The following is a 112,898-nucleotide window of genomic DNA, read 5'->3' on the forward strand; positions in this document are numbered from 1 at the left end:
CGCACATCAAGACTTGGCGGATTCTTCATACGGGGTTTAGGCGGCCGTTAGGGTTGTATGGGCGGGTGTTTTCGGTGGTGCGGGGGTTGGTGTTTTTGGCTGCGGGTGGGACTTTTGAATAAGCCTCTAGTTCCTGCCAAAACCCTTGGGCTTTGGTAAGAGAGTTCTCATTGATGCTGTCCGCTGAGTAAATACCTTGAGCATAAAAGGGGGCCGCTTCAAATATTTGCATAGTCTCTTCTGGATTAGCGAAGAAGACATTCCCTGTGGTCATCAGAGGCATAAGAGCCCCATTCACTTGCAAGTATTGAACAGGATTATGAACTAGCACTACTAAAGCATCAGAGCTTTCGACGGTCTTTCCCCCATAGTGAAAGTTTGTTCCCAGCCCCAGAACCATGTGATCTTCGGTAGGAGTATAGAAGGAGAAAGCCTGGTTGAAGGTTGAGGGGTCCTTCAACAGAATCTCTAGTTGGGGTTTCCAGAAGTCGATGAAGCTCCCCTGAAGGGTATCTTGATCCAGCTCTCTTATTTCTAGCCCTGGAGTAGTTCCGGTTGCTTCCAAATACTCAGTATTAACTAGGAAGATGTCATCAAATGCGTCCCCGCTCGTAGTTTCCATTCCTTCAAAAGCAGTGCTGAAAGCGAGGGATAGGTAGAGGTTACCCTGCGCATCGAGGGTATTGAGCGTTAGCTCCAATTGGTCGGAATTTTCTGGGTTGTCGAAATAACTTGAGTTGATATTAAGAGCATAGGCATCACCAAGGAGTTCGAGCTCTTTAGCTTGTGTCAGACTTCTGTAAGCAGCTTTACTAAGCGCCAAAGTATTCGCAGTTGTGAATGTAGTCAGCGTAAGAGCAAAAGTCGCTAGAAGTACTAACAAAAGTGTTACTTTTCGATAATTTTCCCGGCGTTCCCTCACTGCTTGAAGCGTCGGTTTGCAAACCCATGAGATTCCTCCGGTAAGGAAAAAAAGAATTACAAGGTAGAAGAGCACTGCTCCTGCTATAAATGGTAACAATGCATGCAGGGTTGCAACGTTTGTCATCGCGTAAAGCCCCGCAGCTGAGAAAACCACCCCAAGTAGAGCACCTATTCCCAGCGGGGGCACTGTCGCCCCTATATCTTGGCGATGGATTTGACGGTATGTCATTCCGCCTAGATACCGGATAGAACGGCCTCGCATTTTACGGGCAAAGTAGCCTGTCATAAGTAGAGCTGTGGCTAAGGTTGTTGCTATGAGAGCTGCACCAGCACCACTTTGAGCGACCAAGCTTGCGCTTCTTACAAGGGGATTCAGTTCGTTACCTATTGCAACGTCTACTCCGGCCTGAGCAAGTGTTTCTTGTATATCCCTAATTAGTTCAGGATTATTTTTGAGTACATAATCACCACTAAGAGGGATTTCTCCTAGCCTGTCATAGGTGACGAGGGTTCCTGAAACCTCTGGCGCAGCCCACTGAATTTTCCCCTCTACAATATGCAGGTCTGAAATTTTTTGAGGATTTCCAAAGACTACGAGGTTGCGTTGCGTTTCAGTGGTTTCAGATTGCCCACTGGTTATTTTATAAATATTGGTATCGTGTTTAAGAGCTAAATCGTTGAGAGTTTTTGTGAGAGTCTGTTTATTTTCAAGCTGACCTGCTGTGTTGAGCGAAAAACTGATATTACTGCCAGCGGGGTAAGAATACTGTAAACTCTGCATGGCCTGCCAAAGCGAAAAGGCAATCAAAATTGCAGCTAGAAAACTGAGAAAAGCCATACAACGCCGTATCACTTTCACCCATCCTTTCACACTTTAACTATGGTGAGAGACTAACCCAAAATTAGCCTCTCACCACTAGCTAGGCTATCGTCAACTAACAAATCCAGTAGTAGTAGCTAGGATTAAGGTTGGGAGAATTGATCGCCCAGATTTCTGCAATCGATTTATGACCTGAGGCAGTATTAACGCTACGTGATTCACGACCTGCCCCATCCCGCACAGTTGAGCCATGGCACTTGTTCACAGTGTAGTAAGAACGAACTTTTGCATTTTGAAAGCCATACTCCCAGGTACCACCTTCATCCGGGTGCTGAGATTTCATACCCAGTGCTGTCCACAGAGGGGCTATCTCCCTACCGAAATCTTCACCTACAGCCGCTGCAACTGGGACAGGTGCTACAGAATCATTGTTTTCAGCTGACAAAGCTGACGCAGGCGCCATAGCTACAAATGTCAGTACCGCAACCACTAGTGAAGATGCAAGTCTTACAGTTCGCATGATATATTCTCCTTAGTGATAATTCACTGTGATGCATGGATTGTAGGCCCAACCACCTTCCATGCATCTTTTTCTTTACTCCTCCTGAGAGGTGTATAGCTATACTACCCCCCTCTTGGTGACATACAATACATTTTTAGGTTTTTAACCAAATTCTACTGGCCTGAAACCGCTCAGGAATTACAAAAACGAAGAACCTTATCTTTAGGTGATACCACCAGGTAGTACAGCAAATACGATCAAAGCTATCAGCTTCTTAGAAGCTTATTCATTAGAGTAGGTGGAGCAGGCTCACAGCGAAGCTGCTGGCTCGGATGAAGTGAGCGGGTGCGACAGCACGCAAGAGCGAACGGAATCCGCCGCTAGGCGGGGCGTGAGGGTCAGGCTTGCGCCTATTCCGCCCGCAGATTTATTTCCTCGCGCGCTCGGAATCTGCTGGGCTCCATCCAGCGTGAACCTGCGAAACCCCTTATGAATAAGCCTCTTAAATACGCAAAGCCCCGGACAGGGGCAACCTGGCCGGGGCACGGGCGTCCTTACTCTCTTACCTTAGAGAGTGGGCAGACTACTTTGCGAAGCGGGGGAAAGCACCCTTGCCTGCGTAAACAGCCTGATCGCCGAGCTCTTCCTCGATGCGCAGTAGCTGGTTGTACTTAGCAACGCGCTCGGAGCGGGCGGGAGCACCGGTCTTGATCTGGCCAGCGTTGGTAGCAACAGCCAGGTCAGCGATGGTGACGTCCTCGGTCTCACCTGAACGGTGTGAAACCATGCAACGGTACTCGTTGCGCTGAGCCATGCTCATAGCGTCGAAGGTCTCGGTCAGTGAACCGATCTGGTTTACCTTCACGAGCAGGGCGTTAGCAGCGCCACCCTCGATGCCCTGAGCCAGACGCTCGGGGTTGGTCACGAAGAGGTCGTCGCCAACGATCTGAACCTTGTCGCCGATTTCGGCGGTGAGGGTCTTGTAGCCGTCCCAGTCGTTCTCGTCCAGGGGGTCCTCGATGGAAACGAGGGGGTACTTAGCAACCAGGTCAGCGTAGTAAGCAGACATTTCAGCTGCGGACTTCTTCTGGCCTTCGAACTCGTAAGCACCGTCGTTGTAGAACTCGGAAGAAGCGACGTCGAGAGCCAGGGCGATTTCTTCACCGGGCTTGTAGCCGGCCTTCTCGATGGCCTCGATGATCAGGTCAAGAGCTGCAGCGTTGGAGTCGAGGTTGGGAGCGAAGCCACCCTCGTCGCCCAGACCGGTGGACAGGCCACGGTCGTGCAGAACGCTCTTGAGAGCGTGGTACACCTCAACGCCAGCCTGCAGGGCAGCGGAGAAGGTGTCAAAGCCGATGGGGGCGATCATGAATTCCTGGATGTCAACGTTGGAGTCAGCGTGTGAACCACCGTTGAGGATGTTCATCATGGGAACGGGCAGAACGTGAGCGTTGGGGCCGCCCAGGTACTTGTAGAGGGGCAGGTCTGAAGACTCAGCTGCTGCCTTAGCTACGGCCATGGAAACGCCGAGGATAGCGTTTGCACCGAGCTTGCCCTTGTTGTTGGTGCCGTCCAGGGCGATCATGGCTGCGTCAACAGCGCGCTGGTCGGTGGCGTCGATGCCGATAACCTCTTCAGCGATTTCTTCAATCACTGCAGAGACAGCGCCGAGGACGCCCTTGCCCAGGTAAACAGCCTTGTCGCCGTCGCGGCGCTCTACGGCCTCCCACTCACCGGTGGATGCGCCTGAGGGAACTGCTGCACGGCCAAAAGCGCCGTCTTCGAGCAGTACCTCTACCTCAACGGTGGGGTTGCCGCGTGAGTCAAGAATCTGACGAGCGTGAACTGCGGTAATCAAAGCCATGAAAATGCTCCTTGAAGGATGAGAAATGAAAATGGCTATATAGCGCTTCAGCCGGTTGCTGATCGGGCACTTTAGCCCGTGCGCGTTTATGCCCCCAGTCTACCAAAAAACCCACATAAGCACACAGGAATTCAACATTTCCAACGGTTTTCTTCAGCACTTCTGAGGTTTTGTGGGATTCTGACCAACGGGTCACAACTACCTTATGGCGGTGCTGGTGGGGTGGCGATGCTCTTCTGCCCGCCGACCCTCTCATTCCTCGCCTGGCGGCTCGTCATGATTCACGCCCCGCCTAACGGCGGATTCCACTCGCTCTTATGTGCTGACGCACCCGCTCGCTACATCCAGCCAGCGGGCTGCCAGAGCACCGCCACCCCACCGTGTCAGTCGCTCATCAACCCTTGCACATACGTCCGCAGGGCCCGTTCCGCGTCAAGCCCGGCAACGCGGGCAGAAGCTACCAGCTCATAGAGGTAGGCGCCCAGACCCTGCTCGTTGGCGAAGGCAGGGAGCTGCCCACCGGCGTCCGCACCTGTAAGGTCAGCCCCGGCGGTCTCGGCTCTCTCCGCGACCTTGGCGGCGAGGGCGAGCGCGGGCAGGGCCGGCGGGAGCCCGTCGAAGGGGCCGGTGCGTTCGGGTTTTTCAGCTTTTTTGAGCCTGTCCCAGGCCTCGTAGATGTCGGCGGCGCTGAGCTTTTCGCTGCCCTGGCCGGTGGCCGCGAAGACGTGGGGGTTGCGGCGCACCAGTTTGGCGGCGAGCTCGTTGATGACGTCCTGCATGGTGAAGCCGCCCTGCGCGGCGGGGGTTTCGGCGGCCATGGTGGCGTGGAAGATGACGTTGAGCAGCACATCCCCGAGTTCTTCGCGCAGCAGGGGCAGGTTGACTCCGCCGGGGGCTTCAACGGCTTCGGCGACCTCGTAGGTTTCTTCGATGAGGTAGTGCATGATGGACGCGTGGGTTTGGGCGGACGTCCAGGCGCAGCCATCGGGGCTGCGGAGGGTCTGCATGAGCCCCATCAGGTGCTCGAAGCTGCCCCCGAGGTCACCGGGTTCTGGTACGGGTGCGGGGTGCTCTTGTCTGGGCCGGGTCATGCGCCGCTCTGCTCTTCCTGGTCAGCGCCTGCCTGGCCCTGCTCTTGGAGGGCTAGCTGCCCGTAGGCGCTCTGGACGCTGGTCAGCAGAGCCTGTTTTTCGTCGAAGGAGCAGAAGGCCCCGTTGATAGCGTTGTAGGTAACCTCGAAGAATTCGGGCAGGTCAAAGCCCTGGTGCTTGGCAAGCTCGGCAAATTCGCGGGTCATGCTGGTGGCGCTCATCAGGCGGTTATCGGGGTTGATGGTCACGGCGAACCCTGCCTGCAGGAGCAGGGCTGCCGGGTGCTCGTCGTGGCTAAGTGCCGGTTCAAAGTCTTTCTTTCGCCCCACATTGCTGGCCTTTTCAGCAGCATCGGTTTGCAGGTTGGAGCAGGGGCAGGTTTCCAGCACGATACGGCGGTTTTTGACTGCTTCGGCTACCTCCCCCAGTTGCAGGATGGTCTGGGCCGGGTCAGCCCCGGGCATGAGGGAGCCGTCGGGGTCGATCTCTGCCAAGGTGCGGGCGGTAATGTCTTCGGTGATACGGACGCCGTGGCCCAGTCGCAGGGCCCGGCCGGTGACCAGGGCTTCGCGGATAGAGGCCAGACCGAAGGCTTCACCGGCGTGGAGGGTGACGGGCAGGAAGTGCTCGGCGGCAAGGTTCAGGGCTTCTGCGTGAGATGAGGTGGGGTGGCCGTCCTCGGGCCCGGCCAGGTCGAAGCCCACCACGCCCAGGGCCCGGTAGGCTAGGGCGGTTTTGACGACCTCTAGGGAGTTGTTCTGGTGGCGCATGGCGCACAGAATCTGGTTGACCAGTATGCGTCCGCCTGCCTGAGCTACCTGTTCCATGCCGTCCATGAGCCCGTCGGCTACCGCTTCAACAGCCTGGGCCATGGTGAGCCCGCCGCGCTGGTGCAGCTCGGGAGCCCATCGCACCTCACCGTAGATGACGCCGTCGGCAGCCAGGGTCAGCACATGCTCGCGGGCGACTCGTCGCAGGTTTTCTTCGGTCTGCATGACGGCCACCGTGTGCTCAAAGGTTTCGAGGTAGCGGGCCAGGGAACGGGAGTCCGCTGCCTGTTTGAACCACTCCCCCAGTTCCTGCGGGTCGGTTGTGGGCAGGGTGTGCCCTACCCGGTCGGCTAGCTCGATGAGGGTCTCGGGAAGCAGTCCACCGTCGAGGTGGTCGTGCAGGCAGACTTTGGGCAGCTTTTGGAGCCAGGTCAGGGTGGGCGCGGGAGCGGTCATACGGGAAAAGCTCTTTCGGTAGTGGCCCGCCCCGAAAAGGCCGGGGCTCTTTCGGGGCGGGGAGATAGAGAATGTGGGTGCTGGCCTAGAAGGTCCAGGAGGCCAGAGCCTCATTCATGTGGGCCGGGATGTTCTCACCGGTGCGGGGGAACATGCGCAGCTCTTCTACGTACTGCTGGGCAGGCAGGTGCTCAGGGTAGCGCACAAAAGCCTCCTCATCGGCGTAGTCGAAGGTGGCTTCAACGGGGGTGCCGGGGGTGAAGCGGATGTTGATGGCCAGGGGCGAGCCGTGGCCTTCCTTGTAGGAATCGGCCTTGAGCTGCAGAATCGCTAGGGTTTCTTCGGGAATCAGGTCGAAGGTGCGTACCTGTTCCCAGAAGCCGTTGCGGCGCACGTGGGTCAGGGCGTCGTAGTAGGAGCCCAGGGTTCGAACACGAATCAGCACGGTGGAGACATCGCGGGCGGTGCCAGCGGCACCGAAGAGGGCTTCGTAGGCCGGGGCAAAGCGGGAGACAACCTCGGCCTCGGTGAGCACCAGATTGCCGCTGGCTTTCTTGGTGGCAGAAGGCTTGGGCTGGCTGTGCTCGGCGTAGGAGGGGGCGATGTCCACGCTAGTGCTGGTCATGGGGGCGTCCAGGGTCGGTGCGGACGCGGGCAGGCTGCGGGCCTGGGCCGGGGCAGCGGACGCCTGGGGCTGGTCGTCGGCTTCGAATTCGCTGTCGTCCAGGTGGGTGGGCAGCTGGTGGGCGTCGTTCTCGTCGGATGCGGCAGTTTCTTCTGCCGGGGCGGTGTCTTCGGCGGGCGCTGCTTCTTCTGCCGGAGTTGCAGAGCGGACGCTCGCAGTCGCCGGGTAGTTCTCAGCGGCAGCGGCGGTCACGGCCCCCTGCTGGTAAGCGGCATCTACTTCGGGAGCCTCCTCAGCGGCAGCTTCTTCCGCAGCAGCTTCTTCATCGTTACCTGCTTCTGCCGCGGGAGCCTCTTCCTGCGCAGGCTCTACAGCCGCTTCTTCAGCCCTGTCTGAGGCTTCCTCAGCGGAGCTTTCAGCCGTCTCCGCTTCGCTCTGGTCAGTATTCTCCTGTGCTGCTTTCTCTTGCGCTGCCTTCTCCTGGGCCAGACGGGCCGAGATACGGCTCATGCGGTCCTCAGCCTGGGCTGCGGTTTCCCCCTGCCCTGTGGCAACCGGGGCGGGGGCGGCGTCCTTACCCTGCTGAGCCTCAGCAACCTGCTGGGCCTTACCGGCCTGCTCAGCCTCGCCAGCCTGCTGAGCCTGGGCAGCGCCCATGTCCAGGGCGTAGTTGAGGTTGTGGGTCTTGCTGGTGGCGGTGTTCATGAAAGAAGCGTGTACAGCCGCATCGCTGCCAATAGCGGGGTTAACCACAATCAGGGCGCGGTTCCAGGCACCGCGTTCGCTCTTTTCTTCCTCAACGTAGAGGTCAGCCACAGCCTGGAACCACTCGCTACCGGGGGTGACTAGACCAGACTCAACTTCCTGGCCGCGCTGGTAGAGGGTGTACTTCATGTCGTTGGCGTTCTGGGTCAGGTTCAGGGTCACCTGGCCCTCTGCCTTAGCACGCATGAGCTTCACGACGGCCTTAAGGCCCTCGCCTGCGCCCAGGCGGGTGGGGGCAGGGGCAGTCTCAGCGCTCTTGGGGGTATGCGCCTGCTCGGCGTCGATGCCGGTTGCCAGAACATCCCGCTGGGCGGTGTCGCTAGAGGCGGGCTGGGCGGTGTTCTGTGCGGGGGCAGGTGCCTGAGTTTTTTTGCGGCTAAATAGGCCCACGGTTCTTCTCTTTTCTTGCAGGGGCGAAGGTAGGTTTACGCGTTGATTCTATCCAGGATCAGGTCGGTGGGGGTGTAATCGCCTCCGATAGTCCAGGCGTCCTTGAGGGATTCCAGGGCTCGTTCAAAGCGTTCGGGGGTGTCGGTCATCAGAGTCATCAGGGGCTGACCTGCGGTGACGGTGTCGCCGGGCTTGGCGTGCAGGTTGATACCCGCTGCCAGCTGCACGGCGTCTTCCTTGCGAGCCCGGCCTGCGCCCAGGCGCCAGGACGCCACACCCACGGCCAAAGCGTCCAGGCGGGTTAGGGTGCCGCTTGCGTCAGCGTAGACGGTGTGGGTCTCGCGGGCCTCGGGCAGGGCTGCATCGGGGTCACCGCCCTGGGCGGAAATCATCTCGCGCCACTTATCCATAGCGCGACCGTCCGCAAGGGCTTCGGCCGGGTCGGCGTCGATACCGGAGTTTTTGAGCATGACGCGGGCCAACTCGACGGTCAGTTCGACAATATCGGCGGGCCCGCCACCGGCGAGAACCTCAACAGATTCAGCTACTTCATTGGCATTGCCAACGGCCAGCCCCAGCGGGGTATCCATGTTGGTCAGCAGGGCACTGGTTTTTACACCGGCTCCCTGACCCAGCTCAACCATGACCTCTGCCAGTTCGCGGGCGCGGGCAGCGTCCTTCATAAAGGCACCGGAACCGACCTTGACATCCAGCACCAGAGAATCTGTGCCCTCGGCAATTTTCTTGCTCATGATGGAAGAGGCAATGAGCGGAATAGCCTCGACAGTGGAGGTGGTGTCGCGCAGAGCATAAAGCTTCTTATCGGCGGGGGCGAGGCCGGTGCCCGCCGCCGAGATAACAGCGCCCACGGTTCCAAGAATATCGAGGGTCTTTTCGTTGGAGATGTTGGCCTGCCAGCCGGGGATTGCTTCGAGCTTATCGAGGGTACCGCCGGTATGCCCCAGACCGCGGCCGGAAAGCTGGGGTACAGCCACGTTGTAGACGGCAACCAGCGGGGCCAGGGGCAGGGTGATTTTATCGCCCACGCCACCGGTGGAGTGTTTGTCTGCGGTAGCGAGTTTTTTGCCGGGGCCAATGATGGAAGAGAAGTCCATGCGTTCGCCGGAGCGGATCATGGCGTCAGTCCAGCGGGCAATTTCGTCGCGATTCATGCCGTTGAGGAAGATAGCCATAGCCAGGGCGCTCATCTGTTCATCGGCTACAACCCCGCGGGTGTAGGCGTCGATGACCCAGTCGACCTGCTCGTTGGTGAGGGTTCCCTGGTCACGTTTGGTGCGGATAATGTCTACGGCGTCGAAAGCTTCGGTGCTCAAGCGCTCACCTTCCCGGCAGGGTGCAGCTTCGCTCCCCTGCCCTGTGTTCTTGTGTTCTTCGGTCTTATCTTCCAGTATGCCAGTTCGCGCCGGGGCGTGGCCGCTGCAAAGCGGTCAGTGAACGGGAAAGATAGGGACGTTAGGGGGCAGCTAGGCGGTCAGGGCCGAAGGCGTCGGGCAGCATCTGCTCGATGGTGAGCACTCCGCTGGTGGAGCGCAGGAGCATGCCGGGGGCGCTGTGTTCGTAGAGTAGCTGGCGGCAGCGGCCGCAGGGCATCAGGGCGTTGCCGTCCTTATCGACACAGGCGAAAGCTGCGAGCTTGCCGCCGCCGGTGCGGAAGAGCTCGGAAATCAGGGAGCATTCGGCGCAGAGGGTAATCCCGTAGGAGGCGTTTTCGATGTTAGCGCCGGTAATCAGGCGCCCGTCGGTGGTCAGGGCTGCGGCCCCCACCGCGAAGTTGGAATAAGGCGAGTAGGAGTTCGCCAGGGCTGCGGTGGCGGCAGCGGTGAGCTGGTCCCAGTCAATGTCTTGTGCAGTCATTGTTATCTTCCTTTGTAAGTTTTCTATAGGTATGGGGGGTGGAGGCGGACGCCCCTTTGCCGACTAACCTTCTCGCAGGCTCGCAGAGCTCGCACGCGATTCATGCCAGCCCCAGCCAGTCGGCTGCCGGGGCGTCCGCCTCCACCCTAGCCCAGCCTCAAGAACATTAAGACAGCAGTGGCCGCTACCCTACATGAAGGTAGCGGCCACCTGGCTTAGGGGAGAAGGAGCTCAAGCGCCGGTAGGGTATGCCGCCTGCCGGCGCGTGGATCGGGCCTGGCGATGAATTTCGACGAGCGCCCCGCGCGAGGAGAAAGAATGGTTGCGCGGCGGCGGCATACCCGGATGGCGCTACTTATCTCCCTGCGTCCGTCCGGACCTATTCCTTGACGTAGGGGGTACCGACGGCAGCCGGGCCGCGGGAGCGCCCCACCAGACCGGCTACCGCGAAGATGGTGACCAGGTAGGGCAGCATGGCGAGCAGTTCGGTGGGCACGCTGGTGCCCAGGATGGAGAGAACGAACTGCAGGTTGAGGGAGAAGCCGAAGAGGAGGGCGGCGGAGAGGGCTCCGATGGGGGTCCAGCGGCCGAAGATGAGGGCGGCGAGGGCGATGTAGCCTTGGCCTGCGGTCATGTCGGAGTTGAAGGAGGATACGGAGACCAGGGTGAAGAAGGCGCCGCCCATACCGGCTACGGCACCGGCCAGCAGCACGTTGGTGGCGCGCAGGCGGTTGACGTTGACGCCCAGGGTGTCGGCGGCCTTGGGGTGTTCGCCGACGGCGCGGGTGCGTAGGCCCCAGCGGGTCTTGTTGAGGGCGAACCAGATGACGGCTACCACGATGTACATGAGGTAGACCAGCACGTTCTGGTTGAAGAGGACGGGGCCCAGAACAGGGATCTCGGAGAGGCCGGGGATGGCGAAGGCCGGCAGCTTGGGAGCTGAGTTGAGGGTGGAGGCGTTGGGTTCAAGGACGCGGCTGAAGAGGAAGCCGGTGAGACCTGAGACGAGCACGTTGACCACGACACCCACGATGACCTGGTCGACCAGGTACTTGATGGAGAAGAGAGCCAGCAGGGCTGAGACCAGCATGCCGCCGATCATGGCTGCGAGAAGGCCTGCCCAGGCGTTCTTCGTAATCGAACCTACCAGGACCGCTGAGAAAGCGCCCAGCAGGAGCTGGCCTTCAATAGCGATGTTGACGATGCCGGAGCGCTCGCAGAGCAGGCCACCCATGGAGCCGAAGATCATGGGGATGGAGAGCAGCACGGCGCCGTTGAGCAGGGAGACCAGGGAGAGTTCTGGCTTAGCGGTAGAGCCGATGGCCCAGATGAGTAGGCCGGAGGCAAAGGCGAACCAGAAGAGGGGGGCTACCCAGCGGCCCAGGGTCTTGCCGGCGTTGGTGGTCACCAGGGCGTAGCCTGCGAGGGCCAGCATGACGATGGAGGCTACCCAGCCGTAGACCTGGGGGTTGATATTCAGGGGCTCGGCGGAGAACCAGCTGACGCCGTCGCTGATGCTCATGCTGATGGTGCTCTTGGGGGCGCGCAGGGCGATGAGCAGGGTGCCGATGACGGCGAGTACCCCGTAGATGATGGGGTTCTTCCAGTTTTTGACGACCAGCTTTTCTTCTGAAGTGCTGGCGGTGGTTTCGGGAGTTGCGGTGACGCTCATGGTTATGCCTCCACGGCCTTCTTCTTAGCTGACTTCTTTTTCTTGGGCTTGCCGGTGGGGTCGGGCAGGCGGAACATGGCGCGGACCAGCGGAGGTGCGGCGATGAAGAGGACGATGAGGGCCTGGAGCACGAGAACAATGTCAATGGAGGTGCCGGTGGCGACCTGCATGGAGACGCCGCCTGCGCGGAAGGCGCCGAAGAGGAGGGCGGCGAAGAAGGTACCCCAGGGGGTGGAGCGTCCGAGCAGTGCTACGGTGATGGCGTCGAAGCCTAGGGTACCTGCGATGCCGGTGGTGAGCACCTTTTCGGTACCTGCGACCTGGGCGGTGCCGCCGAGGCCTGCGAGGGCGCCGGAGATCGCCATGACGATGATGTAGCCGGAGGCAACCGAGATACCTGCGGTGCGGGCGGCGTTGGGGTTAGCGCCAACTGCACGCAGGCGGAAGCCGATGGTGGACCGGTTCAGGAGCCAGCTGATGAAGAGGACGGCCAGGATGGCGAGGATGAAGCCCAGGTGGAGGCGGAAGGAGGGGCCCAGAATCTGGGGGAAGACTGCGTTTTCGGGCAGCTTTTCGGAGATGGGGTTGGAGCTGCCTTCGCGCTGGAGCAGGGGGGTCTTGAGCAGGTAGACCAGCAGGTTGGCCGCGATGTAGTTCATCATGATGGACAGGATGACTTCGTGGGCACCGGTCTTAGCCTTGAGGACACCGATGATACCGCCCCAGATTGCACCGCCTAGGATGCCGCCGAGGACTACCAGGGGGAGGGCGATAATGGCGGGAAGACCAGCGTTGAGGCCCACCCAGCCGGAGACGATAGCACCGAGGATAATCTGGCCCTGGGCACCGATGTTGAAGAGACCTGCTCGGAAGGAGAGGGCTACGGCCAGGCCCGCAAAGATGAGCGGGGTGGCTACGGTCAGGGTTTCGGTGATGGGGCGAATCTGCTGGACAAAGCTCTTACCGTTGGGGTTGTAGATAGCGCCTTGCAGCAGGGCCAGGTAGGACTCGTAGGCAGCAGTCCAGCCCGCGCTGATGGTGTCCATGGGGCGGGCGAAGAAGTAGGAGGCCGCTTTCTGGGTGGCGGGGTCGGTTGCTGCAATCAGCAGGCCACCGACGATGAAGGCTGCCAGGGCTGCGCCGATGGAGAGGCCGACGTTGCCGCCTGCGATGCGGGCGAAGGTCGAGGGCTTCTCGGTTGCCACCAGTTGGGAGGGAACGTCCTGGGGCGGGGTTTTAACTGCCGTATCGGCAGCGAGGGCAGGGTCTACCTGCGGGGTTGCGGGCTTATGCTCGCTCATTCTCTTCTCCTTCTGCCCAGGGGGTCTCGGGGGTGGTGGCCATGTGCTTGGCGTGGGAAGCGCTGGGGGCTTCTTCTTCGTGTTCTGCGGAGGCTGCGAGGGCTTCTTCGTAGGTGGCTCCTGCCATCATCTGGCCGAGCACAGATCGGGGCGTGCTGGGCGGGACGATGCCCATGAGCTCACCGTGGAAGAAGACGGCGATGCGGTCGGCCAGCCCGTAAACCTCGTCAAGTTCGGTGGAGACGATGATGACGGGCACGCCCTTATCGCGTTCTTCGACGATGCGCTTGTGAATGAACTCGATGGAGCCAACGTCAACGCCGCGGGTGGGCTGGGAGGCGACGAAGAGTTCTAGCGGGCGGGAAAGTTCGCGGGCTACGACAATCTTCTGCTGGTTACCGCCGGAAAGGGTCGAGGCGGTGTGCTCCTTGGAGCCCATACGGATGTCGAACTCGGTGCCAGCCCGGTCGGCGTTTTCAGAAATCTTGGCACGGTTGAGGGTGCCTGCCGATGAGAAGTCTTTGGTATCGAAGAGGTCGAGGATCAGGTTCTCTGAGATAGAGAAGGAGCCGACGAGGCCGTCCTTGCTGCGGTCTTCGGGCACGAAGCCGACACCGGTACGCAGGACCTGCTTGGTGGTCATACCCAGCAGCTCGGTGCCGTTGAGCTTCATGGAGCCGGTGGCCTTGGGGTGCAGGCCGATGATAGATTCTGCCAGTTCGGTCTGGCCGTTACCCTGCACACCGGCAACGGCGAGAATTTCGCCGCCGTGCACGGTGAAGGTGACGTCCTTGAGCAGGGGCACGCCGTTCTCTGCAACCAGGGTGAGGTTTTCAACGGCGAAGGTCTGCTCGTTGGTCTGAGCCTCAGACTTGTCGACGGTCAGCTGCACGGCCTTACCCACCATGAGAGAGGCCAGTTCAGTGGTCGACATGGAGGGATCAGCGTGGCCAACTACCTTGCCGCGACGGATGACGGTGATGTCATCTGAAATCTCACGGACTTCGCGAAGCTTGTGGGAGATAAAGAGCAGGGACTTCCCGTCTTTGCGGAGCTGGTCCATGATGCCCAGTAGCTGATCGGTTTCAGCGGGGGTGAGCACAGCGGTTGGCTCGTCCAGAATGAGCACTTCTGCGTCGCGCACCAGGGCTTTGATAATTTCAACGCGCTGCTGCACACCAACGGGTAGGTTTTCGACGATGGCGTCGGGGTCAACTGCAAAGCCGTAGCGGTCTGAGATTTCGCGAATCTTACGGCGGGTGGTCTCAAGGTCGAGGGTGCCCCCCTTGAGAGATTCGGAGCCCAGGGCCACGTTTTCGGCAACGGTGAAGACGGGCACCAGCATAAAGTGCTGGTGCACCATGCCGATACCCGCTGCCATGGCGTCTGAGGGGCCTGAGAACTCAACCGGCTGGTCGTCGATGAAAATCTGACCTTCGGTGGGCTGGTAGAGACCGAAGATGACGTTCATGAGAGTGGACTTACCCGCGCCGTTTTCACCCAGCAGGCAGTGTACTGTGCCGGGGCGGACCACAAGGTCAATGCTATCGTTCGCGGTAAAGTCACCGAAGCGTTTAGTGACCTTGCGCAGTTCGAGTTTCATGGGGTGGCTTTCTGTGTGAGAACCGGACGCACACTGCGGGCCCGGGGGCTGCAGAGTGAAGGAGTGTTTGTGCCTAGTTTAGCGGTTTAGGCCCCTACCCTAAAGGCTGTCTACAAGAGCAGGAGCGCTGTCCAGACAAACGGCTCACACCTCTCTTGTTGAGGGTGTGAGCCGTTGTGAGTAGCCCGAGGCTAACCTGCCTGCTTAGGCGGTGGGGGTACCTGCGGTCTCGACCTTGATGGTACCTGAGATGATGTCTTCCTTGATCTTGTCGAGCTCAGCCTTGGTCTCGTCTGAGACTGCTGATTCGAAGCTGTGGAAGGGGGCCAGGCCAACACCGTCGTTCTCCAGGGTGCCGATGTAGGCGTCGGAGGTGAAGTTACCGTCCATGTCTGACTTGATGGTTTCGGTGATAGCGGCATCCATCTTCTTCATGATGGAGGTCAGGATGATGTCCTGGAAGTCGGGGTTGGTTTCAACACCATCAGCATCAACCCAGATGACAGAGGCGGGGTTCTCGGGGCTGGTAGCGTTGTATTCCTTCACAGCTTCGAGAGTTCCGGAACCTACGGGGCCTGCAACGGGCAGGATGATGTCAGCACCCTGGTCCAGGAAGTTCTGGGTGTTAGTCTTGCCCTTGGTGGCGTCCTCGAAGTCACCGGTGAAGGTACCTGACTGGCTCTCGGTGTTCCAACCGAGCACCTCAACGTTGGCGTCCTTCTGTTCGTTGTAGTAGGCAACGCCCTGGGCAAAGCCGTCCATGAAGATGGTAACGGTGGGGAATTCCATACCGCCGTAGGTTGCTACCTTACCGGTCTTGGTCTGGGAAGCAGCCAGGTAGCCTGCCTGGAATGCAGCCTGGGCGGTGTCAAAGACGATGGGGCGCACGTTGTCGAGCTCGATGGAGTTATCGTCAACGATGGTGAAGTGCATATCGGGGTTAGCTTCTGCTACTTCCTTGGTAGCATCTGCCAGGCCGAAGCCGACGGTAACGGTCAGGTTACAGCCTGACTGAACCATCTGGTCGAGGTTGGGGCCGTAGTCGGTTTCAGTGGTGGACTCAGCTTCCTTGTGCTCGATACCGTATTCAGCGACGGCATCCTGCAGACCCTTGTAGGAGTTCTGGTTGAAGGACTTGTCCTGGAAACCACCGAAGTCAGAAACAATGCAGCCCAGGTAGTCGGTTGCTTCACCAGAGGCTGAGGATGATTCTTCGGGGGCAGCGCCACATGCTGACAGCAGCAGGGCTGAGATACCCAGGATGGAACCGGTGGATGCAACGTGCTTACGTGAGAAAGCCATGAAGGTCCTTTTCGTACGGCCCTGAAAGCGGGCGGCGCATAGTCTACGCCAACTGTGTGTGAGTGGTGCTTTCAGAGAAAATTTGCGTAACACAACACATCTTAGTGTGATTCAGCTTCCCATTCACCCCCTATTTACTTCAAAAAGCGTGAACCGCGCAACAGGCTCCTGCTGTTTAATCACACAGAATATGTATTTGAGCTAATCACAGAGGGCAGGAGGCCACCCCCGGGAGCGGGAGCGGGCGTCCTGCCCTCTCAAAAAATTTTCTGAAAAAAGTTACCAGCCGGTAACTTCCCGGAGGTTAGCTGCGAGACAGCTCCGAGCGGATAGCCCGCAGCGCGGTCGCGGCCATAACCTGCACCCCGTACTCAATCGCGCGTTCGTCCGGAACGTAATCCCCCCGGTGCAGGTCGTAGGTCACCCCACCGGGCACGCGGGTGCCCAGACGAATCAGGGCACCGGGAACCTCCTGGAGCATCCAGGCAAAGTCTTCCCCGCCCATGGACTGCTCCACCAGCACCACGGAGTCCTCCCCCAGCTCCGCACGGGAGGCCGCCTCAATCATGGCAACCTCATCTTCGGTATTGACGGACGGCGGCACCCCACGGTAGTGCTCAAGCTCAACCTCTACGTTGTAGGGGGCAGCAATCTGATCGACCACCTCATCGAGCATGGCACCGGCCTGCTTCCAGACGTCCGCATCCAGACAGCGCATGGTACCCGCCAAAAAAGCGGTGGACGGAATAGCGTTGGGAGCTACCCCCGCCTCAATCTGCCCCCAGGCAACCAGCACGCCGGAGCGGACGTCCGTCTTGCGCGAGAGCACAGCAGGCACGTTGATCGCGATTTGGGAGAGGGCGTAAATGACGTCCTCGGTCAGGTGCGGGCGGGAGGTGTGGCCGCCGCGGCCCTTGAGAGTAATTTTGATGGTGTCAGAGGCACTAGTGATTGCACCGATGCGGGTACCGATTTTACCCACGTCAACCTTGGGTTCACAGTGCAGGGCGAAGGCGCGGGGCACACCCTCGAGGATGCCCTGGGCAATGACGTCCACGGCCCCACCGGGTAGCTGCTCCTCAGCGGGCTGGAAAATAATGCGCACGGTGCCGCCCAGGGGAAGCTCCTGGTGAAGGCGGTGCAGGGCAATAGCCGCCCCCAGCATGACGGTCTGGTGAATATCGTGCCCGCAGGCGTGCATGACGCCATCGACCTGCGAAGCGTAGGGCAGGTCGGTTTCCTCCTGAATAGGCAGGGCGTCGATATCGGCACGCAGGGCAGCGGCCATCGGGCCAGAGCCCACATCCACGTAGCAGCCGGTACCCTTCAAATGCTTGGGTGCCAGCCCAGCCTCGGTAAGGGTACGGAAAATACGCTCGGTCGTCTTGTTCTCAAGGTACGACAGCTCAGGGTTCTGATGCACCTCGCGGCGAAAAGCAATCAGTTCCGGCACCAGGGTACGCAGACGCTGGGCAAACAAGGGTGAGCTCAGATCCAAGGAGCTTGCAGCAAAAGAATAGGACGACATGTATATAGAGTAGCCCCTCGCACAAAAAAGTCGCGCTCCACAGGGGATGTGGAGCGCGACTTTCTACCGGCCTTTAGAGGGAGCGGGCCAGGATAGCCTGCTTGACCTCGGCAATCGCCTTGGTAATTTCAATACCGCGGGGGCAAGCCTCGGTGCAGTTGAAGGTGGTGCGGCAGCGCCAGACGCCTTCCTTATCGTTGAGAATCTCAAGACGCATGTCACCGGCGTCATCGCGAGAGTCGAAGATGAAGCGGTGGGCGTTGACGATAGCTGCGGGTCCGAAGTACTGGCCGTCGGTCCAGAAGACGGGGCAGGACGAGGTACACGCGGCGCAGAGGATGCACTTGGTGGTGTCGTCAAAGCGGGCGCGGTCCTCCTGGGACTGGTAGCGCTCGCGCTCCGGCTCGTGGGTGTCGTTGACCAGGAAGGGCATAATCTCGCGGTAGGCCTGGAAGAAGGGTTCCATGTCTACGATGAGGTCCTTCTCGCAGGGCAGACCCTTGATGGGCTCAACGGTGATGGGCTTGGACAGGTCAAGATCCTTGAGCAGGGTCTTGCAGGCCAGGCGGTTGCGGCCGTTGATGCGCATGGCGTCGGAGCCACAGATACCGTGGGCACAGGAGCGGCGGAAGGACAGCGAGCCATCAATCTCCCATTTGATCTTGTGCAGGGCATCGAGCACACGGTCGGTGCCGTACATAGTCAGCTTGAATTCGTCCCAGTGGGCTTCTGCTGACTCTTCGGGGTTGTAACGGCGAACCTGCACAGTCACGTCGAAGGTGGGAATAGCGCCCGCTTCGCCTGACTCAGACTTCAGCTCAACCTTGGATTCGGGTTCACGTGCTTCAAAATCAGCCATTTTAGTACTTACGCTCCATCGGTTCGTAGCGGGTGAAGGTCACGGGCTTGGTGTCGAAGCGCAGGCCCTTGATGCCTTCCATCTCGGCGTTCTCATCGAGGTAGACCATTGAGTGCTTCATGAAGTTGGCGTCGTCGCGGTCGGGGTAGTCTTCGCGGAAGTGACCGCCGCGGGATTCCTTGCGGTGCAGGGCAGCCACAGACATGACCTTGGCCAGTTCCAGCAGGAAGCCCAGTTCGACCGCTTCAAGCAGGTCGAGGTTGAAGCGCTTACCCTTGTCCTGAATCTGGATGTTCTTGTAACGCTCTTCGAGTTCAACAATCTTGTTGACGGCGTTGTGGATGGTCGCCTCGGTGCGGAAGACCTGCATGTCGGCGTCCATGACGTCCTGCAGTTCCTTGCGCAGCTGGCCTACCTTTTCGGTGCCTTCGCCGTTGCGGATCTGATTGAGCAGTTCCAGGGTGGCGTCTGCTGCGTCGTCGGGGACGGGTAGGAAATCAGCTGAGGCTGCGTATTCTGCCGCGTAGATACCGGCGCGCTTACCGAAGACGTTGATGTCGAGCAGGGAGTTGGTACCCAGACGGTTGGAGCCGTGGACCGATACACAGGCAACCTCACCGGCAGCGTAGAGGCCGGGGATGATGTCCTCGGAGTTGGAGTGTACCTCTGCCTTGATGTTGGTGGGGATGCCACCCATGGCGTAGTGGGCGGTGGGGAAAACCGGGACGGGCTCGGTGTAGGGTTCAACGCCCAGGTAGGTGCGAGCGAACTCGGTGATGTCGGGAAGCTTCTCGTCGATGTGGGAGGGCTCGAGGTGGGTGAGGTCCAGAAGGACGTAGTCCTTGTTGGGGCCACAGCCTCGGCCTTCACGAACTTCGTTCGCCATGGAACGGGCCACGATATCGCGGGGGGCCAGGTCCTTAATGGTGGGGGCGTAACGTTCCATGAAACGTTCGCCGTCGGAGTTACGCAGAATACCGCCTTCACCGCGGGCAGCCTCAGAAACCAGGATGCCCAGGCCTGCAAGACCGGTGGGGTGGAACTGCACGAACTCCATGTCTTCCAGCGGAATACCGTTGCGCAGGGCAATTGCCATGCCGTCACCGGTCAGAGTGTGGGCGTTAGAGGTGGTCTTGAAGATCTTGCCACAGCCGCCGGAGGCGAAGATAACGCTCTTGGCCTGGAAGACGTGGACGTCGCCGGTAGCCAGGTCGTAGGAGACAACACCTGCGGGGCGGCGGACGCCGTCCTCGTCCTCAACCATAACCAGGTCGAGCACGTAGTATTCGTTGTAGAACTCTACGTTGTGCTTGACGCAGTTCTGGTAGAGGGTCTGCAGAATCATGTGGCCGGTGCGGTCTGCTGCGTAGCAGGCGCGGCGCACAGGGGCCTTACCGTGGTCGCGGGTATGGCCGCCGAAGCGACGCTGGTCGATACGCCCCTCGGGGGTACGGTTGAAGGGAAGACCCATCTTTTCCAGGTCAAGAACCGCGTCGATGGCTTCCTTAGCCATGACCTCAGCTGAATCCTGGTCTACCAGGTAGTCGCCACCCTTGATGGTGTCGAAGGTATGCCACTCCCAGTTGTCCTCTTCAACGTTAGCTAGTGCGGCGCACATGCCACCCTGAGCTGCGCCGGTGTGGGAGCGGGTGGGGTAAAGCTTGGTGAGCACAGCTGTGCGGACGCGCTGGCCAGCTTCAATAGCGGCTCGCATGCCTGCGCCGCCTGCGCCGATGATAACGACGTCGTACTTATGTACCTGCATTGTGTGAATGCTTCTTTCTACAATCTAGAGCGCCAATGGCTTACGGAGCGGGGCAGAAGGAGGGCAGAAGGTCTGCGGATGCACCGGCGGGGCAGGGATCAAAAGTGAAGATGACCAGGGTGCCCAGCAGAATCACGAAAGCGGTGGCTAGGAAGAGGGCGACCTTCAGGGCAAAGCGCACGCCATCCTTTTCTGCGTAATCATCGATGATGACGCGGATACCGTTAGCACCGTGGAGCATAGCCAGCCACAGGAGCAGAAGGTCCCAGACCTGCCAGAAGGGGTTAGCCAGCTTGCCGCCGACGAAGCCGAAGTCGATACGGTGGACGCCCTCGCCCATCATGAGGTTGACGAAGAGGTGACCGAAAATCAGGATGACCAGCAGAACACCGGATACTCGCATGTAGAGCCAGGCGAACATCTCGAAGTTATTGCGCTTAGATGAGGCTCGGTTGTACTTGACGCCCGAAACAGTGTTGTCGCGGCTGCGGGGAACCGAAATCTTGGTTTTCAGAGGAGTTGCCATGTCTTAGTGACCCCCAAAGACGAGCATGAAGTGACGGACGAGGAAGGGAACCATGACGACGGCCCAGAGCACCAGGACGCCCCAGAGCATAGCCTTCTGATTCTTGGCGCCGTTCTTCCAGAAGTCCACCAGGATAATGCGGATACCGTTAAAGGCGTGGTAAACAATAGCTGCTACCAGAACAGCTTCGCCCAGACCCATGATGGGGTTCTTGTAGATGTGCATGACGGCGTTGTAGGCCTCGGGAGAGACGCGGACGACAGCGGTATCAAGCACGTGAACCAGCAAGAAGAAGAAAATGGCGATACCGGTAATGCGGTGGGCAACCCACGACCACATACCTTCACGGCCGCGGTACAGCGTGCCCTTGGATGTATTCGGCACTGAATAACCTCCTGTGTGATGCGAGACGACACACCGATAGGTTGAGCCCATCTGTGCGCCCACGCAACATACGTATTGTGTGTTCTACTCAACAGCAAGATTAGCAGGTTTTAGGGCCGCTTACTTACACCGTGTCACCATCTCTTACCCCCGTATTTCCGGGAAATAGGCAAGGTTTTAATGCCCTTAAGCCAGCTATCGGCGTTATTATGCGGAAGCCGCCGTGAGGTTTTCCGTCAAAAGTGACCGGCGCCGTACAGTTTAAGGAAAAGATTTCATCATTATGACTTCAATTCTGGGTACACTGTAGAAACAATGAGAACACCACTTGAACGGTTCTACCCCCTCATTCCGGCCGGCGGCGTAGGGTCCCGCCTATGGCCCCTCTCTCGCGCCGTAGAACCTAAATTTTTGCTTGACCTGACCGGGACAGGTTCGTCCCTCCTCCGTGCTACCTACGATCGCTTGGTTGATCTTGCAGCTGACGGCGTCCTTGTCGTCACCGGGCAAGCCCACGCCAACGCCGTCACCCAGCAGCTCTCAGAGCTGCGCGGGTCTGACCTGGTACTCGAACCCTCACCTCGCGACTCTGCAGCAGCCATTGGTCTTGCCTGCGCTATTTTGCACGAGCGTGACCCCGAGGCCATCATTGGCTCCTTCGCCGCTGACCACATCATCAGCCCGGTCGAAGAATTCCAGGCTGTAGTACGCGAGGCCGTACACGCCGCGGCCTCCGGCAAGATTGTCACCATCGGCATCGAACCCACCGAGCCTTCCACCGCTTTCGGTTATATCAAGGCCACCCAGAATCTGGGGCTGGAAGACGCCCCCAGCGTCCTTGCCGTTGAGCAGTTCGTCGAAAAGCCCAACGAGGCCACCGCAACCGAGTACGTAGCCAGCGGCGACTACACCTGGAACGCCGGCATGTTCGTGGCCCCTGCTGCCCTCATGCTGCAGCATCTCGAAGCTAATGAGCCCGAGCTCTACGCCGGCATCATGGAAATCGCCCGCGCCTGGGATACCCCCGCACGTGAAGCCTGCATGAACCGTCTCTGGGAGACCCTACCCAAGACCGCCATCGACTATGCAGTAGCTGAGCCTGCCGCAGCAGCCGGTGACGTAGCCATGGTTCCCGGTCGTTTCAGCTGGGACGACGTAGGCGACTTTGACGCCGTAGCCCGCCTCAACATCGAAAAGAGCGGTGACGACCTCTTCGTACTGGGCGACAAGTCCAGCGTCATCAGCGAAGAATCCACCGGTATCGTCGTCAACAACACCGGCCGTAAGATTTCGGTCATCGGTATCGAAGATGTTGTTATCGTTGACACCGCAGATGCCCTGCTTGTCACCGTGCGCGACGACGCCCAGAGCGTGAAAAACACCGTGAACACCCTGAAAGAACTGGGCCAGGACAACCTGCTCTAGCCCATCAGAGTTACACAAAGGCCCGCACCGTTTTCCCGGTGCGGGCCTTTTTGACACTCACGTTATGCAAATGATTCTCATTTAGTTTAGACTGGTGGGCATGCACAACACCTCTCGTCCTCTTTTCACCCTCATCAGCGCCACCCTCGCCCTTGCCCTTGCAGGCTGCGGGGCAGCGTCCGCCCCCTCCGCCACCTCAAGCAGCGACCAGGCCAGCGCCACCGCAACCGCAGAACGCGCAGCCATCACCGAAGCCTCCACCCCCTCAGCCCGCATCGCCCTGACCTACGACGGCGGAATCATGATTGTGGACGGCAAGACCTTTGAAGTCATCGAGACCATTGAAAAAGAAGGCTTCCTGCGCCTGCAGCCCGCAGGCGACAACCGCCACCTGGTCGTAGCCGACGGCGCCTCCTACACCATGCTCGACATGGGCGCCTGGACCCAGGCCCACGGCGACCACGACCACTACTACACCACCACCCCCACCCTCACCTCCCTGTCCTTCGCAGCGGATGGCACCGGACACGTCATCACCGACTACGGCCGCTCAGCCATGTTCGCCGACAACACCGGCACCATCGAGGTCTACTCCCCCGCCGACCTGACAGGTGCTGACCAGTACACCGCCACCAGCGTCAGCACCGAAACCATTACCCTGCCCGACGCCCACCACGGCCTGGCTATCCCCCTCGAGAACAACCAGTACCTGGTATCGGTAGGCACCGAGGACGCCCGCACCGGCGCAGCCGTCATCAACGCAGACGGCTCGGTTGTCACCGAAAACCTCGACTGCCCCGGCATTCACGGCGAAGCCATCGCCGCTAACGACACCTTCACCGTCGGCTGCCAGGACGGCGCCCTCATCTACGCAAACGGCACTTTCACCAAGGTCACCAACCCCGAAGATCCCTACTCCCGCTCCGGCAACCAGGCCGGCTCAGCTGATTCAGCTATCGTGCTTGCCGACTACAAAACCGACCAGGACGCCGAGCTCGAACGCCCCGAACAGTTCGCCCTCATCAACACCATCACCAAGGAACGCACTAAAATCGCCCTACCCGAAGGCGTCTCCTACACCTTCCGTTCACTGGCCCGCGGCCCCGAAGGCTCCCACCTGCTGCTGACAACCGACGGTAAGCTGCGCTTCTGGGCTGAGGACGGCACCGAGCTGGGCTCCGTTGACATCATGGATTCCTGGACTGAGTCCGAAGTTTGGCAGGACCCCCGTCCCGCTATCTGGGTGGACGGTGAAACTGCCTACGTCACCGACCCCGCCACCAAGAAGCTGCACGTTGTATCCCTAGCGAAGATTGCGGACGGCACCGCCGAGGTATTTGCCAGCATCGACCTACCCGAGGTACCCAACGAAATCAACGGTATCTCCCGCACCGCTGAACTGGTCACCACCACCGAAGTGGACTCTGACCACTAAAAACAGCTCACTCAAAAGGCCCTGCCTCTTCGCTCATGGTGCGAAGAAGCAGGGCCTTTTGCTATAGATTTACTGTTCCTAGCTGCTGCCAGCTGCCTGCGCTGAAGCGGTAGACCGTCAGCCGGTTCACGGTGAAATGGGCAAGCGCGGGTGGTAGGGTCGCAAAATCGCGTAAGGACGCCCCAAGGGAGTAAACAAACCGAAGACACTCGCAGAGGAAGAGAAGCTACGCCGTAGGATTGAGCAACTAGAAGCAGAAAACACCTGCCTAAAAAATTGCGGGACTTGAGGAACCAACAGCGAGGCTAAAGGCCAAAATCATCGCCGTCCTCAAGTCAGAACACCACCTGAGTAATTTACTTCAAGCAGCAGGTTTGGCCTGATCAACATACTTCTACCACCAGTTACGGCTAAATCATCCTGATGTGCATACTCAGCTGAAGAAAGCCATTATAGCTATCTTTAAGAAAACGAAACGGCGGTATAGTTACCGCCGTGTCCTTGCCGAACTATGCCACCTAGGATGGAAAGTCAATCACAAGCTCGTCTACAATCTCATGGACCAGATAGGGCTGAAGTACAAGGTCAGGGCAGGTAAAAAGTACAGCTCTTATCAGGGGCAGGTTAGTTGTATCGCTGAAAATCTCTCGAACCGTAACTTCACTCCCAAGGAGCCTAATGCTGTGTGGGTCAGTGATGCCGCTGTCACGCAAGGGTAATTGCTATGACAATGGTGTGATGGAGAACTTTTTTGGGCATTTGAATGCTGAGACGTATCACGGGGGCGTTTTGCGGGTGTTGAGGAGTTCTTCACGGCTGTTAATGAGTATGTTTTTGGGGTATAACAATAATCGTTTTCAGGAGCGACTGAAGGGCCTGGGCTCCGGTGGGGTATCGGAGTAAGCCTTTGGGGTCCTGGTTGTCTAGAATTTAACTCAGCCCAATTTTCGGAGGCTAGTTCAGAAGACAAAATCTCTAGACCTTGAACTTAAGTACAACAATAGGTAATCCACTTCTGAGCTTTTGTGTATACCCTTACGTGAGCCTAATATTCCACAATAGATAGCAGGACAACAGTCTAACTTTACTCACAGCACTAAGGACTCCGAGCCATGAAGAACATCAGTAAAGCACTGGCAATTATCTCAATCGCCGTTGCTCTTACCCTCAGTTTTTCACCTGCGCGGGCTGCTTCTTTGCCGCGGAATATTGATACTCATATCTCATCTACTTCAGCAGCTAGCGCACCCCCTACCTTCTTTGGCTGGCTTTGCAGAACAGGGATATATGACTAACACTCATGTGCTCCGGGGCATCACAAAGGGTTTGGTAGCATAAATCTATGACGACAAGCCCCCATAGTGCTTCCAGCAAGAAGTGGTTTCCCCTTGGCCCCTACCTGAGGGGGCTGCTTATCTGCCTGGTATTTATTTTTATTGCGGCCGATTTATCTTCGGGGGTCTACGAAAATACACATACCCAGAATCGTGTATGGGCTATTGCGATTGCCTATCTACCCGTTTTTATGATGGGCTTTGGGCTCATGCCCGGAATTTATGGCTGGTATTTTTCTCTTGCCAACATCACGGTGCTTTATAACGATTCCAGTTTCGTCTGGGCTGGGTTCTCATCGGCGTCAATTCTGGTGCCTGTGTATTGCGCTTACCTGGCTACAAAACGTCAGGTCGTGGCATTCGGTATTGTCCTGTGTGTTTTTGTTGTGTATCCGGGTTGGGGTTCAAATACATTGGATACTCAGTTCATAACAACGTCATTAGCAGTTTTTTCATACATCACAGGGCTAGTACTCAGAAGGTTCCGGCTTCAGCGGGAAAAAGACCAGCAAAAGATTATCTCTATTCAGGAAGCCCAGCTCCATGCACGGAATGAGGAACGCACCCGCCTTGCCTACGAGTTACACGATATTGTTGCGCATGAAGTCACTATTATCGCCATGCAGGCTCGGCGTGCACAGTTCGCAAAGGACCCAGAAAGCACAGCCGCTATTCTGACTGGAATTGGGGATTCTGCAAGTCAAGCGCTCGAGGATCTTCGCAAGCTAGTGACTGTCCTTAGAGCTGAGAAAAATGACTCGCCTGAAGGCGAGCTGCCCAGTGCTCCTCAGACAGAAGAGAATTTGCTGCTGGGCGACACCTCTCTTTCAGGGGAAACCACATCGGCTCTAGCCCTGACTCACGATTTACATAAAATATCTGATGCCCTAGAAAATGCAGGCTTTACTGTTACGCTGACCGTTGATGGGGATGTAAGCCTTATTCCTTTGGCATCTCGCCAGGCGCTAAGACGTACAGCTCGCGAGATAGGGACCAACGTTCTCAAGCATGGCTCCCCTGAGGGACCTGTAAAAATAGACCTCACAGTGGATCAGCGTAACGTCACGCTATCCTCAGAGAACGTTATCTCTCATAACAAACCCGTTTCTTCATCTTTGACCGGGTTAGAATCAATGAAGGCTAGGTTTCATGATTTGGGTGGAACATCGTCTTATCAAAATGACCACGGTGTGTGGAAGATTCAGGTGAGCCTTCCCCTGCCTAAAACAGTGACCAAAGCTTTTTAAGCTGCCTCTCTAGCTTGTACAGACAGTGAAGGAACCATTCATGGTTAAAGTCCTCCTCGTAGATGATGAATCCCTTATTCGTAATATTTTGAAGGATTATCTTTCCTCCGATGAAAGCCTGGAAGTGGTGGGGGAAGCTTCAAATGGCAAGCTGGCAATTTCACAGGCAAGGGCCCTACAGCCAGATGTAATTTTGATGGATATGCAGATGCCTCTGATGGACGGTGTCGAGGCAACCCAGTATATTCATCATTCTTTCCCCGACATAAGAATATTGGGGCTGAGCACCTTTGCGACTGATCGCTATGTTGTTGAACTCTTGCGGGCAGGTGCCTCGGGGTACTTGGTAAAGGACTCCCGCCCCGAAGAGGTCACCAGCGCAATCCACACCGTCCATGACGGAGGATCAGTACTGTCCCCCGAGGTTACCCGCTATGTGGTGCAGGGGCTTGAGCAGTCAGTTCCTGCTGAAATTTCTCCCGACGAAGAACTCATGTCAGTTCTTACCGCGAAAGAAATAGAAGTCATTGAGCTTCTCGCGCGCGGTCTAAATAATAAAGAGATGGCCGCAGAACTTTTCGTTACTGAATCCACAATTAAAGCGCGTTTCGTGAAAATTATGGAAAAAATGCAGGTTCGCGACAGAGTTCAGATTCTGGTTAAGGCTATTGAGCACAACCTCATTAACCTAAGAACCTGGTAAATCCATAAACTTACTATTTTTAACAAGGTCAATCCCTAGAACAGCTCCAATCGGGTAGGCCAACTCAGCGAAAGCTGGAGCAAGATTTTCCAGGCTAAGGCTGTCGATGCGGTGTGTATCTAGTAAAGCATCAAAGCCCCAACCCATCACGCTGTACTGCGTCAAAAACCTTGCTAAATTATCGGGTGCCAGACGCGGTCGGCTGAGATTACTGAGAGCAAACTGTTTAACCTGCTCAACTTCGGTCCTACTATAAGTTTCAGGGATACTAATAACTGCCCTTGCTACGTTCTCTAGAACTTCTAATATCTCTCCGCTTTCGCTATTTTCTCCACTACAAGTAAAGTTCTATCGACTTAGAAAAAGAGGGTTACTACCGCATAGCCTACGCCGCCGCCAACCAAGGCCAGCGCCATGCTGCGAGTCCAACGGCCAACCGCTGAGGTACCCTTTGAGGTAGTGGGGTAGGTAGTCTCGTTCTTGTAAGCAGTCATGTTATTTTTCCTTTCAATGATGGTGGGCTAGTAGCCCTTGACGATGAATCAGGCAGAAAGCCCGATGTTAAGCCCCGTTGTCTGAGGCAAATGATTGTTGCAACGAAACCTTAGAGCCGGTTCGTAAAGCGTTGTTGCTGTATACACGGGTTGCCACCCAGAACAGCAGCGGAATAGTTACCCCAGCGATACTGGCAGCGGTCACCATTTCCCAGGTCTGTACGCCGTCCAGACCAAAGCGAATAGGCATCAGGTAGGAAGAGAAAAGCGGGACGAAGGACAATCCCTTAAGCCAAGTCTCTTCAAGATAGTTGGGTGTAAGATACAGGGCGACGACCAGCAGAACCATCTGCAAAACCGACAGCGGCATCACTGCGGCACTCAGGTCCTCCTGCCGGGAGACCGTTGACGCCAGAATCGTGTTCATGGTTGCAAAGATCATGTAGCCCAGCAAGAACCATACAAGGAACCATAGAAGAACTGCACCTACTTCAAGCTCCAGCAGTGACCACCCGTCCACGAGGGTGAAACCCAGCAGGCCAGTGCCGCCGATGAGAAGTAGCTGGACCAGCGTTATCGCTCCGATACCGATCATCTTTCCGGCCAACAAAGGCACAACACCGATTTTGGTGAGGAGGATTTCGACGACCCTTGATGACTTCTCTTCAACAACACCAGAGGTCAGGCTCTGGGATGAGTACACAAGAGAGCTGAGCAAAGCACTCACCATCGCTGTAGCAAAGAGCAGGCGGGTATCCAGCTGGAAGCTAGCATCCCCCATTTTCTCCCGCAAGAACCAACCGCCAACACTTGCTCCAATACCCACAGTCAGGGCAAGCAGCCCAGTGGCTAGCAGGATGGTCTTATTCTTGGTGCGGGTAAGAACCTCACGTCGAATGACGATTAACATTTCACGGTAAGCAGTGCTCACTGATTTTTCACCTACTTCATGCTGGGTAGTCTGCTGGGTCATGCCTTTAGCTTTCATCGTGTCTGACCTGCCGATTCAAGCTCTGACTCACGGGCAGGGGTGATACCGCGGCCCGACGAAATATAATCCTGCGATAGGAGTGCGCCCAAGGACTGTTGCACAGGCTCAATACTGCGTAGCCCTCCAAATCGTATGGCAGTTTCTAGTACGCCCTGGGGAACGGTTGCACCCCGTCCATCAACTGTGATGAAAACTGATGATTGGTTGCTCATCTTGAATTCGATATGGAAGGAAGCGACCAACGCTAGTTCGGCAACGAATTCTCCGGCCGGGCGATCAAACTTTAGTTCCCACCGGGTCTGATCAGTATCTTGCAACTCAGAGACAGCACCATCTGCCATCACTCTGCCTCGATCAAGTACGCAAACACGGTCGCATAGGCGCTCAACAAGCTCCAACTGATGCGATGAGAACAGGATGCCCACGCCCTGGGCTGCCTGTTGTTGGATAAGACCAGCCATTGTATCTACAGCTAGGGGGTCAAGCCCCGAGAAGGGTTCATCAAGTACCAGTAGTTCTGGGTTACCAACCAGAGAAACAGCTAGCTGAACTCGCTGCTGGTTACCTAGCGACAAATCTTGGACGAGGGTTTTCTCTCGACCCGATAGGCCCAGTGTAGCGATAAGTTCGTCAGCTTTTTCCTTCGCCTGCCCCAGGGTTTTCCCTTCAAGTAGAGCAAAGTGAACAACCTGATCTTTGACACTCATCTGAGGGTACAGACCCCGCTCTTCCGGCATGTAACCGATTGACCTGCGGTTCTCGGTTGAGATGGGTTTCCCGTCCCAGGTGATATGCCCGCCGGTAGGGTTAAGCATTCCTAGAATGAGTCGCATGGTGGTGGTTTTACCTGCGCCGTTGCCACCGATGAAACCAACAATTTCACCGCGACGGACGCCAAAATCTACATCCTGCAGCACCTTGTGGTCACCGAAGCTGCGGCTAATCCCGTGGAGTTTGAGACCGTTCATTGCACACCTCGCTTTTCTTTCTCTTGCGCCTTCACTAAAAACTCTAGTGAGGCGTTAGAGCTTGCCACATATACTTTCGTACAGTTCTGGGGTAGACGATAGTTCATGCATTTGTATGTTCGCTGCCATACCTGCAACAATTGTTGAACAATCTGAGGTGGTCTCGTCCGGGTTCGTTTTCTTTTACTGTCGCTACCATAAGGGAGGTGTATGCACTTGGTACCCCTTCCCTCCCCATGGGCAAATGCTTCGACGCAGTGGTGGGATCGGAGGCTAGTTCAACAACACGAAGAAGCAGGGCCTTTTGCTATAGATTTACTGTTCCCAGCTGCTGCCAGCTGCCTGCGCTGAATCGGTAGACCGTCAGCCGGTTCACGGTGAAATGGGCAAGCGCGGGTGGTAGGGTCGCAAAATCGCGCAAGGACGCCGCCAGGGCGGGGGCCGGGGCATGGTTGGCTAGGGTGAGGTGCGGCTCGTAGGGAAAAGGTGATACGGACTCCCCTACCGCCTTCTGGCAGGCTGCATGAATCAGGGTGAGCCTATCTGCCCCGGCGACAACGGGGAGGTAGGTTACGGGGGTAACCGGCTCAAAGGTAGCAGCCGACCCCAGATCCACCTGCACGGGGCCGATGCCGGTCACCGCCTGCTCAATGGAGCGCAGAGGGGCGCCGCCGGCGTCCTCACTAATCAAAATCGTAATGTGGCAGCTTTCTGCGACGGGGCCTACGAGGCCCTGGCTCGCCCGCCAGCTGACCAGGCGCGCAGACACCACCGCAGGTACCTCGGCAACAATGCTGAGGTACCTGCGGTCGGGGTCTATGGTCGGTGAAGAAGCCACCAGGTGAGGGCGTCTAACTCTTAGAGGGCGGGCAGGAAGCCTACCGCGTCATAGACATTCTTCACGGTCACAGAGGCAATCTCACGGGCCTTACCGGCACCGATGGCCAGCAGGCGGTCTAGCTCCGCAGGGTCGTCCATGAGTTCCAGGGCGCGCTCACGAATGGGCGATAGCTCCTCAACCACAATCTCGGCCAGGTCAACCTTGAGGTGGCCGTACATCTTGCCCTCGTATTCAGCAACGATGTCGTCAATGGCCTTGCCCGTCACTGCCGAGTAGATGGACAGCAGGTTAGAAACACCGGGCTTGTTCTCGCGGTCGTAAGAGATATCAGTGCCCGCGTCAGTCACCGCCGACTTAATCTTCTTGGCGGTCTTCTTGGGGTCATCCAACAGCCAGATAATGCCCTTATCGGTGGTAGCTGACTTGCTCATCTTGGAGTCGGGAGTCTGCAGGTCGTAAATCTTGGCAGTCTCTTTGAGAATAACCGGCTCAGGCACCACAAAGGTATCACCGAAACGGGAGTTGAAGCGCTGGGCCAGGTTGCGGGTCAGCTCCAGGTGCTGGCGCTGGTCTTCACCTACCGGCACCACATCGGCCTGGTAGAGCAGAATGTCTGCTGCCATAAGGACGGGGTAGGTGAAGAGACCCACCGAGGCGTTATCGGCGCCCTGCTTAGCTGCCTTGTCCTTGAACTGGGTCATGCGGGCAGCTTCACCGTAGCCGGTAATGCAGTTAAGTACCCAGGCCAGCTGGGCGTGCTCGGGCACATGCGACTGCACGAAAAGCGGGGTTTTCTCGGGGTCGATACCGGCTGCGATGTACTGGGCTGCGGTCTTGCGGGTGCGCTCCAGCAGAACCGCAGGGTCCTGGGGCACGGTAATCGAGTGCATATCGGGAATGAAGTAGAGGCACTCGTGGTCTTTCTGCAGGTCAACCCAGTTATTGACCGCACCGATGTAGTTACCCAGGTGCATGGAATCCGCGGACGGCTGGGCGCCCGAGAAAGCGCGCGGCGCACCGGTTGCCGCGTTGGGAATCTTAGCCTTGATGTTTTCTTCGGGGGTGGTCTGCTGTGACTTGCTCACGGGGCGTCCTTCGCTGTGTTTAGGCCCCTTCACGGGCCAGTTCCATACCGTTCTTAGCGGTGAAGTTAATGGTGTCGATAGCGCGATCAATCATGTCGCGGGAGTTTTCGTCGTTGACCTCAAGCTGCTCGGCAATCACCTTTGACTGCACCAGGCAAATCTGGAAAGAGTGGGCGAGCTTCTCGGTGTGCACATCAGACTCGTACTCGGCGCGCTTCACGGCGTGCTCCTCGTAGGCCTTGCGCTGGGCGACCAGGGTACGGTTGACGTTCACCAGGAGATAGGCTGCGATACCCAGCCAGGCTGCGATAATACCGGCCAGAATCCAACCCAGCACCGACTCTTCGCGGGCTGACTGGACGATAGCCCAGGCCAGCAGGGCAACGAGAATTGCCATGCCGATGCCCGCCCCAATGAGGACGACCTTAGTGTTCTGCTCTTGTGCTGTTTTTTCTGAACCGTTCGACTGCATGACCTCTATTATGTCAAAGGAAGCCAGGCCGCGCTGAATCGCAGGCCCAACTTAAGCGTAAAGTGGGGTACATGATGCCCTCATCACGTGAAACGAAGTACCAGCAGGTCGCCAGGCTCATCGAAGAGCGCTATATCTGCCCGGCCGATGAGAACATGCCCCTGCCCACAGAACGGCAGCTGCAGGATATCTTCTCCGTCTCACGCGACACCGTCCGCCGGGCCCTACGGGAACTAGCTGACGCCGGTCTTATCTACCATGTGCAGGGGTCAGGCACCTACGTTGCCCCGCGCAAGCACCCGATGCGGACGCCGTCCTTGCGCTCTTTCACAGACGACATGGCCGCGCGCGGCCACCGCCCCCACTCCCTCACCCTCACCTGCCACCTCATCGAGGCGCCGCTGGCGGTTCAGCGCGATTTGAATCTGGACGCCGGTGCCAAGGTGATTCAGATTCAGCGGCTGCGGCAGGCGGACGGCTCCCCTATCGCTCTTGAAACCGCCCACTTCCTACCCAAGGCCTTCTCCCATGTGGAGCCTGAGCTGTCTGCCTCGCTCGATGCCCAGATGCGGGCGTCCGGCTTCCAGGTGGAAACCGCAACCGTGCGGGTGGTAGCAACCAACCTGACCCAGGCAGAAGCAGCCCGGCTGGGGGTTCCCCTCGGGGCGGCCGCCTTACGCGTTGAAAAAGTGGGCTACACCGTGCGCGGCCTGCCCGTTGAAAGCACCCAGACCCTCTACCGGGGCGACCGCTACGACTTTGAGATAGAGGTCAAGAGGTAGTTCTTTTTCCGTGAGTGCATACGAGAATCGCCGAGTGCATACGCTGTGGGTATGCACTGGGCGATTCTCGTGGACACTTAGACTTAGGCGGCCTGGCGTTCTGCGGTTTCTACCACGTTGACCAGCAGCATAGCGCGGGTCATGGGGCCCACGCCGCCGGGGTTAGGTGAGTACCAGCTGGCCTTAGCTGCGGCCTCGGGTGAGATGTCGCCGGTCAGCTTCTTCTTGCCGGTCTCGGGGTCCTCGATACGGGAGACACCAACATCGAGCAGGATAGCGCCGTCCTTGACCTGGTCAGCCTTCACGGCGTGGGCAACACCCACGGCGGCCACGATGATATCGGCATCGCGCAGGGCTGCGCTGACGTCCTCGGTGCCGGTGTGCACCAGGGTGGCGGTGGAGTTAACGTCCTTGCGGGTCAGCAGCAGACCCAGGGGTCGGCCTACGGTAATACCGCGGCCCAGCACAGCAACCTTCTTACCCTTCCAGGAGATACCGTGGCGTTCCACCAGCTCAATCACACCGTTAGGGGTGCAGGGCAGGGGCGAGTTCAGGGGTTCACCCACGTTGAGGACGAGGCGACCCAGGTTCATGGGGTGCAGGCCGTCGGCGTCCTTCTCGGGGGCAATCTTCTCAAGAACGCGATTGGTATCGATGTGCTTGGGCAGGGGCAGCTGAACGATGTAGCCGGTGCAGGCCGGGTCGTTGTTCAGCTTTTCGAGCTCAGCTTCAAGCTCTTCCTGGCTGATGGTCTCGGGCAGCTCCACCTTGATGGAGGCAATACCAACCTCAGCGCAGTCGCGGTGCTTACCGCCCACGTAGGAGCGGGAGGCGGGGTCATCGCCCACCAGCACGGTCGCCAGACCGGGGGTAACGCCCTTTTCTTTCAGGGTAGCTACGCGCTCGGCGAGTTCGCTCTTAATCTGGGCGGCGGTAGCGGTGCCGTCAAGAATCTGCGGCATGTTTACCACTCCTCGATACCGGAGTAGAGGGGGAACTTCTCGCACAGGGCGGTGACGCGCTCGCGCTGGGCTGCGACGTCGACGCCGGGCTTGAGGGTTTCGGCGATGATATCGGCGACCTCGGTGAAGGCCTCAGCATCGAAGCCGCGGGTTGCCAGGGCGGGGGTGCCGATGCGCAGGCCGGAGGTAACCATGGGCGGACGGGGGTCGTTGGGCACTGCGTTACGGTTGACGGTGATACCGGCTTCGTGCAGCAGGTCTTCTGCCTCGCGGCCGTTGATTTCGGCGTCGCGCAGGTCAACCAGAACCAGGTGAACGTCGGTGCCACCGGAGATGACCTTAACGCCGGCCTCTGCCATGTCGGCCTGGTTCAGGCGGTCAGCCAGAATCTTGGCGCCTTCGAGGGTGCGGGCCTGGCGGTCCTTGAACATGTCGGAAGCAGCAATCTTGAAGGCGGTGGCCTTACCGGCGATAGCGTGCATGAGGGGGCCGCCCTGCTGGCCGGGGAAGACAGCCGAGTCGATCTTCTTCTTCAGGTCTTCAACACACATGATGAAGCCGGAGCGGGGGCCTGCCAGGGTCTTGTGGACGGTGGAGGACACCACGTGGGCGTGGGGGACGGGGTTGGGGTGCAGGCCAGCAGCGACCAGGCCGGCGAAGTGGGCCATATCGACCCAGAGGTAGGCACCGATTTCGTCGGCGATAGCGCGGAAGGCAGCGAAGTCCAGCTGACGGGTGTAGGCCGACCAGCCGGCGATAATGACCTTGGGCTTCTCGGCCAGGGCCAGTTCGCGGACCTCGTCCATGTTCACGCGGCCGGTTTCTTCGTCCACGCCGTAGGCAACAACCTCGTAGAGCTTGCCCGAGACGTTGAGCTTCATACCGTGGGTCAGGTGACCACCGTGGGCCAGGGACAGGCCCATAATCTTGTCGCCGGGGGTCAGCAGGGCGTGCATGACGGCGTTGTTCGCCTGGGCGCCAGAGTGGGGCTGCACGTTGGCGTGGTCGGCACCGAAGAGGGCCTTGGCGCGGTCGATAGCAAGCTGCTCCACCACGTCAACAAATTCGCAGCCGCCGTAGTAGCGGCGGCCGGGGTAACCTTCGGCGTACTTGTTAGTCAGAACAGAACCCTGAGCTTCAAGCACAGCGCGGGGAGCGAAGTTCTCTGAAGCAATCATTTCGAGGGTGTTCTGCTGGCGTTCCTGCTCGTGCTGGATAGCTTCAGCGACCTCGGGGTCTACCTCGGCCAGGGGCAGGTTGGTGACGTTGGGTGAAAGGTTGGTCATGCCACTTCCTTGAGTATGGTGGATCAGTTTCTTCTGCTTATCTGTACGAGGGGATACAGAAGATCACGTGATGCTTTAACCGAGCGGCGCGTGTGAGCGCACTCTACTTTTAAGTGTATGTGACCTAGCTAGCGAGAGCCCGCTGCCCCGGCAGATTTGAGATAATTTTCAGGTTTTTGCCCTCTCCGCTTTTAAGCTGCGCGGACGCCGGTGAGCTGCTCACCGGCGTCCGCGCAGGAAAAAGGGAGGCTAGGCCTGCCGCAAAATGGTGCGGGCAAATTCAAAGTAGCTTTGGGCGTCAAAGTCGCGCACGGTGCTGGCCTGCACCACAAAGCCGGTGAGCACAGACAGGACTGCCGAGCCCAGCATCTGCAACCAGGTTTCTAGCTCCGAGGGGGAAAAATCGAGTTCGGTCTCAGCCCAGACCCGGTAGCTCGCCACTACGCGGGAGCGCAAGAAGCCCAACTGTTCGTCCACGACCTCAGCGACCTCAGGTACCGTCACGGCCTCTCCCCAGGTAATCGCTAAAAAACGCGTGAGCTGCTCGTCGTCCCGCAGGGTCACCAGACAGCGCTCCACAAATTCCCAGGGCAGCTCATCGCTGCGCGCCTCAAACTGAGAGAGATCTACCCGGGCAGCCGCAGCCATAATCTCGGTTTTCCCCGAAAAGTGGTTATAAATCGCCCCTGCAGATAAGCCCGAGGCTGCAATCACCTCGCTCATCGAGGCCTGCTGATACCCTTTCTGCATAAACACAGCACGGGCAGCCTCAACAAGCTCGGCACGACGGGAACGCATATACTCTTCACTGACTTTCGGCACCCTCCCATTTTAAAGCACAGCGGCCCACCACCACCGTCCTATAAACCCCGTCACCAACGCCCCTTTCTTGCTACACTAAAGGGCGAACCAGCGGCGCTACCCAGCAGTAGTTAGCCGCGCATGCGAGTACCTCATCAGTCGCACCTGCTGAGGGACCCCCGCTCGCACACCCCACCGCACAGCATTAGGGAAGAGGCACCCACCCCATGGTGAACACCGCCAAATCGCGCCGTCAAGAGCGTATTGAGAAGCAGAAGAAGAATAGCCGCAAGTGGATTGCAACCGGCGCTGCAGCCATCATTTTGCTCTGCGGCGGCGCTATCGCCTACACCAACATCACCTCTGATAGGGAACAGTCAACGACCAGCGGCCAAACCGTTCCGGCTGCCTGCTCAACCACCCAGGCCGTCACCGTGGCTACCACCGAACCTATGGCAGCAGCGCTGAAGGCTATGCCCGTGGACGAGGACACCTGCATCACCCTCGACATCACCACCAATAAGACCGCCAGCGATGTACTCACCGAGTCAACCAGCGGCACAGCAACCACCAACCTCTGGATTCCTGACTCCACCACCCGCGCTGAGCTGGCCATGAGCGAAGCCAACACCGGCCTAACTCCCCTTGCTGAGTCTCTTGCCCAGACCCCCGGCGTCATCGTGTCAGAAGATAACACCAGCTACGGCACCTGGCTCGAAGCTCTCAAGGCTGAAGATACCGTCAGCATGGGTGACCCCAAGGAGGACCCCGGCGCTTTCGCGGCCCTGCTCGGGGGTATCTCTGAGGCGTCAGCGGGTACCGTTAGCGTTGAGGACCTCACCGGTGGCACTACGCTGCGTGCCCAGAGCATCGGTGTTACTGAAGCCGCTCAGAGCGCTACCGAGCTGCTGACCGATGTGGATAATGGCACCAAGGACGCCGCAATCGTCACCGAGGCTGACTACGCAGCCTATGCCTCAGCCCACGCAGATTCCGGGCTGACCGCGACTGTGCCCGGCGACGGCTCTTTTGCTCTCAACTACCCCCTCTACCAGGCGTCCTCCAGCAATAACACCACTATCGATGAGGCGGCCCAGCAGATTATCGACTTCATGGGTAGCGAGGACGGCAAGCAGGCCCTGGCAGCTGCTGGCTTGCGCGCAGCGGACGGCCAGGAGCTAGAAGGCGAATACAGCGTCGGTAGCTTTGCGGCGCTGACTCCCAGCAACCAGGATGTGCTCACCCAGGTCTGGACCTCTTACTCCCTGCAGTCTGCGCCGCTGAACGCTCTGGTGGTGCTCGATGCGTCAGGTTCTATGCTGCTGCCGGTAGCTGGTACCGACAAGTCCCGTATGGATATCACCGTTGAGTCTGTGCTGGCAGGTTCCCAGCTTTTCCCGGCCCGCGATTCTATGGGCCTGTGGAAGTTCTCCCGTGACCTTACTCTGCCCGACGGTTCTGTTTCTGATTACCAGGAGCTGGTACCCGTGCGCGGCTTTGAAGAAACTGTAGACGGTAAGACCCAGCGGGTGCTCCTACAGGAGGCTGGCTCGGGTATTGCCGCGACCATTGACCCCAACGGGCACACGGCTCTCTACGATACGACTTTGGCAGCCTTCCGCTCCGCTAAGGAGAACTACGCCTACGGTTCGGTAAACGCAGTGATCATGCTGACCGATGGAGAGAACATCGATGATGGTTCAATTAGCCAGGAAGAACTGATTTCTACCATTCAGGCGGAGCAGGACCCGGCTAACCCGGTCTTCATCATCATGATTGGTGTCTCTGAGGACGCGGATATGAACGCCCTGACCACTATCGCCCAGAGCGTCGGCGGCGAGGCCCATATGGCGTCCTCCCCCACCGATGTGCAGCGCATCTTCGCTGAAGCCCTCACCGGCATCTCGGACGCAGCTGCGCAGCAGTAGGGTTCTTACATCACCATAATAAAAGTCCGCCCCTCCGTACGTGGAGGGGCGGACTTTTTATAAGCGTTTTGATTCCCGAAGAGATAGGGCGGGCTCATAGCGAAGCTGCTGGCTCCGGGGCTGGCGTGAATCGCGCGTGAGCGTCAGCGAACCTGCGAGAGGGTCGGCAGCGAGCATGAGCCTGCCCTATCTTCGTCACGAATAAGCTAACCTAATTCGTTTGGAAGGCCTAGTGGAAGAAGTGACGAGCTCCGGTGAAGTACATAGTCACTCCCGCTTCCTTGGCTGCAGCGATGACCTCTTCATCGCGGATGGAGCCGCCGGGCTGTACGACTGCGCGGACGCCGGCGTCCAGGAGTACCTGGAGGCCGTCGGCGAAGGGGAAGAAGGCGTCTGAGGCTGCGACGGAGCCGCGGGCGCGTTCGGCGCCTTCTGCGAGGGTGTTGGCGCGTTCGACGGAGAGGCGGCAGGAATCAACGCGGTTGACCTGGCCCATGCCGATGCCGACGGCAGCTCCGTCGTTGGCGAGCAGGATGGCGTTGGATTTGGCGGCGCGTAGGGCCTTCCAGGCGAATTCGAGGTCGGCGAGGGTGGCTTCGTCGGCGGCGTCACCGGCGACGAGCTGCCAGTTTTCGACCTTGTCACCGTCGGCGTGTAGGCGGTCGGCGTCCTGGAAGAGGGCGCCGCCGGAGACCTGGCGGTATTCGATGGTGTCGCGGGCGAAGCCTTCGGGGAGCTGGAGGATGCGCAGGTTCTTTTTGGTCTGCAGGATTTCCAGGGCTTCGGGGGCGTAGGAGGGGGCGATGATGACCTCGGTGAAGATGCCCTTGACGGTTTCTGCCATGGCTGCGGTAACTTCGCGGTTGGCTGCGATGACGCCGCCGTAGGCTGAGAGGGGGTCGCAGGCGTGGGCCTTGGCGTGGGCGTCGGCGATGGGGTCGGCTGCGTCTGCTGCGCCGATGGCGATGCCGCAGGGGTTGTTGTGCTTGATGATGGCGACGGCAGGTTCGTCGAAATCGTAGGCGGCGCGTAGGGCGGCGTCACCGTCGACGTAGTTGTTGTAGCTCATGGCCTTGCCGCCGAGCAGTTCTGCCTGGGCGATGCCGGGGGTTGCAGCGGGGTCGACGTAGAGGGCGCCTGCCTGGTGGGGGTTTTCGCCGTAGCGCAGGGATTCGGAGCGTTCGAAGGCGAGTCCGGCGAAGGGGGGCCAGTAGTTGGCGTCTTCGTCCTGTTCGAACTGGGCTGCGGTCCAGGTGGCGACTGCGGTGTCGTAGGCGGCGGTGTGGGCGAAAGCGGCGGACGCCAGGCGGCGGCGTTCTGCAAGGTTGAAGCCACCTGCCTTGGCGGCTTCAACGACCTGGCCGTACTTGGCGGGGTCTACGACGATAGCGACGGCGTCGTGGTTCTTGGCTGCTGCGCGCACCATGGAGGGGCCGCCGATGTCGATTTTTTCGATGATGGCGTCCTGGTCGGCACCGGAGGCTACAGTTTCAACGAAGGGGTAGAGGTTGACGACGACCAGGTCGAAGGCCTCGATGTCCATGTCTTTGAGGGTGTCGATGTGGTCCTGCTTGCGGCGGTCTGCCAGGATGCCAGCGTGGACGCGGGGGTGCAGGGTTTTGACGCGGCCTTCGAGGCATTCGGGGAAGCCGGTGATGTCGGAGACTTCGGTGACGGGCACGCCGGCTGCGGCGATGGTGGAGGCGGTTGAACCGGTGGAGACAATAGCGACGCCGGCTTCGTGCAGGCCCTTTGCTAGGTCTTCAAGGCCGGTCTTGTCGTAGACAGAGATGAGGGCACGCTTGAGCGGTACGCGGTCGAGCTCAATGAGACTCACAGATTAACTCCGTTTCTTTTGCTGCCGGGTTGGGCCGGGTCAGCAGGTGGTTACGTGGGTGTGAGTCGTTTTGGTAAGGAGCCCCGACCCTAGGCCCAGCCCCGTGGTGCGGGGCTAAACTTGTGGGTTAGGCTGGTTCGCCGTTGAGGTCTTGAGCTAGGCGGGCGATGGTTTCTACCAGGAGCACTCGCTCTTTGACCTTGATACGCTCGTGCAGGGTTTCTTCGGTGTCGTCATCGAGGACGTCGACGGCGGCTTGGGCCAGGATGGGGCCGGTGTCGACGCCGGAGTCGACCAGGTGCACGGTGAGCCCGGTGACTTTGACCCCGTGGGCAAGGGCGTCGCGCACGCCGTGGGCTCCTGGGAAGGACGGCAGCAGGGCGGGGTGGGTGTTGATGATGCGGTTTTTGAAGCGGTCAACGAGCTGGGCGTCGACGATGCGCATGAAGCCGGCGAAGATGATGTAGTCGCCGCCGTAGCTGGCAATTTTTTCTTCCAGGGCGCGGTTCCAGGCTTCGCGGGTGTCGTAGCTGGAAGGTTCTACGAGGAAGGTCTCGATTCCGGCTGCTTCTGCTCGTTCGATTCCCAGGCAGGGCTTGTCGGCACCCACGGCCAGGACCGTGGCGTTCAGGTCGCCGACTGCTACGGAGTCAAGGATGGACTGTAAATTTGTGCCCGATCCGGACACCATCACCACAATGCGCATACAGAAAAGTTTATCGCATGCGAGCGCCAACACACTGCCGCGTTTTCATGCTGAGACGCCAGCAGTTTGTGCTGTGTGAGGCGGGTGGCAGAGCGCGGTAAGGTGGTAGGTATGTCTGACACCGTGCGTCCTTCTGCCCAGCTGCCCTCTGACCGTGTGCTTGAGAATATCAAGGTGTGGTCCCGCCTGTCGTTTTTGGCGATGGTTGCTACGGTGGCTAGCACCTCGTACCCGGGCTGGTTTGCCGCGGTAACAGCGACCCTGGCGGTGCTGACCTTCACTCTTGCCACGGTGACCCTGGTGAAAATGGTGGGGGCTAAGTTTCCCGCTTTTTCGGTGGTGCTCATGGTCATGGTGATGCTCTGGTCGCTCTTTTTGGGCTTCGCCGCGCTGGTTCAGCTGATTTTTGTGGACGCCACCATCGCCTACGCGGAATGCCTGCAGCAGGCTGTGACCCTGAGCCGCCAGCAGCAGTGCACCTCGCAAATGAGCGACGGCCTGCTGCAGCAGCTCATGGGGCAGTAAGTTTTGAGTAGTTACCTTATACGCAAAGGTGGCCCAGACTCACGCTCGCTGCCGACCCTCTCGCCCGGTTCGCTAGCGCTCACAAGGGCGATTCACGCCCCGCCTTGCGGCGGATTCCGTTCGCTCTTGTGTGCTGACGCACCCGCTCACTCCATCGAGCCAGCAGCTTCGCTGCGAGTCTGGGCCACCTCTTACTAAGCTTCAGTTTCCTTGCCCGTGCCTTCTGCCAGCTCTTCGAGGCGTTTTTGGCGGCGGGCACGCAGGGACTTAGGACGCTTCACCACGGGCCGGAAGGGCACAGCGGGTTCTTCAGTTTCAGTCTCGGGTGTAGCCTCTGCTTCTGCTTCACCAGATGCGGTATCTTCAGCTTCGTTTTCAGGCGCTACTTCCTCAGTCTCAGGAGCAGCTTCATCGCTCTCGGCCGGCTCGTCGCTCTCGGCCGGCTGGGTCTGCTCACGGTCAGCCATGATGCGGGCCAGCGCCAGCGCAGCGGCGCCCTTCTCGCTGGAGGCCGCAACCGACCCGCCCTCAGCGGGGGTCTTATCACCGGCGTCCTGATTCTCTAGCTCACCCGGTTCTACGTCTACCTGCTCGGTGGCATCCGGCTGGGCAGTGTCCGGCTGGTCAGCCCCAGCCTTTTTTGCCTTACGCTCGGCGCGGGCCGCTGCCTTCTGTGCCTTGGCCTCGGCGCGGGCTGCGCGCTTCTGCTCGCGGGTGGGCTTGGCCTGGGCAAATCGCTCCAGTTCACCGGAGGTGTCGCGCACCAGCAGGTGGGCAAGGCCCAGCCCCAGCATGGTACCGGCCGCCAGCAGCACGGCAGAGAAGGCCCCAAAGGTGAGGGGGTGCGGGCCGATCGCCGTGAAGCGTCCCAGCCCCAGCGACCCGTTAGCGGCCCAGCCCAGCAGGGTGGTCAGAAGGAAGGTCGGCAGCAGGGTCAGGACGGCAAGCCCCAGGGTAGAGAGGGGCCAAGACAGCCAGCGGAACCGAATCTTGAGGGAAAGCCACTCGTCAAAGTGGTTTTCGCCTTCGCGGAAGAACCACCAGCCGCCCAGGGCACCGGCGGCTAGGGGCACGGCAAGGGCCAGGTAGCCCCAGGGTTCGGACGCGTGCGGCAGCGCCCCCAGCACCGGCAGGGAGGGCATGACCCCCACGTTGGTGCCGGTCAGGTCAACGGAGGTGCCGGTGCCCAGGGCAAAGCCTGCGCCGGAGCTCCACGCCATGGAGTAGACCACCAGGTTCACGAGCAAACCCAGCTGCAGCAGGGTTAGGGCTAGGCCGCCGACGGCACCAGCGTGCAGGGTCTGATAAAGGGAGACGACGTCGTCCCAGTGCCAGAAGAGGGTGACCACCAGCAGCAGGGCGCCACCGGCCACAAAGGCCAGTACGCTCACCAGGGCCGCCCTCAGCAGGGCCCAGACGTAGGAGCCTGCCCAGCGGGAATACTGGCTGAATTTCTTCACCCAGTCGGCCGCGTTCACACCGATCATGGCGGCTAGCGAGCGCGATTCGGCGTACCCGCCCAAGATAATGCCCAGGGCAGCTACCCAGAGGGGTATCAGGGCAGCAAGGACGGGTGAGGTGGAGAAGAAGTCGTTAGTGGACAGCAGGCTCACCCCTGCGCCCACCACGGCGTAGGCGAGAAGACCACCGGCCAGGGGCTGCCAGAACTGGCCCTCGTAGCTGGCGCGGGCCAGGCGGCGGCCGGAGCGGTAGCAGAGGGCTAGGGGGATCAGGGTGAGGCCCAGGGGGACTAGGCTCATGGTGCCGGTCACCGCCGAGAAGACCCCCTGCTCGGGGATATCCATGTTCAGGGGCACACCGTGAACCAGCAGCCACAGGTGCCCGGCCACAGAGACAGCACCGGCTAGGGTACCGCTGCTGTTGAAGCCGTTGGTGTACCAGACCGCCACCAGGAGCAGGACGACGGTGAGGTAAGAGGCCAGCGCCACGAGGGCAAGCTCAACTGAGCCCTGCAGCCACAGGGGCATAGGGAGGGAATGTTTGGGGTGAGCGGTGGTATTCATCGTCTTTCATCATGTCATGTTTCTCTGTTGTGTGCCTGATGGCTCCGGTAAACAGGGTAAGAGTGCGGTGAAGATAACCGGCCCAGCTCGCCCCGGCGGTAGAGTGGGAGCCATGAGCAGTGAAACTTCATATGTGATGATTACCGGCGCTTCGGCAGGTATCGGTGCCGAGTTTGCCCGCCAGTATGCAGCAGCCGGGTACAACCTGGTACTCACCGCCCGGCGGGCCGATGCTCTAGAAGACCTAGCGGGCCAGCTGCGCGACAGGTTCGCGGTGGACGTTGAGGTAACCCCTGCCGATTTGCTGGTGGCGCAGGACGTCGCCCGCCTGGTTGAGCGCCTACAGCAGGTTGAGTGCCCCGTTGAGATACTGGTCAATAATGCGGGTTTCGGGCTTGGCAAGAGCTTTGATGCCGCACCGGTAGAGCGCCACCTAGACCAGGTCGACGTACTGGCTAGGGTCCCGCTCCAGCTCATGCACACCGCAATTGTTGCCATGCTGCCTCGCGGACGGGGTCGCATTATTAACGTCGCCTCGGTGGCAGCCTTTACCCCCGGTGGTACCTACTCGGCAGTTAAACGTTTTCTGGTGGTGGCCTCAGAATCGGCCCACCTGCAGTATTCACATCGGGGTATCCATGTAACGGCCCTATGTCCGGGTCTAACCCGCTCAGAGTTCCACGATGCCATGGGCCAGGGCGAGCCCCGTCTACCGGACTTTTTATGGCTGAGCCCCCAACGGGTTGTTGCCGAAGGTATCGCTGCGGTCACGGTAGGTAAGCCGATCTGTGTGCCGTCCTTACCCTACAAACTAACGGTCGCAGCCGCACGGGTGCTACCCCGCCGGCTGGTGGCAGCTGCGATAGCGAGAACGCGAGACTATTAGATAAGGTTCCGCAGGCTCACAGCGAAGCTGCTGGCTCGGCGGCTGGCGTGAATCGCTTGTGAGCGAAGCGAACCAGCGAGAGGGTCGGCAGCGAGCGTGAGCCTGTGGAACCCGTGAGCCTGTGGAACCTATGTTGCGGAATCTAGTCTTCCCAGGGATCCACCGCCGGGACGCCCCAGGACTTATAAATCTCGGCCTTGCTCGAAATAATCTCAAGCTGGTGGACGGTGGCGGTGGCTGCCATCAGGCCCTCAAGGGCTGCTGTGGCGAGAGGGGCGGGGCGCTGCCCGCCAACCAGGTGGAGGTGCTTCTCGGCGTGGCGTCCGGCCCACTCTAGCGCTACCTTCGCGTCAACCTCTAGGACGTGGGAGTCGAAGCGGTCCATGAGCTCAGCGAGCCAGCGTTCGGTTTCTGGGTAGGGGTAGAGGCCCTTGAGCTCACCGAGGCTGAGCACCGAGATGTACATGGTGCGGTAGGAGCGGCGGCGCAGGCAGTTCACTACCTGCGGGTGCGGGGTGGCCTTGCGGATCTCAGCAAGGACATCGGAATCGAGAAGCAGACCTACCTGGCTCATGCAGCTTTCAGAACACCGTACTCAGTTGCAGGGATACCGCTGGGGTTGGGGGCCAGCAGGAAGTTGAGGAATTCGCTGCGCTCGTTGGAGATGCGGGTGTAGTCCTGGATGCTCATTGCGGTGTAGCCGCCGCGGGCGGGTACAGAGGCAGCAGAGATGTTCTTCTGAACGGTGATGTGAGGACGGTGGGCGTGAGGTCGAGCGTTTGACATGCCGTCGTTGCGCGTAAAGTGCGCATTCCTTTCGAAACTTGCTCTTGCCTGCACCAAACAGCGCCGAAATGCGCGATGCAGACCGCTTCGTCATCCGAGCCACCCGTGAACATGGGGTTGGCGTTCAACCAAAGTCGGAGCTTGACAGTTGAATCTCTTGAAGCTGGTAAAAGCATAACCCGCTGTTGGCGCTTCTGTAAACACCGGTCTCAGAAATTTTTCTTACTGTGACGAACCTGCCCGTGGGCGCTGTGGGTAAGGCGGTGCGATACGCTAGAAGACTAGGTATTTGCTCTGTTGTGAAGGTGTGCCTGTGTCTACTTCTTTCCCTGAAATCCCGGTGACAGCCCCCGCCATTATTCGGCAGGTGGGCTCTGGTGCCTACACGCGGGGGCAGCGGTATATGCGGGAGGGTAACGTCATTCGTTACACCTATGACGAGCAGTCGCGGGTGCTGGAGGGGCAGGTGGCTGGCTCTGGTTCTGCCCCCTACACCGCGCGGGTGGCTTTCCCTGCGGAGGTCACCGCGGGCTCCTATGCTTTTTCGGCGACCTGTTCCTGCCCGGTGGCCCATAACTGCAAGCATGCGGTGGCGCTGATGCTGACCGCAATCGACCGTACGGCCAAGGCTAAGCGGGCTATGACGGCGTCCTCAAGTACCTGGAAGACCACAGCGAGCGCCGACGAGAAGGTGCAGGAGATCCTGGAGATGGCCGATACGGTGGGCCTGCAGCGGGCTGCAGATCTGCTGAGGGAACACCGGGGCGAGCAGGCGAGTGCCGGTACCGAGGAGCAGGCGGACGCCGGTGCTCGGGCTGGGCAGTCCCTGCCGGCTTGGCGGCGGTCCCTGGCCCATTCTCTTGCTGCCCGCCCCAGCTACGATAGCCGCAACCACCGGGTGACCGGTGCCCTTGATTTGCGCCTGGTGGTGCCCGGTAAGTACGGGTGGACCAAGAACATCGGGGCGCCCCGCGTATCGCTTGAAGCTCGGCCCCTGATGATGGGGGCCCGCGGCAAGTGGATTAAGGGCGGTTTGAGCTGGGAGAAGTTTTCGGGCTCTGCCGCCGGGTCGGCGGGAACCGGTCTGCTCCCCGAGCACGCGGCCTGGTTCAATGAGTTTTACGCGGTGATTCGGGGCTCCCAGTCCATCTACTCCTCCCACCGCGACTGGGCTTCTATCTCGAATGTGGATTCTTCCCTGCTCTGGCAGATGCTGGAATCTGCTAGCGAGGTGGGCCTGTCTATCCTCTTAGACGGCAAAGAAACCGGTCTGACTATCGCGAGCGCTCCCCAGGTTGAACTGGTCCTTGAACCGGTACCCGAGCGGGGGTCGTCCGCCGATGCCCTGCGCCTGACTCCCCTGCTCCGCTGGGGGGCCTACACCCTGCCCGCTAGTTTTACCCACAAGCTGGGCAATAACAGGCAGGGCTTTATCGCCCTGGGCGGGGCGGCCCAGGAGACCTATGTGAAGGCTGCGGCCGCTGCCCGCTGGGAGTCCACCCTGCCCTCGGCTCTGGCCCAGGCTGAGGACGTAGCGCCCACGGACCGCCCCTCCTGGCTCACCGCCGACTCCGAGCTGGTGCTCATTCCCCTAGCTGAGCCGCTGGATGCGGTTGCCGAATCCCTGATATCCGGTGAGCCGGTCACCGTGCCGGCTACCGACGTCCCCGCCTTCTTTGCCGACTACTACCCTGCCCTCACCCGGGCACTGCCCATCTCAACGAGCAGCGAAGATCTTGAGCTGCCTGCCGTCCGTATGCCCACCCTGGTGCTGAGCATTGCCTTTGACGAGCCGGGCCCGCCCTTCACCGCCCACACCGCCTGGCACTGGGAGTACCCGGTCAACCCCACCGGCGACGACAGCGACTTTCTCAGGCTCGATGCCCTGGGCTACCCCGGCGAAGACCGGGCCGATGTGCGCGATACCGCCCACGAGTACCGGGTGCTCAAAGAGGTTAAGAAGATTCGCCCCGGCGTGCCCTTCACCCGCCACTACACCGAGAACTGGGGCACCCGCACCCTGCTCGAAACCTATGTGCCCGACTACGAGCAGATTGAGGGTGTGCGGGTCGATATCAAGGGCCCAAAACCTGAGTTCCGTGAGCTTGACGAAGCCCCCGAAATCATCGTCACTGTGGACGACACCCGCCGCCGCGACTGGTTCGGGCTGGGCGTCGCTATCAAGGTCGGGGACTGGCATGTGGCCTTCTCAGAGGTCGTTGCTGCCCTGGCCAAGGGCCAAACCCACCTGCTCCTGGGCAATGGCCAGTACTTTGCCCTTGACCGGCCCGAATTCATGAAATTACAAGAGCTGTTGCGCGAAGCCGCTCAGCTCACCGATAAAACCGGGCCGCTTGAAATCAACCGCCACCAGGTAGGCCTGTGGGAAGAACTCGAAGAGCTGGCCGCCGAAACCCAGACCGTGGCTGCCTGGGATGAGCAGGTCTCTGCCCTGCTCAACCTCGATGACCACTCCCCCGCCGACGTGCCCACCACCCTACAGGCCACCCTGCGCCCCTACCAGGTAGAGGGCTACCAGTGGCTGGCCTTCCTCTGGGAACACGGCTTAGGCGGGGTGCTGGCCGATGACATGGGCCTGGGTAAAACCCTGCAAACCATCGCCCTCTTCCTGCACGCCCAGCAGAAAAAGCAGGACGCTGCCAGCTCGCTGGGTGCCGCCCACCAGCCCGGCACACCAGAAGGTGGGGCGGACGCGTCCTCCCCCTTCCTGGTGGTCGCCCCCACCTCGGTGGTGCCCAACTGGGTGCGGGAAATCAAGCGTTTTGCCCCCTCCCTCACGGTAGTGGGGGTGGAAGAGTCGGTACGAAAGTCGAAACGGCGACTGGCCGATACCGTTGCCGGAGCCGATGTTGTGGTGACCAGCTACGCCCTCTTCCGGCTCGATGAAGAACACTACTTTGAGATGGGTAGTCAGCAGCCCTTTGAGGGGCTGGTGCTTGATGAGGCCCAGTTCGTCAAAAACGCCAAAACCAAGGCTCACCAGGCCGCCCGTGATCTGCCAGCCCGCGTCAAGATTGCGGTCACCGGCACCCCCATGGAAAACAACCTCATGGAATTATGGTCCATGTTCTCTATCGCTGCCCCGGGGCTCTTCCCCTCGGCCCGCGCCTTTAAGGACGTCTACGCCACCCCCATCGAATCAGGGGAAGAGACCAAGGCCCTGGGCAGGCTGCGCCGCCGGATCCGTCCGCTCATGAAGCGCCGCACCAAAGAACTGGTGGCCGCCGACCTGCCCGAGAAGACCGATATGCGGATCGATGTACCCCTGGCACCAGCCCACCGCAAGGCCTACGACACCCACCTGCAGCGCGAGCGCCAGAAGATTCTGGGCCTGTTGGAGGATATCGATAAGAACCGTTTCACCATCTTCCAGTCCCTCACTACCCTGCGCCGCCTGGCCCTCGATGCCACCCTGATTGACGCCGAACGCTACTCCGGGGTGGAGTCTTCTAAACTGGACTACCTGGAAGAAAACCTGCCCGAAATTATCCACGACGGCCACCGGGCCCTGATCTTCAGCCAGTTCACCGGCTATCTGAAGAAAATCGCGGCAAGGCTCTCGGACCTGGGCATCCCCTATCTTTACCTGGATGGCTCCACCCGAAACCGCGGGGAGCTCCTTGAAGGGTTTGAGGCGGGCACCGCCCCTGTCTTCCTGATCTCCCTGAAGGCAGGTGGCTTTGGCCTGAATCTAACCAGCGCCGACTACTGCTTCATCATGGACCCCTGGTGGAACCCGGCTGCCGAGCAGCAGGCCGTTGACCGCGTGCACCGTATCGGGCAGACCAAGAACGTGATGGTCTACCGCCTGGTATCGGCGGGCACCATCGAAGAGAAGGTCATGGAACTCAAGGAGTCCAAGGCCGCCCTCTTTGATGCTGTGGTCGATGAGGGGGCTTTCTTTGCCTCCCAGCTCACCGCTGCCCAGATACGCGACCTGCTAGCGGCCCCCGAACCGGACGCCGGTCAGGGCGCCGTCTCAGAGAAGAAAGGAGAGTAAGCCGTGGGTAAGATTCTCATGGACTTCACCCCGCTCACCTACTCCCCCGATTTCAGGCGCATCTGGTTGGGCGGGCTCTTTTCCACCATAGGTTTTGCAATCACCTCGGTGGCGATCGCCCTGGAGATTTATGCCCTGACAGGCTCCTCCGGGGCAGTGGGCCTGGTGGGCCTGGTCTCGGTGGTGCCGCTGATCATCGGCGGCCTCTACGGCGGTGTGATTGCCGACCGCTACGACCGACGCAAGGTCGCCCTAGCTGCAACCCTGGGCATGTGGGGCGTCACCGTACTCATCGCTCTACACGCCTGGCTCAACGTCCACAGTGTGGCGGTACTCTACGCCCTCATCGCCGCAGAATCCCTGCTCCAGCCCATCAACCAGTCAGCCCGCGGGGCCATTATTCCCCGCCTCATCAAACCCCGTCTGCTCCCGGCAGCTAACACCCTCATGATGTCGGTAGGCACCCTGGGCATGAGCGCCGGGCCCCTGATTGGCGGCCTGCTCGTAGCCTCCGTCGGCTACCAGCTCACCTACTCCATCAACGTTTTCGCGATGACCGTTGGCATCTGGGCCCTTTACCGGCTCCCAGCCATGCTCCCGGAGCAGAGCGGGGCGGTGCGTCCGTCCGCTCTGACCTCAATCCGTGAGGGGCTCGGCTTTGTGCGCCGCAATACGGTGGTGGGTATGACCTTTGTGGTGGATCTTCTCGGCATGTTCTTCGCCCAGGCCCGCCCCCTCATTCCAGCCCTTGCCGCCCTCACCTTTGGCGGCGGTGAGGCCGGTGCGGGGCTGCTGCTAGCCGCTGGGCCGGTGGGCGCGCTCCTGGGGGTCTCTTTCTCTGGCTTCCTCAAGGACGTCCGCCGCCAGGGCCGCTTCCTCACCCTCAGCTATACGGGCTGGGGGCTGGGCTTTATCGCCTTCGGGCTCATCGCCTGGGCTTATGAGGGGCGTATCCCCAGCGCCTCGCTGACCGAGAACCTGCTGCCCCTGGGCCTGGCCTTTGCGTCCCTGGCCTTTATGGGCTGGGCGGACGCCCTGGGGTCGGTCTACCGTTCCACCATTATTCAGGTAGCCACTCCCGACGCCCTGCGCGGACGCCTACAGGGGCTCTTCATCATCACGGTTGCGGGCGGCCCCAACCTGGGCATGGCCTTTGTGGGTGGTGCCGCCGAGCTGGTGGGCTCCCCCTTAGCTGCGGTCATCGGCGGAACCCTGGTGATGGTCACCATCGCCCTAGCAACGCTGGCGGCACCTGCCCTCTGGCGCTATGTACCGGAGCCTATCCCCGAAACACGGCAGCAGCCTATCGTTGACTCCTAGAAGTCGCACCAGTCAAGGGGCTCCGCAGGGTCACGCTCGCTGCCGACCCTCTCGCTGGTTCGCTAGCGCTCACAAGCGATTCACGCCAGCCCCGAGCCAGCAGCTTCGCTGTGACCCTGCTCTGCCCCTTGGGTAGCCCTTATTAGAAGTCAATATCTGCCGGGTCGGGGCCGATACGGCCTTCGGCTGATGAGAGCGCGTCAATCTTTGAAACCTCATCGCCGGTCAGGGCAACGTTCAGGGACTCGAAGTTAGAGACAATACGCTCGGGGGTTACCGACTTGGGGATAGCAACGATGCCGTGGGCTCGGTGCCAGGCCAGCACAACCTGGGCGGGGGTGGCGTCATGCGCCTTGGCAATTTCGCCAATCACGGGGTTATCCAGCAGGTCAGAGCGGTTGCCCAGGGGGCTCCATGCCTGGGTGACAATGCCCAGTTCTGCATGGACCTCGCGCAGGTTCTCCTGGGCGAAGTAGGGGTGCAGCTCAATCTGGTGGATAGCGGGCACAACACCGGTTTCAGCGACGATTTCACGCAGCTGCTCTTCGGGGAAGTTAGAGATGCCGATGGACTTGGCCTTGCCCTGCTTCTGCAGTTCAATCAGGGCCTTCCAGGTCTCGGTGTAGAGCCCCTGGGAGGGCTTAGCCCAGTGAACCAGGAGCAGGTCGACGTAGTCGGTGCCCAGGCGGGCCAGGGACTCGTCCGCTGCCTTGAGGGTCTGCTCGTAACCCTGGTCGTCGTTCCAGATCTTGGTGGTGAGGAAGACATCCTCGCGAGCTACACCGGAGTCAGCAATTGCCTTACCGGTGCCTTCTTCATTGCCGTAGATTTTGGCGGTATCGATGTGGCGGTAGCCGGCTTCAAGGGCCAGGCCGACGACCTTTTCGGCGGTGTCGTTTTCTACCTGCCAGACGCCGTAGCCCAGCTGGGGGATGCTGTTACCGTCGTTGAAGGTGAGAAGGGGTGACTCAGTCATGGTTTTTTCCTTTCGAGTATGCACGGTCACACCCCACTCTAGCCCGCTCTTCTGATTAGCCCCTAGCCTGTTCGGTAGGGGTGAACGTGCGGCGGTCGCTGTATTCGGGGGCGCCCAGGTCGCCTTCGGCGGGGTCGCCGCCGAGGCGGTGGTTGCGGTTGAGAGCTTCGATAGCCGCCATCTCGTCAGGGGTTAGTTCCATGCCCTGCACCGCCAGGTTTGAGGCCATGCGGGCGGGTGTTTCAGTCTTGGGGATAACCACGTTACCTACGGCCAGGTGCCAGGCCAGTACCAGTTCGGCTACCCCGATACCGCGGCGGTCTGCGAGCTCTTGCAGGGCGGGGTCGGTCAGCACCAGGCCGTTGCCGAGGGGGCTCCAGGCTTCGGTGAGGACGCCGCGGGCCGAGTTTTCTGCCCGCATGCTGCTTTGGGTGAGGTAGGGGTGCAGTTCAATCTGGTTGACCGCCGGGGTGACGCCGGTGTCGCCGATGATCTGGTCAAGCTGAGTGTCGGTGAAGTTGGAGACGCCGATGGAGCGTACCAGCCCGCGCTCGCGCAGTTCAACCAGGGCTTCCCAGGAGGCCCGGTAGCGACCAAGGCCGGGCTGGGCCCAGTGGATGAGGTAGAGGTCAAGGTAGTCCAGGCCCAGAAGTTCCAGGGAGCGTTCGGCTGCTTCGATGGCGGTGTCGTAGCCCTGGTCGGTGTTCCAGAGCTTGGTGGTCACGAAGAGCTCGGCGCGGGGTAGGCCGGATTCGGCCACAGCCTGCCCCACTCCCGCTTCATTCTTGTAGATGGTGGCGGTATCGATGTGACGGTAGCCGGTTTCAAGGGCGGTTGCTACTGCTGCTGCGGTGGCAGCCGGTGCGATACGGCAGGTACCAAAGCCCAGCTGGGGAATGCTGCAGCCATCGTTCATGGTCAGAGACAGGTTCATGGTGGAATCCTTTGCTGTGGAGAATGCAGGGGCGGGGTGCGGTGGCAGCCAGCTGGCTCGGGGCTGGCGTTCAGGGTGCTGGTTGCAGCCGTACCCCGCCCTGCCGCTCTAACTAGCGGCGCCGGCGTCCGCTCGTCTTGCGGGCCTTAGGTTCTGGCTCTTCGAGGAGCAGGGAGAGGGAGATGCGTTTGCGGGCGGGATCGGCTTCGACCACGCGCACCTGCACAATGTCGCCGGATTTGACGATGGTGTGGGGGTCGGAGACGAACTCGCGGCTCATCTGCGAGACGTGTACCAGGCCGTCCTGGTGCACACCGATATCGACGAAGGCTCCAAAGGCCGCGACGTTTGAGACGGTTCCTTCAAGAATCATGCCGGGGGTAAGGTCGGCGATTGTTTCGATGCCTTCTTCGAAGCGGGCAGTGCGGAAGGTGGGGCGGGGGTCACGGCCGGGGGCAGAAAGTTCAGCGATGATGTCGGTGATGGTGGGGAGGCCGACGGTCGCTGTGGTGAAGTCACGCGGGTTGAGGGACGCAAGAGCGTCTGCGCTGACTTTGCCCTGGGTGAAGCCGCCGGCTGCGGCCACAATCTTGCGGGCAAGGTCGTAGGATTCGGGGTGCACGCCCGAGGCATCCAGGGGTTCACTGCCGTCGGTGATACGGACGAAGCCGGCTGCCTGTTCAAAGGCCTTGGGGCCAAGGCGGGGCACCTTGAGCAGGTCGGTGCGGCGGGTGAAGGGGCCGTGCTCGGTGCGGTAGGCAACGATATTTTCGGCGATGGTCTTGTTGAAGCCCGCCACCCGGGCAAGAAGAGCCGGGGAGGCTGAGTTGACGAGCACGCCCACAGCATTGACGGAGTCTTCGACCACGCCGTCGAGGGCACGGGTGAGGGCTGCCGGTGAGACGTCGTACTGGTACTGACCCACACCGATCGATTGGGGTTCGATTTTGACGAGTTCGGCCAGGGGATCTTGCAGGCGGCGGGCAATCGAAACTGCCCCGCGCAGGGAGACGTCCATGCCGGGTAGTTCGCGGCTGGCCAGTTCTGAGGCGGAGTAGACGGAGGCGCCCGCTTCGGAGACCACCACTTTTTCAAGACCCCGGTAGCCGTTAGCCGCGCACTGTTTGATGAGGTCGCTGGCAAGTTTGTCGGTTTCACGGCTGGCGGTTCCGTTGCCGATGGCTACGAGCTCTACCCGGTGGGCCTGCACCAGCTGGGTGAGAGTGTCGAGGGACGCCTGCCACTGGTTTCGGGGGGCGTGGGGGTAGATGACGTCGGTGGCCAGCACCTGGCCGGTCTGCCCGATGACAGCGACCTTAACGCCGGTGCGCAGGCCGGGGTCGAGCCCGAGGGTGGTGCGGGAGCCAGCGGGTGCTGCCAGCAGTACATCGCGCAGGTTCGAGGCGAAGACGGCGATGGCGTCCTTTTCCGCCTGTTCGAAGAGGGAGGTTCGGGCTTCTGCGGCGAAGCGGGGTAGTAGGCGCTGACGCCAGGCGATGCGCACGGTCTTGGCCAGCCAGCCAACGACCATGGTTTCGTCGGAGACCATGTTGAGCACCTGGGCCCCGATCCCCAGAGCCTCAGCTACGGTACGTTCGTACCAGCTACGCTCCCGGTCGTATTCTTCAGCCAAAATTTCGGCAGCTTCGCGGGCGGCACCCTTGAGGGAGGACTTGGCCGGGGGCAGCACATCCACGTCAAAACTGACCTTAACGGCACCTTCTTTTTCGGCACGGAGCAGGGCCAGCACCCGGTGGGAGGGGATGCGGCGGATCTCTTCGTTGAACTCGAAGTAGTCGCTGAACTTGGCCCCGGCGTCCTGCTGGCCGGGAATCAGGCGGGAGGTGATGACGCCGCGGCGTACGAAGCGCTGGCGGAGGGGTTCGGCCAGGGCGGGGTCGGTCATGGCCTGCTCAATCAAGATGGCCCGGGCCCCGTCTAGGGCGTTATCGACCGAGGCGACGGTCGCCTCAACGGTTCCGGGTTCGGCATCGGCTAGTTCAGGTTCGACGTAGGCGTCAGCGATATCGGCGGTGGGGGCAAAGGGAACTTCAAGCAGGTCTTCAACCAGGGACTCCAGCCCGGCCTCACGGGCAAGAAAAGCCAGGGTCTTGCGCTTGGTTTTGTGGGGGGCGTAGAGCGCTTCGAGCTCGTTTTTAGTCGGGGCGGACGCCAGCGCTGCGGCCAGCTCGTCGGTGAGCAGGGAGCGTTCGTGGAGGGTCTGCATAATAGCTGCCCGGCGCTCTTCGAGTTCCCGCAGGTAGCGCAGGCGTTCGGCGAGGGTACGCAGTTGAGCGTCGTCCAGCCCACCGGTAGCTTCCTTGCGGTAACGGGCGATGAAGGGCACGGTGGCCCCATCATCAAGCAGGGCTATAGCCGAGCGCACCTGGTCAACCCGAGCACCGAGTTCTACAGCGATACGTTCCTCAATTGAGGGAAGGGGGGCGTGGGGTTCTGCTACCGGGCCTGCGTGTGTCATAGTTTCTAGTTTCTCATACCGGTTTTATGACCGGGTTCAGCAAGAGGCCTGGGTTCAAAGGACGTTCTAGTCACCTGATTCACATAAGACAGCGTGTACCACCAACCCTGTGTGTAATAGTTACGCTTGCAGTGGGCAGAGAGGGTTAACACCACATAAAGTAGTAGTCATACAGGGTATATATTTTCGGCACCGGCATCACCAGACCTACGCCGAGTCTCTTGTACCGCTACCACGCCCTTGATTTAACCTTGCTTTGGAGAACCACCGTGCCAGACGCAGCTGATCTTACCTATACAGAGTTCTGTGAACGCTACGATTCTCTGTTAAGCGGCCTGGCGCGCATGGGCTGGACCTCCTCCGAAGCCGTACACCGTGCGTCCGTGCTCTACCCCGATATCGATCGCGACCTACTAGATCAGGCCGTTCATTCTGGCCGCTGGCTCTTTAGCGGTAGCCAGGGGCAAACCCACTCAAATGTGCTCATGGCCTCGGCTATCTGGTATGCGGTAGCTGTCAGTTATGGTCTTGAGCCCGACTACGAGTACGCTGCGGTGGGCCTTGACCCCACCATCATCCAGGATCTTCCGCGCATGCTTGAGTCCTTTGCGGTTCCTTCTGATGCGATTGCCGGTGTCGTTGGGCTCATTGGTGCTGCCCTCAAATATATGGCAGAGCTTCCCTATACCCTGCTTGAGGAGCAGGCCTACGATGACTTCCTCGCCAACCTGCCGCAGGAAATTGCCCATATCTCTCGCGGGGATTTCTCGTGGCCCCCGTCCCGAGCCCTGATTGAGGACCGTCTGGGGGACCGTTCCTGGTCCAAGGCCCTGCTCAAGGTGGGGGCCTGCCCGCCGGATGCTGAGGGTCAGGGTATTAAACTCGAGGCTGGCACCCTGAGCGAGCGCACCTTCCGCAACACCCTGGGCGAGTTCCTGAACTACTGTATCCGCTACGACCGCAAGCCCTCGGTGCTGCTCTACGGCAGCTGGGCTGAAGACCCTGCCCGGAGCGGACGCGTGCCCCATCTAGGTACGGTACGGGCCAAATACGGCTCCTGGCATCTGGCTCTACAGGCTGGCCGCCAGATGCTCAACAACGCAATGGCCTTAGGCGGTTCCCCCGCTTTGCCAGCTCGCCCCATTAACCAGCCCCCGGTTGACCCCACCGAGCCTCTCAACATTCAAGAGATTCAGGCCCAGGGTATCGGCGTGGTACAGCCAAAGGTGCTGACCGAGAGTGAGCGTACCGCCCGTGCCTGGCAGCAGCTCCTATCGGTCACCAAGCAGCGTCTTGATGAACTGCCCTGGACCCTTTCACTGCGGATCTACTACCTCTCTCCTGAGATAGTGGAAACGGAGGACGTCACTAACTTTGTGAGTATCTTCCGTTCGCCTGCCGGTTACTTCTGTGAGCTCACGTCCCCCGACGAGTTTGAGGCCATCGAAGTGGAGCTTGATACGGAGATGCTAGAAAAGGCCGGGTGGACGGCTCCCGCGCCGGGCGGCCGCTGGGCTCGAAATTTCCTGTCGGTTTCGGACGCCGCAGAAGGCGTCATTGAAGCCATGCACCGGGGCATGGGCTGTGACCACCCTGATTACTACCAGTCAGATGACCCGACGGGTAGCCTTTCGGTGAATACTGCCCACCCCAGTACCGGCTCTATCCCCATGGTTCCGGTGACCGGTAACGGTTTCATATCAATTGACGATTTTTAAGGGGAGAGGTGCCCAGCTCCCAGCGCTAGAATGGGTTGCCTATGAGTGCCTCCCGTAAACGTCCGTCCGCTCCCCGTTTTTCTGCGCCCAGCGACCGCCAAATCCGTGCGGGCGTCCGCCTTGTAGCGGATCTGCCCCGCGGGCTGCGGCGAGCGCTAGCCCTTCTGTTGGTTATGGTCTTGCTGGTGGGTGGTGTGCTCTGGTTGCGCTCTCACGAGTGGAACGTCCGCGCTGCCCTCGATGATTTACTCAATCCGGCAGGCACCGCCGTGAGCACCGGTTTTGCTGGCTCCGGGGTGCAGACCTATTCCACAGCAAGTGAGGTGCTTGCTACCCTGACGGTAGCTGAGCCCTACGCCCAGGTCAGGTACAAGCGAGATGCCTACGGAGACCCGTGGGCCGATATTGACCGCAATGGCTGCGATCAGCGCAACGATATTCTCACCCGTGACCTGACCGATCTTGACGTTGCAAGTAACTGCTATGTGCTCTCGGGTAGCCTCGTGGACCCCTACACGGCTGAGACTATCGACTTTACACGCGGGCCTAAGACCAGTGAAGCTGTCCCCATTGACCATGTGGTGGCTCTATCCAACGCCTGGTCTTCGGGGGCCTGGCAGTGGAGTGATGAGCGGCGCGTTCTGCTCGCTAACGACCCTCTTAACCTTCAGGCTGCGGGGCGGACGGCTAACACCGAGAAGTCCGATAAAAGCGCGGACGCCTGGCTCCCCCAGCCAGGCTATCGTTGCGAGTATGTGGCACGGCAGGTATCGGTGAAAGCCGCCTATCAGCTCACTGTCACAGGCGCTGAAAAGCGGGCTATGCAGGGCGTCCTCGCGACGTGCCCTGACCAGCCCGCTTACAGGTCCAGCTTCGCTGGCTAGTTGTTCTTAGCCTTCTCTTCAGCGCGGGCGGTGAGGGTCTGGCCGCGGTTCTTGCGGTAGACCAGCCACCAGCCTGCGCCCAGCAGGGCATACCAAACAGGCATGGCGATCAGAGCCTGGCGGGTGTCTTCGTACATAAAGAGCAGCACGACGACGCCCGCGAAGAAGGCCAGGACGGCGTAGCAGGTAAAGACGCCACCGGGCAGCTTGTAGACGGATGCCTCGTGTAGTTGCGGGCGGGTCTTGCGGTACTTGAGGTAGGCAATCATAATCAGCGACCAGGTCACAACGGTCAGAACCGAAGCTACGGTGGTCACCAGGGTGAAGGCCGCGATGAGGGAGTCACCCGAGTAGAGCAGAATTAGGCCCGAGAAGAGCAGCACGGTGGTCAGGAAGAGACCGTTGCGGGGCACGCCATTCTTAGAGAGCTTGCCAAAGATGGCGGGGGCGCTACCGCTTTGGGCCAGGCCGTAAATCATGCGGGAGGTTGAGAAGATACCCGAGTTAGCGGACGAGGTCGCACTGGTAAGCACCACGAAGTTCACCAGGTGGGCGGCAAAGCCCAGACCCGCCAGGGTGAACATTTCAACGAAGGGGCTCTGGCTGGGGTCGATGTTGCGCCAGGGGGTGACCATGAGAATCACGGCCAGGGTCAGCACGTAGAAGATGATGATACGCACCGGTACCGCGTTAATGGCGCGGGGCAGGGTCTTGGTGGGGTCTTTGGTTTCAGCTGCGGTAGTACCAATCAGTTCAGCGCCCAGGAAAGCAAAGATGCCAATCTGGAAGGCCGCAAAGAAGCCGCTTGCACCCATAGGGAAGAATCCGCCGTCGTTCCAGAGGTTTGCAACGGAGGCCTTATCACCGTTAGGAGAGGTAAAGCCAGCGATGACCATGACTAGGCCCACGATGATAAGAAGGACGATTGCCACAATCTTGATCAAGGCAAACCAGAACTCGATTTCACCGAAGTTTTTCACGCTGGGTAGGTTCAGGGCCAGCAGCAGGCCGATAAGGCAGAGGGCTGGGATCCAGGCAGGGAGGTCGGGCCACCAGAAATGAACGTAGCTGGTGATGGCGATAATATCGGCAACACCGATGACGACCCAGGTAAACCAGTAGGACCAGCCCATAAGGAAACCTGCGCTGGGGCCGAGCAAATCTGTGATGAAGTCATTGAAGGTCTTGTACTTGAGGTTGGAGAGCAACAGCTCTCCCATAGCCCGAAGCACCAAGAAAATAACAGAACCAATGATTGCATAGACCAGGAGCAGGGACGGGCCTGCCAGCGAGATGGTCTTGCCTGAGCCCATGAAGAGGCCGGTGCCGATTGCGCCGCCGATAGCGATGAGCTGGATATGACGGTTTGATAAACCTCGTTGCAGGCCTTCGGTTGCCTGCGGTTCAGGTGTATGCTCGGCTATAGCCATGAGCGCCCCCTTAGAAGAGTCAAAGTCCTGCCAGGAGCGAACACGCTCCCCTGCTACTGCGGTGAGTGTAGGGGGTAGATGCCTTTCCAGACCGGTATTTTGTTATAGTTCAGGTCAAGTGTAGTCCTTCTACCGGGGGTATTTTTTCACACAGGCTTCTAGCGGGCGTCCGCTTCGTTGCCTCTTCTCGCTGTTCAAGCCACCACCACCGCGCTAGAATGTTTACACGGAAACAAAATTTTCTCGGGTTGCATGCACCCCGACCCCCTAGGAACAGGATTTCTCATGCCCAAGCTCTCCAACGCAGCCCTCCGCCTAACTTCCGGCGCTCTGATTCTCAATTCAGGCATCGGCAAGCTCTCCATGGACGAGGCTACCTACGGCCACCTCAAGGGTATGGCCTCAGCAGGTGTCCCCCAGGTTGCCAAGCTCTCCGACAAGCAGTTCGGCAAGGCACTTGCCATCAGCGAGACCGCCCTGGGCGCAACCCTACTCACTCCCTTCATCTCCCCCAAGCTGGCAGGCCTGGGCCTAACTGCCTTCTCCAGTGGCCTACTGAGCATGTACTTCGGCATTGATTCCATGACCGAAAAGGACGGCATTCGCCCCACCCAGGAGGGCACCGCCATGGCTAAGGACGTCGTCCTGCTCGGCGCAGGCCTGGCCCTACTCTTCTCCAGCAAGAAGTAGTAGCAACCCCAGACCTCTTCTGCCCAACCGCCTTTACCCCTACGGGGTGAAGGCGGTTTTTCTATCCTTAATAAACCGACAGGAAGCAGGCTAATTATCAGCCTTATGATAAATTAACGAGAGTTAGACCACAGAGAAAGAAGGGACTAGAAGAGTGGGCGCCCTGCAAGAAGCACTCGACACAACCAGCAGCTTCATCTGGGGACCTTTTCTACTACTTCCCCTCCTCATTGGTACCGGCATCTTCCTCACCGTCAGGCTAGGCCTCATTCAACTAAGACTCTTCACCAAGGCCATGAGCCTGCAGTTCGGGCGGCGCTCCCGTCAGGAAGGAGCCAGGGGAGAAATATCCTCCTTCCAGGCAATGAGCACCTCCCTCGGCGCTACCGTAGGCACCGGCAACATTGTTGGTGTTGCGCTCTCCCTCAGCATCGGCGGCCCTGGCGCCCTTTTCTGGATGTGGATTACCGCCATTTTCGGTATGGCTTCAAAATACGCCGAATGCTTCCTCGGCGTCCGCTTCCGCCACCGAGACAAGATGGGTGAGCTCACCGGCGGGCCCCAGGCCTACCTGCAACGAGGCATCCCCAACCGCTTCGGAAAATTCCTCGCCACCATGTTTGCCATCTGCTGCGTCTTCGCCTGCTTCGGCATCGGAAACATGACCCAAGCAAACGCCATCTCAGCTAACCTAGAGCACTCCTTCAACATTCCGCCCTACCTCACCGCGGGCGTCCTTACCCTAGGAACTGCAGCAGCCCTGCTCGGCGGCATCAAAACCGTCTCAAAGGTCACAGCCCTTTGCGTACCCCTCATGATTCTGCTCTACCTGGGATTTGGAACCTATATCGTGGCCATCAACGCCCACATGCTCCCAGAGGCCTTTGCCATGATTATGCGAGGCGCCTTTACCGGCGAGGGCGCCCTCGGTGGAGCCGTCGGCGCCGGAATGATCTTTGCCCTGCAGGTCGGCGCCCAGCGCTCACTATTCTCCAACGAGTCGGGTATGGGAACAGCAGCTATCCCCGCAGCGGTAGCAACCACGTCCCACCCCGTCCGCCAGGGGCTAGCCTCCATGACTCAAACCTTTGTCGACACCATCGTGGTGATCTCAATGACAGGGTTCATCCTGCTCACAACGGGCGCCTGGCGGGGCGATGACCCGGCCACATCAACATCCATTGCTTTTGCCACCGGCCTGCCCGGTGATTGGGGCGGCTACGTCGTCACCTTCTGCCTGGCACTCCTGGGCTACTCCACCGTGCTCGGCTGGTCCTACTACGGCGAACGCGCCCTAGAGTCACTCGGTGGTGGCGCCAAGGCTATCGTTAGCTATCGCATGATTTTTGCCCTGGTCTGTGGGCTTGGTGCCATCGCCCCGCTCACTCTGGTTTTCACCTTCTCAGATATCATGAACGGCCTGATGGCTATCCCCAACCTCATCGGCCTACTACTGCTCTCTGGTCTTGTAGCCCGCGAAACCAAGAAGTACCTCACCCACGACCCCAACTTTGAAGCAACAGTCGACAACATCGACAGCTTCATGTACGGCCACCTTGGCGGCTTGGACGCCCAAATCGACCACGAAGTTGACCTCTCCCAGAAGAACCCGGTTTTAGAACACCCCGATACCACCAGCCTTAAAGTCATCACCGAAAAAATGCTGGCTGACGACGCCCAGTCCACTCAGCCAGAGGTTTACGACATCACCATTGACGACGTCAATACGGGAAGCATCCCACTACACACCGGCTCCCTGCCCATTATTCAGCAGGCAAAGCCCACTTTTGGCACCCCCACCGACCCGCGAGCCATCGACGACTCGGCCAGCAGCTCAAAATAATTTTTCGTATCCATCACACAAGTTTGACTCATGAAGTAGTACAGATGGTTTTTAAAAATAAGAGCAAGGAGCCGCGCACCCAAAGGCTGTCTTTTTAAATTTCCCTTGATTCATCAAGCATTACTTCTTTTTGAAAAAATATGGAAACCATCCCACCTCTTTATATGTCTTTCATATTTAGACAGGACTGCGACGCCGCCTGCTCCTGGCGATAAATTTTCCAGCACAGAAGAACGTAATAGACCCTCCTACCCCTACATCGTGCGACGTAAGCGCACCCAAAATACCGCTAAAGTGGGGACAGAACTTTTCGCATTCTGAAAATATTCCGTAGAATACTCACGAAATAGCCCACAAAGCTCTCGCGGTCTCCCCCAAGGCTTACGAGCACCACTCACTCGGTTTCGCACCTGTATATAGAAGAGGACACACCCATGTCATTTACCCCAAACCGTCGCTCAGCCCTGAAGCTGACCGCAGCTGCATCCGCCGCGTCCGCTCTGACCGCAGCAACCACCACTAACGCCCACGCCAACGGCCAGAAGCGTATCGCTATCATCGGCTCCGGCTACGGCGGCGCTGTAGCCGCCCGCGCCCTGACCGAAAAGGGCTACACCGTCGACATGATCGAGATGGGTGCAGACTGGGAAAACATGGCAGCCAAGTCAAACGGCTACAAGTTTGACCAGATGACCTCCCCCACCGAGCGTTCCATGTGGTTCGAAAACCGCACCGACATGCCCCTCTCAAGCATCGCAGGCATGGACTTCGTCAACCGATCCATCGGCCGTGCAGCCGGCGTACTCGGCGTTGAGCGCTTCGCTAACATGAAGGTCTACGTAGGTAAGGGTGTCGGTGGTGGCTCTCTCGCCAACGGCGGCATGGCCGTTACCCCTATTCAGTCCTACTTCCAGCAGGTTCTCCCCCAGCTCGACGCTGCGGAAATGTACGCAACCTACTTCCCCCGCGCCAACGCCAACCTGGGCGTCGCAGCACCCCCCACCGATATCGTAGGCACCTCCAAGTGGTACCAGTTCTCACGCGTATCAGCCTCCCAGGCAGCTAAGGCCGGCTTTAAGCACCAGTTCGTCCCCAACGTGTACGACTGGGACTACATGCGCCAGGAAAACTTTGCCCGCGTAGCTAAGTCCGCGCTCGGCGGCCAGGTTATCTTCGGTAACGACTACGGCAAGAAGTCCCTGCCCAAGACCATCCTTGCCACCGCCTTCGCAACCGGCAAGGTCAACCTGACCGCCATGACCGAGGTAACCTCCATTACCCAGCAGGCCGATGGCACCTTTACTCTCGATCTGAAGACCATCGACTTCAAGGGCAACCTGGTCAGCACCACCAAGAAGGTCTATGACCGCGTCATCATGGCCGCCGGTTCCGTCGGTACCAACCGCCTGCTCCTGCAGGCCAAGAACTTCGGTACCATCAAGAACCTGCCCGCGACCCTTGGTACCAACTGGGGCCCCAACGGCAATATCATGGTTGCCCGTAATATGAACGCTGCGACCGGCGGCTACCAGTCTGGCATCCCTGCCATGGGCGTCTCCAACTGGGATAACTCCACCAACTCGGTCTTTGCCGAACTGGCTCCCTTCCCCGCAGGTATCGATATGCGTATCGGCCTCTACCTGGCTATCACCAACAACCCCAACAAGGGCACCTTCACCTGGAACAACTCAACCGGCTCTATGGAACTGGATTGGGACTCTGCCAAGGCAGCCCCCGGCGTTGCAGCAGCTAGGGCCTTCATGGATAAGATGAACGCCGCTAACTCAGGAACCAGCTACAACAAGGGTCTCTTCAAGGACGGCAAGACCTTCGCTGACTACTTCACCTACCATCCCCTCGGCGGTGCCGTCATCGGTGAAACCACCGACCTCAACGGTGAAGTTAAGGGTGTTCCCGGTCTCTTTGTTATGGACGGCTCCCTGATTCCTGGCAAAATTGGTGTTAACCCCTTCGTAACCATTACTGCTATCGCAGAACGAAACATGGACCGTCTGCTTGCAGCAGGCCGTTTCGCCTAAACAAGAAAGCACACACAATGACTGCGCACACTCCCAAACGCCGCACCGTACTGAAGGCTGGTGCCTGGGCTGCTCCTGCCGTCCTGGCTACCAGTGCTATCCCCGCTTACGCAGCGAGCTTCGAAGAGATCCCCCGCACCGATCTAGCAATTCTGCTCTCTGATCCCACTGTGGACTGGTCAACTTTTCAGCCGGTCTACGATAGCCCCATCTATCGTGGTCCGACCACAAGAACCAACGTTGCTGCCTACGCGTCTTTCCCCAACACCATGACCATCACCAACGTTGGTACGGTGCCCGCAGTGAACCCCAGCGGCACCCTACTGACCGACATGAACGATGTTGCTACAGACGCCACCGGTTCAAACCGGGCCGGTACCTACGTTAACTCAAGCGATCCGCTCGTTACCTTCGCGTACGCTGGACAGGCAGGCTGGGGTTCCCCCTCCTTTACCTGGACCTACTCCGGCGTCCTACAGCCCGGTGAGTCCGTAGAGATTCCCCTGCGCTATTACGTGAATTTCCCTTTCTGGAACGTCCAGTACGAGCTGTTCGTAGCAGTTACTGTCATCGATGAGATGGACGGCGATTCAGACGATAACTTTGAGCACATGGGCGTCACCCAGGGCCGCGTTATCTACTAAGTAGAACCGTCAGGGACCCTCCACCGGGGCAGGCTGTTTTCAGCCTGCCCCGGTGTCTATCTGTGACGATATACTTGGGGAAGTCTTTCTTTCCCCTACCGGCGGCACTTTGCGTTTCCGTGCGCGCCGGTTTATCTGTTTCAACCTCGTAAGGAGAGTTATGGAAACCAACAAGCAAAAGCAGGACCTGGCCGCTAAGGCCGAGCGTGCAGCGGCAGGTGAAGACCTGACCGCCCCCGTCCCCGAAAAATTCCACCGCCAACCCTACTCGTTCGTCCGCCGCGGTGACCGCCTGACCGCCCGCCGTCAGAAGGCCTGGGATACCTACGCCCCCACCCACGTCCTTGACCTGCCCCGCAACATCGGCGATACCTCGGTCGCTGAGGGCGCGGTCTTTGACCAGCAGGCCCTGTACGGACGCACCGACACCCCTCTCGTTGTTGAAATCGGCTCAGGCCTGGGCGAGGCCATCGTCAACCGCGCCACCCAGGTACCCGAGGCTAACTTCCTGGCCGTTGAGGTCTACACCCCCGGCATCGCCGACCTGCTCCTGAAGATGGGGCAGGCCGGGGTCGAGAACGTGCGCGTAGCCCAGGCCAACGCCCCCGAGCTGCTCGATAACCTACTCGAAGAGTCTTCTGTTGATGAGCTCTGGGTCTTCTTCCCCGACCCCTGGCACAAGGCCCGCCATCACAAGCGTCGTCTGGTCTCCCCTGCCTTTGCAGATAAGGTGGCCCGGGTTCTTAAGCCCGGTGGTATCTGGCGTCTGGCCACCGACTGGGAAGAATATGCCCTGGTCATGCGTGAGGTACTTGATGCCCACCCCGACTTCACCAACGCCCACGCCGGTGAAAACACCACCGATGAAGACCCTGTTGGCGGCTGGGCCCCTCGTTGGGACGGACGCGTGGTCACCAGTTTCGAGCGCAAGGCAGGTGAGGCGGGCCGCCGGGCCCACGACCTGACCTACATTCGTCGGTAAAAATCCGTTAGCTGTGTAAAAAAGGCGGGTACCCGAACACACCTTAGGTGTGCGGGTACCCGCCTGTTTTATGGGTAGGGGGTCTTCTTACTGCCCCGTTTTCTCGTAGGAGTCAATCGCTCCGGGGTGCCCCTGCATAAAGGCGTCGATCTCAGCCTTAGATGCGGTGAGCTTGGGGTCGTTGGCCAGGTAGTACTTGGTCTCTCGAACGATTAGCCCCGACATGAGGAGCAGGCCAATTAGGTTGGGAATAGCCATGAGCCCGTTGGCAATGTCTGAGAAGGTCCAGGCCACGGTCAGCTCCATGGTGCAACCGAAGTAGACAATCACCGCGAAGAAAAGGCGGTAGGGGGTAACGCCGCGGCGGCCAAAGAGGCGCTCAATGTTGCGTTCGCCGTAGTAGGCCCAGCCCAGAATGGTGGAGTAGGCAAACATGACCAGGCCGATAGTCACGATCCAGCTTCCTGCGGGGCCGATCACCGAGGCGAAGGCCTGGCTGGTCATCACGGAAGCAGAAATTTGCTCGCCGGTTGCGGGGTCGCTGGCGTGCCAGATACCGGTAACTACCAGCACCAGGCCGGTGCAGGAGACCACGATGATGGTGTCGATAAAGGTCTGGGTCATCGATACCATGCCCTGGCGCACCGGGTGGGTGGTTTGAGCAGCTGATGCGGCGATAGCGGCAGAGCCCATGCCGGATTCGTTGGAGAAAATACCTCGGGCCACGCCGTACTGTACGGCGTACATGAGGGTGGAACCCACAAAGCCGCCGACCGCTGATGAGCCGGTGAAGGCGTCCGCAAAAATCTGGCCGAAGGCCGCGGGCAGGTCAGCGGCGTGCACACCCAGAATATAGAGGGCCCCGCCCACGTAGAAGAGGATCATAACCGGCACGAAGGCACTGGTCACCCGCCCGATAGATTTAATACCGCCCATCAGCACGAAGAGGGTGATGAGGGCCAGCACGATGCCGGTAAGGGCAGCCGGCAGGTGGAAGGTGTCTTCAAGGTTGTGGGCAATGGAGTTACCCTGGGCGGTATTACCGATGCCGAAGGACGCCAGCACGGCGGCTACTGCGAAGAAGAGGGCTAGGAATTTACCCAGGGGACCTTTGATACCGCGCTGGAGGTAGTACTGGGGACCGCCGGAGACTTCCCCCTTGGCATCTGTGGTGCGGTAGCGCACGCCCAGGAAGGCCTCGGAGTACTTGGAGGCCATACCGAAAATAGCGGTGACCCACATCCAGAAGAGGGCGCCGGGGCCACCGATAGAAATCGCGGTGGCAACGCCGACGATATTACCGGTGCCCACCGTCGCGGCGAGGGCGGTGGTGAGGGACTGGAACTGGGAGATGTCGCCGCCGGTAGCACCGTCGTCCTTGCGTTCGAAGAAGGCTAGACGGTTAGCGACGAGTAGTTTGGTGAGCTGGATAAAGCCCAGCCGCACCGTCAGGTAGATACCGGTGCCAAGAAGCAGCGGTATCAGCACAAAGGGCCCCCAGATGAGGGAGCTTATAGCGCTCAAGACGTCTTGAAAGGTCATGTGGTGTCCTTGATACAGGTCGCTGCGGGCGAGGGAGCACCGCAGCTGCGTGATGAATAAGGACGCCCCGCCGCAGGCGTGTGCACTGCGGTGGGGCGCCATTCAACTATAGCGAGTCAAGAACAGGAAGACCTATATCGTCTTACCCTGTGTACCTGCTAACTAGCCGGTATTCTCTACACCTTACTGGCGGCGTCCTTACTGCGCCTCGGCCAGCAGTTCACGCACGCGCGGCATCACCTTGGTGCCGTAGAGCTCAATAGAACTCATGGAGTGCTCGTGAGCTAGAGCCCCGTTGGAGAACTTAAGATCAAAGCGGTTGATGCCCAGCTTTTGAGCGGTATCGGCAATTTTTTGCGCGACGGTTTCGGGCGAACCTACATACAGGGCGCCGTGTTCAATTTCGTGCTCGAATTCGCGCTCCCCCGCAGGGCCCCAGCCGCGTTCAGAGCCAATTTTATTACGGTTGGCAATCCAGTGCTCGCGTAGCTGATTGCGGGCCTCTTCGTCGGTGTCGGCGATGTGGCCGGGTGAGTGCACCGCAATGGGCAGGGTTCCGTTGCCCAGCTGCTCGTTGGCTCGGCGATAGAGCTCGGTGTAGGGCTTGAAGCGCTCAGCCGGCCCGCCAATAATAGCGAGCATAAGCGGGGTCTTGTACTGGGCTGCGCGGGCAACAGATTCCGGACTGCCGCCAACGGCCAACCAGTGCTTAAGGATTCCCTCGGTCTTGGGGTAAATCTCCTGATTTACCAGGGGTTCACGGTTGCCGGGGTTCCAGTTGAGGGGCTCCTGGGTGATGATTTTAGTGAAGAGGTCGAACTTCTCGGAAAAGAGGGAGTTGTAGTCTTCGAGCTTGTAGCCAAAGAGGGGGAAGGACTCGGTGAAGGAGCCGCGGCCCAGTACAGCTTCGGCGCGGCCGTTACTGAGGGCGTTGATGGTGGCGAAGCGCTGGTAGACGCGGATGGGGTCGTCGGAGGAGAGGACGGTAACGGCCGAGCCCAGGTGGATGCGGTCGGTGGTGGTGGCTAGACCCGCCAGGATGGTGTCGGGGGCGCTGACAGCATAGTCAGGACGGTGGTGCTCACCGATACCGAAGAAGTCGACGCCTACACGGTCGGCGAGCTGGCCCTGCTCAAGGACGTTGCGGATAACCTGGGCGTGGTGCAGGCGGTTGCCTACCAGGTCGGCGGTGGTGTCGCCGAAGGTGTCCAGGCCCATCTGGAAGGCGGTGTTATCAACGCTGGGCAGGCTGGGGCGCAGGTCGGGGGCGGTGTTGATGTCGGTCATGATGGTTTCCTTTCGGTGTCAGCTTTCTCATCTACAGTTAGTTCAACACTAGTCCAAATTACTTTATTCCGAAAGTTTTTAAGAGCTGTGCTTGAGGTATCCAGCATCTTAAACGTAACGATGGTTGCCATCCGCGCGAATCTCTTTCGCGCTGATGGCAACCATCGCTACAGTCAAGACCTAGGGGCGGGGTTAGCGCGGCCGGTAGAGCACCACGGCCTGAGAGGTCTGGCGGGCAGCCGGACGCTTGCCCCGGGCCAGGTGCACAGCCCCACCCGAAGTTCCGGCAGCGAACACGCGGGAGCCGTCCTGCAGACGATTGCGCAGGGCCTCATTTTCAGCCTGCAACTCAACCATGCGACCCCGCAGTGCCTCCACCTGGTTCTCCAGCTGCATGATGCGCTTAATGCCCTCAAGGGAGACGCCCGACTGGGAGAGCTCCTGAATCTCCTGGAGTTTCTGCACGTCGCGTTCGGAGTAGCGGCGGGCCCGCCCGGGTGCACGCTGGGGCTGCACCAGCCCCAGGCGGTCGTACTGGCGCAGGGTCTGCGGGTGCATACCGGCTAGTTCAGCCGCTACGGAGATAACGAAGACCGGGCGGTCAGATTCGAGAGCCATTCCTAGTCACCAGCTTTCCTCAGCAGGTCCTCACGGGGGTTGGCCTGGGGTGCCACCGCGAAGAAGGCGTCAAGGGCTGCCTCAGCTTCGGGTGTGAGGTTGGTGGGCAGCTGCACCTCGGGGATAACCAGCATATCGCCGGTGCCCTTCTTGGTCACGAAGCCGCGGCCCTTAGCACGCAGCTTACGGCCGGACGGAGCCCCGGCAGCCAGGCGGAGTTTGACGCTCCCGCCGTCGAGGGTGGGGGCCTCAATCACGCCGCCCTTGACGGCTTCTTCCAGGGTGACGGGCACACGCACGAGCAGGTTATCACCCTCGCGGTCAAAGACGGGGTGGGAATCCACGCGGACGGTGACGATCAGGTCCCCTGCCCCACCGGCACCGGGGTGCCCCTTGCCTCGGGCACGGATTTTCTGGCCGTCCTTGACGCCGCGCGGCAGGCGAACCTTGGTCTGGGAACCACCGGGGCGGAACACCGAGACCTCAGCGCCGTCGTAGGCCTGCTGGATGGTGATGCGGGCGCTGGTAGTGGCGTCCTCGCCCTTGGGAGCGGAGAAGCCACCGCCGGGGAAGCTGCCAGCCCCGCTGGGGAAACCGCCGGCGGAGCGTCCGGCCCCGCCAAAGCCGCCGCCACCGAACATACCGCCGAGCAGGTCTTCAATGTTGATGCCGCCAGCGCCGCCGCTGGTGGAATAGGTGAAGTTTCCGCCACCAGCACCACCGGGGAACCCGCCCGGGAAGCCGCCGCCAGCCCCGCCGAAGCCGGCAGCCCCGTACTTGCGGATCTGGTCGTACTCTTCCTTCTGCTTGGGGTCTGAGAGCACGTCGTAGGCCTCTGAGATCTCCTTGAACTTCTTCTCAGCAGCCTCGTCGCCGGGGTTCTGGTCGGGGTGGTACTTGCGGGCCAGCTTGCGGTAGGCCTTCTTGATATCTGCCTCGGAAGCGTCCTCGGCTACGCCCAGTACCTTATAAAAATCTTGATGGAGCCAGTTTTCGCTCGCCATATGCCTCTCCTTTCAAAGATACTTCATGTTTTTATTTTATATCTCAATTCTATTTCCAAAAATGAATTTTCAAAAAACCTAGCAATAACTAAAAGAGCCAAAGAAACAGAAAATATGTAAACAAAATTTGCATCATCCAACAAATAAAGGAACCCATTCCACGATTTTCCACTGTCTGTCAAATAATCCAAAATCACCAGAATAACAGAGCTAGATAAAGTTACGAAGACATAATTAATATAACGAACACAGCAGAATAAAGCAATAAATTTTTTCCTACCCTCTGTAGGGTGATGAGAAAAATTCAACAGTATTGAAAATAATGTTGGGATTGCCGCAAGAAAAAGAATCCACGGAATTTTATAATCACTGCCATTCAACTGATAGTACATAGCAAACGAAACAACAGTAACTGACACCACTTCAAGGATCCAGGCAGCCGTCTGCAAAAATCTATTTCCCATACTCCTAAAGGATATCCTTCCCAATTCTGAAATGATAATTAATCCTATTTGAACTAGTATCAGCAGGCCACTATGCAGGGAAGAAACTACCGAATCTGAATGTTTATCAGTTATATACCCTAGTGCGAACATCACCAAGGAAACAAAAGCAAAACATATCAACTCATGCATTTCCCTCGGCGAATTCACTGCAGATAAACCAAGCTCATTAAACGTTTCAATAATAAATGCCCACGCAGATCCAGCACTTATTCCCATAAATAGATTCGAGAAAGTCAACAAAAAAATCATCAACACTAGTCGACATGGAATATCTTCGACATGAGAACTTTCATGCTGACTTTCTAAAAACTTTATAACCCCCAAAGCAATACCTGCAGCAAATGCAAGTAAAATGATTAGATATTCATTTTGCTGAAAATTTCCTTTAAGAATGTTAAGCCAAATAGAAGATGCCCAAAGCACCATAACATAATTTGATAGATATAAATAAAACACTCCAAAATGGCTCAACAATACTATGGCCTTCTCTCGAGAAGGCGGGCACCTAGCCTGACGTATCAGGCCGGGTGCCCGCCCGCGTCCCTTATTCTGCTACCGCTACGGCTACCTGGGCGGTGCGGACCACGCGGTCCTTCACCTTGTAACCGTTGCGAAGAACCATGGAGATTGAATCGGGCTCAACCTCACTGGTGGGCTGCTGCAGGACAGCCTCGTGAACCTGGGGGTTGAAGGGTTCGCCGACTTCGCCAAAGCGTTCCAGGCCCTGCTTGGTCAGGGTCTCTTCGAGCTTGTTAGCGATGGCGGCGAAGGGGCCTTCTTCAAGGTCGCCGTGCTTGCGGGCGGCATCGATATCGTCGATGACGGGCAGCAGGGCGGCAACCAGATCGGCGATCACGAAGTCGCGCAGCTGGTCTTTTTCCTTGGCGGTGCGGTTCTTGTAGTTGGTGAACTCGGCCTGAAGGCGGCGCAGATCTTCGAGACGTTCGGCGGCCAGGGCCGCGTCAGCGCTCTCAGCTGCCTCTGCACTTTCGCCAGCCTCGGCTGCGGCAGATTCTTCATCTGCCGCAGCGTCAGCAGCTACACCTTCGGGCTCGGGGTGGCCTTCAGCTGCCGGGGCGGCGAAGGCTTCCTCCAGAGGGTCGGTGCCCTCGGGCTGGTTGTCTACGGGCTCGTTGGTGTTCTCAGCCATGATTAGTTCTTCTTCTCGTCTTCTTCATCGATTACTTCGGCGTCAACGACGTCGTCGTCTTCAGCCTTGGCTCCCTCACCGGCTGCTGCATCTGCCTGAGCCTGGGCGTAGAGAGCCTCGCCCAGCTTGGTCTGAGATGCCTGGAGCTTCTCGAAAGCGGCCTTGACGGCGTCATCGTCTTCACCTTCGAGGGCAGCTTTCAGGGCGTCAACGTCGGCCTGAACCTCGGTCTTGACGTCCTCGGGCAGCTTCTCGTCGTTGTCCTTGATGAGCTTCTCGATGGAGTAGGCGGTGTTCTCAGCAGCGTTGCGGGTCTCGGCTGCCTCGCGGCGGGCCTTGTCCTGCTCAGCGTGAGCCTCGGCGTCCTTGACCATGCGGTCGATATCTTCCTTGGAGAGGGAGGTGCCGCCGGTGATGGTCATGGACTGCTCGGTGCCGGTGCCCTTGTCCTTAGCTGAGACGTGCACGATGCCGTTGGCGTCGATGTCGAAGGTAACTTCGATCTGGGGGACGCCGCGGGGTGCGGGTGCGATGCCGGTCAGCTCAAAGGTGCCCAGGTTCTTGTTGTCGCGGGTGAACTCACGCTCGCCCTGGAAGACCTGAATCGATACTGAGGGCTGGTTGTCTTCAGCGGTGGTGAAGGTTTCGGAACGCTTGGTGGGGATCGCGGTGTTGCGCTCGATCAGCTTGGTCATCACGCCGCCCTTGGTCTCAATGCCGAGTGAGAGGGGGGTGACGTCGATGAGCAGAACGTCCTTGCGCTCACCCTTCAGCACACCTGCCTGCAGGGCTGCACCCATAGCAACGACCTCGTCGGGGTTGACGCCCTTGTTGGGCTCGCGACCACCGGAGAGTTCCTTGACGACCTCAGTGACGGCAGGCATACGGGTTGAGCCACCGACCAGCACGATGTGGGCAATGTCTGAAACCTTGACGCCAGCTTCAGCGATTACGTCGTTGAAGGGCTTCTTGGTGCGCTCGATCAGGTCTGCGGTCATGTCCTGGAACTTGGCACGGGTCAGCTTTTCATCCAGGTGGATGGGGCCCTCGGGGGTGACGGACAGGTACTGCAGGGAGATGTTGGTGGAGGTTGCAGACGACAGTTCCTTCTTGGCCTGTTCTGCGGCTTCACGCAGGCGCTGCAGGGCAATCTTGTCCTTGGAGAGGTCGGCGCCGGTCTTGGACTTGACCTGCTCCAGCAGCCAGTCGACGATGCGCTGGTCCCAGTCGTCGCCACCCAGGCGGTTGTCGCCGGAGGTTGCGCGTACCTGGATGGTGGAGAAGCCATCTTCGTCCTTGCCAACTTCGAGCAGGGAGACGTCGAAGGTGCCGCCACCGAGGTCGAAGACCAGGATCAGTTCGTCTTCGTTACCCTTGTCGAGGCCGTAGGCCAGGGCTGCTGCGGTGGGCTCGTTGACGATACGCAGGACGTTGAGGCCCGCAATTTCGCCGGCTTCCTTGGTGGCCTGACGTTCGGCGTCGTTGAAGTAGGCGGGGACGGTGATGACGGCGTCGGTGACCTTATCGTTCAGGTAGGCTTCAGCGTCACCCTTGAGCTTCATGAGGGTACGGGCTGAGATTTCCTGGGCGGTGTAGGCCTTGCCGTCGATGTCCTGGGTCCAGGTGGTGCCCATGTGGCGCTTGACGGAAGCGATGGTGCGGTCGACGTTGGTGACGGCCTGACGCTTGGCGACGTCACCGACCAGAACTTCGCCGTCCTTTGAGAATGCGACGACGGAGGGGGTGGTGCGGGCGCCTTCTGCGTTGGCGATGACGGTGGGTTCGCCACCTTCGAGGACTGATACAACTGAGTTGGTAGTACCGAGGTCAATACCTACTGCACGTGACATATTTACTCCTTATGGTTTGGTTATCTGTACATCTTTCAAACAAGTTGAGTCACATGGGCTCAACCCGCTTGTCTTGATATCTAGTTTGCCACGTTTTGAGCAGAAGTCAACAGAGTTGAGTCAAAAAGACTCAACTTTTTTGCGCAGTCAGAGTTTAAGCTAGTGGGGAGCGGACGGACGCCCGCCCCGCCCTTGCAGGGCAAAGGCGGGTGACGGCGTCCGCACCTTTTAAAACCCTGAAAGTGAACACAAAAAAGTCGGCACCCCGCAACAAGGGGGTACCGACAGATCTGATACTTCGGAGACTCTACGTCTTAGTTGAGCACAGCTTCCTTACCGTTGAAGGTATCGAGCAGGCTGGCCTTAAGGCTCTCTTCAGCGTTCATACCTACGGCCATCCAGTTCTCTCCATAGGTAACCCAGCCGCCTTCAAAGTCAGACTGAGAAAATTCGGCAACCTGATTCTCATCAACTGAAGCACCGTTGACATAGAACCCCATAATGAGGGGCGAAGAATCGTCAATAGCCATCATGCCTTCAAAGCTGCTCAAGTCAGCCGGGGAGCAAATATAAATATTGACATCTTCAGGGGCAACACCCAGATCGGTAGCCCCCTGTTGCTTAGTCTCTTCAAGAGCTGACTCCAAGATGGTGTCACCGCTATCAGCACAGACAGAGGCGGCAGAGCCTGCTGTGGCTTCCTGCATCCCTTCCTTAAACTTGTCGTAGCTGGAGACCTTACTCGACCCACCAAACGCGCCAGTCAGGAAGATTCCAGCCAGAATAGCTATGGCAATACCGATAGCCATCAGGCCGCCGATGAGCAGACCCATGTTTCTCTTTTTCGGGTCAGCGGGAGGCTGGGGCATAGGGCCGCCGATAAGAGTATCGGGTGCCTGGGTGCCAGGCGCAGGCTGCGGGACGCCCTGGGCGGACGCCGCCTGACCTGCACCAGGGAGGTTGGGCTCAGGGTTTGTAGGCTGCTGAGTCATGGCAATCTCATCCTTCATACAGATAGTGTGTGTCTTAGCTAACTTTACAGGCGAAAATGGTCAGCTTGATTATATTTCGCGCGGTGTTTGCGTTTTCCCTGTACTATCTCTGGACTTCTTTGCCGTCAGTTTCGAGCTCGGCCCGGAGCACCTGTTCGTGAGCGCAACATGTTGCAGCCGCCGCCAAATGTGGTGGTGACGCCGCCACATTTGGCGGTCAGCACCACATGTACATGTGCACGGTCGTGGGAAGCAGGTCTCAGGTGAGGTACGCAAAAGCCCCGCAGGTGTGTGGCCTGCGGGGCTTTTGTCATCTCGAAAGAACTCAAGAAACTGAGTGTCTGGTGCTGCTCTTCTCAGTTCACTGCTGTATGAGCCGGGCAAACCTTCTTGCCTAAGAGCCACCATCAAGTGTGTGTACCTGTAAGACTATACACAGGTTGCCCTTATTTTTCCGCCTTAGAGCGAACTTTTTACCACTTTTTATTCAGCTTCTCTGCCCGCCCACCTTTCCCGAAAGCTTCATGGGAACATAGTGAGCATGTATCGAATCATGACTGTATGCACCGGAAATATCTGCCGCTCCCCCATGGGCGAGTACCTCATCAAGCAGGCTGCCGCCCAAGCCGGGCTCGCTGTAGAGGTCGCCTCCAGCGGCATTTCCAATGAGGAAGAGGGCAATCCCATCGATCGTCGAGCCAAGAAGGTGCTCGATGAGCTCAACATCAATACCGGCTCCCACCGAGCCCAGCAGTTCACCCGGACCGATTTTGACCGCTACGACCTGCTTCTAGCCATGGACACCAACCACTACCGGGCGCTTAAGCGTATGGCCCCTAGCGACGAGGCAGCGGCCAAGGTTAGGCTCATGCGCGAGTTCGACCCGGCTGTCGCAGACCAGCCCCTTGACCGGTTGGGCATCTACGACCCCTGGTACGGCGATATGAGCGACTTCTACGAGACCTTCCAGATGATTCGGGACGCCGTGCCCGGAGTCATCGAGCAGGTCCAGACCCACAGCAGTTAGCCTGGGCCGGGTAAGCGGGCAGGGGCGCCCCTGAGAGCTGACGTGGATCGGGGCTGGCGTGGAGCAGGGCTGTGCCCTGGGCTTCTTCGGTGCTCATGTGTTCCCCTGGTTGTCGGTGGAGCCTGTTGGCTTGTTTCTCATTATGGCCTAGCGGATCGCCCCGGTGCGGTAGCCTGAGGGCAGTAGTTATGGCAAAGGCGAAGGAGGCCGGGGTGCTTGAGCTAACGGGGCTAGATTCGCTCGGTGAGGTGGTGGCACAGGCCCACCAGCAGGTGCGGGGTGAGCGGCCGCTGCTGGTGGCGATTGACGGACGCAGCGGGTCGGGTAAAACCACCCTGGCTGCTGAGCTGGCTACCTGGTTGAGCAAGCGAGGTATCGCGGCCGAGGTCTTTCATCTAGAAGACCTCTACCAGGGCTGGAGCGGCCTGGCCCAGGCTGCCCTGGTATGGCAGCAGCTTGCCGAGGCCGTGGCGGACGGACGCGCCAGCTCCCCCGAGACTACCCCGCACTGGTTTGGCTGGGATTGGGGTAGCTCTCAGGCAACCGGCCCGCACCCCTTTACCGCTGCCCAGCAGGCGGCGGGCGGTGTGCTCATCGCTGAAGGGGTAGGAGCCCTGACCGGCACCCACGATGTGGGTGTTTTCGTGGAGCTTGATACCGCGCGCCGCAGGCAGCGGGCCCTAGCCCGGGACGGAGAAACCTACCGCCCCTACTGGGACATGTGGGCAGAACAAGAAGCCGACCTGCTGATAGCCTACGCGAGCGCCTATGCGGGGGCGGGCGTCCGCTATGTTCAGCGGTAGATCATATTTTTTCATTTCTGCAACATCACATTAGTTTCCCTATCAAATAAGAAACCGGCAGGCGTAGAATGGACGGGTTGAAAACCGCCCCTAAGAGGAAGACCCACCGCCGATGAGCTCAGCCGCCACACCTAATCGGGGCCTGCCACCGATTGCAATTATTACCCTGGCGTCACTCACCGCCGTGGGCCCGCTCGCCATTGATATGTATCTGGCAGCACTCCCGGCTATCGCGGTTGATCTAGGGACCACCACCGCTTACGCCCAGCTGACTCTGACCGCCTTCATGGTGGGTATGGGCACCGGGCAGTTTATCGTGGGGCCGCTTTCTGACAAGACCGGCCGCCGTCTGCCCCTGCTCATCGGTGTAACCCTCTGTGCCCTCTCGGCCCTGGTCTGCGTCTTTGCGCCTACCATTGAGCTGTTTATTGCGGCCCGTTTCGTGATGGGCTTTACCGGCTCCATCGGCATGGTGTTAGCCCGCGCTATCGTGGCCGACTCCACCAGTGGCCTACAGACCGCCCGCCTCATGGGCATCATGATGATGATTAACGGCATCGCCCCGGTCGCCGCCCCGCTCATCGGCGGCTTCGTGCTGGCTCACGGTACCTGGCGCGATATTTTCAAGGTTATTAGCGTCATTATCGCTACTTCCCTGGTGCTGGTTCTGTTCTTCATCAAGGAGTCTCTACCGGCAGACAAGCGCCGCACCGGCTCCCTACTCTCAGCCTATGCCGGCATTATCGAGGTGGCCCGAATCCGCCGCTACCGGGGGTTCATGCTGACCATGGTGCTGGCCTTCGGTGCCCTCTTTAGCTACATCTCCGGCTCGCCCTACCTGCTGCAAAACGTCATGGGCCTGAGCGAAACCCACTTCACCTACGTCTTTGGCCTGAACTCCCTGGCCATCGTCCTTGCCTCCACCGTGATGACCTCCCTGGTGGGCAAGGTCGCCCTGCGCAAGCTCCTCGTCGTTGGCACCAGCTCCCTGCTGACCGTCAGCCTGCTCCTGCTGGGCTACTTCCTGCTGGGTACCCCCTCGCTTGTTCCCACCATGGTTCTGCTGTTTGCCTTCACCGCCTCGGTCGGCATGGTCTTTGGTAACGCCTCAGCCCTGGCGCTCGGCGAAGCCCGCCACATTGCGGGCTCCGCGAGCGCCCTGCTCGGCACCGTACAGGCTCTGATGGGAGGCCTAGCTTCTCCCCTGGTTGCCCTGGGCGGTAGCAGCGCCTACCTGCCCATGGCCTGCGCGATGGTGGGGTTTGCGGCCCTCAGCGCTCTGAGCCTGGCCACTACCCCGCGAGCCGAGAGCGACTACGCGACCGACCGACCCAAGCCCTAGCGAGTATCTACCCCACCGTTAACCGCGCGCCAGATAGCCCAGCAGTTCTTCGGTCAGTTCCTTATCGGTGGCCACGGGGGTTCCGTTAAGGTGGGTAACCGGCGCCAGTAGACGTACCGAGGACGCCAGCCACACGGCGTCCGCCTCCAGCAGGTCCTGGGGGTAGAGGGGCCCGTAGCCGAGCTCCCACCCGGCTGCGCGAGCGCCCGCAAAGATAGCGCCCTGGGTGGTGCCGGGCAGAATACCGTGGGCCGGTTCGGGGGTGTAGAGCACCTTCTTCTGCCCTTCGGTCTTGGCAACGATTACCGATGAGGTTGCCCCCTCAAGAATGCGGCGGTCGTCGGTCACCCAGATGGCGTCGTCCGCACCGTGTTTGCCCACGTAGCGCAGTACTGACATATTGATGGCGTAGGAGAGGGTCTTGGCTCCGGCCAGGAGCCAGGGGTAGGCGGAATCTTCGGCGGGGTCGTGGCCGCGCGGCAGAAGCATGGCCCGCACCCCCTGCTCGCGCTGACGCAGAATCGTGGGTGAGGACGGGGCCACGGTCACCCAGGCGTGGGGGCCGGCTTCAACGGTACCGCGGGAAATGATGATTTTGACGGTGTGCTCTTCACCCAGCACGGTCTGGGGCCCCTGGGCAGCGGCATCGACGGCCAGCTGCACGGCAGCCCGCAGGTTATCTTCAGCGGGCAGGGGCAGGTCGAGCAGGCGGGCGGAACCGGCCAGACGGGTCAGGTGGGCTTCAAATTTACGGACGCGGCGGTTAGCGGCCAGCATGGTTTCAAAGACGCCGTCGCCGCGGGTCAGCCCCTGGTCTTCGATGTTGATGAGGGGGGCGGTGGCGTCAACCAGCTCACCGGCGGGGTTTTCTTTGGTTAGCATCACAACGGTTGTAGTCATACTTCCAAGCCTAACCCTTAACGCTGATGCTCCCGCGGCAACCTGGCGTTAGGGGCTGCGGGGCGGGAGCACCTGATGCGAGCACCGCGTACGATGCGAGCGTTCTTCGAGCCCTCTGGTCGGAGGCTCGGAGTCGTTGGCCCGAGGTCATCCAGCGTGGGGCCTGGTGACCGGGTACACGCTTTCACTCTAACGCGGGCGGTGGGGCTTTCTCAAAGATTTTTGGACTTTTTAGGTCATATTTTTACTGCCACACCCAGGTGAGGGTGCCAGCAAGGCCCGATGTCACGTAGCCGATGATGAGCGTTCCCAGACAGCACAGCAGGAAGATCGAATCGTCCCTGCTATAGACGGGAACGCGGGCCCAGGTGCGGGGCCCGGCACCGAAGCCGCGGGCTTCCATGGTGACAGCCAGGCGGGTGCCGCGCCGGATAGCCTGTACCAGCAGGGCGAAGGTTTGCCCGGCCAGGGTGCGGACGCGGCGGAGCAGGGAGTCGCTTGCCCCCAGTCCCCGCGCCCGCCGTGCCTGCCCCAGGGTGTGCCATTCGCTGAACATGAGCCCCAGCAGGCGTAGGGCGGCCAGGGCTGCCAGGACGAAGCGGGCCGGCAGTTTAGCCGTCTGTGCCAGGGAGTCGCCCAGGTGGGTGGGGTCAGTGGTGGTGATAAGCAAGAGGCTGGGCAGAATCAGGGCCAGGCCACGAATCATCAGGGAGATACCCATGGCAAGGGAGTCGGTGGTAATCCAGATAAACCCCACCTGGAGCACCGTCTCCCCCGTTTTATCGGCAATCAGCGAGGTGGACCAGCCGGTGAGCAGGGTGCCAATCAGCAGGGGCCAGAAACGGGCCAACAGGGCGAACGGCTGCACGCCCCAGGCTTTGAGCAGGGCCAGTTCAAGAGCAAAGACCACCAGGGCTGTGCCCCAGTCTTTGATGAGCAGCAGCCCTATCGATAGCAGGAAGGTAGCCAGCAGTTTGGTGCCCGCGTTGAGCTTTCCGGCGCGGCTACGGTGGGCAGGGCCTAGCGCGAAAAGGTCAAGAGCCATGGGTGGGTTCCGCTTTCTGCAGGGTCAGGCGCGTACCGCCAAGGGCAGCTACATAGTCTGTATCGTGGGTTACCGAAATAACGGCCAGCCCCCGGTCGAGCAGTTCTTTGATAAGGGTGACGAGCTCGGCCCAGGTGGTGGCGTCCTGCCCGAAGGTAGGTTCATCAAGCACCAGGATAGTCGGTTCGGTGGCCAGGGCTGTGGCTACCGACAGCCGCCGTTTTTCACCACCCGAGAGGGTGAAGGGGTTGGCGTCGGCCAGGTCGGTAAGGCGCAGGCGGGCAAGGAGCTCATCTGTACGGGCAGCCAGCCGGTCTTCATCAATCTTCTCCCTGCGCACACGGGCCAGGTGCCGGGGGCCAAACTCTAGTTCTGCGCGCACGGTGGGGGCAAGGAACTGTTGCTCCGGCTCCTGGAAGACCAGACCAATACGGTCGGCCAGCTCGGCAGCGGGCCAGCTAGCCGGATCGGAGCTGCGGTGCCGGGCGCGTAGGCCCGCGGTGAGTGCCTCATGGGCGTAGACCTGCCCAGCAGCCGGGTAGATTAGCCCGGCAAGGGTCAGCGCCAGAGTCGACTTCCCGGCCCCGTTGGGCCCCAGCAGAGCCAGGTGCTCCCCGGACGAAAGGGTCAGGTTGATTCCACTAGCCAGGGTGGGCAGATCGAGGGTAGGCACCTGCCCCGCGGCGATAGCGCGGGAGCGCTCCTTGCGCTGGCGACGGGTAGGTAGCTGCCGGGTCAGGCCCACCTCGCGGGCCTCAAGCAGCGGGGAGGGCTCGTCCGTACCCTGCCCGGGGCGGACGTCCGCCCCCACCTGCCCTGCCCGGGGCGGGTGGGGCACATAGCCGGGCACCCACACCCCACCGGCAATGAGCTGCTCGCGGGCTTGGTCAAGCACCTGCTGAGGGGGCCCATCATGGCTGATTCCGCCCTTGGCGTCCAGGACCAGGATGCGGTCTACGTGTTCAGCCCAGATTCCCACTCGGTGTTCAATCACCAGCAGGGTTGCCCCCGATGCTGCGGCGGCAGCAAGGACGGCGTCGCGCACCTCCAGCACGCCGGCAGGATCGAGGTTGGCGGTGGGTTCATCGAGCAGCAGGGCGCCAGGGTGCATGGCCAAAATTCCGGCCAGGCCCAGTCGCTGTTTCTGGCCACCAGACAAAGCGGACGTAGAGCGGTCAAGGGGCAGGTTTCCTAGCCCCACAGCGTCGAGGGCCCACTGCACGCGCCCCCAAATCTCCTCCCGGGGCACGCCCAGGTTTTCGGGGCCGAAAGCAACATCGTCACCCACGCGAGCTAGCACCACCGAGCTTTCGGGGTCCTGCTGCATAAGCCCACAGACCCCGCGAACCTCGGTGGGCGCCTGCCCGTTAACGGTCAGCTCACCTAGCTGGGTCTCGCCGTCCTCATCAACTAGCAGGCCAGCCATAGCGTGCAGGAGAGTGGATTTACCGGCACCTGATGGGCCCACCAGGAGCACCTTCTGCCCCGGGGGGATCTCGAAGTCCAGCCCCGAAAAAGCGGGGTCGGCCCGCCCGGGGTGATGCCAGCCGAATCCACGGGCCACAAAACGGGCCCCCTGCTCTACCTGCACGCGTCCGCTCCCGCCCTAAGCCCGGGGGCTGGGTGAAGCGGCACGACGGCGACTACGATTGCGGCCTGCCGCCAGGGAGTCCAGCACACCGGTCGTTACCAGGGCGCGGGTGAGCAGCCAGGAGACCAGACCAGCGAGCAGGGTACCTGAGATAATGCCGCACACCGCGTAGGTGACAGCCTTGGAGCCCTCAAAAACGCCCGCATAGTAGATAAAGAGCTCAGAAATACTCATAAAGGCACCGGCAGAAGCACCGGCCAGCAGGGCAGTGCCCAGGTTCCAGACCCGGTAGGCAAAGAGCAGGAAAACCAACTCGGTGCCCAAGCCCTGAATAATGCCGGAAAGAATGATGGCCACAGAGTAGCTACTGCCCAGCAGCATAGAGATCACCGCAGCCAGAAGCTCGGTATAGAGGGCAGCGCCGGGCTTGCGGATGATATAGCCGCCAAGGACGCCCGCAATCAGCCAGGTGCCGCCCACCAGCGAGGCGTACTCGGGGGCTAGGGCCAAGGCGGTTTGGGCCATGTTGTAGCCGCCGTTATTCCAGGCCCAGAAGAGCACAGCGCAGGCAACAGCCAGCACAGAGGCTACTACGATATCGTTAACGCGCCATGTCAGCGCAGCTTTCTTAGACATAAGCCTTCCTTTGGTGTGGTACAGCAAAGGGGGCATGCACAGGCAAGCGACAGCCTGCCGTTCTTTTCGACTCCCTAGCGCCGGTACTAACCGGATCAGGTTCGAGGGTCTGCATGTGCACTCTCAGCGCCCCGCGTGGGCGCTCCCCTGTCGTTTCCGCCGTGGGCGGACGTTCCTTCTGAACGCCTTTGTAGTATAGGCAGGTCAGCCGGGCAAAGAAAAGATACAAACTTTTATGACAGAAGCCGCTTCTAGCTGCCCACATTTACACAGTACTGATAGTGTTAGTGCCAGTAGCTCTCTGTAGAGCCTCCATCAGCTACCGAAAGGGAACCTCATGAACCCCCTCATCAAGATCGCAGGAACCGCTGCCTCACTCGGCGGCGTTGCCCTGGCCAACAAGGTCCTGGGTGCAACCTGGACCAAGATTACCGGCAACGAGCCCCCCGCCAATAACCCCGACGACGATGAGCGCTGGCGCGATATCATCCTCTGGTCCCTCATCACCGGCCTGGTCGGCACCGTCATCAAGGTCAGCATCACCCGGGCCCAGCACAAGATTGAAGCAAAGGCCGGATCAGGCAACCAGGCTGAGGTCTAAACCCGGCCGGTAGTCCCGCCTGCAAGGCTGGCTCCGCTCAGTGGAGAGCGGGGCCAGCCTTTACTTTTACCGTCATTTAACCGTTTCACAGGCCACAAGCAGCAACCGGGCCGATAGCATATAGCCATGACCACACCAGCACCCGGCAGCGCCACCGCTACCGCCCCTGCCTCCCGCTCCACCTTCTTCGCCTGGACCCTGTGGGATGTGGGCAACGCCAGCTTCAACGCGATCATGACGACCTTCGTCTTCACGGTCTACCTCACCAGCTCCAGCTTTGGCAGCACCGATCACACCTCGGCTGTCCTCTCCGCCGGTCTCACCATCGCAGGTTTCTTCATCGCCCTACTTGCCCCGCTCTCGGGCCAGCGGGCCGACGTGACCGGTCGCCGCGGCCTCTGGCTGACCGTCAACAGCCTGCTCCTGGTGCTTCTGATGGCTCTGTGCTTCTTCGTAGCTCCCTCCCCTGACTACCTTATCTGGGGTGTGGCTCTGCTGGCCCTGGGCAACCTGGTCAATGAGTTCGCCGTGGTCAACTACAACGCTATCCTGCCCACCATCTCCACCCGAGATACCATCGGCAAAATGAGCGGAACCGGGTGGGCAGCTGGCTATTTCGGCGGCATCGTAGCCCTGCTCCTTGTGCTCTTAGGGTTTATCTCCCCCGGCCTGCTAGGTATTACGGAGGACGGCGCCCTCAACGTCCGCGCTGTTGCCCTCTTCTCGGCGGCCTGGGCTCTAGTTTTCTCCCTGCCCCTGATTCTCAAGGTGCGCTCCCTGCCGCAGGCGGTGCGTCCGGACGCCCCCCGTACCGGGATTCTTGCCTCCTACAAACAGCTTTTCGCCACCGTCGTCAGGCTCTACCGGCAGGCCCCCACGACCCTCTACTTCCTGGTGTCGTCCGCTGTTTTCCGCGACGGCCTCAACGGTATCTTCACCTTCGGCGGCATCCTCGCAGCAGGTTCCTTCGGCTTTAGTACCAACCAGGTAATTATCTTTGCCATCTTCGGCAATATCGTGGCAGGAGCAGGGGCCATGCTGGGCGGTTTCTTCGACGACCGTTTTGGCCCCAAACGCGTCATTATCTTCTCGCTGGTAGCCCTCATCGCGGTAGCCGTCCCCCTGCTGGTATGGCCATCCACCACCATGTTCTGGGTCTGCGGCCTCGCCCTGTGCGCCTTTGTCGGCCCGGCTCAGTCAGCGGCCCGCTCCTACCTGGGGCGCCTGGTCGAGGAAGGCCAGGAAGGTGAGATTTACGGGCTCTACTCCACCACCGGCCGCGCAGCCAGCTTCCTGGCCCCTGCCCTCTTCGGCATCTTCGTCACCCTCATGGGCAGCCAAATCTGGGGCATCGTCGGCATCATCATCGTGCTCCTCGCAGGTCTGCTTCTGATGATCCCCATCAAGGACCCGCAGGTAACCACCGTCAGGTAAGCCCTTACCGACCTAGGTTCGGCTATCCGGAATCGGAGCGTCTTCAGGGGCGTCAGAGTGGCGGATGACCTCGATCATCTGCCCAGCGACCATGCCTCGCAAGGTTGCATCAAAATCAGGGCGGGCGATATCTCCGTAAAGCTCAACCATAGCCGCGTAAATATCATCTGCACGGTGGGGAGTTTCTAGGAAGGACCAGATATCCCAACCGATAATAGAGATACGTGAGAGCCTACCTGATGTGGTGAGCAAGAAGCTATCCTCCACCGCCAGGCCCTCGGTGCCAGCTACCCGCTGATAAAGATTTTCGCTACTTAGCCCATCAGTGACAGGTTCAGGAGTACACAGGTACTCGAAATCTGGGGTAAGCGGCGGGATATCCAGCTGCCCCGCAAGTAGGTCTCGGAAGAAAGGGAGCGTCTCAGTAATCTCGCTGTAGGTCAGTTTGATAGCTCCACCCACGCGGTTGATGAGACGGGCCAGCTCCCCCAACCCTTGCGGCATCTGCTGCACCCCGGACGACTGCAAGATAATCGCAAAAAGGGCATCATCTAGCGGAAGACGTTCCCAACTCACCGGCGCCTTCCCGGTCTTATCCCGGTCAAGAATCACCAGGTGCGAGAGAGTATAGGTGCTACCGGGCGCAGCGACCTTGAGACCCCGTTGAGCCGGGTCATACTGCACCTTCGGAGCATGTGCCGTCTCTATCACCGAGAGGGGCTTGGGGTAGGGCATAATGCTCAGATCATCGATGTTGATCACGGCTGTCTCATCGCTGAGATAAGCAAGGGAAGCACCCAGGACGCTGGCTGCGGTGGTCTTGCCGGTGCCAGAAGCAGCTACCAGCCCCACGGCTTGCCCACTCTCAGCGTCTCCTAGCACAGCTGCATGCAGCAGATGTTTACTGCCTGCATGAGCCTTGAGCAGGTGCATCGTCACATGTACCGTCAGACGCTCTGCGGCAAGCGCTTCGTCTGAACTGTCAATGGAAGTCAGCTCAAGAGCCTGCGGGTAGGCTTCTAGAACCTCAGTGGAAGGACGCTGGCTCAGCACGACCAGACGGACGCCCTCCGCATCGGCATCCGCGACGGGGTCAATAATCTGCGGTGCAAGGGACCCCCAGGCACGTAAGGAGTCCTCCCAGAGCCGGTCTGAAGCGTCCTCAAAGACCACAAGCACCGGAACATCAGCGGGATGAAGCAACAGACCGCGCATATGACTCCTTAGCTGGTCGGGGTATCGGTAGGGATGAGGGTTTTATGGAAGTTCAGGTAGCTACGCGAAGCGGTAGGACCGCGCTGCCCCTGGTAGCGGTTGCCGTAGGCACCTGAACCATAGGGGTGCTCGGTTGCGCTGGTGAGCTGGAAGAAGCAAAGCTGGCCCACCTTAGAACCGGGCCATAGCATAATGGGAAGGGTCGCCATATTCGACAGTTCCAGGGTCACATGGCCTGAGAACCCGGGGTCAATAAAACCCGCGGTGGAATGGGTCAGCAGCCCCAGACGTCCTAGTGAAGACTTACCCTCCAGTCGGGCAGCAATATTATCTGGCAGGGTGACCTTCTCGTAGGTTGCACCCAGCACGAATTCACCCGGGTGCAGAATGAAGGGCTCATCGGGTGCAACCTCTACCAGGCGGGTGAGGTCTTCCTGCTCCTGTGAAGGGTCGATGTAGGGGTACTTGTGGTTGTCGAAGAGCCTGAAAAAGCGGTCAATGCGCACGTCCACCGAGGCGGGCTGAATCATCGACGGGTCGTAGGGCTCTAGGGCAATTCGCCCGGCATCAATTTCTTTGCGGATATCCTGATCAGAAAATAGCACACTTCAAAAATACCGCACTTCAACAGCACCGGGCTGACGCTCTACATACAGCGTGGCGTAGTGCACCCCTGTCATTGCGGGGAAGAAGCGTACCCTTAAGAGCAAAGCATCTTATACTTCACTCGCATGAAAGCAGACTATGACTCCCCTAGTGCTGTGCACGCTCACCGTTATTGTGACACTGGCTGTGAGCGGTTACGCCAAGGCTAAAGAGCCCACCAGCACGGTGACAGCTATCGTCAACCTCAAGTTGGATCAGTGGCTACCTATCAAGCCGTTTGCCCGAATCCTGCCCTGGGCCGAACTAGCTCTGGCAGCCGTCCTTTTCTTTGCCCCCGGTATTCTTCAGGTCCTAGCTGCTATCGCGGCGCTGGTACTTTTTATCGGCTATTGGGCAGTAATTGCTCGGGCTGTGGTGCAGGGTAATACCGCTAGCTGTAACTGTTTCGGGTCAGCGTCTACGGCCCCGGTCTCGGCGTATACTCTGGTGCGCAATACAGCTCTCTTAGTAGCAGCCTGTGGCGCTCTCATCGGTGCGTTGAATACTGGTGGGTCAGCCCTCACTATGCTCCTGGCTCTAGATGCTAATGGTTGGCTCTGGGTGATTGGTGCTGGTATAGCGTCGCTGACCCTCTGGGCTATCTACCGCTCCGAGCTGGTTCCCGTTGCCGAGGAAGAGACGACCGCCCCTGCCCTCGAGTCCCCCGTAGATGAGGAGGGCGAGTACGTCCGCACCCCTGTGCCTTTTGCTGCCCTTTACTACCCCCATGAGAATCGTTCCCTCCCTTCGGGTTCGGGAGAACAAACCAGCCTCCGCGAGCTAGCGCTGCAACAGGCTAGAGTTCTTCTCTTTGTTTCCCCCGGTTGCGGGCACTGCCACGAAGTTATCGACAAAATCGATGAGTGGCAGCAGCAGCTGCCCATGTTGGGTATCCACCCGGTAGTCTCTAACGACTCCGATATCGACCGTTTCAGTTTCACCGGCGATATCCAGGTCTTTGTTGACCCCGGCTTTAAGACTCAGAGCCTCTTTGGCAAGGGCACTCCTGGCGCTGTTGCCCTGGGGGCAGACGGTCTTCTGGCCGGCGGCCCGGTCTTTGGCGGCAAGAAGGTAATGAATTTTGTGGAAGACATCATTGCTGAAATTAATGCCGACTACGACTCTCTCGTAGAGGCAGACATAGAGAGCGCAGATGATGAGTCTGACTCAGAGTACGAGATTATCGCTAACGACCGCCAATAGCTCTAGGGTGTATTTCGAGCAGGTACGCTAAAGCCCGGGCTTCCCTGAGTAAGGGGAAGCCCGGGCTCTGTTATATCAGTGAGCGCTTCTACAGGATATTGAACTGCTGCAGGGTCTCTTCCGGGAGCACGGCAGCAACGGCTAGGGCCAGCAGGAAGAGCAGGGAGATGACGCCCACGGTGGTGGACTTCCAGCCGGGGTGCAGCTCGTTGAAGGTCACCAGGCCGGGGTGCTGCTTGTTCATCTGGGTCACGTTGATAACCTGGTAGACGGTGGTCTGGGGGGCAATTGCGGTGGCGATGGAGCGCAGGGTTTTGGCGTCCCAGATACGCCCGTCAAGGCGGAAAACACGCTTGCCCTTGGCGTTCACGGCCCAGAGGGCAGGCACCCCCTTGTAGCGCAAAGCTGCCATGCCGGTTAGCTCCTTGCCCGCTGCCTGGCGGGGGGTGAGACGCTCAGTGAAGACTGTCTGAGAAATCGAGCTGAGCTCGGCAGCCTGCCATCCGAACAGGCGTCCGCTCAGCACGTGGGTTTCGGTCTTAACCACAATCTGAGGGCGCAGGGTGGAGTAGATAGCAAAGAGGGCACCCAGGGTAATCAGGCCCAGAAGCACCATAAAGACCGGGGTGGGGCGCTTGGCCACCATGAACCAGATGCAGGCTAAAGCCAGCACACCCGCGGGTACACCCGCGATGAGACGGCGGTGGTAGGAGTTGATTCGGGGGTGAAAGATCTTCGTGACGGCCCCGTATTTATCGGGTACCTGGTGAGCGTGTTCTGCCATGGCTCTACTCTATCGGCAGTACCGCCCAAACGGGGCGTAAGCGCGTGTGAGCTACATTTAAAGGGTGCATTTTAGATCTTCAGTAGACCGTGTTTTAGCCTGGTGGTTGTTGGGCGTCCTTGCCGCGCTTTTTATCGCTCTTGTTTCTTTAGCCCTCATTAACCGTCTGGTCTACGGGCCGCAGGGGCAGGTGCGCGCCTACTTCGCTGCGGTGCGGGAGGGCGACGGTTCTAAGGCCCTGGGTATCTTGGGTGCCCAGGTTCCTGATGCCAGCGCCGCTATGCTCGATGGGGATGCCCTGCAGGCCTCCTTTGCCGGTCTCAAAGATCTTTCGACCGAAACTGTCACCGTGACGGACGGCGGGGAGCGGGCCACCGTGACCGTCACCTATACCCTCGATGGGCAGGCTGGTAGCACGGACTTCTATCTGCATAAGGTGGGCTCCCACTGGGGAGTCTTTGACCAGTGGCAGATTGACGCCGGTGAACTGCCGACCGTGGAAATTACCTCGAATTCGGTAGAGGCAGCTACCCTCAATAACACTAAGGTGGCGGTTGAGGGTGGCTCCCGCGAGTTTGCGGTGCTCTACCCCGGCTCTTATACGGTCACCTATGAGTCAGCACTGTATACCGCTGGGTCGCAGACGGTCGATGTGACGGCTCCCAGTAGTGAGCCGTCCACCCTCGCTATAGAACTCACCCCTTCTGAAACTGCGGTAACCTCGGTTCAGCAGCAGATTAAGACCTATCTTGATACCTGTGCCGCGCAGAGTTCCCTCTACCCCACCGGCTGCCCCTTTGAGTACGACTTTTCAGGTCGAGTGGACGGCGATGTGACCTGGCTTATCACAAAGTACCCCCAGCCAGAGGTGACTTTGGCCGGGGGCAAGTGGGCCCTGGGTAAGAGCAGTGGTGAGGCAGAGATTTCCTTTACCGAGCTTGACCTCTATACGGGCAAGACCCAGCAGGTCACCGAGACAGTTCCTTTTACCCTGGCTGGTTCGCTCTCTGCCAGCGGGGAGACTCTCACCTTTACCCCCCGCTGACTAAACGTCACTTTTGCCTAGTTCACCCCGCGCAAATCGAGCACCAGGTGGGCCTCGTCTGCATCGTCACCGGTGACGATGACGGGCAGGCCCCAGTCCTGCTGGTAGAGGTGGCAGGCAGCGTGGTCGGGGATTTCCCCGCCGGGCTCACCGTCGCAGGCAGCGGCACGAGCGGTGATATGCAGGACGGCCTCGGTGATCTCGGGGTTGAGTACCAGGTGGCGGGTCAAGCCCTGGGAGGTTCCAGCACCTTCGAGGATGAAGTTCTCGGGGGTAGATGAAATCTTAAGCTGGGTGGGGTCGCCCCAGCGGGTATCGAGCTTCTGGCCGGTGGGAGCGGTGAAGCGGGCGGTGAAGTCCAGGGTTCCACCGGTCAGCTGGGTGGATTTACGGGTGACCTGGGAGGCCCCTTCGTCCACGTGCTGCATGGCCTCGGGAATAGCGACGCGCACCAGCTGGTGGGCGTTGGCTTCCACGACGATGAGGCGGGCGCCGCCGTCCTCGGTCTCTTCGACCAGCAGGTCGGACGGCTCGGCAAAGCCACGGTCCAGGGTGCCCAGGGTGCCGGTTGCCGGGTCGAACCGGCGGATAGCGCCGTTGTAGGTGTCGGCGATGGCGATGGAGCCGTCGGGCAGTTCGGTGAGGCCCAGGCAGTGCTGCATGCGGGCGTCCTTACGGGTGCCGTCCACGAAGCCGAAGTCGAAGAGGCCGATGCCCACAGCGGAGCTAACGGTAGCTGCGCCGTTCTCAAAGGTGATCTGGCGCAGGGCTGAGGTTTCGGAGTCTGCGACCCAGATGGAGCCGTCGCGGGCTTCGATGATGCCGGAGGACTGGGCGAACCAGGAGTCCGCGGCGGCCCCGTCCTTAAGTCCTTCTGCGCCGGTGCCTGCAAAGACGGCCAGCTGGCCGGTGACCGGGTCAAAGCTGAAAATCTGGTGGGTGCCTGCCATGGCGATGAGGAAGGCGGCAGCTTCACGGGAGTAGACCAGGTCCCAGGGGGAAGAGAGGGCAACGGTGAGGGGGTCGGCTCCCTCAGCAATAAAGTTGGGGTCGGTTCGGGCGGTATCGCCGTCGATCAGGCGCTGGACGCCGGAGCCAGCCAGGGTGGTGACGGTTCCGTCAGCCAGGCGCAGGCCGCGAATACGGTGGTTGACGGAGTCGGCAATGAGGACGTCCGCACCCAGGCTCTCACGAAGCTCGGCAGGAACCAGGGCCAGGCCCTGGGGCTCGTTGAAGCGGACGGTGGCGGCGTCGCCGTCCGCGTAGCCCTTCTCGGGGCCGCCGAAGCTGGCCAGGGGGGTTTCAAGGTCACCCTCGACCTGCACCAGGCGGTGGCGGGCGGTGTCGGTGACCAGGTAGGTGCCGGGGCGTCCTGCCAGGTCTTCGGGTAGGGCCAGGGCCTTGCCGGGGAAAGCGAAGGTGCCCTGGGGCTTGGGGCGGGGCACGTAGGGGCCGTCGCCGCGGTGCAGGGTGCCCTTGGCCTCGTGCTCTTCGACGAGCTCGCGCACCAGGGAGGTCAGGCCCTTAACGTGGCCCTCACCGGAGAGGTGGGCAACGATGTAGCCTTCGGGGTCAACGACAACCAGGGTGGGCCAGGCGCGGGCGGTGTAGGCGTTCCAGGTGTCCAGGTTGGGGTCGTCGAGCACGGGGTGGGTGATGTCGTAGCGGTCGACGGCGGCGGCGAGCGCCACCGGGTCGGCTTCGTGTTCGAACTTGGGTGAGTGCACGCCGACGGTAACGAGGACGTCTGCGAATTCTTCTTCGAGGGGGCGCAGCTCATCGAGCACATGCAGGCAGTTCATGCAGCAGAAGGTCCAGAAGTCGAGGATGACGATTTTTCCGCGCAGGCTTTCGAGGGAAAGCTGCTTGTCGCCGGTGTTGAGCCAGCCTCGGCCGACGAGTTCTGAGGCGCGGACTTTGGTCTGGCGTGCGGCTGCATTCTCTGCCATGGTTCTCCTTCTGTGGTGCGCGGCTCCGGCGCAGAATAAGTTATCGAGTCTTATTGATGTGGAAGGTGGAGCAGACTCACAGCGAAGCTGCTGGCTCGGCGGCTGGCGTGAATCGCTTGTGAGCGAAGCGAACCGGCGAGAGGGTCGGCAGCGAGCGTGAGTCTGCGAAACCTTTTGAATAAACCTCATGCAACAGCCTAGTGGGCTGTCGGGGGCAGGGGCATTTGTTGCGCTGTGTGTAGGTGGCGGCGTCATAGAACTCAACTGTGCGTAACACTTGCGTAACGGTTAGGATTATCTGCAGCTGCCGCCGGGTGCGCGGGCGGGAAGTTTTTGCGGACGCCGGTGGTTAAAGCAGGTGCGCACATGTGGGTGCGCTGTATATCAAGAAGGTATGTGTGACGCTTACACGCGAGATAAAGCAGCCGGTATCTGATACCCGTTTGGCCCGGTCTTTGCAGCCGCGGCATCTGTCGATGATTGCTATGGGCGGGGCGATTGGTGCTGGCCTGTTGGTGGCTTCGTCGACGGCTATTGTGACGGCGGGCCCTGCTGTTATTGTGACCTATCTGCTGGCTGGCACGGTGTTGGTGCTGGTGATGCGGATGCTGGGTGAGATGGCTGCCCGGACTCCTGAGACGGGGTCTTTTTCTGTCTATGCCCGTCGCTATATTGGCCGGTGGGCTGGGTTCTCGGTGGGCTGGTTGTACTGGTGGTTTTGGTCGGTGACGGTGGCGATTGAGGCTACGGCTGCGGCCACTATTGTGAGTGGCTGGTGGCCGGCGGCTCCGCAGTGGCTGGTGGCTCTGGTGTTGGTTCTGGCTTTTATGGGTTTGAATCTGCTGTCGGTGCGCTCTTACGGTGAGGCGGAGTTCTGGTTTTCCTCCATCAAGATTGGGGCGATTGCCGTGATTATTGTGGTGGGTCTGCTGGCTGTGCTGGGGCTGATCCCTAACTCCACGGCGTCCTTTGCTAACTACACGGCGGGGGGCGGCTTCTTTGCTAACGGTGTGGGCGCGATTTTTACCGCCCTGTTAGCGGTGATTTTTTCGATGTTTGGGGCTGAGATTGCCACGGTGGCAGCCGGTGAGTCTAGTAACCCTGCGGTTGCTGTGGCTAAGGCGGTGCGGTCGGTGATTTTCCGGGTGCTTTTCTTCTATGTGGGGTCTATTGCGGTGACTCTGCTGGTGATTCCTTGGACGATGGTGACGGCGGGTTCTTCTCCCTTTGTGACCATGTTTGAGGCCCTGGGTATTCCTTATGCCGGGTTGGCCATGAATATTGTGGTGCTCACGGCCCTGCTGTCGTGCTTGAACGCTAGTCTTTATGCTGCCTCGCGCATGGTCTTTGCCCTGGCAGAACAGGGGGACGCCCCGCGCGCCTTTTCCCGCGTTTCTAGTACCCGGGCGCCCCGCAACGCCATTGTGCTCTCGTCTCTTATCGGGGTGGTGTCGGTGGCCCTCAACTATTTCATGCCCGAGCAGGTCTTCTCCCTGCTGGTGAACTCCACTGGCGGGGTTGGCATCTTTGTCTGGCTGATTGTGGCGGTCTCCCATCTGCGGAGCCGCAGGTTAGCAGGGGCAGGGGGAAGCGGCGTCATCAACTACATCCTCATCGTGGGTCTTTTAGCCCTGCTGGTCTATATGGGTGTCACCGAGGCCCATCGTCTAGAGGTGCTCATATCGGTCACGGTTGCTGTGGTGCTTGCTGCCCTGGGCGCCTTCACCCATCGTCATAGTACGACTGTTTCATCACATCGCTAAGATTTTTAGGGGACACCCCGGGCCAGCGGCACTCTAAGAGCAGCCCAGAAACCGGGGGTACCCGCCCCAGCTTGTCCCCCAAGCGGTCTTTTTTCAAGGGTTCTCCCAGGTAAACGAAAGAAAATGCCTGTCTTAGGGTGGTTAGATTAAAGAGACCTTCGGTTCGGCACCAGAGTTTTCCCGCTCTGCCCCGACCCAATCTAACCCCACCTTTACGATGTTTGGAGGCTTCTGATGACCCAGCACACTGCAGCTCCCTCGTCATCGCCCCTGTTTGAGAAAATCTCTCAGATTTCTGCCCGCCTAGAGCAGGTCAGCCCGCTGAGCGGCCCGATTCCCACCATTCCCTCAACGAGCAGCCAGTCAGCCTCCGGCGGCACCCGCTTTGCCGAACCGGCTGAGTCAAGCGACCAGCCTGTTCAGCCCTGGAGCCAGGCCTCCTAGCGCAAAACCTCATAGGGGAAAAAGACAGACGAAGGCCCGGGCAGGTACCTGCCCGGGCCTTCGTCTACTCAGATACGCCCCTCCCCCTCGCAGGGATCTAGCGGCGGGCGTCCTTTTCTGCCAGCTGCGCAAACATGTCGTTATAGGCGTTGAGCTCGGCGTCCCCATCGCGGTCAGCCTGGCGGTCGATGCGCTTTTGTATCTTCTTATCGTTCATGGACCACTGCACCGCCACCGCAACGGCAATAATCATGGTGGGTATCTCGCCGATCGCCCACATGAGCGAGCCACCCAGCTTCTGGTCATCAATGGCAGGTAGGCCCCAGGGGCGGCCCAGGTTACCGAACCAGGAGGCCTGTAGCAGGGTGTCCATCTGCATAATCGAGATACCCACAAAGGCGTGATAGCCCAGGGTCGCGATAATCATGATAAGGCGCATGGGGTAGGTGGGGCGGTTGGGAATGGGGTCGATGCCGATGAGTACCAGGCTGAAGATATAGCCGGTTATTAAAAAGTGAATCAGCATGAACTCGTGGCCCACGTGGTAGCGCAGCATCACCCCGAAGAGGGGGGTGAAGTAGACAATCACGATCGACCCGGCGAAGTTGACGGCCGCGAAGATGGGGTTGGTAATCACCTTGGACCAGCCCGAGTGCACCAGGCGCAGAATCCATTCGCGGGGCCCGCGGGTGCCGTCCTGGCGGGGTTCGAGGGCGCGCAGTAGCAGGGTGACGGGGGCACCGAGTACCAGGAAGATGGGGCAGACCATGGTCAGGAGCATGTGCTCCACCATGTGCACCGAGAAAAGCACCATGGAGTAGACGGCCAGAGCCCCGCAGGTGATGTAGAGCAGCACGAAGAGGCCCAGGAACCAGGAAAGGGCACGGGCAAGGGGCCAGTGGCCGCCTGCACGCCGCACCTTAATCAGCGCCCAGAGGTAGGCGAAGGCTGCGAAACCGATGAAGGCCACCCAGAACCAGTCAAAACGCCACTGGGTAAACCACTCGGCAACATGCGGTTCTGGCGGCATGTCGTAGAGGGTGATGATGCGGACGGGCTCGGCACCGGCATCCAGGGTTTCGGGTGCGGGCGGCGGGGTGCGAGAGAGGGAAACAGCTAGGCCGCTGGTTGCGCCCATGAGCACCAGCTCGCAGGCGATGGCGTACCAGAGACCGTGGGCAGCGCTGGTAAGCCCGGATTGCATCATGGGTATCAGGCGCAGGCGGTGCACCACGCCGAAGGCACCCAGCACCAGGGTGAGCATGAGCTTGGCCAGTACCAGCGCCCCGTAGGTGGTCGTAAAAAGATCCCCCAGGCTGTTCATTCGCACCAGGGCGTTGACCACGCCTGAGAGCACCACCAGCACGAACCCGAAAAGGGCCAGCACGGAATAGCGGCGCAGCACCGCTACAGCCAGGGGCACACGACGGGCGGACGCCGATGCCGCACCCCGCTGCCCCTCAGCCAGAGTGCCGGTGCCCGCGTCCTCGCCGGTAATGTCGCGGGAGATAAAAGCCAGCACCATGAGCCCACCGCACCAGAGCACCACACCGAGCAGGTGCAGGCCCAGGGAGTTCACCGCGCCCATGTGGTCATCACCGCCCGATGAGTGGCCGCCCAGGGCCATAGCCACGATGCCGACCAGCGACAGGCCCAGGGTCAGCAGCAGACCGGTGAGTGAGCGCACCGCAAAGACCAGGGTGGCCGCGGTGGCAGCCACGATGATGCTGGTGGCCTCCTGCTTACCCGAGTCGATGGTGGTGATGTAGCTGATGAGTTCCGAGGTGTAGTCGGCTCCGCCCGATGGCGACCGGCCCGAGATATCGGCGTAACTGAAAATGAGCACCGCGATGGCGGCGATAGTCCAGGTGATAGCGGCAGCGGACGCCAGTGTCAGGGTGCGAGTGAAGGCCGGGTGTTCGGTGCGGTGCAGGTTCTTCTGCCGCTGAGCCGCATCGGTTGCGTGAGCCATATTGACCTTGACCCGACCCCGCGCCGAATCGAGGAAGCGGGGCACCACCCCTAAGGCAAAGACAAGGGAGCCCATGGTCGCTGCCATCGAGAAGTTTTGTAGGCTCTCAGCTACCGGCAGGCCCCAGCGCACCAGGGCGCCGGCGTCCGCTAGGTCGGTACCGGCGTTTGAGCCGGTCACCAGCAGGCTCAAAACCAGAGCGACAAGGGAGGCTGCGGGGAAGGCCCATATCCAGCTGGGCTTGAGCCCGCGCTCCATCTCGTGTGCTGCCATGTCTATACCTTGATTCCTGTCGATGATCGTTTAGTTGAAGAGGCCCTCGCCCACGAAGCCGCCTTCGCGAGCGCCGGCGGGTAGGGCAAAGACCGCTGAGCCGATGGGTACCGTCCAGGTGTTGAGCATATCGAGCTCGGCCAGGCGCTGCTGGATGGGGAGGAACTGCTTGACGGGGTCTGCCTGGTAGGAGCAGAAAATCAGGCCGGTAGAGCTCACTCCCCCGCTGACCTGCTGGTGTTCTGAGAAGCCCGAGGCGTTCTGCACCGGCAGGTCGTAGTTGTAGCCCCGGCGCAGGATCTGCTCCACCCGGTTTTGGGCGGCGGCCCGGCGGATGTGGGCGTAGGGGGCAATGACGGTAAAGCCAAGGTCGTTCGTTGCGGAGAGGTCTGCGGGGTCGCGTTCTTCGGTGCCGGTCAGGGGGGCTCCGTTGGTGAGGTTGCGGCCCACGGCGTCCTCGCGGGCGGGGCGGTCGGCCTGGTCCCAGGTATCGAGGTTCATGTGGATACGGCGGATGACCAGGGAGGTGCCGCCCTCTTCCCAGGGGGTAAGTTCCTCGTGGTTGCCCCAGACGTAGGACTCCATGGTTCCATCCCCTGTGGAGGGGTTGATGGTTCCATCGACCTGGCCGAAGAGGTTGCGCATGGTCATACCGTCCAGTTCGCTGCCGTAGGCACGGCGGAAGCCCTCTTGCACCCAGCGCACCGAAGCGAAGCTGCGGGTGTTTTTGAGCAGGACGCGTTGGGCGTGGGCCAGGGTGAAACGGTCAGAGCAGCAGATTTGGAGGAGCATATCGCCGTCATTCCACTGCTCTTGGAGCTGGTCAATCTGTTCGAAGGCGGGCAGGGGGCGCAGCCAGGAGGGTTTCTTCTCGGGGGCTACGATATCGAAGATACGCTCGCCAAAACCAAAGGTGATGGTGAGGTTAGCCGGTACGGTTGCGAGTTCCGGTTCTTGGTCGGTGATGGGTGCCCGCCCTGCGGTGAGGCGGGCGGCGTCGTCGGTGAGCACGGTGAGCAGGCGGCGGACGCCGTCGCGATCGAGTTCCGTGTTGAGGGTCAGGGCTATAAAGACGCCGTAGCTAGGGGCGGGGGTGTCGATGCCCGCCTGGCGGGGGCCGTAGAAGGGGACGACGGCTTCTTGCAGGGGCGGGCTGGTAGGCTCTTGCTCCCCCTCTTTATTCATAGCTGTTGCAGCATATTGGCTTGCCAAGGTAGCAGCTACGCCGGTACCCAGGCCCAGGGCGCCAGCAAGAGCTACGCGCCGGTTGGTCCCGCGGGGGTGGGCAGCTTGTTCTTGGTCGCCCGGCTTGTCTTCTAGCTTGGAGCCAGTTTCTGCACCGCTCAGCGCCCGGGTGAGGTCTTCGTCAAATGAGCTAGTCATGGTGTTCCTTGGGTGGCCTGCACCGTCGTCCGCCTCTTACAGGGGGCGGACGGCGGCGCAGGCCGCTTGCTACCTACCGGCAGCTAGGGGTGGGTGAGGTAGCTGGTGCCTTAGTTGCACTGGGGCAGCACAGCGGCGGCTGATTCGCTGGCGCTGGCGTGGTCTGAGTGCATGGAGTGGTCGGTGGATTCGCTCGCTGCTGCATCAGCTGCGGTACTCGCGGCGTCACCGGGGGCGTATTCTTCCTGGGCACCGGCGTAGTCGCGCACGGTAGCTTCAAAGCTGACCTCGCCCGCTGAGGTCTGCAGGGTGATGATGTCGCTGGTACCTGCTGCCAGGGCACAGTTCATACCCATGAGCATGATGTGGTCCCCGCCGGGGGCCAGTTCGAGGGTGGCACCGGGCTCGATGGTGAAGCCACCCTCTACGGCCTTCATGGTGCTGGTTCCGGTTGCCGGGTCGATGATAGTGGTGTGCAGCTCGACCATGCTGGCGGTTGCGTTGCTAGCGCCCTCGATGGTGATGGGGGTGTCCCCGGTGTTGGTGAGGGTGGCAAAGGCTGCGGTCATATCGCCGCTGTTGGCCTTAATCCAGGCTTCCTCGACGGTCAGCGGGGCGCTACCCTCGCTTGCAGAGGCGCTAGCGGTAGCGCCGGTGCTCGCACTTGCAGTGCTGGTTGCTGAGGTGTCGGCGCTGCTGCAGCCGGTCAGGACCAGTAGGGCGATAGCGGGCAGGGTGAGGGCAGGTAAAAATTTCTGTGATGACATGGTGCTTCTTCTTCGAATGCGTGGGGTGGACGGCTTACTTGCGCTTGGTCTTGGCCAGCACGACGACGAGGGCTGAGCCCAGGGCTGCTACTGCCACAAGGGCCAGCACAACCTTAAGGGGCGTTGAAAGCCCCTCTGATGCCTGGCTTACAGGGTCACTAGCTGCCGGGGTACTGGTGCCGGTGTTTTCTGCTGAGGGTTCAGCCGCACCGGTGGTTGCAGCCTGGGTAGTAGCGCTCGTTGCGTTGCTGCCCTGGCCCACGGTGTAGGTGAAGGTTCCCTGGATGGGGTGGCCGTCTGATGAGACAACCCGCCAGGTGACGGTGTAGGTGTCGTCGGCAGCGGCGGTGGCCAGGTCCTGGGTGACCACGGTGCCGTCCACCTCGGGGTCACCATCGGTGACGCTTTCACCGGCAGCGTTGGTCACGCGCACCTGGTTGGCCCCGTCCACGTCCATGATGTCGCCGCTGTAGGTGAGTTCTAGGCTGGCGGGTGCTTCGGTGAGGGTTGCCCCGTCAGTGGGGTTGGTAGAGACCAGTTCGTCGTGGGCGGCAGCCGGGTTCATGCCCAGCAGGCTACCTGCGGCGAGGGCCGCTACGGCCATCAGGGTACGGGTTATGGGTGAGGCTGTACGAGCCTTAAACATAGGGATAGTCCTTGCTTGTCGAAAATGTAGGTGGTGTTTCGGAGTTAGGCAAGGACGGGCGGGCCGCGGGGGGCGCGGCAGGTTCTGGCGAGCAGGCTGACTAGGTGGGTTGCGGTAGCGGCGACCGGCAGGGTGGGTGCTCCCAGGAGCGGACGTACCCGCACAGGTTCTAGACGGGCCCGCACATAGCCCAGCAGGGCACGCAGAGCTAGAAGTAGATGCTCCCCGTAGGCTAGCAGGGCAAAGGTAATAGCTGCCGCCAGGGTATGCCCGACCCACATCGCAGGCCCAGCATGAGCCAGAGATTCTAGATAGGTAGCTCCCATCAGGAGCTCAGACCCGTGATGGTTATGGCCGGTCGATACAGGAGCCATAGGCTGGCCGTGGCTGTAGAGGGCGTGCAGGATCCCCTGACCTGCCAGGACGCCGAGGGCCAGGCTGGTGCGGGGTAGTTTGAGTCTCGTCACGCCGAGGGTCAGCAGGGCTGCTAGTGAAGTTGCAAGGGCCAGGACGAGCGGGTGGGGCAGGCGCCCACCGGCTAGCAGGTGGGAGGTGGCGCCTAGGCCGGTGGCGCTGCTGGCGATGAGCCAGGAGCGGGCTACCTGGTGCCCTCGGCGCATGGTTCCTCCCCTGCATGTGTGCGGCTTGTGTCTTGCCTGCCTATTATCTCACAGCCGGGCTGTTTTGGCTCTGCTGGTATAGCAAAAGGGCCACCCCGTAAGCGGGATGACCCTTTTAAAGTCTGTTCAAGAATTTACTTCTTGGTGGAGACTGCTGCCTTCAGCTTTGAACCTGCGGTCAGCTTAACACCGTGACCTGCGGGAATCTGAATGGTTTCGCCGGTCTGCGGGTTGCGACCGGTACGAGCTGCACGGTCGGTGCGCTCAATTGCCATCCAGCCGGGGATGGTGATCTTCTCGCCCTTAGCAACAGATGCTTCGAAGACCTGGAACAGTGCGTCGAGCACACCGTTCACTGCTGCCTGGCTGGTGCCAGCCTTCTCTGCAACCTCTGCAACGAGTTCGCTACGGTTCTTAGCCATTGAATGCTCCTCCTGAGACTTTCAAAAAGTTAGTGGCTGGGTTAGCCCTGCTCACAAGGCTAACCGTATCAGCTACAGATTACCAGCTTGACTTGGTAACACCGGGCAGCTCGCCACGGTGTGCCATCTCGCGGAAGCGTACGCGGGAGATACCAAACTTCTGGAAGGTACCGCGGGGGCGGCCGTCGATCTGGTCGCGGTTGCGAACGCGAACGGGTGAAGCGTTGCGGGGCAGCTTCTGCAGGCCTACGCGGGCTGCTTCGCGCTCTTCGGGGGTTGCGTTTTCGTCAACCAGGGTCTTCTTCAGTTCCAGGCGCTTTTCAGCGTAGCGTGCAACGATGACCTTGCGCTGCTCGTTGCGAGCAATCTTGGACTTCTTCGCCATTGTTTAGCGCTCCTCTCGGAAGTCAACGTGCTTGCGGACAACGGGATCGTACTTCTTGAGAACCATACGATCGGGGTTGTTGCGGCGGTTCTTACGGGTAACGTAAGTGAAGCCGGTGCCCGCAGTGGACTTAAGTTTGATGATAGGACGTACGTCCTTAGCCTTTGATGCCATGTTTAGATCTTCTCTCCGCGTGCAAGGATGTCAGCAACTACTGCGTCGATACCACGTGCGTCGATAACCTTGATGCCCTTTGCAGAGACGTTCAGGGTTACGTTGCGACGAAGTGAGGGTACGTAGTACTTCTTCTTCTGTACGTTCGGATCGAAACGACGCTTGTTGCGGCGATGCGAGTGCGAAATGCTGTGTCCAAAGCCGGGAACAGCTCCGGTCACCTGGCAGACAGCTGCCATAGTTTTCTCCTCCAAATGTTGACGAAATGACGGTACGCAGTTGGCGTTCGCCAGTTTTCTGGCGATCAGCAATGGGCGTCCCGTCACCTATAGGTAGAGCACCGGGTTATTCTCCAAGGCTAGAGTGTTTGAGACTCCGCATCGGGTGAGAGGCCGATGGGAATCCCCGCCGCGGGAAAAACGGTGAAGCTTAGGTGTACGAGAGGTGTTGCCACCACTACGAACAGCCTTAAAGTCTAGGTAATTACGGGATACCACGCAACCTATGAGGCCAATAAAAAGCTTGCGTCAGCCGGTGCTGGTGCTACCTGCTCCGGTGTGCGCAAGCTGCTTTTCATAGACTCATTGGTGCGTTTGAACCTCTATCAATTCTACCGGGCTTTTAACTTTTCGCAAGTCATCTCAGGCTTTAATCCGCGGTTTTCCGCCCCTGCCACGCGAACCTGGGCACCGGCGTCCGCCCCTGCCAACCGGGTAAATTACACGCGTGTAATCTTAAGTGTGATGTTAACAGCTTAAGTCTTTTAATCCCGGCACCCACCTGTTAAAGGGCGGAGTCAGCTTCTTCCGGCAGCACATCAAAGCGGGTCCAGGTGGGGTACTTGGGGCTGATATTGTCTCCGGAGCTGGTGCCGCGCAGACGGCGGCCGATCCAGGGGACCACAAATTCCCGGGCCCATTTAGCGTTATCTAGGGCCTCTTGCACCCGGGTTTTGTGCAGGGGTGCGGGGATGACGGGGTCGCCGATACGAATGTTCTCGGCGCTCAAGGTTTCCAGCACCCGGCGGGCGGTCAGGGTATGGCCAGCGGCGTTCATGTGCAGGCGGTCAGGAGCCCAGTAGCGCAGGTCCAAAAGCTCGTGCATACGCCAGTAGTCCACGATGGTGATGCCGCGGTCGTCCGCCACCTCGCGCAGCAGCTCGTTGAAGAGGGCAACCCGGGCACGGTTACCGCTGAAGAAGCCCTTGGGGCCGGGGTCAAAACCGGTCATGGTAAAGACTTCGATGCCCTCATCACGCAGGGTCTTAAAGGCCGCGTCATAGCGCACCATCAGGGCGTCAACGTCAAAGCCCGGGCGGAGGGAGTCGTTGCCGCCGCCCACGAGAGAAACCAGGTTGGGTTTGAGTTCCAGGGCAGGTTCTAGTTGCTCTTCGATGATGGGCACGAGCAGGCGCCCGCGAATGGCCAGATTGGCGTAGGTGGCTTGGGGGTCTGCCAGCATGAACTGCTCGGCCACCCTGTCGGTCCAGCCGCGCACCCCGTTGGGGCGGTCGGGGGCGTCGTCCCCCACCCCTTCGCTGAAGGAATCTCCCAGGGCGACGTAACGGATAGATTCGTCTTTTCCGAGAATCGACATCATGCGGACTAGGCCTTTCTCTAGCAGGTGGGTACTAGGCCACTCTACCCCTCGGTCTGCCCCGCCTTCCAGTACCCCATAAAAGAGATGCTTTCTTTGGGCAGCCCGGCTTCGTTCACGCAAATACGGCGCAGAGTTTTGACCACCGTTGATTCACCGGCGATTAGCACGTAGGTGCCGGTGGGGTTTTCTGCCAGGTGCCAGAGGATGCCGTCCGTCTCCCGGTCGTCGTAGGGGTCGGCTGCGGGGGTTGGCTCAAGGGCGCAGGTTGTACGCAGGACGCGGGTAAGTTGCTGCCCGCGTGGTTGGCCGGGGGTCCGGGCCAGCACGTGCAGGCGGACGCCCGGCACCCGCTGGGTTGCCTGCCGCACCTCGGGGAGGCGGTCGAGAGCGTCCTCGGCGCCGGGCACCTCAAGGAACACCGCCCCGGTAGCTTCAGTAGGTAGGGAGCGCAGGATGGAGAGCAGGGCCGGGGCAGCGGTTTCGTCGCCAAGCAGGAGCAGGGAGGACGCCGCCCCGGGATTGTAGGAGGACCAAAGGGTAGAGCCGCGCAGGGGCGCCAGGATAGATACCTGCTGCCCCACCTGCGCCTGTTCGGCCCAGCTTGAGCCGGGCCCGCTGATTCCCTGGGCGTCAGTGTGCAGGACGAAGTCCACGTCGATTTCAGGCTGCAGGCCGGCGGGTAGGTCACGGGCCAGGGGTTCTAGGTCGGCTTCAGCGGCCGGGAACATGCCCAGCAGGGGTGTCTCGTCCAGCCCGACGGAGGGCACCAGCCGGGAGTTGCTGACAGTGTAGGTGCGCATGTGCCCACGTTCGCTGGCGGGGGCCGAGAGCCACCGGGTCCGCCAGGAGGTATCGAGCTCAATCATTGTGGGGCCGCTTGCCCCGGCGGGCGGGATTAAGAGTTTGATGTAGGCATCGTAGACCTGCCCCGTGCCGTCAGAGATAGGGGTGGCGGCGTGTAGCAGGGACCGGCCGGTCAGGGATACCCGCACAAAGGAGTCCGTCAGCTGCTCAACCCGGGAGACGGTGACGGGGAAGACCCCGTACTGGTTGATGGAGCGCTTGACTTCGCGGCGGGCAGAAGAGCGAGGCGCGGACGAGCGGGGCTTAGGCACGATTCTGCCCTGCCAGGTTTTCTGCCTCTTGGTTTACGGGGCGGGTGTGGGGAACCACGACGGTGGAGCCGTCCCCCAGGGGGTCGGCAACCGATGCCCGCAGGCCAAAGATCCGGTGTAGATTCTCCCCCGTCATGACCTCGGCTGCTGTACCGGCTGCAGCGATTTCCCCGCCCTTCATAGCAACCAGGTGGTGGGCTACGCGGGCTGCCAGGTTGAGTTCGTGCAGCACCATGACCATGGTGGTTCCGCGGCGCTCGTTGATATCGGCCAGAAGGTCAAGGAGTTCTACCTGGTGGGCCAGATCTAGGTAGGTGGTGGGTTCGTCCAGGAGCAGGATGTCGGTGTCCTGGGCCAGGGCCATGGCGATCCAGACACGCTGACGCTGGCCGCCGGAGAGTTCGGTGACCTGCCGTTCTGCCAGCTCCAGGGTGTTGGTGGCTTCTAGGGCCCAGGCGACTGCGGCGTCGTCCTCCCTGGTGTTGCCCCGAAAGAGCCCCTGGTAGGGGTATCGGCCGCGGGAAACCAGATCAGCCACGGTGATGCCTTCGGGGGCGATGGGGCTCTGCGGTAGCAGGCCGACCATGCGGGCAAATTCCTTGCCGCCATAGGAGGCGACCGGTTTGCCGTCCAGGGTAATCTCGCCGCTGCTGGGTTTGAGCAGGCGGGAGATACCGCGCAGCAGGGTGGATTTACCGCAGCCGTTGGGGCCGATGATGGCGGTAATTTTTCCTGCGGGGATGCTCAGTGAGAGGTCTGGCACGATGGTGCGGTCGCCATAGCCCAGGCGCACGTGGGTGACGGTGAGGTCGCGAGGCGTTACGGTTTTCACGAGCTTAGCTTCTTTCGGGTGAGCGGGTCAACAGCCAGATGAGGGCGGGGGCGCCAAAGGCACCGGTGAGGACGCCGGCGGGCAGGTTGATACCGCCGGGAATGAGGTTGGAGCCGATAAAGTCGGCGAGCACGACCAGGCTGGCCCCGGTCAGGGCAGCGGCGGTGAGGTTGTGGCGTCCGCCGGTCAGGGCCCGGGCGATAGGCCCGGCCATGAAGGCCACAAAGGCCAGGGGGCCTGTGGCGGCGGTTGCTACGGCTACCAGGAGCACGCCCAGGGCGATAAAGCCGGGGCGGACGGCGCGGGTCGGCACTCCCAGCCCCAGGGCCAGTTCTTCCCCTACCGCGGTGGCGTGCAGGGGCCGGTGGAAAAGGATAAGAGGCAGCAGCAGGGGTAGCAGGAGCAGCGCCAGGAGGCTGATGCGATCCCAGTTGGCTGTGGACAGGGAACCTGCCAGCCAGTGGGTGAGCGTCTGGGCGCTGGTGGTTGAGGTGCGAGAGAGCAGGTACTGGATGAAGACTGACCCCAGGGCTGAGATACCCAGGCCTACCAGAATGAAGCGGTTACCTGCGCTACTGTCGCCCGCTGAGAGGGCCATAATCAAGAGGGCAACAGCCAGGGCTACGGCGATAGCCAGCAGGGTCAGCGGCAGCTCGCCCAGGCCCAGAAAGACGATACCGATAACAGCACCCAGGGCAGCCCCGTTGGAGACGCCGATAATGTCCGGGCTGGCAATCGGGTTGCGCAGGAGCAGCTGGAAGATAGCCCCGCCCAGGCCGAAGGCTGCCCCGGCCAGGGCACCGAGGACGGCACGGGGTAGTTTTTCTTCCATGACGATGTAGCGAGCCCCCTTGGCGCTCTCGATAGTTCCGCCGCCAAGGATGGTGAAGAAATCGGGGATAGTCACGGTGTAGGAGCCCAACAGTACGCGCACCGTGCACACCGCAATCAGGGTCAAAGTAAGGCCGATGATAGCGAGGGCTGGGCGGCGGCGGGCTCGGGTGCGGACGCTGGCCACTGTTTGGGTGGCACTTTGGGCAGCGCCCCGAGGCTGGGGGCTAGGTAGGGTCGGCATTAGAGGTTAACCGCCTTACCGCGTCGTACCAGGTAGATAAAGACGGGTACCCCCAGGGCTACCATCATGACGCCCACCTGGATTTCCTGGGGTGGGGCGATGACGCGTCCGGCTGTATCCGCCAGGATGAGCAGGGCTGCCCCGAACAGGGCGGAGAGGGGCAGAAGCGCCCGATAGTCGGCGCCTGCGAGCGCACGCATGGCGTGCGGGGCGAGCAGGCCGAGGAAGGCGATGGGGCCGGTGAGGGCAAGGGCGGTGCCGACCAGCAGGGTGATGCCGCCGGTGATGACGAGGCGGCGGGTGGCAACGTTTTCGCCCAGGGAGGCTGCCATGTCATCGCCCAGGGCAAAGCTATTGATGGTTTTCGCTCCGGTGAGAACGATGATAGCCCCGAGAGCTAGTAGCGGGGCGGCTACCGCCAGGTCAGAGAGGTCGGCCCCGGCGACGGTTCCAATCTGCCAGCGGCGCAGGTTATCGAGGGTGGCCTGGTTGGTCAGAATCAGGGCGCTGGTGACCGCCCCTAGACCGACCTGCGGTAAGGGCCGCTCCCATCAGGGCTAGTTTGATGGGGGTCGCTCCCCCGGTACCGAGTGAGGCCAGGGCGTAGACGGCAAGAGCTGAAGCGACCGCGCCGATAAAAGCCCAGAGGGCAAAGGCCGCTGTAGAGTCGGCGGAAAAGAAGGTGATACCGGCTACCACCGCGCAGGCCGCCCCCACGTTGATACCGAGGATTCCGGGGTCTCCCAGGGGGTTGCGGGTGATGCCCTGGAGCCCTGCCCCGGCAAGCCCCAGGCCTGCGCCCACGACCCCGGCGGTCAGCGTCCGCACCGCCCGCTGGGTGAGTACCGCCGCGTCCGCTTCTGTAACCTGCCCGCCGACCAGGTAGTCCAGCAGGGTACCTGGGCTGACGGGGCGGGCGCCCAGGGCAAAGCTGGCGAGGGCTGCCCCCGCAAGGAGCAGGCCCAATAGGAGGGATAGCGCCAGTAGCCGCCGCGCTCCCCCGGTGGGGGTAGCACGGCGGCTAGAGGGGCGCCAGGCGGGCACGGAGGTCACCGGTTAGGACGCCTGGCTTGCGTCGATAGCGGCCGAGAGCTTGGCCAGGGTTTCGGTCTGGTTGATAGCCCAGTCCAGGGAGAGCGGGGACGCTGCCGAAAGAGCCAGGGAGATAGCGGCGTCGGTTTCTACGACCAGGCCGCCGTTAGCTACGGCGGGCATCTGGGAGAAGAGGGTGTTGCTCTTGATCGCTTCTTCGTCGGAGTCACTGGTGCCCCAGGCCCAGACCACGTCTGACTGGACCTCGGGCAGAACCTCACCTGAGATGGTCATGAAGAAGGCGTCAGCTTCGGTAGCGTTCTGCTCGATGTAGGGGGCCAGTTCCATGCCCAGGGAGGTGAGGAAGAGGGAGCGGGAGTCGCTGGCTACGTAGGCTGAGAGGGTCTGGGCTTCGAGGTCGAACATGCCTGCGACGAAGGTCTTGCCGGCCAGGTTGGAGTACTGGGCTGCGGCGTCGTCGATGGTCTTCTGGGTAGCCTCGATGAGGGCGGCACCTTCGTCGGTCTTCTGTAGCATGGCTGCGGCCTGGTTGACGACGTCTTCCCAGGAGGCAGCGTAGGCGCCGACGCCCTCGGGGGCGGCAACGACGGGGGCGATGGCGGTGAGCTTGTCGTAGACTTCCTGGGTCATGTCGCCGTAGACGGAGAAGATAGCGTCGGGGGCCAGGGTGGCGAGGGCTTCGTAGTCGGGGCCGTCGGTTTCGTCGTAGGTCACGGGGGCGGTGCCGCCGAGTTCGGCCAGCTTGGCGTCGAACCAGTCGGTGGAGCCGTTGGCGTTGGCGCCGTAGGTGACCACGGGGGTACCGGCGGGTACTACGCCGAGGGCCAGGAGGACGTCGGGGTTCTTCCAGAAGTTCACGACAGCAATTTTCTGGGGTACCGCGGTGAAGGTGGTCTCGCCGAAGGCGTGCTTGACGGTGTAGCTCTCACCTGAGGCTGCTGAGCTGGTGCTGCTGCTTGAGGTGTCGTTGGAGCCGGTGGTGCATGCTGCGAGCAGGCCGGTGAGGGCGGTAGCTGCGGTGGCCTTGAGGAAGGCGCTACGGGTGATGGCGACCATGGTCTTGTGTTCTCCTGGGAAGGGTGTTCCGTTCTATAGGACTATCTATAGAACTGCTTAGGTGAGCCTAAGCCAGGAATAACACTATCTTTTGCTTGCGTATTTGTGCAAACGCTGGGTAGCTAGGTGCGAACAGTGAGGTGGGGGTATCGGGCTCGCAGCGAAGCTGCTGGCTCGATGAAGTGAGCGGGTGCGAGCGCGCGAGCACGCAAGAGCGAACGGAATCCGCCGTCAGGCGGGGCGTGAATCGCCTCGTGAGCGAAGCGAACCAGGCGAGAGGGTCGGCAGCGAGCGCGAGCCCGGATGCCCCATATCTAGATAGTGGGTATTGCCCTGTTTTTGGGCACAAAGAGAGCCCCCTACCGGATTCGAACCGGTGACCCCCTGTTTACAAGACAGGTGCTCTGGCCAGCTGAGCTAAGGAGGCAAGACTTTTCAAGTGTACCCGATATTGCGGGCGGGTGCATGTTATCCGGGGGTATCTAGCTGATAGTGGTGCAGGGGCAGGCGGGCTGCCAGGGCACCGGTGAGCTGCTTATCGTGGGTGGCGACGATAGCGCTGCCGCCTGCGGTGCAGTGGGCGGCGATGAGCGCTGCGACCTGCTCGAGGCCGGGGGCGTCTAGCCCTGCGGTGGGTTCGTCGAGGAGTAGGCAGGACGCCCCGGCGGTGAGCGCTTCTGCTAGGGCAAGCAGGTGCTGTTCGGCGGGGAGCAGGTCGAGGGGGTGTGTTTCGCCAGAGCCGGTAGGCAGGACGGCGTCGCGCAGGGCTTCGCGGGTAGGGCCGCTAGCTTTGGCCCCGTTCCCCAGTTTCATGTCAGCATCCACGGTGGAGGCCAAGAAGTGGTGGGCGGGGGTTTGCGCCACCAGCTGGGCAAGGGCAGCGCGGGCGGGGGCGTCCTGCCGGTGGGGCTGTAGCCCGCCGATGGTGAGCTGCCCGGCAACTGGGGGTAGGAGCCCCGCGATGGTGCGCAGCAGGGTGGATTTTCCGGTGCCGTTGGGGCCGGTGAGGATCAGGCAGTCGCCGGGGGTAAGGTCCAGGTCAATACCGGTAGCAACGGAAGGAGCCACCGGTTTCTTCCACCGGCGGCGGGCCGGGGCAACCGGAGATATAGAGAGGTCACGGGCCAGGACGTCTGCTGCGGCTCGGGCGGGCAAAGGCGGCAGAGACGGCGCTCCAGCAGACGGTGCAACGCCTTCCCCCAGATTTTCGACGCTAGCGGCAAGGCTCTCTTCGTCGGCCTGGGGCCTGGCTGAGGCCCAGGCCAAATCTGCCGGGTAGCGGGTAAAAGCGTCCAGCACCCGGGCCCGCATGGCGTCGTCAAGGCCAAGCAGGGGTTCGTCGAGGGCTAGAGCTGGCGCAGCCACCCCGTCGAGGTTTTCGTCCACCCGCCCCAGCACCAGGTAGGCCGCCAGGGCTACCAGCTGGGTTTGCCCACCCGAAAGTTGCAGGGGGTGAGCTGCCAGTAAGTCGGTAATTCCAAGGTCAGCTGCAACAGCCTGTACAGCCCGGTGGAGCTGTTCCCGGCTATCCACAGCCTGCTCTACCCCCAGGGCAATTTCTTCGGCCACGGTGGGTACCAGCCCCGTCATCAGGGCCTGGGGGTTAGAGGGCACAAAGAGCCCGTCCCGTTCCTGGGCCCAGGTCTGCAGCCGGGCAGACTTTCCCGTCCCCCGGGCCCCAAAGACCAGCGTCCGCATATAGATCACAGCAGCACCCCCGTATAGGCAGCAAGCACGAGCAGGCAGGCCAGCGGCAGGAGCACCCAGCGGAGGTAGCACTGGGTGCGACTGTCGGTGTAGTCCTGCCAAAAAATTCTGGGCCCGGCCCGGTCAATCCCGCGCGCGCCTAGGGTTGCCCCTCGTACCTCGTGGTCGAGCAACAGCAGGTTGAAGAGGGCGGACGCCGTCCGCACCCCCAACCAGGCACGGGCGACTCGCGACCCGTCGGCCATGCCTCGGGCGCGGGCGGCCCGCTGCACTAGGCGGGAGTAGTGGGCCAGCTGGGCCGGGGCGTTGAGCGAGGCCACCAGCAGATAGATGAGCCTAGGTGGCAGTCCCCAGACGGTCAGGGCATAGCGCAGGCCAGCGGCCCCGGTGGGTAGAATCAGCAGGGCACAGGCCGACCCGAAGGCCAGAATCTGCAGGGCTAGGGCCAGGCCAGCCCGGGTGCCCTCGGCAGTCACTTCAAACACCATCCAGTGCACGGGCGCCCAGGTTGCCCATACGGTTTCTCCCCCGCGTGACACCAGCTGGATGATAAAAGCCATCACCGCAACCGGCGCCAACCCCACCAGGACCAGGCGCACCCAGGGGGCAAGCGTCCGCCCCGCCCCGTGCAGGACGATGAGCACAGCCAGCAGCCCCGCCTGCCAGATCAGTGGCAGCGGGGCAAAGGCTAGCAGGAGCCCGGCGCAGCCCAGGGTGACCCAGGTGCGGGGGTTCAGGGTGGGGGCGCTCACCGGTTAGCGGCCGAACTGACGACGGGCGCGGACGGGCAGACCCTTGATGATGAGCCAGACCAGGGCGAAGGCAATGGTCTTATCGAGCGGGTCAGAGAGCAGAGATTGCAGGGTTGTAGCACCCAGCAGGGACTGGCCAGCAGCCTGCAGGGCCGCAACCACGGAACCGGTACCCACGCCCTGGCCGCCGCCAAAGACGAAGGCTGCGATGGGGGCGCCGACGAATCCGGCCAGGATGCCGGTGATAAAGCCCGCGAACAGGGCTCCCCAGAGTTTGCGGAAGAGGCCCAGACGGCCAGCGTAACCGGCCAGGAAGCCAATCAGGGCGGCACCGGCGGCGAAAGGAATGGTGGTGGGGTTGATGGTGAGGCCCCAGGCAAGGTTGGTGATAATACCGGTCATGGCTCCGGCGGCGGGTCCGGCCAGCACACCAATGAGCACGGTAGCAACGGAGTCAAGGTAGAGGGGAATACCCGAGAAGCCGATGAGCTGGCCCACGATGATGTTGAAAGCTGCCGCAAAAGGTATCAGGGCGATGGTGGCAAGGGGTAGGCGGCTTAGGTTAGCCGTCAGAAGCAGTAGGACGCCCGCGGTATAGCCCAGCATGAGCGGCAGGGAGATAGCGGCTTGGGCATCGCTGGTGCCTTCCAGGTAGCCCGCGTAGTTGGTGGCGCCGCCTGCGGTGAGGACGGCCCAGGTGTAGGTTCCTGCGATCACCAGGGCGGCGAGCAGGTTGAGCACCTTCTGGGAGGTGGTGAGCGGTGTGTTGTGTTCTGGGTTTTTACCGAGGAGCCCGGCAGCTGCCGAGGTCCTCTGCCCAGACGTTGAGGGCTCTGCGGTGGTGTGTGTTGAGGGGGCCATGCCCACCCCTTTCTGTAGAATAATTGTTCTTTTTATTTTTTGAGCTGGTCCTAGCCAGTCCCCTTTGGGGCATACACAGCCCGAACGGTCTGGATCAGGTGCTCAAAAAATTCGGGAGCCAGGGCGCTGGTCAGGGCCTGGGCGTTCGGTTCACGCCCCCAGCGTCCTAACCAGTCGGCCACTACCTGGCCGCGGGTGAGGGTCCCGGCCAGCTCAACGTCGAGCGTCACCGGTGTACCCTCCCCCAGCGGGGTGTGGGGATGGCCGTTCACAGCAAGGGCCCGGTTTACCGCCAGGGCTGTCACGAAAGGGTCGTGCACGTGGGCAATGAAACCCAGCTTGTCCCATTCGTGAAATTCCATGTAGAACTGCAGGGCCCCGTCTAAAGCGGTAAAGAGTTCTCCCCCACCGGCTAGGAGGCGCTCTCGCAGCTGCGGGGTCATGACAGCCTGCTCGGTGGTATCCAGGGGGCAGAGCAGGGGCGCGTAGGGCAGGTCCAGGTCGGCGCTGCTGTAGGCTGCCAAAACCTCGTGTAGGGCCTCGGGGTCAGAGTGCACGTTCCACTCGGTGGTGGGCATGGTATTGCCCCGGTGGTTGAGTGCCCCGCCCATAATCGTCAGGCTGGCTAGGTACTGGGGTAACTCAGGGTCGAGGCGCAAGGCCAGGGCCAGGTTGGTGGAGGGGCCCAGGACGAGCCCGTGTAGCTTTCCGGAGAAGCGGCGGGCTGTTTCTACCCACAGGGCAGCACCCTCGCCGTGGGCCCTACCGGTTGGTTCCTTCTGCCCGGGAAGCAGGCCGTACCCCGTACCCAGCGGGCCGTGGGTCTCTTCGGTGGTGGTGAGCGGCTGGGCCAGCGGGTTCTCAGCACCGAGGGCCCAGGGGGTACCCTGCCCGCCGAGCAGTTCCAGCAGACCGCGGACGTTGCGTCCTACCTGCTCGGTACTCACGTTCCCGCCGGTTGCCGCGATACCCTCTACAGCAACCTGCGGGTGGGCAAAAGCGTAGGTGAGGGCAAGGGCATCGTCGATGCCGGGGTCGCAGTCGATGAAGAAGTGCAGGGTCATGAAATCTTTACGGTGCTAGGTAGTCGGTTACTGGCAAGGGGCAGGCTGACGTGCCCAGCGCGGGGCACAGAAAAAGGGGCAGCTACCCACCTTTACCCCGCTGTGAGCATGGGTAAAGGCGTGTAGCTGCCCCTACACGTTGTGTACCAGTTTAGTACACAGCGGCCAGGCCTTCTACAGCCTGTTTACTGGGTGAACTTAGGCGTTCTTCTTAGCTTCAATCTTTTCGGTGATCCAGGCGTTGAAGTCAGTTGAGTTAAAGACCTCGCCGTCAGCGAAGATGGTGGGGGTGCCGCTGATACCGTTGGAGGCTGATTCGAGGGTGACGGTCTGGACGAGCGGACGCCAGGTGTTGTTAGCGACGTCGTCCTTTACGTCTGCACCGTACTTCTCAGCAATCGCAACAAGCTCTTCGTTAGAGAGGCCACCGGTGCCCTGGTAGGTAAAGATTTCCTTCTGGAAGTTCAGGAAGTCTTCGGTGGAAACCTGGTTAGCCACGGAGTAGGCCACGTTGTTAGTACGGGCCGAGTAGAAAGTGGGGCTGGAGGCATCCAGGAAGGTCAGGTTACGGACCTCAAGAGTGATGTCACCGCTGGCAACGAGGGCTGCAATGGTGTCTGCGTTTTCGGTTTCGAAGGCTGCACAGTGGATGCAGTTGTAGTCCTGGAAAATCGTCAGACGGACGGGCTCGCCGTTATTGTCTGCTTCTTCGGGCAGGGCTACACCCAGGGGCATCTTAGCTTCGGAGCCGTCTGCAGCGGTGTAGGTTGCTTCTGAAGTACCCAGGTCGTTGCTGTCGCGGCTTTCTTCGCTGCTGCTGTTCTGCTCAATACCGTCAGCAGTCAGGACGATACCGCCGTACTGGTTAGCTGAGGACGGCACCGGTCCAGCGTCAGCAATCTGGTTGCGGTTGCCGTTGATGATGACGACAGCAACGATAGCTACGATGAGGGCGATGACGCCAAGGACGGTGAACTGAATCCAACGGGTGGATGATTTCGAGGTTTTCTTGGCCTGCTGTGCCGCCAGCTGGCGGGCACGCTCGCGGGCGTCAGTGGAGGGGTTTCCCTTAGACACAGGTGTGCCTCACTTTCGTACGTGCGTTCTTGATAGGTTCAAGCCTACCGTGATTTGACGGGGATATCTGCCCTTCCACAGAAGCTCAAACTGGTTTCCCAGGAAACAATTAGTTTAGGGGAATGACGGAGTAGATGGCTCTGCTTCTGGGATACAGGACAAAAAGCATGCCCCCAGCACCCCCACAATCCAATGACCACAAGACAAACAGCCCAGCCACACTTTCTACCGGGCACTGGTTATCTCCATCGATCACATCTTCATCGGTGGAGCAGGCTAGGTGTGTTGAGGAGGTTGCGCGGGTGAGAGCTGAGGTGTTGAGTGGTGGCTCTGCGTTTTTTAGAGGTGTGTAGTTGGTGATGGTCGGGCTGGGTAGTGCTCCGTCAGGGCTCGGCGGGGTGGTTTGAGCGTGGGGTGGGTGGTATTGCCGCCTAGCACCCTGACGGTAGGCATGTTACATAGTTTTTGATGGTGTGCTGACTAGGTGGTTTAGTGGGTTTGTTATCGAATCGTAATGTAGTAAGTTGACTTACTTAAAGTGTGTGTGATTGGGTTTAAGTGTTGCCAATCACCAGGGTGAAGATGCTCTGGGGTGAAAGTTTCGGAAAGTAGTAGTAGAGATAAGTAGAGATAAAAGGGCTGATATGCTATGCATGGCGAAAGCAAAAAACTCTTTATAGGATTTGTACTTGGTTTAATAGCTATAATTATTGGTAGTTTTGTCTTAGTGGCAACACTTATAATAGATTATAGTAACTTGTCGAACTCTGTAATTGGGTTGACTTCTATATCTATTGGCTCTATTGCGTGTTTAATGTGTGCTAGAGAAAAAGGAATAAAAAACAGATAATTATTGTAGGAAAACTTTCAGCTGATGAAAAAAATAATTATGATTTTGGTTTGCGCACTCGTCGGAGCTGTAGCTTATTGGCTTAGGGCTGAGTACAACATAACGACTTCGCGATACGCCAGTGTGAATGATGCTAAAGATGTAGATTTTAGCTGGGGATATTGCTTGCTGTGGGCCGCAGTCGGCGGGCTTATAGGCGCTTTGCCTATCAAGCCAAAAAAGCAAAAATAACGTAACTAAACTATTCATGTCAAAGAGGGGTACCTAAAAATAGGTACCCCTCTTTGACATGTACTAGGTAAAACAGCTTGATGGTGTATGACTTAAGTCACGCTAGACTGTTTGGATTTTGCTTCGTATTCTTGAACATAACGTCCAGCAGTGCTTTTGGAAATCTCTAACTTTTCGGCGATAACTCGTACGCTCATCCCTTCCGCACGGAGTTCCGCAACCTGCTCGCGCTTGGCGTTCGCTCGGGCAAGGTACTGGTCACGAGGTTCAGCCATTAGACGCTGAAAGGTGCGTGTGGTGACTCCCAAACGCTCTGCTGCTTCACGTGCGGTGAACTGCCTACGAACAGGCTTAAGCGCGCTCATAGTTCATCTCCTCCAGAAACTTTAAACGGCTTTCCATTTTTGATACACGCTGTGCCCCAGATTTACTACCTAGTGAGGAGCCCCAGCGTTTGCGGTTAGCCTCCGTCTGCTCAGGAGTAATCCGCGTCCACACCCACGAAGCAATCGACTTAGCAATCTGAGCAACCTCACCCTCACTCATCGGGCCACGAGAAAACTCATCAGCAATCACCGAAGCATTCTTCATCGAAGCAAAGGCGTACACCGTCTCTGACCACTCAGTGAAGTCCGTGTAGCGTAAACGCGCCCTGTAGGCCCACTGGCGGGTGAGATTGAAGAGGGCGACATTCCTGCCCACCGTGGAGTCTAAGACCGTCTGGGCGTTCCTGTGAGGCGCTGGGAGGGCTCCTACGTCCCCAAGAGCGCCCCACGTACTGAAGCAGGCAAGTCCTTACTGAATGAAGGGATTTCTAGGGCTCTTCTACGAGTAACCAGCTTGGATGAGGCAATGATCTAGTCAGCTTCTTTAGCGTCCTGGCGAGCTTATTAAAACAAAAAGGTCCTGGACGTAACGCCCAAGACCCCAAAAACAAAAAGGTCCTGGACAAACAGTCCAGGACCTTCCAGTATCCCAATCAAAAACCGGCGGTGACCTACTCTCCCACACCGTCACCAGTGCAGTACCATCGGCGCAAAGAGCCTTAACTTCCGGGTTCGGGATGGAACCGGGTGTTTCCCTCTCGCTATAACCACCGTAAACCTAC

The 112,898-nt window shown here is 60.2% G+C and carries 102 protein-coding genes, 1 tRNA gene, 1 rRNA gene and 2 riboswitches; of the genes, 28 read left to right on the forward strand and 76 right to left on the reverse strand.

Annotated elements, in window-relative coordinates; all coding sequences use genetic code 11:
* Positions 1-25 precede the first annotated feature (25 nt).
* From L6758_RS08840 to sdhC, 17 genes are all read right to left on the reverse strand, one after another.
* Entirely contained in the window at positions 26-1,762 is a 1,737-nt protein-coding gene (locus L6758_RS08840) for a hypothetical protein (protein ID WP_237205659.1), read from the reverse strand.
* Between the two features lie 97 nt (positions 1,763-1,859).
* On the reverse strand, positions 1,860-2,264 hold the full coding sequence (locus L6758_RS08845; RefSeq protein WP_237205660.1) for a lactococcin 972 family bacteriocin: 405 nt from the start codon (positions 2,262-2,264) through the stop codon (positions 1,860-1,862).
* Positions 2,265-2,829: 565 nt separating this feature from the next.
* On the reverse strand, positions 2,830-4,110 hold the full coding sequence (eno, locus tag L6758_RS08850; RefSeq protein WP_237205661.1) for a phosphopyruvate hydratase: 1,281 nt from the start codon (positions 4,108-4,110) through the stop codon (positions 2,830-2,832).
* 383 nt (positions 4,111-4,493) lie between these two features.
* Complete coding sequence (locus L6758_RS08855; RefSeq protein ID WP_237218643.1) at positions 4,494-5,117, reverse strand: MazG nucleotide pyrophosphohydrolase domain-containing protein; 624 nt, start codon at positions 5,115-5,117, stop codon at positions 4,494-4,496.
* 80 nt (positions 5,118-5,197) lie between these two features.
* The gene (locus L6758_RS08860; protein WP_237205663.1) at positions 5,198-6,427 is read right to left on the reverse strand and encodes an adenosine deaminase; all 1,230 of its coding nucleotides are present in this window, start codon (positions 6,425-6,427) and stop codon (positions 5,198-5,200) included.
* Between the two features lie 85 nt (positions 6,428-6,512).
* On the reverse strand, positions 6,513-8,207 hold the full coding sequence (locus tag L6758_RS08865; protein WP_237205664.1) for a hypothetical protein: 1,695 nt from the start codon (positions 8,205-8,207) through the stop codon (positions 6,513-6,515).
* Positions 8,208-8,242: 35 nt separating this feature from the next.
* Positions 8,243-9,541, reverse strand: coding sequence for a thymidine phosphorylase (locus tag L6758_RS08870; protein WP_237205665.1), 1,299 nt, complete (start codon positions 9,539-9,541; stop codon positions 8,243-8,245).
* Positions 9,542-9,680: 139 nt separating this feature from the next.
* Complete coding sequence (locus L6758_RS08875; RefSeq protein WP_237205666.1) at positions 9,681-10,082, reverse strand: cytidine deaminase; 402 nt, start codon at positions 10,080-10,082, stop codon at positions 9,681-9,683.
* Positions 10,083-10,461: 379 nt separating this feature from the next.
* Complete coding sequence (locus L6758_RS08880; RefSeq protein ID WP_237196961.1) at positions 10,462-11,754, reverse strand: ABC transporter permease; 1,293 nt, start codon at positions 11,752-11,754, stop codon at positions 10,462-10,464.
* A gap of 2 nt (positions 11,755-11,756) precedes the next feature.
* Positions 11,757-13,055: an ABC transporter permease gene (locus tag L6758_RS08885; RefSeq protein ID WP_237205667.1), complete on the reverse strand. Its 1,299-nt coding sequence runs from the start codon at positions 13,053-13,055 to the stop codon at positions 11,757-11,759.
* Positions 13,042-14,658, reverse strand: coding sequence for an ABC transporter ATP-binding protein (locus tag L6758_RS08890; protein ID WP_237205668.1), 1,617 nt, complete (start codon positions 14,656-14,658; stop codon positions 13,042-13,044). Before L6758_RS08890 ends, L6758_RS08885 begins: the two co-directional genes overlap by 14 nt.
* A 204-nt stretch (positions 14,659-14,862) precedes the next feature.
* On the reverse strand, positions 14,863-15,960 hold the full coding sequence (locus tag L6758_RS08895) for a BMP family lipoprotein (RefSeq protein ID WP_237205669.1): 1,098 nt from the start codon (positions 15,958-15,960) through the stop codon (positions 14,863-14,865).
* A 304-nt stretch (positions 15,961-16,264) separates the two neighbouring features.
* On the reverse strand, positions 16,265-17,488 hold the full coding sequence (locus L6758_RS08900) for an amidohydrolase (protein ID WP_237205670.1): 1,224 nt from the start codon (positions 17,486-17,488) through the stop codon (positions 16,265-16,267).
* 73 nt (positions 17,489-17,561) lie between these two features.
* Positions 17,562-18,347 (reverse strand): succinate dehydrogenase iron-sulfur subunit, encoded by a 786-nt coding sequence (locus L6758_RS08905; protein WP_135011168.1) that lies wholly within the window; start codon positions 18,345-18,347, stop codon positions 17,562-17,564.
* Between the two features lies 1 nt (position 18,348).
* The gene (gene sdhA, locus L6758_RS08910) at positions 18,349-20,112 is read right to left on the reverse strand and encodes a succinate dehydrogenase flavoprotein subunit (protein ID WP_135011169.1); all 1,764 of its coding nucleotides are present in this window, start codon (positions 20,110-20,112) and stop codon (positions 18,349-18,351) included.
* 40 nt (positions 20,113-20,152) lie between these two features.
* A complete protein-coding gene (locus L6758_RS08915) occupies positions 20,153-20,638 on the reverse strand; it encodes a succinate dehydrogenase hydrophobic membrane anchor subunit (RefSeq protein WP_237205671.1) in 486 nt (161 codons plus the stop codon).
* Positions 20,639-20,641: 3 nt separating this feature from the next.
* Entirely contained in the window at positions 20,642-21,022 is a 381-nt protein-coding gene (gene sdhC / locus L6758_RS08920) for a succinate dehydrogenase, cytochrome b556 subunit (protein ID WP_237196975.1), read from the reverse strand.
* A gap of 315 nt (positions 21,023-21,337) precedes the next feature.
* On the opposite strand from sdhC, the gene L6758_RS08925 reads away from it, so the two are divergent.
* The 6 genes from L6758_RS08925 to L6758_RS08945 all read left to right on the forward strand — a co-directional run bounded on the left by L6758_RS08925 (position 21,338) and on the right by L6758_RS08945 (position 27,166).
* Positions 21,338-22,447, forward strand: coding sequence for a mannose-1-phosphate guanylyltransferase (locus tag L6758_RS08925; protein WP_237187243.1), 1,110 nt, complete (start codon positions 21,338-21,340; stop codon positions 22,445-22,447).
* Between the two features lie 100 nt (positions 22,448-22,547).
* Entirely contained in the window at positions 22,548-23,882 is a 1,335-nt protein-coding gene (locus L6758_RS08930) for a hypothetical protein (protein WP_237205672.1), read from the forward strand.
* A 425-nt stretch (positions 23,883-24,307) separates the two neighbouring features.
* Complete coding sequence (locus L6758_RS11130) at positions 24,308-24,601, forward strand: IS3 family transposase (RefSeq protein ID WP_369126955.1); 294 nt, start codon at positions 24,308-24,310, stop codon at positions 24,599-24,601.
* A 393-nt stretch (positions 24,602-24,994) separates the two neighbouring features.
* Positions 24,995-25,177: a hypothetical protein gene (locus tag L6758_RS08935; protein WP_237218644.1), complete on the forward strand. Its 183-nt coding sequence runs from the start codon at positions 24,995-24,997 to the stop codon at positions 25,175-25,177.
* Between the two features lie 47 nt (positions 25,178-25,224).
* Positions 25,225-26,463 (forward strand): sensor histidine kinase, encoded by a 1,239-nt coding sequence (locus L6758_RS08940; RefSeq protein ID WP_237205673.1) that lies wholly within the window; start codon positions 25,225-25,227, stop codon positions 26,461-26,463.
* Positions 26,464-26,503: 40 nt separating this feature from the next.
* Positions 26,504-27,166 (forward strand): response regulator, encoded by a 663-nt coding sequence (locus tag L6758_RS08945; RefSeq protein WP_237205674.1) that lies wholly within the window; start codon positions 26,504-26,506, stop codon positions 27,164-27,166.
* Positions 27,167-27,522: 356 nt separating this feature from the next.
* On the opposite strand, the gene L6758_RS08950 is transcribed toward L6758_RS08945, so the two are convergent.
* From L6758_RS08950 to L6758_RS08975, 6 genes are all read right to left on the reverse strand, one after another.
* Positions 27,523-27,660 (reverse strand): hypothetical protein, encoded by a 138-nt coding sequence (locus L6758_RS08950; RefSeq protein WP_237205675.1) that lies wholly within the window; start codon positions 27,658-27,660, stop codon positions 27,523-27,525.
* A gap of 67 nt (positions 27,661-27,727) precedes the next feature.
* Positions 27,728-28,633 (reverse strand): ABC transporter permease, encoded by a 906-nt coding sequence (locus tag L6758_RS08955; RefSeq protein ID WP_237205676.1) that lies wholly within the window; start codon positions 28,631-28,633, stop codon positions 27,728-27,730.
* A gap of 11 nt (positions 28,634-28,644) precedes the next feature.
* Complete coding sequence (locus L6758_RS08960) at positions 28,645-29,619, reverse strand: ABC transporter ATP-binding protein (RefSeq protein ID WP_237205677.1); 975 nt, start codon at positions 29,617-29,619, stop codon at positions 28,645-28,647.
* Between the two features lie 307 nt (positions 29,620-29,926).
* Positions 29,927-30,457 carry a 2'-5' RNA ligase family protein gene (locus L6758_RS08965; protein WP_237205678.1) on the reverse strand — a complete coding sequence of 177 codons (531 nt, stop codon included), beginning with the start codon at positions 30,455-30,457 and terminating at the stop codon, positions 29,927-29,929.
* Between the two features lie 20 nt (positions 30,458-30,477).
* Complete coding sequence (trpS, locus tag L6758_RS08970; protein WP_237205679.1) at positions 30,478-31,545, reverse strand: tryptophan--tRNA ligase; 1,068 nt, start codon at positions 31,543-31,545, stop codon at positions 30,478-30,480.
* 19 nt (positions 31,546-31,564) lie between these two features.
* Positions 31,565-32,017: a hypothetical protein gene (locus L6758_RS08975; protein ID WP_185173464.1), complete on the reverse strand. Its 453-nt coding sequence runs from the start codon at positions 32,015-32,017 to the stop codon at positions 31,565-31,567.
* Positions 32,018-32,088: 71 nt separating this feature from the next.
* On the opposite strand from L6758_RS08975, the gene L6758_RS08980 reads away from it, so the two are divergent.
* A complete protein-coding gene (locus tag L6758_RS08980) occupies positions 32,089-32,799 on the forward strand; it encodes a GntR family transcriptional regulator (protein ID WP_237205680.1) in 711 nt (236 codons plus the stop codon).
* An 83-nt stretch (positions 32,800-32,882) separates the two neighbouring features.
* Here L6758_RS08980 and L6758_RS08985 read toward each other — a convergent pair whose 3' ends face one another.
* The 3 genes from L6758_RS08985 to L6758_RS08995 form a co-directional block, all read right to left on the reverse strand.
* The gene (locus L6758_RS08985) at positions 32,883-33,761 is read right to left on the reverse strand and encodes a bifunctional methylenetetrahydrofolate dehydrogenase/methenyltetrahydrofolate cyclohydrolase (RefSeq protein ID WP_237198812.1); all 879 of its coding nucleotides are present in this window, start codon (positions 33,759-33,761) and stop codon (positions 32,883-32,885) included.
* Positions 33,762-33,763: 2 nt separating this feature from the next.
* Positions 33,764-35,047 (reverse strand): serine hydroxymethyltransferase, encoded by a 1,284-nt coding sequence (gene glyA, locus L6758_RS08990; RefSeq protein ID WP_185173467.1) that lies wholly within the window; start codon positions 35,045-35,047, stop codon positions 33,764-33,766.
* A gap of 249 nt (positions 35,048-35,296) precedes the next feature.
* Positions 35,297-35,845, reverse strand: a complete 549-nt coding sequence (locus tag L6758_RS08995) for a TetR/AcrR family transcriptional regulator (RefSeq protein ID WP_237205681.1) — start codon at positions 35,843-35,845, stop codon at positions 35,297-35,299.
* Between the two features lie 230 nt (positions 35,846-36,075).
* On the opposite strand from L6758_RS08995, the gene L6758_RS09000 reads away from it, so the two are divergent.
* Positions 36,076-37,776 carry a substrate-binding domain-containing protein gene (locus L6758_RS09000; RefSeq protein ID WP_237205682.1) on the forward strand — a complete coding sequence of 567 codons (1,701 nt, stop codon included), beginning with the start codon at positions 36,076-36,078 and terminating at the stop codon, positions 37,774-37,776.
* 229 nt (positions 37,777-38,005) lie between these two features.
* On the opposite strand, the gene purH is transcribed toward L6758_RS09000, so the two are convergent.
* On the reverse strand, positions 38,006-39,613 hold the full coding sequence (gene purH, locus L6758_RS09005; RefSeq protein ID WP_237205683.1) for a bifunctional phosphoribosylaminoimidazolecarboxamide formyltransferase/IMP cyclohydrolase: 1,608 nt from the start codon (positions 39,611-39,613) through the stop codon (positions 38,006-38,008).
* Between the two features lie 127 nt (positions 39,614-39,740).
* Positions 39,741-40,319, reverse strand: a complete 579-nt coding sequence (gene purN / locus L6758_RS09010; RefSeq protein ID WP_237205684.1) for a phosphoribosylglycinamide formyltransferase — start codon at positions 40,317-40,319, stop codon at positions 39,741-39,743.
* A gap of 111 nt (positions 40,320-40,430) precedes the next feature.
* Between purN and L6758_RS09015 the strand changes: the two genes are divergently transcribed.
* Positions 40,431-40,844, forward strand: a complete 414-nt coding sequence (locus L6758_RS09015; RefSeq protein ID WP_237205685.1) for a hypothetical protein — start codon at positions 40,431-40,433, stop codon at positions 40,842-40,844.
* 194 nt (positions 40,845-41,038) lie between these two features.
* On the opposite strand, the gene L6758_RS09020 is transcribed toward L6758_RS09015, so the two are convergent.
* Positions 41,039-42,868, reverse strand: coding sequence for a cell division protein PerM (locus tag L6758_RS09020; protein ID WP_237205686.1), 1,830 nt, complete (start codon positions 42,866-42,868; stop codon positions 41,039-41,041).
* 112 nt (positions 42,869-42,980) lie between these two features.
* Between L6758_RS09020 and L6758_RS09025 the strand changes: the two genes are divergently transcribed.
* Positions 42,981-43,754 carry an SDR family NAD(P)-dependent oxidoreductase gene (locus tag L6758_RS09025; RefSeq protein WP_237205687.1) on the forward strand — a complete coding sequence of 258 codons (774 nt, stop codon included), beginning with the start codon at positions 42,981-42,983 and terminating at the stop codon, positions 43,752-43,754.
* A gap of 142 nt (positions 43,755-43,896) precedes the next feature.
* Here L6758_RS09025 and L6758_RS09030 read toward each other — a convergent pair whose 3' ends face one another.
* Together L6758_RS09030 and L6758_RS09035 are read right to left on the reverse strand one after the other, a co-directional pair.
* Complete coding sequence (locus L6758_RS09030) at positions 43,897-44,328, reverse strand: plasmid stabilization protein (protein ID WP_237205688.1); 432 nt, start codon at positions 44,326-44,328, stop codon at positions 43,897-43,899.
* On the reverse strand, positions 44,325-44,540 hold the full coding sequence (locus L6758_RS09035) for a nuclease PIN (protein WP_083091505.1): 216 nt from the start codon (positions 44,538-44,540) through the stop codon (positions 44,325-44,327). Before L6758_RS09035 ends, L6758_RS09030 begins: the two co-directional genes overlap by 4 nt.
* Before the next feature lie 35 nt (positions 44,541-44,575).
* A riboswitch (SAM riboswitch) is annotated at positions 44,576-44,703 on the reverse strand.
* A 150-nt stretch (positions 44,704-44,853) separates the two neighbouring features.
* Here L6758_RS09035 and L6758_RS09040 point away from each other — a divergent pair.
* The gene (locus L6758_RS09040) at positions 44,854-48,561 is read left to right on the forward strand and encodes a DEAD/DEAH box helicase (RefSeq protein WP_237205689.1); all 3,708 of its coding nucleotides are present in this window, start codon (positions 44,854-44,856) and stop codon (positions 48,559-48,561) included.
* 3 nt (positions 48,562-48,564) lie between these two features.
* Positions 48,565-49,881 carry an MFS transporter gene (locus L6758_RS09045; RefSeq protein WP_237197006.1) on the forward strand — a complete coding sequence of 439 codons (1,317 nt, stop codon included), beginning with the start codon at positions 48,565-48,567 and terminating at the stop codon, positions 49,879-49,881.
* 142 nt (positions 49,882-50,023) lie between these two features.
* Here the strand turns inward: L6758_RS09045 and L6758_RS09050 are convergent, their stop codons facing one another.
* From L6758_RS09050 to L6758_RS09060, 3 genes are all read right to left on the reverse strand, one after another.
* Positions 50,024-50,857 carry an aldo/keto reductase gene (locus L6758_RS09050; protein ID WP_237205690.1) on the reverse strand — a complete coding sequence of 278 codons (834 nt, stop codon included), beginning with the start codon at positions 50,855-50,857 and terminating at the stop codon, positions 50,024-50,026.
* A gap of 55 nt (positions 50,858-50,912) precedes the next feature.
* On the reverse strand, positions 50,913-51,791 hold the full coding sequence (locus L6758_RS09055) for an aldo/keto reductase (protein WP_237205691.1): 879 nt from the start codon (positions 51,789-51,791) through the stop codon (positions 50,913-50,915).
* A 112-nt stretch (positions 51,792-51,903) separates the two neighbouring features.
* Entirely contained in the window at positions 51,904-54,270 is a 2,367-nt protein-coding gene (locus L6758_RS09060) for a Tex family protein (RefSeq protein WP_237205692.1), read from the reverse strand.
* Positions 54,271-54,539: 269 nt separating this feature from the next.
* Between L6758_RS09060 and L6758_RS09065 the strand changes: the two genes are divergently transcribed.
* Both L6758_RS09065 and L6758_RS09070 read left to right on the forward strand, forming a co-directional pair.
* Positions 54,540-55,988 carry a hypothetical protein gene (locus L6758_RS09065; RefSeq protein ID WP_237205693.1) on the forward strand — a complete coding sequence of 483 codons (1,449 nt, stop codon included), beginning with the start codon at positions 54,540-54,542 and terminating at the stop codon, positions 55,986-55,988.
* A 41-nt stretch (positions 55,989-56,029) separates the two neighbouring features.
* Complete coding sequence (locus L6758_RS09070) at positions 56,030-56,872, forward strand: HNH endonuclease family protein (RefSeq protein ID WP_237205694.1); 843 nt, start codon at positions 56,030-56,032, stop codon at positions 56,870-56,872.
* Here the strand turns inward: L6758_RS09070 and L6758_RS09075 are convergent.
* Positions 56,869-58,302, reverse strand: coding sequence for an amino acid permease (locus tag L6758_RS09075; protein WP_237205695.1), 1,434 nt, complete (start codon positions 58,300-58,302; stop codon positions 56,869-56,871). The two genes, L6758_RS09070 and L6758_RS09075, sit on opposite strands and share 4 nt — an antisense overlap.
* 285 nt (positions 58,303-58,587) lie before the next feature.
* Here L6758_RS09075 and L6758_RS09080 point away from each other — a divergent pair, with 285 nt between their 5' ends.
* From L6758_RS09080 to trmB, 5 genes are all read left to right on the forward strand, one after another.
* Positions 58,588-58,992, forward strand: a complete 405-nt coding sequence (locus L6758_RS09080; RefSeq protein ID WP_237205696.1) for a hypothetical protein — start codon at positions 58,588-58,590, stop codon at positions 58,990-58,992.
* 154 nt (positions 58,993-59,146) lie between these two features.
* Complete coding sequence (locus L6758_RS09085) at positions 59,147-60,835, forward strand: alanine/glycine:cation symporter family protein (RefSeq protein WP_237205697.1); 1,689 nt, start codon at positions 59,147-59,149, stop codon at positions 60,833-60,835.
* Positions 60,836-61,269: 434 nt separating this feature from the next.
* Positions 61,270-62,874 carry a GMC oxidoreductase gene (locus L6758_RS09090; protein ID WP_237197022.1) on the forward strand — a complete coding sequence of 535 codons (1,605 nt, stop codon included), beginning with the start codon at positions 61,270-61,272 and terminating at the stop codon, positions 62,872-62,874.
* 17 nt (positions 62,875-62,891) lie between these two features.
* On the forward strand, positions 62,892-63,518 hold the full coding sequence (locus tag L6758_RS09095; protein WP_237197025.1) for a hypothetical protein: 627 nt from the start codon (positions 62,892-62,894) through the stop codon (positions 63,516-63,518).
* Between the two features lie 160 nt (positions 63,519-63,678).
* Positions 63,679-64,500, forward strand: a complete 822-nt coding sequence (gene trmB, locus L6758_RS09100) for a tRNA (guanosine(46)-N7)-methyltransferase TrmB (RefSeq protein WP_237198793.1) — start codon at positions 63,679-63,681, stop codon at positions 64,498-64,500.
* Between the two features lie 87 nt (positions 64,501-64,587).
* Here the strand turns inward: trmB and L6758_RS09105 are convergent, their stop codons facing one another.
* The 8 genes from L6758_RS09105 to L6758_RS09140 form a co-directional block, all read right to left on the reverse strand.
* Complete coding sequence (locus L6758_RS09105; protein ID WP_237187158.1) at positions 64,588-66,042, reverse strand: alanine/glycine:cation symporter family protein; 1,455 nt, start codon at positions 66,040-66,042, stop codon at positions 64,588-64,590.
* Between the two features lie 198 nt (positions 66,043-66,240).
* Positions 66,241-67,329, reverse strand: a complete 1,089-nt coding sequence (locus tag L6758_RS09110; protein ID WP_237205698.1) for an LLM class flavin-dependent oxidoreductase — start codon at positions 67,327-67,329, stop codon at positions 66,241-66,243.
* Between the two features lie 192 nt (positions 67,330-67,521).
* Entirely contained in the window at positions 67,522-67,947 is a 426-nt protein-coding gene (locus L6758_RS09115) for a heat shock protein transcriptional repressor HspR (protein ID WP_237197037.1), read from the reverse strand.
* A 2-nt stretch (positions 67,948-67,949) separates the two neighbouring features.
* Positions 67,950-68,951 (reverse strand): DnaJ C-terminal domain-containing protein, encoded by a 1,002-nt coding sequence (locus tag L6758_RS09120; protein ID WP_237205699.1) that lies wholly within the window; start codon positions 68,949-68,951, stop codon positions 67,950-67,952.
* A gap of 23 nt (positions 68,952-68,974) precedes the next feature.
* A complete protein-coding gene (locus L6758_RS09125) occupies positions 68,975-69,883 on the reverse strand; it encodes a hypothetical protein (protein ID WP_237218645.1) in 909 nt (302 codons plus the stop codon).
* Between the two features lie 118 nt (positions 69,884-70,001).
* The gene (locus L6758_RS09130; protein WP_237198786.1) at positions 70,002-70,607 is read right to left on the reverse strand and encodes a nucleotide exchange factor GrpE; all 606 of its coding nucleotides are present in this window, start codon (positions 70,605-70,607) and stop codon (positions 70,002-70,004) included.
* 2 nt (positions 70,608-70,609) lie between these two features.
* A complete protein-coding gene (gene dnaK / locus L6758_RS09135; protein WP_237205701.1) occupies positions 70,610-72,457 on the reverse strand; it encodes a molecular chaperone DnaK in 1,848 nt (615 codons plus the stop codon).
* A 314-nt stretch (positions 72,458-72,771) separates the two neighbouring features.
* Positions 72,772-73,449, reverse strand: coding sequence for a hypothetical protein (locus tag L6758_RS09140; RefSeq protein ID WP_237205702.1), 678 nt, complete (start codon positions 73,447-73,449; stop codon positions 72,772-72,774).
* Positions 73,450-74,002: 553 nt separating this feature from the next.
* Between L6758_RS09140 and L6758_RS09145 the strand changes: the two genes are divergently transcribed.
* The 3 genes from L6758_RS09145 to L6758_RS09155 all read left to right on the forward strand — a co-directional run bounded on the left by L6758_RS09145 (position 74,003) and on the right by L6758_RS09155 (position 76,621).
* Positions 74,003-74,476: a low molecular weight protein-tyrosine-phosphatase gene (locus L6758_RS09145; protein WP_237205703.1), complete on the forward strand. Its 474-nt coding sequence runs from the start codon at positions 74,003-74,005 to the stop codon at positions 74,474-74,476.
* Positions 74,477-74,664: 188 nt separating this feature from the next.
* On the forward strand, positions 74,665-75,279 hold the full coding sequence (locus L6758_RS09150) for a hypothetical protein (RefSeq protein ID WP_237205704.1): 615 nt from the start codon (positions 74,665-74,667) through the stop codon (positions 75,277-75,279).
* Between the two features lie 112 nt (positions 75,280-75,391).
* Positions 75,392-76,621 carry a multidrug effflux MFS transporter gene (locus L6758_RS09155; RefSeq protein WP_237205705.1) on the forward strand — a complete coding sequence of 410 codons (1,230 nt, stop codon included), beginning with the start codon at positions 75,392-75,394 and terminating at the stop codon, positions 76,619-76,621.
* A gap of 18 nt (positions 76,622-76,639) precedes the next feature.
* On the opposite strand, the gene L6758_RS09160 is transcribed toward L6758_RS09155, so the two are convergent.
* The 4 genes from L6758_RS09160 to L6758_RS09175 form a co-directional block, all read right to left on the reverse strand.
* Positions 76,640-77,521, reverse strand: a complete 882-nt coding sequence (locus L6758_RS09160) for an aminotransferase class IV (RefSeq protein ID WP_237198780.1) — start codon at positions 77,519-77,521, stop codon at positions 76,640-76,642.
* A 244-nt stretch (positions 77,522-77,765) separates the two neighbouring features.
* Positions 77,766-78,566, reverse strand: coding sequence for an energy-coupling factor transporter transmembrane component T family protein (locus L6758_RS09165; RefSeq protein ID WP_237205706.1), 801 nt, complete (start codon positions 78,564-78,566; stop codon positions 77,766-77,768).
* The gene (locus tag L6758_RS09170; protein WP_237205707.1) at positions 78,556-80,157 is read right to left on the reverse strand and encodes an ABC transporter ATP-binding protein; all 1,602 of its coding nucleotides are present in this window, start codon (positions 80,155-80,157) and stop codon (positions 78,556-78,558) included. The genes L6758_RS09165 and L6758_RS09170 overlap by 11 nt, the downstream gene beginning before the upstream one ends.
* Positions 80,158-80,172: 15 nt before the next feature.
* Positions 80,173-80,793: an ECF transporter S component gene (locus L6758_RS09175; protein WP_237205708.1), complete on the reverse strand. Its 621-nt coding sequence runs from the start codon at positions 80,791-80,793 to the stop codon at positions 80,173-80,175.
* A 54-nt stretch (positions 80,794-80,847) separates the two neighbouring features.
* A riboswitch (TPP riboswitch) is annotated at positions 80,848-80,952 on the reverse strand.
* 178 nt (positions 80,953-81,130) lie between these two features.
* Here L6758_RS09175 and L6758_RS09180 point away from each other — a divergent pair.
* Together L6758_RS09180 and L6758_RS09185 are read left to right on the forward strand one after the other, a co-directional pair.
* Positions 81,131-81,394 (forward strand): DUF4235 domain-containing protein, encoded by a 264-nt coding sequence (locus L6758_RS09180; protein ID WP_185173499.1) that lies wholly within the window; start codon positions 81,131-81,133, stop codon positions 81,392-81,394.
* Between the two features lie 126 nt (positions 81,395-81,520).
* Positions 81,521-82,828 carry an MFS transporter gene (locus L6758_RS09185; protein ID WP_237205709.1) on the forward strand — a complete coding sequence of 436 codons (1,308 nt, stop codon included), beginning with the start codon at positions 81,521-81,523 and terminating at the stop codon, positions 82,826-82,828.
* 12 nt (positions 82,829-82,840) lie between these two features.
* Here the strand turns inward: L6758_RS09185 and L6758_RS09190 are convergent, their stop codons facing one another.
* Positions 82,841-84,043 carry a hypothetical protein gene (locus tag L6758_RS09190; protein ID WP_237205710.1) on the reverse strand — a complete coding sequence of 401 codons (1,203 nt, stop codon included), beginning with the start codon at positions 84,041-84,043 and terminating at the stop codon, positions 82,841-82,843.
* A gap of 8 nt (positions 84,044-84,051) precedes the next feature.
* Positions 84,052-84,648, reverse strand: a complete 597-nt coding sequence (gene dcd, locus L6758_RS09195) for a dCTP deaminase (RefSeq protein WP_237197066.1) — start codon at positions 84,646-84,648, stop codon at positions 84,052-84,054.
* 139 nt (positions 84,649-84,787) lie between these two features.
* Here dcd and L6758_RS09200 point away from each other — a divergent pair, with 139 nt between their 5' ends.
* Positions 84,788-85,891, forward strand: coding sequence for a MauE/DoxX family redox-associated membrane protein (locus L6758_RS09200; protein ID WP_237205711.1), 1,104 nt, complete (start codon positions 84,788-84,790; stop codon positions 85,889-85,891).
* An 88-nt stretch (positions 85,892-85,979) separates the two neighbouring features.
* Here the strand turns inward: L6758_RS09200 and L6758_RS09205 are convergent, their stop codons facing one another.
* Positions 85,980-86,675 (reverse strand): hypothetical protein, encoded by a 696-nt coding sequence (locus L6758_RS09205; RefSeq protein WP_237205712.1) that lies wholly within the window; start codon positions 86,673-86,675, stop codon positions 85,980-85,982.
* A 109-nt stretch (positions 86,676-86,784) separates the two neighbouring features.
* Between L6758_RS09205 and L6758_RS09210 the strand changes: the two genes are divergently transcribed.
* Positions 86,785-87,720 (forward strand): hypothetical protein, encoded by a 936-nt coding sequence (locus L6758_RS09210; RefSeq protein ID WP_237218646.1) that lies wholly within the window; start codon positions 86,785-86,787, stop codon positions 87,718-87,720.
* Between the two features lie 17 nt (positions 87,721-87,737).
* On the opposite strand, the gene L6758_RS09215 is transcribed toward L6758_RS09210, so the two are convergent.
* The gene (locus L6758_RS09215) at positions 87,738-89,669 is read right to left on the reverse strand and encodes an NHL domain-containing thioredoxin family protein (RefSeq protein WP_237205714.1); all 1,932 of its coding nucleotides are present in this window, start codon (positions 89,667-89,669) and stop codon (positions 87,738-87,740) included.
* Positions 89,670-90,067: 398 nt separating this feature from the next.
* On the opposite strand from L6758_RS09215, the gene L6758_RS09220 reads away from it, so the two are divergent.
* Positions 90,068-91,432 (forward strand): amino acid permease, encoded by a 1,365-nt coding sequence (locus tag L6758_RS09220; RefSeq protein ID WP_237205715.1) that lies wholly within the window; start codon positions 90,068-90,070, stop codon positions 91,430-91,432.
* A gap of 234 nt (positions 91,433-91,666) precedes the next feature.
* Positions 91,667-91,876, forward strand: coding sequence for a hypothetical protein (locus L6758_RS09225; protein ID WP_237205716.1), 210 nt, complete (start codon positions 91,667-91,669; stop codon positions 91,874-91,876).
* Positions 91,877-91,973: 97 nt separating this feature from the next.
* On the opposite strand, the gene L6758_RS09230 is transcribed toward L6758_RS09225, so the two are convergent.
* From L6758_RS09230 to rrf, 25 genes are all read right to left on the reverse strand, one after another.
* Positions 91,974-94,121 carry a cytochrome c oxidase assembly protein gene (locus L6758_RS09230; protein WP_237205717.1) on the reverse strand — a complete coding sequence of 716 codons (2,148 nt, stop codon included), beginning with the start codon at positions 94,119-94,121 and terminating at the stop codon, positions 91,974-91,976.
* A 30-nt stretch (positions 94,122-94,151) separates the two neighbouring features.
* Positions 94,152-95,504: a Dyp-type peroxidase gene (locus tag L6758_RS09235; RefSeq protein WP_237205718.1), complete on the reverse strand. Its 1,353-nt coding sequence runs from the start codon at positions 95,502-95,504 to the stop codon at positions 94,152-94,154.
* Positions 95,505-95,614: 110 nt separating this feature from the next.
* Positions 95,615-96,271 (reverse strand): copper chaperone PCu(A)C, encoded by a 657-nt coding sequence (locus L6758_RS09240; protein WP_237205719.1) that lies wholly within the window; start codon positions 96,269-96,271, stop codon positions 95,615-95,617.
* Positions 96,272-96,305: 34 nt separating this feature from the next.
* Positions 96,306-96,917 carry a copper resistance CopC family protein gene (locus L6758_RS09245; RefSeq protein ID WP_237205720.1) on the reverse strand — a complete coding sequence of 204 codons (612 nt, stop codon included), beginning with the start codon at positions 96,915-96,917 and terminating at the stop codon, positions 96,306-96,308.
* Positions 96,918-96,961: 44 nt separating this feature from the next.
* Complete coding sequence (locus tag L6758_RS09250; protein WP_237205721.1) at positions 96,962-97,537, reverse strand: hypothetical protein; 576 nt, start codon at positions 97,535-97,537, stop codon at positions 96,962-96,964.
* Between the two features lie 134 nt (positions 97,538-97,671).
* Complete coding sequence (locus L6758_RS09255; protein WP_083090531.1) at positions 97,672-97,959, reverse strand: HU family DNA-binding protein; 288 nt, start codon at positions 97,957-97,959, stop codon at positions 97,672-97,674.
* A gap of 79 nt (positions 97,960-98,038) precedes the next feature.
* Complete coding sequence (gene rpsN / locus L6758_RS09260) at positions 98,039-98,344, reverse strand: 30S ribosomal protein S14 (RefSeq protein ID WP_237187198.1); 306 nt, start codon at positions 98,342-98,344, stop codon at positions 98,039-98,041.
* Positions 98,345-98,347: 3 nt separating this feature from the next.
* Complete coding sequence (gene rpmG, locus L6758_RS09265) at positions 98,348-98,518, reverse strand: 50S ribosomal protein L33 (protein WP_185173514.1); 171 nt, start codon at positions 98,516-98,518, stop codon at positions 98,348-98,350.
* Positions 98,519-98,520: 2 nt separating this feature from the next.
* Entirely contained in the window at positions 98,521-98,757 is a 237-nt protein-coding gene (rpmB, locus tag L6758_RS09270) for a 50S ribosomal protein L28 (protein ID WP_083090534.1), read from the reverse strand.
* A gap of 544 nt (positions 98,758-99,301) precedes the next feature.
* Positions 99,302-100,117 (reverse strand): SGNH/GDSL hydrolase family protein, encoded by an 816-nt coding sequence (locus L6758_RS09275; RefSeq protein ID WP_237197089.1) that lies wholly within the window; start codon positions 100,115-100,117, stop codon positions 99,302-99,304.
* 41 nt (positions 100,118-100,158) lie between these two features.
* Complete coding sequence (locus tag L6758_RS09280; protein ID WP_237205722.1) at positions 100,159-101,232, reverse strand: siderophore-interacting protein; 1,074 nt, start codon at positions 101,230-101,232, stop codon at positions 100,159-100,161.
* A complete protein-coding gene (locus tag L6758_RS09285) occupies positions 101,225-102,064 on the reverse strand; it encodes an ABC transporter ATP-binding protein (protein WP_237205723.1) in 840 nt (279 codons plus the stop codon). The genes L6758_RS09280 and L6758_RS09285 overlap by 8 nt, the downstream gene beginning before the upstream one ends.
* Before the next feature lie 4 nt (positions 102,065-102,068).
* On the reverse strand, positions 102,069-103,139 hold the full coding sequence (locus tag L6758_RS09290) for a FecCD family ABC transporter permease (protein WP_237205724.1): 1,071 nt from the start codon (positions 103,137-103,139) through the stop codon (positions 102,069-102,071).
* Positions 103,139-103,642 carry a FecCD family ABC transporter permease gene (locus tag L6758_RS11025; RefSeq protein ID WP_336603552.1) on the reverse strand — a complete coding sequence of 168 codons (504 nt, stop codon included), beginning with the start codon at positions 103,640-103,642 and terminating at the stop codon, positions 103,139-103,141. The genes L6758_RS09290 and L6758_RS11025 overlap by 1 nt, the downstream gene beginning before the upstream one ends.
* A complete protein-coding gene (locus L6758_RS11030) occupies positions 103,611-104,192 on the reverse strand; it encodes an iron chelate uptake ABC transporter family permease subunit (RefSeq protein WP_272878600.1) in 582 nt (193 codons plus the stop codon). The genes L6758_RS11025 and L6758_RS11030 overlap by 32 nt, the downstream gene beginning before the upstream one ends.
* A 3-nt stretch (positions 104,193-104,195) precedes the next feature.
* Positions 104,196-105,248, reverse strand: a complete 1,053-nt coding sequence (locus tag L6758_RS09300; protein WP_237205725.1) for an ABC transporter substrate-binding protein — start codon at positions 105,246-105,248, stop codon at positions 104,196-104,198.
* Positions 105,249-105,601: 353 nt separating this feature from the next.
* A tRNA-Thr gene (locus L6758_RS09305) sits at positions 105,602-105,675 on the reverse strand.
* Between the two features lie 41 nt (positions 105,676-105,716).
* Positions 105,717-106,946, reverse strand: coding sequence for an ATP-binding cassette domain-containing protein (locus L6758_RS09310; protein ID WP_237205730.1), 1,230 nt, complete (start codon positions 106,944-106,946; stop codon positions 105,717-105,719).
* A gap of 5 nt (positions 106,947-106,951) precedes the next feature.
* Positions 106,952-107,707 (reverse strand): energy-coupling factor transporter transmembrane component T family protein, encoded by a 756-nt coding sequence (locus L6758_RS09315; protein ID WP_237205726.1) that lies wholly within the window; start codon positions 107,705-107,707, stop codon positions 106,952-106,954.
* A gap of 3 nt (positions 107,708-107,710) precedes the next feature.
* The gene (locus L6758_RS09320) at positions 107,711-108,568 is read right to left on the reverse strand and encodes a hypothetical protein (protein WP_237205727.1); all 858 of its coding nucleotides are present in this window, start codon (positions 108,566-108,568) and stop codon (positions 107,711-107,713) included.
* Positions 108,569-108,618: 50 nt separating this feature from the next.
* Positions 108,619-109,632, reverse strand: coding sequence for a nucleoside hydrolase (locus L6758_RS09325; protein ID WP_237205728.1), 1,014 nt, complete (start codon positions 109,630-109,632; stop codon positions 108,619-108,621).
* A gap of 198 nt (positions 109,633-109,830) precedes the next feature.
* Entirely contained in the window at positions 109,831-110,709 is an 879-nt protein-coding gene (locus tag L6758_RS09330; protein ID WP_237205729.1) for a DsbA family protein, read from the reverse strand.
* A gap of 1,173 nt (positions 110,710-111,882) precedes the next feature.
* The gene (locus L6758_RS09335) at positions 111,883-112,155 is read right to left on the reverse strand and encodes a helix-turn-helix domain-containing protein (RefSeq protein WP_237197109.1); all 273 of its coding nucleotides are present in this window, start codon (positions 112,153-112,155) and stop codon (positions 111,883-111,885) included.
* Positions 112,142-112,492 carry a primase C-terminal domain-containing protein gene (locus tag L6758_RS09340; protein WP_237197110.1) on the reverse strand — a complete coding sequence of 117 codons (351 nt, stop codon included), beginning with the start codon at positions 112,490-112,492 and terminating at the stop codon, positions 112,142-112,144. Before L6758_RS09340 ends, L6758_RS09335 begins: the two co-directional genes overlap by 14 nt.
* Positions 112,493-112,774: 282 nt before the next feature.
* Positions 112,775-112,891, reverse strand: a 5S ribosomal RNA gene (gene rrf / locus L6758_RS09345).
* Positions 112,892-112,898: the final 7 nt, after the last annotated feature.

Origin of the sequence: Rothia nasimurium, assembly GCF_928382285.1 — a bacterium.
Taxonomy (GTDB): domain Bacteria; phylum Actinomycetota; class Actinomycetes; order Actinomycetales; family Micrococcaceae; genus Rothia; species Rothia nasimurium_E.

Bases quoted from the DNA above. Each gene is read 5' to 3' on its own strand.
- L6758_RS08840 (WP_237205659.1), bottom strand. From the start codon at position 1,762: ATGGCTTTTCTCAGTTTTCTAGCTGCAATTTTGATTGCCTTTTCGCTT.
- L6758_RS08845 (WP_237205660.1), bottom strand. From the start codon at position 2,264: ATGCGAACTGTAAGACTTGCATCTTCACTAGTGGTTGCGGTACTGACA.
- eno (WP_237205661.1), bottom strand. From the start codon at position 4,110: ATGGCTTTGATTACCGCAGTTCACGCTCGTCAGATTCTTGACTCACGC.
- L6758_RS08855 (WP_237218643.1), bottom strand. From the start codon at position 5,117: ATGCAGACCCTCCGCAGCCCCGATGGCTGCGCCTGGACGTCCGCCCAA.
- L6758_RS08860 (WP_237205663.1), bottom strand. From the start codon at position 6,427: ATGACCGCTCCCGCGCCCACCCTGACCTGGCTCCAAAAGCTGCCCAAA.
- L6758_RS08875 (WP_237205666.1), bottom strand. From the start codon at position 10,082: ATGACTGCACAAGACATTGACTGGGACCAGCTCACCGCTGCCGCCACC.
- L6758_RS08880 (WP_237196961.1), bottom strand. From the start codon at position 11,754: ATGAGCGTCACCGCAACTCCCGAAACCACCGCCAGCACTTCAGAAGAA.
- L6758_RS08885 (WP_237205667.1), bottom strand. From the start codon at position 13,055: ATGAGCGAGCATAAGCCCGCAACCCCGCAGGTAGACCCTGCCCTCGCT.
- L6758_RS08890 (WP_237205668.1), bottom strand. From the start codon at position 14,658: ATGAAACTCGAACTGCGCAAGGTCACTAAACGCTTCGGTGACTTTACC.
- L6758_RS08895 (WP_237205669.1), bottom strand. From the start codon at position 15,960: ATGGCTTTCTCACGTAAGCACGTTGCATCCACCGGTTCCATCCTGGGT.
- L6758_RS08900 (WP_237205670.1), bottom strand. From the start codon at position 17,488: ATGTCGTCCTATTCTTTTGCTGCAAGCTCCTTGGATCTGAGCTCACCC.
- L6758_RS08905 (WP_135011168.1), bottom strand. From the start codon at position 18,347: ATGGCTGATTTTGAAGCACGTGAACCCGAATCCAAGGTTGAGCTGAAG.
- sdhA (WP_135011169.1), bottom strand. From the start codon at position 20,112: ATGCAGGTACATAAGTACGACGTCGTTATCATCGGCGCAGGCGGCGCA.
- L6758_RS08915 (WP_237205671.1), bottom strand. From the start codon at position 20,638: ATGGCAACTCCTCTGAAAACCAAGATTTCGGTTCCCCGCAGCCGCGAC.
- L6758_RS08925 (WP_237187243.1), top strand. From the start codon at position 21,338: ATGAGAACACCACTTGAACGGTTCTACCCCCTCATTCCGGCCGGCGGC.
- L6758_RS08930 (WP_237205672.1), top strand. From the start codon at position 22,548: ATGCACAACACCTCTCGTCCTCTTTTCACCCTCATCAGCGCCACCCTC.
- L6758_RS08935 (WP_237218644.1), top strand. From the start codon at position 24,995: ATGAAGAACATCAGTAAAGCACTGGCAATTATCTCAATCGCCGTTGCT.
- L6758_RS08940 (WP_237205673.1), top strand. From the start codon at position 25,225: ATGACGACAAGCCCCCATAGTGCTTCCAGCAAGAAGTGGTTTCCCCTT.
- L6758_RS08945 (WP_237205674.1), top strand. From the start codon at position 26,504: ATGGTTAAAGTCCTCCTCGTAGATGATGAATCCCTTATTCGTAATATT.
- L6758_RS08950 (WP_237205675.1), bottom strand. From the start codon at position 27,660: ATGACTGCTTACAAGAACGAGACTACCTACCCCACTACCTCAAAGGGT.
- L6758_RS08955 (WP_237205676.1), bottom strand. From the start codon at position 28,633: ATGACCCAGCAGACTACCCAGCATGAAGTAGGTGAAAAATCAGTGAGC.
- L6758_RS08960 (WP_237205677.1), bottom strand. From the start codon at position 29,619: ATGAACGGTCTCAAACTCCACGGGATTAGCCGCAGCTTCGGTGACCAC.
- L6758_RS08975 (WP_185173464.1), bottom strand. From the start codon at position 32,017: ATGCAGTCGAACGGTTCAGAAAAAACAGCACAAGAGCAGAACACTAAG.
- L6758_RS08980 (WP_237205680.1), top strand. From the start codon at position 32,089: ATGATGCCCTCATCACGTGAAACGAAGTACCAGCAGGTCGCCAGGCTC.
- L6758_RS08985 (WP_237198812.1), bottom strand. From the start codon at position 33,761: ATGCCGCAGATTCTTGACGGCACCGCTACCGCCGCCCAGATTAAGAGC.
- glyA (WP_185173467.1), bottom strand. From the start codon at position 35,047: ATGACCAACCTTTCACCCAACGTCACCAACCTGCCCCTGGCCGAGGTA.
- L6758_RS08995 (WP_237205681.1), bottom strand. From the start codon at position 35,845: ATGCGTTCCCGTCGTGCCGAGCTTGTTGAGGCTGCCCGTGCTGTGTTT.
- L6758_RS09000 (WP_237205682.1), top strand. From the start codon at position 36,076: ATGGTGAACACCGCCAAATCGCGCCGTCAAGAGCGTATTGAGAAGCAG.
- purN (WP_237205684.1), bottom strand. From the start codon at position 40,319: ATGCGCATTGTGGTGATGGTGTCCGGATCGGGCACAAATTTACAGTCC.
- L6758_RS09015 (WP_237205685.1), top strand. From the start codon at position 40,431: ATGTCTGACACCGTGCGTCCTTCTGCCCAGCTGCCCTCTGACCGTGTG.
- L6758_RS09020 (WP_237205686.1), bottom strand. From the start codon at position 42,868: ATGAATACCACCGCTCACCCCAAACATTCCCTCCCTATGCCCCTGTGG.
- L6758_RS09025 (WP_237205687.1), top strand. From the start codon at position 42,981: ATGAGCAGTGAAACTTCATATGTGATGATTACCGGCGCTTCGGCAGGT.
- L6758_RS09030 (WP_237205688.1), bottom strand. From the start codon at position 44,328: ATGAGCCAGGTAGGTCTGCTTCTCGATTCCGATGTCCTTGCTGAGATC.
- L6758_RS09035 (WP_083091505.1), bottom strand. From the start codon at position 44,540: ATGTCAAACGCTCGACCTCACGCCCACCGTCCTCACATCACCGTTCAG.
- L6758_RS09050 (WP_237205690.1), bottom strand. From the start codon at position 50,857: ATGACTGAGTCACCCCTTCTCACCTTCAACGACGGTAACAGCATCCCC.
- L6758_RS09055 (WP_237205691.1), bottom strand. From the start codon at position 51,791: ATGAACCTGTCTCTGACCATGAACGATGGCTGCAGCATTCCCCAGCTG.
- L6758_RS09060 (WP_237205692.1), bottom strand. From the start codon at position 54,270: ATGACACACGCAGGCCCGGTAGCAGAACCCCACGCCCCCCTTCCCTCA.
- L6758_RS09070 (WP_237205694.1), top strand. From the start codon at position 56,030: ATGAGTGCCTCCCGTAAACGTCCGTCCGCTCCCCGTTTTTCTGCGCCC.
- L6758_RS09075 (WP_237205695.1), bottom strand. From the start codon at position 58,302: ATGGCTATAGCCGAGCATACACCTGAACCGCAGGCAACCGAAGGCCTG.
- L6758_RS09080 (WP_237205696.1), top strand. From the start codon at position 58,588: ATGCCCAAGCTCTCCAACGCAGCCCTCCGCCTAACTTCCGGCGCTCTG.
- L6758_RS09090 (WP_237197022.1), top strand. From the start codon at position 61,270: ATGTCATTTACCCCAAACCGTCGCTCAGCCCTGAAGCTGACCGCAGCT.
- L6758_RS09095 (WP_237197025.1), top strand. From the start codon at position 62,892: ATGACTGCGCACACTCCCAAACGCCGCACCGTACTGAAGGCTGGTGCC.
- trmB (WP_237198793.1), top strand. From the start codon at position 63,679: ATGGAAACCAACAAGCAAAAGCAGGACCTGGCCGCTAAGGCCGAGCGT.
- L6758_RS09105 (WP_237187158.1), bottom strand. From the start codon at position 66,042: ATGACCTTTCAAGACGTCTTGAGCGCTATAAGCTCCCTCATCTGGGGG.
- L6758_RS09110 (WP_237205698.1), bottom strand. From the start codon at position 67,329: ATGACCGACATCAACACCGCCCCCGACCTGCGCCCCAGCCTGCCCAGC.
- L6758_RS09115 (WP_237197037.1), bottom strand. From the start codon at position 67,947: ATGGCTCTCGAATCTGACCGCCCGGTCTTCGTTATCTCCGTAGCGGCT.
- L6758_RS09120 (WP_237205699.1), bottom strand. From the start codon at position 68,951: ATGGCGAGCGAAAACTGGCTCCATCAAGATTTTTATAAGGTACTGGGC.
- L6758_RS09125 (WP_237218645.1), bottom strand. From the start codon at position 69,883: ATGGTGCTTTGGGCATCTTCTATTTGGCTTAACATTCTTAAAGGAAAT.
- L6758_RS09130 (WP_237198786.1), bottom strand. From the start codon at position 70,607: ATGGCTGAGAACACCAACGAGCCCGTAGACAACCAGCCCGAGGGCACC.
- dnaK (WP_237205701.1), bottom strand. From the start codon at position 72,457: ATGTCACGTGCAGTAGGTATTGACCTCGGTACTACCAACTCAGTTGTA.
- L6758_RS09140 (WP_237205702.1), bottom strand. From the start codon at position 73,449: ATGACTCAGCAGCCTACAAACCCTGAGCCCAACCTCCCTGGTGCAGGT.
- L6758_RS09145 (WP_237205703.1), top strand. From the start codon at position 74,003: ATGACTGTATGCACCGGAAATATCTGCCGCTCCCCCATGGGCGAGTAC.
- L6758_RS09150 (WP_237205704.1), top strand. From the start codon at position 74,665: ATGGCAAAGGCGAAGGAGGCCGGGGTGCTTGAGCTAACGGGGCTAGAT.
- L6758_RS09155 (WP_237205705.1), top strand. From the start codon at position 75,392: ATGAGCTCAGCCGCCACACCTAATCGGGGCCTGCCACCGATTGCAATT.
- L6758_RS09160 (WP_237198780.1), bottom strand. From the start codon at position 77,521: ATGACTACAACCGTTGTGATGCTAACCAAAGAAAACCCCGCCGGTGAG.
- L6758_RS09165 (WP_237205706.1), bottom strand. From the start codon at position 78,566: ATGGCTCTTGACCTTTTCGCGCTAGGCCCTGCCCACCGTAGCCGCGCC.
- L6758_RS09175 (WP_237205708.1), bottom strand. From the start codon at position 80,793: ATGTCTAAGAAAGCTGCGCTGACATGGCGCGTTAACGATATCGTAGTA.
- L6758_RS09180 (WP_185173499.1), top strand. From the start codon at position 81,131: ATGAACCCCCTCATCAAGATCGCAGGAACCGCTGCCTCACTCGGCGGC.
- L6758_RS09185 (WP_237205709.1), top strand. From the start codon at position 81,521: ATGACCACACCAGCACCCGGCAGCGCCACCGCTACCGCCCCTGCCTCC.
- L6758_RS09190 (WP_237205710.1), bottom strand. From the start codon at position 84,043: ATGCGCGGTCTGTTGCTTCATCCCGCTGATGTTCCGGTGCTTGTGGTC.
- L6758_RS09200 (WP_237205711.1), top strand. From the start codon at position 84,788: ATGACTCCCCTAGTGCTGTGCACGCTCACCGTTATTGTGACACTGGCT.
- L6758_RS09205 (WP_237205712.1), bottom strand. From the start codon at position 86,675: ATGGCAGAACACGCTCACCAGGTACCCGATAAATACGGGGCCGTCACG.
- L6758_RS09215 (WP_237205714.1), bottom strand. From the start codon at position 89,669: ATGGCAGAGAATGCAGCCGCACGCCAGACCAAAGTCCGCGCCTCAGAA.
- L6758_RS09225 (WP_237205716.1), top strand. From the start codon at position 91,667: ATGACCCAGCACACTGCAGCTCCCTCGTCATCGCCCCTGTTTGAGAAA.
- L6758_RS09230 (WP_237205717.1), bottom strand. From the start codon at position 94,121: ATGGCAGCACACGAGATGGAGCGCGGGCTCAAGCCCAGCTGGATATGG.
- L6758_RS09235 (WP_237205718.1), bottom strand. From the start codon at position 95,504: ATGACTAGCTCATTTGACGAAGACCTCACCCGGGCGCTGAGCGGTGCA.
- L6758_RS09240 (WP_237205719.1), bottom strand. From the start codon at position 96,271: ATGTCATCACAGAAATTTTTACCTGCCCTCACCCTGCCCGCTATCGCC.
- L6758_RS09245 (WP_237205720.1), bottom strand. From the start codon at position 96,917: ATGTTTAAGGCTCGTACAGCCTCACCCATAACCCGTACCCTGATGGCC.
- L6758_RS09250 (WP_237205721.1), bottom strand. From the start codon at position 97,537: ATGCGCCGAGGGCACCAGGTAGCCCGCTCCTGGCTCATCGCCAGCAGC.
- L6758_RS09255 (WP_083090531.1), bottom strand. From the start codon at position 97,959: ATGGCTAAGAACCGTAGCGAACTCGTTGCAGAGGTTGCAGAGAAGGCT.
- rpsN (WP_237187198.1), bottom strand. From the start codon at position 98,344: ATGGCGAAGAAGTCCAAGATTGCTCGCAACGAGCAGCGCAAGGTCATC.
- rpmG (WP_185173514.1), bottom strand. From the start codon at position 98,518: ATGGCATCAAAGGCTAAGGACGTACGTCCTATCATCAAACTTAAGTCC.
- rpmB (WP_083090534.1), bottom strand. From the start codon at position 98,757: ATGGCAGCTGTCTGCCAGGTGACCGGAGCTGTTCCCGGCTTTGGACAC.
- L6758_RS09275 (WP_237197089.1), bottom strand. From the start codon at position 100,117: ATGATGTCGATTCTCGGAAAAGACGAATCTATCCGTTACGTCGCCCTG.
- L6758_RS09290 (WP_237205724.1), bottom strand. From the start codon at position 103,139: ATGCCGACCCTACCTAGCCCCCAGCCTCGGGGCGCTGCCCAAAGTGCC.
- L6758_RS09300 (WP_237205725.1), bottom strand. From the start codon at position 105,248: ATGGTCGCCATCACCCGTAGCGCCTTCCTCAAGGCCACCGCAGCTACC.
- L6758_RS09310 (WP_237205730.1), bottom strand. From the start codon at position 106,946: ATGCGGACGCTGGTCTTTGGGGCCCGGGGGACGGGAAAGTCTGCCCGG.
- L6758_RS09320 (WP_237205727.1), bottom strand. From the start codon at position 108,568: ATGGCCCCCTCAACACACACCACCGCAGAGCCCTCAACGTCTGGGCAG.
- L6758_RS09325 (WP_237205728.1), bottom strand. From the start codon at position 109,632: ATGACCCTGCACTTCTTCATCGACTGCGACCCCGGCATCGACGATGCC.
- L6758_RS09335 (WP_237197109.1), bottom strand. From the start codon at position 112,155: ATGAGCGCGCTTAAGCCTGTTCGTAGGCAGTTCACCGCACGTGAAGCA.